Below are 115343 nucleotides of genomic sequence, written 5' to 3'. Positions count from 1 at the left end.
AGACCGCGCGTTGACCGGTCGCCATTAGGCCTGACGATCAAAGCCTTCGGATAACTTACTTCCATTCCGGTATGTGGCAACTTGAATTCATGAATAGCTGCATAAGTGGTCGGTACATCCGAGGTTGTCTCGCCGATCAGTGTACCCCAATGATAATCCTTGATGGTTGCAGCGGTAGTCACCGCGTTGGAATACGAATAGCGATCGATCAGCACATACACTTTGCCTTTATATTGCAGACTGTCCGTTACAGGCTGTTGTTTGATGATTTTCGTCTGAAAGATGGTACCATCGGGTTTATTCAATATATCTTTTTTCAGATCAGCCAGGGAGGTATCCGCTACATCGCGCCAAAAGGATTTGGTCAGGGCGCTAGTTTTGACGGAAAAACTGGAACAGAACGAAAACGGTTCCTTTGCAAAATACGCCAGCATGTGATCGCTGAAAGAATTGTCGCCTCCGGGATTGCCGCGCAGGTCGATGATCAGTTGTGTAGCACCGGCCTGCCTTACCTGCCGAAAGGCGCTATCAATAAAACGCACGAATGCGGAGTTTTCGAAGGTTTTATGATCGGACGTATTCCCATCGGACTCGCTGTTCATAAAAGCGCCGGGGTGCAGATAGGCCACCTTGCCCAGGAATTTAAATTCCCTGCCGGTATTGAAGATCGATTTCTTTTTACCTGCGTATTCCTCCAGTTTTTCTGCGGGGATGCCGGGTACAACTGTTTCGTAGGCTGATCCGTCCGGTCTTTTCAGGCGGAGCTTAAAGCTGTCTACCCTGCCGAAGACCAGCCAGTGCAGCCTCGAAAAATGGTACAGGTCTATCAGCGTATTTTTAAAGGCCTTATTTTCCCCTGACAGGTAGTTGTAAACCCCACTTAAGGTATAAACAGCAGGTCTGGAGTTGATCTGTACAATCTCGTCACCGGCTTTGACAGTGGGATTTTGGCTGTAATTATCGGTAACGTATAGATGTTCTTTGTTCACGGATATATCAAGCGGAAATACTTTGCCGCCTCTCTGCAAGTATTCTAGGTAGGCGGGCCTGAATGGAAAAGCAATGCTGCAATGCGCCAGCCCGCAAAGCGCAGTGAAAGGCTGGAACAGCCTGTTGACATCCATCAGCGACATATGATCCCTGATCTTTAATTGAACGTCGTTGTATGCCTTGTCGTATTTCGTTTTGTTGGTGTTCACAAACAAGTTGTAATGGCTTTGCTGAAGCGTGGTGTACAGGTTGTGAAGGTCTTCCCTGACTTCCTTTGCGGTATAGAATACAGGTTTTGACGGCTCTTGACATTGGGCTGTATGTAAGCCAATGCAGTATGCAATGAGGAGTGTAAAAATTAGCTTGGATTTTCCGGTTAGGTTGCTTGTTGTCATGGTGGTAAAGTATATAAGCGGTAAGACAGCTATTTTGAAGTGGTAAGCTTAGGTTACTTTTTATTAATATACGATTTTTTGAAAATGTACTTACTGAAAGTCATAAGGAGGTTGTCGTTTCCTATTCTGAACTTTAAAGACGCATTAGTTCCATTAAATGTTACAGGTCTGCATTATATGTCAATAATTAACTATTAGATCATGGTACGATAATATTTTTCCGCTGAATGGTATGTGCGCTGAAATAACCCAAAGCCCCGCCTGAAAGATTCGTGTCCGGGTCGGATGGCGCGGCGTTGTTGCCATCGCCGCCGGCTCCGCTTTTCAGGCTGTACCAGTACTGATAAACAACGGGATCTAAGCACAGCATTTCGATGGTGAGCTGATCGCCGGTCTTGATATTCCGGGCGGAGTCATCATTGTCATTGCTGAAGCTGAGCCGGTTATTCACCACGTTCCCGTTGGTGAACTCATCATTGGCAATGAATACCGTCTTTTCTTTTTTTCCACTCACATATTGGACAAAGCGGTAGTAATTTTTCGCTCCCGACGGATCATGGTAAGCCGCAACCGCGTATTTCAGCAGGCTGCCGTCTTTATTACTGCCCTGCTGGTTCTGCACATAAACACTTTCCAGTGGTACCGGCTGTGGCATGGTGCAACCGGCGGTAAAAGTCTGGCCGCCAACCTGCACGTTTAGCTGATAGGTATTGCCAGGTATACCGGTAAGAGTAGCCTGCTGGTAAACGCCTGCACCGGTTGCGGGCAGAACTTGTGTACTGCCGTTTCCGGTAATGGTTACCGTCGCATTGCTTACACCGGTAAAGGTGTTGTCCCCGGTAAAGTCTTTGGTTTGCGAAATGGCAACCCGGCAGCCGCCCGCTTCGTTGGTCAAAACAGCTTCGATTACGTATTTAGGGGTGTTATCAGGCAGCTTCAGGTCGATTGCCTTTTCGCAGGAGGTCAGCAGTCCTGCGAAAAATAACAGGGAATAAAATTGATTTTTCATGGCTCAGAATTTAAAATTGTAAGAAACAGCGGGAACAAAGGTGAACAAGGTGGTACGGACAGCTTCTGTACGGGTTGGGTCGGTTTTATCGTCACGGAAAAAGATGCGGTAAGCATTCGGGTTGCCATAAGCGTTGTATAGACTGAAGCTCAATTCGGAGGAGAATTTTTTGGTTTGTTTCAGCTGTTTAGTAGCGCCCAGATCCAGCCGGTGGTAGGCCGGCATCCGCGAAGCGTTGCGGCTGGTGTAATTGTAATAGGTACTGCCGTCGATCTCGTATTTCCCGGCGGGAAAGGTCACCGCGTCGCCGGTGTAGTACACGAAATTGGCAGATAACACCCAGCGGTCGCTTAATTTATAGATACCCACTATGGAAATATCATGGGTACGGTCCTGGCGGGCGTTGTACCATTCATCCTGGTTAATGCCGTCGATCTGCCGCTGCGTTTTGGATAACGTATAGCTCAGCCAGCCCGTCAGGCGGCCAGTTTTCTTTTTGAGCAGCAGCTCCAGCCCGTACGCGCGGCCTTTACCGTAAAGCAATTGCGTTTCAATTGGCTGGTTGGTGAAGATGTTGGCACCATTGCGGTAGTCGATCTGGTTTTGCAATTGCTTATAATAGGTTTCCACCGTCAGTTCGTACTTATGCTCGCTTAAATCCCGGTAATAACCGATAGAAAACTGGTCGGCGAGTTCGGGTCGGATGATATTAGTGCTGGCCACCCATTTATCCACCGGCGAGCCGGAGCTGGAATTGGAGATGAGGTGCAGGTTCTGCGCGTTGCGGGAATACGCAGCCTTAACAGCGCTTAGCTCATCCAGCTGGTAAGCCGCGGAAATCCTTGGTTCCGGATTAAAATAGGTTTTCACGCGTTCACTGTGCGTGTAATGGTCGGTGCCGGTAATGTTGCCCGAGGCGTCTAATGTATAGTAATCACCCGGTCCCAACAAGGTAAAAGCGGAGATGCGCAAACCATAGGTCAGGCTGAATTTGTCCGTTAGCTTCCAAGTATCGCTGCCATAGACGGCATGATCCAAACTATAGCGGTTTTGCAATTCCTGGGAACTGATCCCGGCATTACCACTGGCCGTGATCTGTCCTGGCTTGATGCTATGGTATACGCTGTTAAAACCGAAGTTGACCGTATGCGCATCACCGGGAAACCATTGCAGATCCTCTTTCAGGTTCCAATCGCGGATGCGGGAATAGATGGTATAATCGTTCACATCCTGGCGCAGGCTGATCTTATAATCGTAATTACTGTAGATCAGCGAGGTATTTGAAAATAGCTGGTTATTGAACACATGGTTCCAGCGCAGAGTACCGGTGGTATTGCCCCAGTTGATGCCGTTGACCTTATCAGCGGCCAGCACATCTTTACCGAAATAGCCGGACAAATAGATCCGGTCCTTGCTGCCCAGCACGTAATTGGCTTTGGCATTAATATCATAGAAATAGAGTTGGCTGCGGTTGACACCGGTATCTTTGGATAATTTGAGAAACAGGTCCGCATAAGTACGCCTGGCCGAGATCAGGAAAGAGGACTTATCTTTCTGAATGGGTCCTTCCACATTGAGCCGGGCGGCGATCAGGCCGACACCACCACTGACATGGGTGCTTTGGTTATTCCCGTCATTCATTTGGACATCCATCACGGACGATAAGCGGCCGCCATAACGCGCGGGCATATCGCCTTTATAAATGCTTACATTCTTGATGGCATCGGAATTGAAAGTGGAGAAGAAACCCAGCAAATGCGAGGCGTTATAGACCGTTGCTTCGTCCAGCAGCAAGAGGTTCTGATCCACCGCGCCGCCCCGCACGTAAAACCCACCGCTGCCTTCCCCGGCTGATTGGATGCCGGGCAACAGTTGCAGGGTCTTGACGACATCATGTTCACCCAGCAGCACCGGGATATCCTTGATCTCCCTGGTACTGAGCTTTTCTATCCCCATCTGTGTACCGTGCAGGTCACGTCCCCCGCGTGGTGCCGCTGAAATGGTGACAGTCTGCAATTCCTGGGTATTGTCCTCAAGCGCGATATCCAGTCTTTGATCCGCTGTTAAGTTAATCGTTATCGTTTTGCTTTTTTGCCCGACCGCACTGATGCTCAACTGCTGTTCTCCTTTCGCCATTGTAAGCGAATAGAAGCCGTAGGCATTGGTCGCAGTGCCGCTGGCGCCGCTGCGGATGGTGGCGCCAATGAGTGTTTCGCCATTGGCTTTATTCGTGATGGTACCGCTGAGCGTATATTTACTTTGTGCGAGTGCCACCTGCCCGATCAATAGCAGCAGGATGGCCGGTAGATACCGTTTTTTCATGGCGGCGAAAGTAGACGCTGTTCACATGTTCAGCGTAGAATTTAGACGAACACCGTTATTTATTATACGAAGTGTTCATGAACGATCAAGACCCGCAGGTTTCGTCGAAAATTTACGCGGTTTGGTCTAAATTTAAGGCAAATACGGCACCAGCGGAGCTACTTTCACCAACGGGATGCTGTACCAAACCCTGCAAAACAATGATGACAACCAAAATTAATTTTATAGCCGTCATGCTGGCCCTGGCAGGCGTAATGCTGTCCTTTAACGGACAGGCCCAAAAACACCCCGGAATAATACGGCAGACAACGGCGCACCTGGACAGCCTGGCAAAAAATGATCATTTTAGCGGCGTGGTGCTCATGGCGAGCCATGGCAGGACGCTGCTGGAAAAAGCTTATGGTTTTGCAAATTTAGCAGACAGGCTGCCCAACAAGCCGGATACCCGTTTTAACCTGGCCTCGATGGGTAAAATGTTAACCGCCGTAGCGATCATGCAGTTGGTGGAGGCACACAAAGTTTCCCTGGATGAAACGGTCGGGAAATACCTGCCTGATTTTCCGAACCGGGCGATAAAAGATTCGGTAACGATCCGCCAGCTGCTCACGCATACCTCCGGTATGGGCAATTTTTGGGAGGCCCTGGATAAAGCCGCCTTCCAGCATTACCGCACCCTGAAGGACTATCTTCCGCTCTTCGCCGCCAGCCCCTTGCGCTTCAAGCCCGGGAAAAGCTTTCTGTACAGCAATGACGGTTACATGGTACTCGGCCTGGTGATCGAGGCCGTTGCCGGAACAGACTATTTTGATTACGTAACCGCGAACGTGTTCCGGCCAGCCGGCATGAGCGCTACCGGGTTTCCTGCGCTCGATGAGGTTAACCCGAATATGGCCGCGGGCTTCACCCGTTCCACGGAGCAGCCGGGCAAATGGCTGAACAACAATTATACCGGGGTGATCAAAGGCCTGCCTGCCGGCGGCTGTTATTCGACCGCCGGCGACCTGCTGCGGTTTGCAGGCGCCCTCACCCGCGGAAAGCTGCTGGGCGCGGCTGGTCTGCACGAGATGACCACCGGTAAATTCAATTATGAAAGAGGTAAGTATGGCCTCGGATTCGTGGAAGAGCAAGTAAACGGACACCGTATCATCGGCCACAGCGGCGGGAATACCGGTATTGCTGATGAACTGATGATCGTCACCGATCTGGATTATACGGTCGTGATCCTAACCAATGGCGACGTGGACAATTATTGGGGAGTTGATGCTTTCATCCGCAAGCAACTCGTCGGGGCTACCCCCCAAACCAGGAATTATGATTTTACACAAAGATTGATCTCGGCCGCTATCAGCAAAGACAACACCGCCGCCGCCGCGCTTTTTCATAACAAACCCGCTGATATTGTTATCCGCGCGGGCGTGATCGAGCAGGCCGGCAATAAGCTGCTTTGGGAACGTAAAGCTGCTGCCGCTGTAAGGGTTTGCCGCTTAAATGTACTGGCCTACCCCGAGGAATCTTATGTCTACCTGAACCTGGCAGAGGCTTGCAGGCAGGCTGGAGACCGTACCGAGGCCATTGCCAATTATAAAAAATACCTGGAAAAAGAGCCCGATGATAAGGATGCCGCTTTGCATTTACAGCAATTACTTAAATTATAACAGGCGAAATGATAAAGCTTGACATTTACAATCAGGCTAATGCACGACAGACAGCAGTTTCCTGGCTACCGCCTCAACCGAAACATGCTGGTTAATGGCCAGCGCGATAAAGGTTTTGGTAGCCGTATCATAAACCAGTAAAGCCCTGTACGTTTGCGTACCACCGCTATGCCCGATCCAGAGATCGTCCGTATGGGTGATCTCATTAAAGTCGGTTAACATCATCCCGCTTCCGTACCAGGTGCCTGCATCAGGCATAGCGTATAGATCTTTTAATCGGTCATGCACCAGCAGAACCGGGCCTAATTTACCGGTCATCAGACTATAGAGCAATACGACCATATCCCGCGCATTACTGACCACGTTACCGGCACCCAGCGGTACGGAATAATCTTCTTTGACAATTGCGCCGTTCTCATGGGCCAGCGCCAGGTTATCCGGCTGCTCATGGGGTTTGAGCGCGTGCAAAGAAGTAAGATGTAAGGGCAGTGCGATCCTTTGCTGGATGATCTCGTCAAAAGACTTTCCTTCGATATTTTCCGCAATCAGTGCCAGCAGCAGGTAATTGGTATTACTGTAAGACCATGTCTTTCCCGGCGGGAAAAGGTTTTTTTGGCCCTGGGATAGCCCGATCAGTTCATCCGGGCTATAATACCGGTCTATATCAAAAATCGTCGGATCATTATTAAAGCTGTAGATGCCGCTGGTATGTTCGAGCAATTCGTCTATGGTAATCTTACCGGCGTCGTGAAGCTTCGGAAACCATACCGAAAGTTTACTGTCGTGCTGCAACTTTTGTTCGTTGATCAATTGTTCAATAACGGTAGCAGTCAGCAATTTGCAGACACTGGCCCAGTAGAACACCGAACCGGCATCTGCCTTCTTCAGGCCGGGTTTGGACAGGTAGCCGGTGTCTGTTTGCCATAAGCCTTTGCCCGGAACCAGTATCGCGGCGGTCAGGCCCGGCATGACGGTGATAGCGAATAGCCTGCGAACCGTTTGGTCAAGGCTATCTTTTAAGCTACCGTTAAGCGGGGCGCCAATGTCATAAATTGAACCATCCGGAAAAACAGCTAGCGAAGGCTGAGCATGCTTTTTGGGATCTTTGGAACTATCCTGTGCATCACTTTTTTTGCAGCTGCTGAAAAACAACAGGAAGATAAGGAGGTAACTGAGCGAACTGTTTTTCATAAAGATGATCGTTATTTTTTTTGCGGTATAAGCTTTGGCTGTACGAAGATTTCAAAAAAATGGTCGCGGAAACCATTACCGATAGGCACTTCGCTTTCGCCGATGTAAATGATATTGTTATCGAATGTTTTTACAAAAGCAGCGTTAACGATATACGATTTGCTCACGCGCAGAAAACGTTCCTGCGGCAGCTTCTGGTGGATCTGTTTCAGGTTCATCGCGGTAATGATCTTCTGGTCATTGAGGTGCAGGATCACATAGTCCTTCAATCCTTCGATATATTGCAGTTCGTCCAGCGCGATGCGGATAAATTGCCGGTCTGACCGAACCAGCAAGTGATCAGGCACAAACTCAATGGCTGTATCGCCGGATTCCCGGAACAGCCGTTCATAGGCCAGCGCTTTCAATACCGCTTTATCAAATCGTTCCGCGTGGATGGGCTTGACCAGGTAATCTATGGCATCCACCTCGTAACTGTCCAGCGCGTATTCCGCGAAAGCGGTAATGAAAATAACCAGGGTTTGCCTGCCCAGCGAACGGGCGAAGTCCAGCCCGTTAATACCCGGCATGCGGATATCCAGAAAGATAAGCCCCACCGGATTGAGTTGCAGGTAGGCGGCAGCGGCGGTTGCATTATTGAAACACCCGGCCAATTGCAGTTCCGGATATTTCTTGAGGTGCAGCTGTACGCCTTTACGGGCCAGTGGTTCATCATCTACGATCAGGCACTTCATAACGTTAAAGTTAAAGTAACATGATAAAGGGCAGGTTCATCACGGATCAACAAGGTATGCCTGCCGGGATAAAGCAACTCCAGGCGGCGCTGCAAATTAGGCAATCCGAGTCCACCCGGTTCAGCCGTAGGATGTAATGGTTTAGGATTGGTACAATTGAAGATCAGCTCACCTGCGTTAATTTCAAAACTGAGATCAACATAAGCCCCTGCTTCAGAGTTGATATTGTGCTTGATGGCATTTTCCACGAAAGGAATGAACAGGAGCGGCGGTACCATTAACGGTTTTTCCGTACCCTGTTCATCGATCCTGAATTCAAAAAAATCGCGCCTGATCTTTTCGAGCGAAAGGAAGTGATCCAGGAACCGGATATCAGCGCTGAGCAATACCTGCTCCCGGCTGCTGTCATACAACTGGTAGCGCAGCAGGTCGGAAAGTTTGATGAGCATCTGGCTCGCTTTTTCCGGCTCTGTATGGATCAGTATCTCGCTGCCATTGAGCATATTGAAAAGAAAGTGCGGGCTGACATTGCTTTTGAGCAAGTCCAGCTCGGTATGGACACGGATATTTTCCAGTTGAGTGAGCCGGTAACTATCCTTGACCCAGCGCTGGAAAAGCTTAATGCCGGCGGTAGCCGCGCAAAGGATGCAAAGCAATACGACATAAGCCAGAAAATCGCCGGTGTTATCGAAAGATTTAGGAGGATGACTGGATATCCGCAGAGATGGCAGCCAGGCCCTGATCTGAACGAAGATCAGGAATGAAAAAATGATGCCGCCGATAACCCAAAAGAAATAAGCTTTGTAGCGCCCACTAAATAAAAATCGTGGGATGAGTACATACATATTCATTGCGGTAAATCCCAAGATCACGAGCAGACCGCACAGTTTTAAATAAATAAATATATCATCCGCATATTGGTGCTGTTCGTTTCCCCCTTTCAGCAGAATCAGCAAAACAAATACGAAGACAATTTTGCGGTAAATGCTGTAAGGTTCATCTACGAGAATCCGCAAAACGGGTTCCTGACTGATGGTCGATTGATGAATTGCCTTAACGGTCTGCATAATACCAAGGTAAACATTTTGACTTTTCAGCTGGTGGAATTTAGACGAAACCTGTAATTGATTAGACCAAATTTATTTGATCTAATCAATTACAGGTTTCGATCTACTTTTTTTACGTTCCACGCTTAAAGTACAGATTGATCTGTGTAAATCCTTAAGCTTGCACAATCAAGGGTAGCACCTAAATTTTCGATTACAGGTTTGGCAAATGGTTATACTCTGACACTGGATAAGAAGATTAACAATATTAACGGTTGATTTTTTGCTACGCGGCTAATGAACTCAGGAATGGATCAAATCCGAACTTCGGACTACCGCAAGGAAATCACCCAAAATATACTTTGACAAATCAAGCTTTATAACTTACTGGGGAACGGAACGCATGCTGTAATAAGGTTAGTAATTGGAGTAGGTTAATTCTTTTTGATAAATTGGGTAAAATTTCCGTATTTGTTATGGCCTTAAACCGCACGCAAATTCATGTCCCGTAAAAGCCAAATACATATAGCAGCTGTTATTAAAGTCGTGTTGCTCTGTGTGTCCGTTATTGGAATCTGGTATGTCTATAAAAATTGGGTTATTCGAAAAAAGGATAAACTGCGGATGCTTGAACTTAGGGAGCGTTTTACACAAGCTAATGATAAGATAACCAGACTTTTTAATTTCGAAAAATATTTTTCATTTCGTGAAGAGCAGCATTTCTTTAACGAGTTTAAGGATCTCCGCAAAAAGATTCCGTCCGACATCAATAGGCTGGATTTGGCAGAAGACTTTTCAGTAATAATCCAGAATTTCGTAAACACTTATGACGATGCCACTTTAGTCCGCGAACAATACAATAATCAATTCATAAAAAAGGAAGCTGCAGCATTTGCTTACCTGTTTAACCAACTGGAAGATTACCCGCTATCTGAAGATCAAATTGAAGCGATCGTTCGAGACGAAGACAATAATTTGGTTATCGCCGGTGCCGGAACAGGTAAAACGACCACGATTTCAGGAAAGGTAGCCTATCTGCTTGAAAAAGGCCTGGCAAAACCGGAAGAGTTACTGATCATTTCATTTACCAAAAACGCGGTCAATGAAATGTATGAACGCTGTCTTAAGTTTTGCAAGCATATTCCAGACGCTAATAACCTCGATGTCCGTACGTTTAACAGTTTCGGCTATCTTGTAAGGCGGCATTGTTCGGAAACAGAATTGCACCTGGCATTTGATGGCGACGATCAGGCAGCTAAGGCCTTTCTGCAGGAAACATTTGACAAAATGTTTCTGACCGATGCTGATTTTCAGAAAAAAGCCGTGAATTTTATTGCGTTTTTTAACCGCCCCGAAAGAGACGAATTCGAGTTTGAAACGAGAAACGCTTTTCTTAAACATGAGCAGAGCTTTAAAAACATCACGCTTGACGGCAATAAGGTGAACAGTAAAGAAGAAATGGAAATTGGTAATTTCTTTTGCCTGCATGGGTTAAACTATGAATATCAAAAACATTATCCACTGCAACCTGAAGACCGTCAGGCAGATTACAGTTCTTATCATCCTGATTTTTACCTGACAGATCACGAAATATGGCATGAACATTTTGGCATTAACCGGGACGGGAGCGTACCGTCATGGTTCAAGACTAAACCGCCCTATCCGACGGGTAAGGACTATTACCAGGCAGGAATTAAATGGAAAGAGCAAATCCATGCAAAATATGGCCAAACTCATTAAAACCTACTCGTTTGAAAATAGAGAGGGCAAATTGATTACCAATTTGAAGAAAACGCTGACGGATCACGGGATCGTTTTTGAACAGCTTTCAGCTGACGGTATCCTTAACCTTGTGAAAAAATCGGCGCATTATGAAGACTTCGTTAATCTAATCCATACCTTCCTCGGTTTAATGAAGTCAAACGGAATTAAACCTGAAAATATAACTTCATCTCTTAGAGATAAACGGCTGAATGTTTTTCTTGCTGTATTTAACCCAATATACAAGCGTTACGAGCGCCGCCTGTCAGATACGTCAGAGATTGATTATAACGACATGATCAATCGTGCCACGGAACATTTTAATAGCGGAGACTTTAAAAAGCCATATAAATATATTTTGGTTGATGAGTTTCAGGATATGTCACTTGGGCGTTATGCGCTGCTTAAGGGACTTAGAGCGCAAAATCCAGACGTGAAGCTTTATGCAGTGGGTGACGACTGGCAATCAATCTTTCGTTTTACCGGCAGTGATATTTCAATTATTACTGAATTCGAACAGCATTTTGGTTTTACAAGTCAGACCGCTATTTTGAAGACTTTCCGGTTCAACGATCAGATATTGAAAGTTTCCAGTGGCTTCGTTCAGAAAAATCCAGTACAAATCCGCAAGGTCCTATCTGCAAACCGTATTGCAACAACTGACAGTTTCGCATTCGTACCCTTAGGCGCCACAGGTGACGTTAATTCATGGCAAAATGCCAAAGAACAGGTGATACGGTCCATATTGGATGATATTGTAAGATCGCAGCCCGACGCGAGTGTTTTTTTGATCGGGCGCTATCACCACAACGTACCTTTTAGTTTCCGGTCAATAAAAGAAAGTTACTCTTCATTAAAAATTGAATATTTCACAGCCCATCGTGTCAAAGGTATGACCTGCGATTACGCCATTCTCTTAGATGTTGATTCCGGTGTACTCGGGTTCCCATCAGAAATCGCTGATGACCCATTATTAAATTATCTGCTTAACGAAGGAGATAAATTTGAAAATGCGGAGGAGCGGCGGGTATTTTATGTCGCCATTACGCGCGCCAGACACAAGAATTATCTGTTATATAACCCACTCAACCCAAGTAAATTTCTGACGGAATTAATGGAGATGAATGACATCTACCAGCCGGTCAGCGAAAAATGTCCCGAATGCGGGGGTATTTTGGTAAAAAGAAGTGGACCATACAGTGAATTTTACGGGTGTTCAAACTATCCTCAATGCAATGGCAAAATGCAAATTGCAGTAAGTAAACCTGTTCCGGCATGAGTTTAGCGGTATTCGCAAATCACATCACAGCCTGACACATTCAGGTAATTTAATTTTATAATTAGGAAGCTGGTATTTCGCTTACAGCTATCACTTTTATCAACCAAGAATGAAGTATTTTGAAACCAGGCAAAACAATACCGGACAAACCGATGAACAACTGGAGCCGATCTTTAAATCTCTGGCGGATACGTTTTCCTATAAATGGCTAAAAACTCCAGGTGCTCACCCGCTTCAACAACTCTGGCTGCGCAGAGATATTTTGGCTACTAATGAATTATACCTATTTGGAGATGCGATTTTACGCCTTAAATCTATTGATCCAAAATGGCTTGCGGATCAGGTAAAGCTGGTAAAAACGGATCATGTCAATAACCGCAATGGTGCCATGTTCGAGATTAATGCCGTCGCAATACTTGCTACAGCAGACCAGGATGTCAATCCAACCAGAGGAAATAACCCTGGATATGATGCCATCCTGAAGCTGACCGATAAAAAGTCCATGCGTGTGTCGCTGAAAAACTACGGTGATTCTTCACACTTCAAAACATTCAGTTTTCAGGCAAAGCAAATAGAAGAGCACTTAATTACCGTACTGAAAAACGCTGGCGTTATGGCGGTGCAGGTAACCATCGAAAATATAGGAGGTTATCCGGAAACCTCCGACTGGCAGGAACTAAAGGAAAATTTAGAAGGAATAATTGCGGCTTACCGGAACAAAAACGTCAGGCTTTTTGGAATGGAAAAATGGGCAATCGTACTTTCAACGCTACTGGATGAACTACAGCCTTTTCATCAGGCATTTAATTCCTACACTTTAATTATCGCATCTTCCTACCACAAAAACGGACATAAAAACTTATTGGATAAACTGGATGAGGCTGCTGCTAATCTGATGAAGCATTCAAAAGGCGAAAATGATGAAATATGTAATCTTGTTTTCGTTCATTTACCGGAAGCTGCTTCGATTGTCGCCTGCAAGGAATGGGCCGAATCTTACCTGGCTGATCATTCGGAAAAACTATTAACCGGAGTCATTTTATACCAACCGGTCGTGGCGACTGATCCTGAAAACGATACCTCGTTTATCCATCATGGATTTCAGTTGGTCTTTAATACCGCTAAATATGAGACCTGGAATGCAACTGGCATTCAGCTGCATTTTACCATACCGGTTGGCATTCTCAATTCAGCGCCATCAACAAATTCTGTCATGGTCGAAAAAAACGGTGAAAAAGAACTGATTTCCTACCCAGATAAATACTTCTTCCAAAGAGGCAATCTATACCTTGATAGTGTTAAAGATGCCCAAGGCAGCATGCACGGTAACATGCAGCGGCTGGCCTCCGGGGTTTTTAGTCATTCGGTTTTTCAACCTTTCCCGGAGCAGCAGGCTATAGTGTTTTCAGGTAGATTCGCACCATTTGATAAATTATTGGTTATCTGATTGTATTGTTGCTTTTAAGTTAAAAGGAACCTTCTTTAATCGTACAGCAGTTTTAATTAGCTTAATGAATGATGATGAACATTCAAGGTCAGGGTAAAATTTGGATTTTTGGCTGATGTGTTATTTCGGGAGGTACGAAAGCTGGCGATTCGTTTGCCTTTTCTTTGGCCTGATTAACCTGCTTCAATGTTTCTGTGTTAATCCTCTGCAAATACATCCAATAGGCCGGCTCGGACTCTGTTTCCAGGCGATCGAAACAAACGAAACGAATGTCTGTACCCAATTTGATTTTTTCACAAGCGACGATCGGGTCAATACCGCGGTGTTCCAGATTGTAAAGCAATATATTAAACCCGATAAGCAGATCATAAGGATATAGACTTTGCCTTGGCCCGACGATGTAGGCTATTTTTTGACAGCAATAAAAAAGTGAATAAGCAACTTGATTCAATCCTCCCCGGCAGCAAGACAGTAAAATAATGCATTCCTCGTTCATACACATCGCACTACAAAGGTGAGTCCCGAAATCAATCCACGAAAAATCAATTGTGCGTGTCTCGTTGCAGAACCCGTTTTCGTTACCATATGTAGCCAGATAGATATAGTCAAAGGTTTCCCCTTCACTTAGGATCTGGGTAAGTTCAGCATTTGTTTTTGGACATTTATCATGCACCTCGATGTCATACAATTCTGCCTGAGCTTTAATATTAATACACTCTTCATTCTCTCCTGTAGAGCCGCATGCTCTCAATATTAACATTTTTTTTACTTCGTCGCTGTTCATAAAACTAAGCTAAGCATTAATTATCAGCTACTATCACCGGCATTCTTCGTAGAGTCGGTGCTCTTTCCCGTGTGGGTAAACGACATTTATGATTTTGGGCCGTAAAAAAGATGTCTTTCTATTTTTAATAAATCTTTATCTCTGGAATAATCGCTTATCACCGATATATTTAAAAGGTATAATTGAATATATTTAGACCTGAAAATCTGTTCACAATGCCTGAAGATTCAAACGATAACGACTTTAAAATTATAGCCATCAAGGCGGGCCCGAGTTGCCTGCCTGAATTTTACAAGGTATTGGAAAAGACCAAAGCTTATTTTTTTTACCCGGGCTATGACCTTGACGATAACGATAATTATAAAAAATTTCCTAGTGCGCCGGAAAAGCTTTTCAGCATACCCGGCGGTCCAACTTTAAATATCTCAGCTATCGCCGGACAAAACGGCTCGGGAAAAAGCACCATTATTGAGCTTTTATTTATGGCCATGAATAACCTGGCAAAAGCACTAGATATTAAAGGTGATCTCCAATTAGTAGAGGGACTGGAGGTAAGCGTTTTTTTTAAGAGAAACGGGCACTATCGATTTCATATCAAAAACAGTGTTCCTGAACTGCATGCATATGATGACAAAGGTGTGTTAACTACCAGAAATCTCTACCACAAAAAACTGGAAATGATCCAGGATTTCTTTTATACTGTCGCCGTCAATTATTCCCACTATGCTTATAATTCACTTGACATTAAACCCAAAGCGCAAAAAGACTGGCTGAAACCCCTGTTCCATAAAAACGACTCATACCAAACACCCATCGTTATTAATCCCTACCGGAATAAGGGTGTGATCAATATCAACACCGAAAATGAACTGGTTAGTCAGCGTTTAATGACCAACTTAGTTCGGCAAACGGTAGATAAAGAACTAAATTTTCGCCAGTTGACAGACAATCTCAAGGCCACTGACTTTGTCTTGAGATTGAATGAATCTAAGGATACCGTTCCGCTTTATGAAGAAAGGGAAAAACAAGCTGATGGCAGTTTCAGCGTCACCAATTGGTTGATCGGCATGATCGACCCTGATTTTGAAAAGGTTCTGGTTGGGATTGATGCGGTTACACATTTTGGGTATGTAAAAGATTCGTTTGCAAAAATGTCTGGAGGCGAGCGTTACGAAGCGCTCCATTACTTGGTTAGGAAGTTAATTACGATGTCGGTAAAATATTCGGATTATCACGGTTATTTCAAGCAAAGTGTTCGTGATTTTGACTGGGGTAATCTGCAAAAATATGTCGAAGAAATCATGGCAGATCCAAGTCACATCGCTTTTAAATTCAAACAAACCATCAACTACCTGAAGTACCCCGAAATTAATAAGCTTTATACTGACAAAAGAGAACTGCCCATTGAGGACATATCCCAAGCGATCATACAGCTTCTCGGCACACCTGGAATTACTAATCTCAAACCTGTTGAGTTGTTACCGCCGCCCATTTTTATAGTGGACATTTTATTATTGGCCAATGATGATAAAGGAAAAAAGATCACATTCGATACGCTCAGTTCAGGTGAAAAACAACTGGTTTATTCTGTTAGTTCGATTTTGTATCATTTGATCAACCTGGAATCAGTTGCCAGCAAAAAGGATAAACCCAAAAGGAAGTACAATTTTATCAATATTATTTTTGAAGAAATTGAACTCTATTTTCACCCGGAAATACAACGCCGGTACATTAAATATTTAAGGGACAGTATCAGCCGGCTGAGTTTAAAGAAAATCCACGGCATCAATCTAATTTTCGTAACGCATTCTCCGTTTATTCTTTCTGATATCCCTAATGATCACATTATGTTTTTGAAAGTCGCAGAGCGTAAAGCGGTCCAATTTACTCAGGAGAAAAAGACCTTCGGCGCCAATATTCATAATTTGCTGAACGATGCCTTTTTCATGACAAACGGATTCTGCGGAGCCTTTGCTATTGAGAAAATAACCTTAATCATTGATCATCTAAATTTAAAGCGGGACCTGAAGAAGTTAGAACTACAAATAGCTGATCGAAAAAAAAAGCCGTCGAAAATGGCCATGCCGCACAAAATATTGTCAACCGGGGTGCTAGATGCGGATAATTTGAAAATTGAAGAAGAAGAAGAGAAAAAGCAAAGTGATCTAAAGCTAGAAATTGCCGGTATTGACTCGTCAGGTTTTCCGGCTATCATAGATATGATCGGAGAGCCGATTGTCGCCAGAAAACTCAGAGAGATGATCGCGGAGGTAGATGGTCGTAGTCAGGAAGATCAAATCCGGGACGAAATCGCACGTTTACAGAAACTACTGCCAACAGATACCAAGCTTAAATAAAACACATGCTCCCAATAGATATTAATGATCCGGCCATTATTGAGGCTCATAAAGTGCATGTCGAACAGGTCTTTGCACGATTGAACGCCAAAGTATTCGGTGGCAAAGGCGGCAATAAGATGTCAGACCCGACCAAAGAGATCACGGATCTCTTCAAACATAATAAAGGTCAATTGGTCAAAGATTTAATTGGTGCGAAGCCAGATCAGCTGATGGACCATGTCGCAGCTTTTTGGCGCTGGCTGGATAAGGATTTTACGCATGAAAAATATGCTGACTACCTGCAATTAAAAAAAGCACTTGCGGCAAGTGAAAAAGATGCGCAGGCCAGTGATGGAGAGCAGAAAAAAAAGAAAAAGGAACCTGTTGTTCTCAGTGAACCGGATAAAAATCTGGTGAAGGCTTATAATGACTGGAATAAAATCATTGCTCAATTATTTGATTACGAACGCTGGTTTCAGAACGGTAATAACAGTCCTCGTTATGATAGCTACACTTTGGCTGTTAATCTGGGAAGGCCTACCTGCACCTACTGCAACCGGATTTACACAGGCACGATGAAAACGGCAGCTGGAAAAAAAGTAATGCGGCCTACCTTCGATCACTGGTTTCCTCAGTTCAAATATCCGCTGCTGGCCTTGTCGTTTTACAATCTGATTCCTTCATGTTCCGTTTGTAACAGTTCGGTGAAAGGTTTTGCCGAGCTCAAACTAAAAGAACATGAACACCCTTATATGGGTAAAGACTTGATTGGCAAATACCGCTTTAGTTATGATTATCAAGGCGGGATCAACCGATATAAAATAAAAATGCTAACTCAACCAGGTGAAGAGTTACTGAAAGCTACCTTAGCCGTTCAAAAATTAGATTTGATTTATGATGTTCATCAAACAGAACTATCTGATCTCATCTTGCTAGCCGAATCTAATAGCCCATATTACATCAACAGTATTGTAGAACTGTTTCCCAATTCAGGCCTGAGCTATAACGAAGCTTATCGGTTGGCTTTTTCAACGGAAGCTTACAGCAAAGATTTTTATAAACGTCCTCTCAGCAAATTTAAATATGATATCCTGAAAGAGCTGCTCAGGGTAAGCCACGATGCTGAAAATTCTCCTAAAATTAAGTAATCATAAAAAGCTTTGGGATATCGCTAACTTCTCTGCAAACATCTATCAGTAGCTAAGAATACTTACTTACCGGGTCTAACTAGGGCTGATCAGTTTGGTCCAAATGATTTGATAACTGATACCGAATAGCTTTGTTCGGGTGATCAATTGACGATATAACCCTGTCGAAATTTCATTTCAAGTAGACAAAGTCCTCAAATGTCTTCATTCTATTGATCTTGCCGGCAATGTACTGCCGGCTTACCCTTGTCATGACACATTTTTAACGATTAACGGAACGGGCAAAAGCGGCGTCTAAGTTCGGGGCCGCGTCTTCTTACGAACGCATAATGGCTGCGCCACCCTTCGGGACTTATAGTTCTCCCTCCGCCGCTCCAGCCCCGGCCCTTCGACTTTCTTTTTAACCATTTCATTAATCATTAAAAATTAGTATCATGAAAAAAGTAGTTGATAAACACACCGTGGCACACCTCTGGGCCAACAAAATCCAGGACGATGCCAGAACTCCAACTGGGAACTTTTATTTTCGAAACGCTGAGATTTGGTCTTACGGCACACATTTTCTGATTGCCAAACACGTCGAAAACAATCGTAACCACCATGCCGTCTTAATTACCAAGCGCAATTACAGCGTAACGACCAGTGCACAAATCAGTATCGTCAGATCAGCCTCCAGGCATATCAAGCAAATTTTTGTTCCAGATCCCGACCAAAACAGCGAAACTCAATTTGACAAATGGTTTACCGAAATAAAGCAGGTTGCTGAACATCTGGCCAATGCTAGAAAGCCTGAAAAATACATGCTGCAAATTGGGCAGCTATTCGGTGAGGCGCAAGAATATGCAAATTTCTTTGACCTGGAATTGCCTGAATATTTGGTTGGAGCCAGTCAAATTGAAAATTTCGAACAATATCGTGAGGTCATCAGTAGCGAAAATAAGCTGAGAGCCGAGCGTGAAGCTAAAGCGCTCAAGGCCAAATTAATTCAACAGCAAAAGGATTTAAAATTGTGGAGAGCCTTTAAGGTTCGTACCATCACAACCCGTGATGGCTTTGATTACCTGCGTTTCAACGTGGATGAACATTCGGTAGAAACATCACAAAGAGTTTTCATCCCTGCAAATATTGCCCAAAGATTTTATACCTATATTCTCGATACACTTGCTAAAGGAGGTTGTGTAAACTGCGATATGCGTTTGATGGACCGCTATAGCGTTAGTGAAATCAACAACGATTTCATTCAAGTAGGTTGTCACAAGATTCATATTAAAGAAATCAAATCATTTACAAAAAAGCTGGGGTGGTAACACCTTAGCTTTTCTTCAGATTATAATATTTGAACTGTTTTAAGCTACAAAACGGTCTGTTAAAATTTTGTAACTTTGGTCTTTAATCGCGAGTTTCCGTTTATTAAGCTAAGCAATAAGATGTCAGAAATAGCCGAACTCACTAAAAAACTTATCCAATTCCGTGACGAACGAGACTGGCAGCAATTTCACAATTCCAAAGACCTGGCACTGGCGGTGTCGATTGAGGCTGGTGAATTACTTGAGCTTTTTCTTTGGAAAGGTAACGAGGATGTATCCAAAGAGAAATTGAAGGATGAACTGGCCGATGTACTATCCTATTGTCTGCTTTTGGCTGAAAAACACCAGCTATCTATTACTGATATCATACAGGATAAAATCAATAAAAACGCAGATAAATATCCCGCCCACAAAGCCAAGGGCAATGCTAAAAAGTATACCGAACTATGATCGTTTATAAAAAGTCCAAAGGTGAGTTTCTCACGGATATTGAAGACTTTATAATCGAAGACATTGTTCGAGAGAACGTGCATACTAAGTTACACCGTAAGGTTGGTGACAGTGAATACCGTTCCTGGCAAAATTCGCTCCTGTACATGGCCAACATCCTGCGCTCCGATAAAATTCCGAGTGATGCAGGCATTGCAATTGAATATAATATTCCGCGTACGGGGAACCGCATTGATTTTATTGTTTCCGGGCAGGATCTGGCAGGTACCGAACATGCGGTGCTGGTTGAACTAAAACAATGGGATAATATTCAAATCACGACTAAAGATGCGATGGTACGTACCCGGTTCAAACAAGGTGTGAGTGACGAACTGCATCCCAGCTACCAGGCCTGGTCTTATTCCGCGCTTCTCTACGGGTTTAATGAAACAGTCTACACGGAAAATATCCAGCTAAAGCCCTGCGCTTATCTGCATAACTGCAAGGATATATCGGTTATTACCCATCCGTTCTACAGCGAATACATTGCTAAGGCACCGGTGTTCTGCAAAGATGATAAGATTGAATTAAGGGAGTTTATCGCGTCATTTATCAAGCATGGTGATAAGCGAGATTTGATCTTAAGAATTGAAAATGGACGTATTCGTCCATCAAAGGCTCTGGCCGATAACATCAATTCGATGTTAAAAGGCAATTCAGAGTTCGTGATGATCGATGCGCAGAAAATGGTGCAGGAAGAAGCCCTGGCCATAGCCACCGGTTCCCGCGCCTCCGCTAAGAATGTACTCATTGTTCATGGGGGGCCTGGTACAGGAAAGTCAGTGGTGGCAATTAATCTGCTCGCCAAGTTATCAAAGAAAGGTTTATTTGCCTCTTATGTTACCCGTAACTCAGCGCCCAGAGTAGTCTATGAAAGTAAGCTGACCGGTTCTATGAAGAAGAGTGAAATCTCTAATTTCTTTAAAGGATCAGGGGCTTTTACCGATACAAAAACCAATGCCTATGATGTCCTGATCGTGGATGAAGCCCACCGGTTGAATGAGAAATCCGGCATGTTTAAAAATATGGGAGAAAACCAGATCAAGGAAATTATCAACTCCTCTAAATGTGCGGTGTTCTTTTTAGACGAAGACCAAAAGGTTACCATGCATGATATTGGCACCGACGACGAAATCCGCAAATGGGCAAATTTTTATAACGCAGAAGTGACCACCATGGAGTTGACGTCCCAGTTTCGCTGCGGAGGTTCAGACGGATACCTGGCTTGGCTGGACAACACACTCCAGATCAGAGATACCGCCAACACCGTTCTGGATAACAGAGACTATGATTTTAGAATTTTTGATGACCCCAATAATCTCCGTGACGTTATTTATGAAAAGAATAAGGAACGGAATAAAGCCCGTTTATTGGCCGGCATTTGTTGGAAATGGCTCAGTAAAAAAGACCCCTCAATTATGGATATAACGATACCGGAGCATGATTTTGCCATGCGATGGAATCTGGGAACTGACGGCATGCTTTGGATTATGAATCCGGAGTCTGTTAGCGAGGTTGGCTGTATACATACTAGCCAGGGCCTGGAAGTGGATTATGTTGGTGTAATTATTGGCCCGGATTTGATCGTACGCGATGGGGTAGTTATTACCGACGCATTCAAAAGGGCCAGTGATGATACCGCAACATATGGTAAGAAGCAAATGTTCAAAGAAAATCCTGTAAAAACAAAGAAACTATTAGACCAAATCATTAAAAACACCTACCGTACGCTAATGTCCCGTGGTATGAAAGGGTGTTATATTTATTGCGTCGACAAGGAGACTCAACAATACTTTAAACAATTGTTAACGAGCATAAGTTTAGCAGGAATAAAGCCCAGCGATTTAACAGCTTCGGCTATATTAGAATAATCAATAAACACCGATCATTAGATACTGCGTGGCTCAGGCGATGATGTCATTAAAATTAATTATTAGATTGAAGAGCATATGAAATTCTGGTGGGTCAATCACAAGCAAACTGTTAAAAAGGAGCTCGGCGGCGGCTATATTTGGTCGCCTAAGGCCAATAAGCTTGGAAACTATAACCAGGGCTATTTCAATATGACCCTCACCAGGCCAGGTGATATCATCTTATCTTACGCTCATACACTAATTAAAGCGGTTGGAATCATTGAGGCGGGCTGTGTTGCTTCTGATGTTCCAAATGAGTTTGGAAAGACCGGCGAACAATGGAACCCAGAGGGCTATCTGGTTAAAGTGTTTTGGCTTGAGCTTGACCAACCCTTACCTCCTAAATCGGTCATCGAACAGTTTCAGCATCTGTTGCCAGTTAAACACTCCCCTTTACAGCAGAACGGCAATGGTAATCAAAGCATTTATTTAGCGGAAATTTCCCCGGTCTTAGGCGAGATGCTACTGGGTATAATTGCCAGGACAAACGGCGATGTAGTGGACAGCTTGGACGATGTGCAAAGCCGGCTGGTGACCAATGCTGAGGAAAAAGCGATTGCAGCGGCACCTATCCGCGAAACGGAAAAAATGCAACTTATCAAGGCCCGCATTGGTCAGGGGATCTACCGGCAACGCTTACTCAAAATCGAAAAAGGATGCCGCTTAACAGGGGTAACTGACTTCAAGTTTTTAATCGCCAGTCATATTAAACCCTGGCGCCTTTCAGATAACCCGGAAAAATTGGACGGGAATAATGGTTTACTGCTGAGTCCGCATGTAGATTGTTTATTTGATAAAGGCTGGTTGTCTTTTAAAGACAATGGCGATGTGCTATGGGCCATGCCTCCGATCACCGATCCAACCGTTGGTTTTTGGCGGCTCAGTCCAAATAACGTCGGGAACTTTAATCCTCAGCAGCGACACTATCTCGACTTTCATCGCGAGTTCATTTATAAAGACAAATAGTACACGATCAAGCCGGCAACGCTTTATTTACAAAGCTTACAAGCTTTCATTCTGGATCCTTGTAAAGTTCTTGGTAAATCAAAAAGTCCGCTATATTTTCCAGTGTTTGTTTAATAGCTTCAAACCTTGTAACAAAGTTTTCAAGATCAACCTCCACATTACCTACTATGTCGACATAGAAATGGTTTTCATACTTATTATTAAACGGATAACGGGAAAAATCCATCTTGTCTTTTTGAGGTGTAGCTTCGATCTTGTTGAATAGCTCACCTATATAAGCGCGCAAATCAGCTGTCGCATTCTTGAATTCTTTATGGCTGATCTGTCCTTTATACACTTTTATTTTAGCACTGACGGTTTCATAGATCTGTTTGATATTATGGCTGCCTTCAATTTTCATATCGGATTTCATCAATTTATGAAGTGTCCACATAATCCCTTTTAAGTACAGCTCGATTCCATGATTCGCATTGGTCAATATTGGGAAAATTAAAATGTCAGCGCTCTTATCACCGTTATTAATCAAACACATGCGAGCTACGCGTATAGCAGAGAGCATAAACCCGTCGGCCATATTTAGCAGGTTGCGGATTTCTTCGTCGTAAGAAATTCGCCAGTTCAAGAATGCTATCTTATCGATATCATCGTTTCGGGAAAAAATCGGATTCATAGGTTGGTCGTTTGTTTATGTAGTCATGGCAAATTTCATTAATTTAATTGTTTTCAACTGCCTTTAGATGTGCTGCACTTTCTTATATTTAAAAAAGATTATTTCCACAAATAATTTAACAACTTAAACTTTAACCACATGGACTTCGTCACTATTGATTTTGAAACGGCAGCTGCCGACCGCAGTTCGCCCTGCGAAATTGGATTAACTTTCGTAGAGAATAATCAAATCATCAGAACAATATCCTGGCTTATCAAGCCGCACTGTTACCCAAACTTTGATTACTTTAATATTTTAATTCACGGTATTACGCCCGATATGGTCGACCATGCCGCAGAGTTTAATGAAATATGGAAGGAAATTCATCCCTTGATAGAGGGTAAACTTCTGTTTGCTCACAACGCGAGCTTTGATTTTAGTGTGCTTCGTAAAACACTGGATGTATACGATCTGCCGTATCCTAATATCACCTATGCCTGTAGTTATATCATGGCCAAAAATATCTGGACAGGTCTTTCTTCTTACAATCTCAAATCCTTGTGCAACCAACACCACATTCAATTCGATCACCATCGCGCAGCAGCTGATTCAAAGGCTACCGCCGAACTTATTTTAATCGGATTAATGGAACTTGATATCGTCGATCACGATGGCCTGAGGGTAAAATCGAGGTTGGATCTAGGTAACCTGTCGGCAGCCAGCTACAGACCATGCCGGACCTTACGGACCTATGCAAAGCCTGATTTCTCTGCCGTTGCCGATAACACATCTCATCACGATGCAGACTCTCCTTTCTACCAGCGCCATGTAGTTTTTACTGGTAAATTATCATCGATGGAAAGGTCGTTTGCGCAAAAGATCGTGTTAACTATTGGCGGCAGAATAACAGATGGAGTAACCAGGGATACCAATTACTTAATCGTCGGGCATCAGGACTACCGCTATGTCGGTGAAGATGGCATGAGTTCCAAACAAAAGAAAGCTATCGCCATGGTAAATACAGGCGCTGACCTGGAAATCCTTTCAGAAGACGACTTTCTAAAAAGTGTAGACGGAAAGTGGGATAAAATAACGTTCGAAACCCAGCTAACTTGATGACTAATTATGGCTCCCTGATGCTTGCAGGGAGCCAGTTTAATTTATTTGGCGTGCAGGCCTTTCATCTTTTCACTCAGTTCTTTCAGCCCGGCTTTATTCAGGCATTCTTCGCCGAAGGCTTTGATTTCATCTATGGTTTCTTTGGGTATTACTTCCAGAAGTCCCTGCGACTGCTCAGCATCTTTTGCGGTTAGGCCCCGCTCAATGACGCTGTTTAATAACAGCACTGTTTTCCGGTTTACTTTAACATCAATTTTCACCGCCTCGTTCATGCCCGGAATACTGAGTACAGTATCATAGACTTTTGCTACTTCACTTGTTGTCATACTGATGATTTTATGGTTTTAAACTCCGGTAAAATTAATTCGCAGAACTTAGACGATCCTCATCAAAATATGGTGAGGATTGGCAAATGAATTTTCACCTTATAGCTTTGCTCTTAATATGATAAACACCCGGAAGGAGGCCATATGGATTTAAGAAACGGAAAACTCTCCTTGCAGCAGGCTAAGGAACTCGACATGGTGCAATATCTTGCAGGTCTGGGATACCATCCGGAAAAGATCCGAAAAGACATGGATTACTGGTATCTGTCACCGCTGAGAATTGAAGGTGAACCCAGCTTCAAAGTCAATCGGGTAAAGAACCGCTGGTTTGATTTTGGGCTGGGCAAAGGAGGGAACCTCATTGATTTTGGACTGCGGTATTTCAATTGCACGGTCAGGGAACTGATGGATAAATTAAATGCTGAACCGCGTCTCGTGCAGACTATAGAAAGGCCGGTCTTTGACCCCGGTTTTATTAAAGATCGTGAGCAAAAAATAACAGTGCTGGGTGAAAAGCCTTTGTTTTCCTACCCGCTTATTAATTACCTGCATGAGCGGCATATACCGCGAATGATCGCTGATCAGTTCTGCTGCGAGGTTACGTATGAAATGGATGGCCGGAATTACTATGGCATAGGTTTCAAAAATGATGCCGGAGGTTATGAAATCCGTAACAGTTACGTTAAACAAAGCAGCTCACCAAAAGACATTACGACCATTGGCAACAGCACCGGTGAAGTGCAGGTATTTGAAGGTTTTATGGACTTCCTCTCCTGGCAAACGATGCAGTTGCAACAGCCTGTATTAAATACTGATTTTGTTATTTTGAACGGTGCTGCTTTTTTTGAAAAAGCCAGGCCAATTATGGAGCGGCATGATACCATCAGGCTCTGGCTGGATCGTGATGCCACAGGAAAAGAGTATACGAAATTTGCATTGTCGCTTGGTAAAAATTACTGCGACGAAAGTCAATTATATAGTAAACATAAAGATTTGAATGACTGGCTGACCAGCAGCAGCACCGTACAAAAAAGCCAGCTCAGGCAGAAAATTGATCATTAAGGCCAAGGCGGCTGCGATCTTTTTCTCTTCATCAGTAATAGGCTTAGTGTTGTCAGGTTTGCCTGAACGCCTTTTTTGATCAGCGTTCAGATCATACAGAACACTGACTGAAAGCGTACCGGCGAGATTGCCTCATCCGCAATCGGCAAGATGTACGGTTGTTTAACAACAACCGGAATCTTGCCGCCCCTCTCCGGAGTCGGGGTCGGGAGGAGAAAGCTGCTTTTGCAGACAGATAGTGTAAAAAGGGGAGGAAAGTGACAGAGGAGAAAAAAACAGGCCGAACCCGGATCATCGGTCTGCGCCTGACAACGGAAGAATACGGCGCGGTTGAAAAGAACTGGAAAAACAGTACGATCCGGCGACTTAGCGAATTTGTGCGACGAATACTATTCGGCAAGGCTGTAACAACCTATTCCCGTAACCAGTCGCTGGATGATCTGGTAGCTGAACTGGTTCAGCTCAGAAAGGAACTCAATGCCATCGGCGTCAATATTAACCAGGCCGTGCACCGCCTGCATACATTGGATTACGTCCCGCAAATGACCTCCTGGATCGAGGCATTTGAACATGACAGGGACAGCCTTTTTGCACGGGTGGAAGAGATCAAAATCCGGATCAATTTAATCAGTGATCAATGGTTGCAGTGATTCATTCCAGCAGCAGTCTGCGCAATATTTTAAACTACAATGAACAAAAGGTGAAAGCGGGCGTGGCCATCTGCATTGATGCCGCTTTTTATCCGAAGGACCCCGCTGATCTTACGTTTCAGCAAAAGCTTTTGAGGCTCGAAAAACTGACGGAGCTGAATCAGCAAACTACGGTAAACAGTGTCCATATTTCGCTGAACTTTGACCCCGCTGAAAAACTCTCCGCAGACCAGCTGCGGGAAATTGCCGGAGTGTATATGGATAAGCTGGGATTCGACGGTCAGCCTTATTTATTGTATGAACACCTGGACAGCGGGCACCCCCATGTGCACCTGGTGACGACAAATATCAGGGCGGATGGAAAGCGGATAGCCCTGCATAACCTCGGCAAAGATTTTTCCGATCCGGCAAGGAAATTTACAGAGCTGCGGTTCGGACTCGTCAGGGCAGAAGACAGCAAGCTTCTGCGTGCTTATAAACTGAAGCCGGTCAATGCGCAAAAGGTGCAGTATGGCAAGGCGGAAACCAAAAGAGCCATCAGCAATGTGCTGCAATCTGTTATACCACAATATAAATATGCCTCGCTGCCGGAGCTGAATGCTGTGTTGCGCCTGTATAATATTGCGGCTGACAGGGGTGACGAAAATTCACGGGTTTTTCAGCATCAGGGATTACTGTACAGACTGCTGGATGAGCAGGGTAAGCGGGTGGGTGTGCCCATCAAAGCCAGTTTGTTTTTCAGTAAACCTACGCTGAAGGTTCTGGAAGAAAGGTTCGTTCAGAATTCAGGCCGCAAGGAACCACATAAAGCCCGGATAAAAAACACCATTGATCTTTGCCTGCTGTACGGTCAGCGCTCATTGCCTGCATTTACCGGTGCTTTAAAAAAGGAGGGCATTGATACCATCATCAGGGAAAACAGCGAAGGTATCATATACGGGATAACATACGTCGATCACCGGACGCAATGCGTTTTTAACGGCAGTGCTTTAGGTAAGCCGTATAGCGCTAAAGTTATCCAGGAACGTTGCGGTTTAACACCGGCATATACAGGCAAATCAGAAAAGACTAAACTGGAACCGGACATACGCCGGGCCGGAGACGAAACCACTGGTAATGCCTTCCAGCATATCAGGGACTTCGCCGAAGCGCTGCTGCTTCCGGACAGCCAGCCGGAACGGATGGACTGGGAGCTGAAACGTAAACGAAAAAAAAGAAAACGGCAGAAAATTCAGCCGGACTGATCAATCTAATTTACCAGGGAGGGAAACATGTCAACAGGAGAAAACGATCAGGCAATGCGCAAAATTCTGGATATGACCAGACTCATCAGTCTGGTAGTTCTGGCATTGCATTTTTATAAGGAATGTTACAGCGCCTTCTATAAATGGCACCTTGTGGCATTGTTTACAGACCGGATACTGGGTAATATTGTCCGGACCGGGCTGTTCAGCAGCTTTCATAAATCGAAATTTATAGCGCTGGCCTTCCTGACTATTGCCCTGATCGGTGTCAGGGGAAAAAAGGATGAACAGCAGAATTACAAAACAGCACTTGTTTATATGCTGACCGGTTTATTCTTTTACTTCATCAGCTACCTGATTTTGCTGATTGAGATAAAAATAACAGTACTTGCTGGTCTTTATATGGGTATCACCGGAACAGGATATCTGCTGTTGTTAAGCGGTGGCACGATGTTATCGCGGATCATCCGGGATAAGCTAGCCAATGATATTTTCAACACTGAAAATGAAACTTTTCCTCAGGAGGAACGGCTGATCGAAAATGAGTACTCGATCAACCTGCCTGCGCGGTACCGGCTTAAAACAAAAATACGGAGCAGCTGGATCAATTTTATTAACCCTTTCCGCGGGCTGCTTGTGCTCGGCAGTCCAGGTTCGGGCAAGTCTTATTTTGTAATCCGGCATGTGATTACCCAGCACATCAAAAAAGGATTTGCCATGTTCGTTTATGACTTCAAGTTTGATGATTTGTCTCGGATTGTCTATAATACCTGGCTTAATAACCAGTCCGGCTATCAGGTAGTCCCCCGGTTTTACGTGATCAATTTCGATGACTTGGGCAGAAGTCACCGCTGTAATCCGTTGGATCCGTCCGCTATGCTGGATATTACTGATGCGGCGGAATCCGCCCGCACTATTCTGATGGGTCTGAACAGGGAATGGATCAAGCGGCAGGGTGACTTCTTTGTAGAGTCGCCGATCAATTTCCTGACAGCTATTATCTGGTATCTCAAAAGGCACAAGGGCGGTGAGTTTTGTACGCTGCCACACGTCATTGAAATGATGCAGCTCGAATACGAACAGCTTTTTACGCTGCTGCGTACTGAAAAGGAAATCGAAGTACTGATCAACCCCTTTGTGAATGCCTTTCTGCATGATGCCGTAGATCAGCTGGAAGGCCAGATCGCCGCCGCTAAGGTGGCTATGGCCAGACTTTCTTCGCCCTCGCTGTATTACGTATTGTCCGGCAATGATTTTACATTGGATATCAACAATCCGGAAGAGCCCAAAATCGTTTGCGCCGGCAATAATCCTCAAAAGATACAGATCTATGGCGCCGTATTATCCTTGTATGTAAACCGGCTTGTCAAGCTGGTAAACAAGAAAGGTAAACTCAAGTGCAGTCTCATTTTTGACGAATTTCCAACTATTTATCTCAACAATATGGACAGCTTGATTGCTACCGCCCGCAGCAACAAAGTGTCTACCTGTCTGGGTATTCAGGATTTCAGCCAGCTGCGGAAAGATTACGGCAAGGAACAGGCCGATGTCATTATGAATATCACCGGTAATATTATTAGCGGCCAGGTAACCGGTGATACCTCCAAACAGTTATCAGAGCGGTTCGGCAAAATTATGCAGGACAGGGAAAGCCTCTCCATCAACAGGCAGGATACCTCGGTAAGCAAATCCAAACAACTGGAATCGGCGGTTCCGGCCAGCAAGATCGCCTCACTTTCAAGTGGTGAGTTTGTAGGCATGGTAGCTGATAACCCGGATGAAAAAATAGGGCTAAAAACATTCCATAGCGAGATCATCAATGACCATGATGCATTGAAAAAAGAAGAAGATAGTTATCAGAACATACCTCTCGTCCGCAAAATCGACAATGCCATTGTGCAACGGAATTACAGTCAGATCAGGGAAGACGTGCAGGACATATTTCAGTCAGAAATGGAACGATTGCTCAGTGATCCTGCACTCACACACCTCATAATAAAACAATAAAAACCTGCTTTGGTTACCGAAAGGCTATATAATTAATAATATTAAAGCTGGCAAATTAAACAGCCTTCGTTGCTTTCATAATCGTCAGTTCCCCCTAAAATATTCATTAAACTTTTATTACTAGAATTAGCTTTTTTTCGCGCCTTACTTATTTCATAATCGTTCTTAATCCTCTCAATTCGCTCCGGCTTTTCTAATTCTTCCAGCGACTCATCACCGCACCAGTAAAAGGTTGTTGTAGCATTTTTTCCAGGCTTCTCATAAGCTTTAGCCTCTTCGAATAAATTGGGATGCGTCTCCTTTAATCGGACCCATTCTATTTTTTGCTGATAAAAACAGAAAAAACATCCTGAGCGTGTTCTTCCCCAATCAGTGTATGGGGGCATTCCTAAGCTTGATTCTTCTAGAATATTTATAATATCAGCTTTCACTAATCCGTCTTCGCGAAATGGGTATACTGGTATGATATTAGGTTTATGGCTAATATAACCAGTACGGTCTTCATCGGCACGTAACCCAACATAGTTATAACATTTATCACTACCGATGAAGCGTTCAAATGGTTTCAATTTCATCATGCGCGTACACCATCGGCGGTGATTTGACGGCAACATACCTCCGTAAACTTTCAAAAGCTGATCGAACCCAATAAAATCTCCGTTTTCCACGGTGCTCTTATGTATCGACTTACCTAAAATCGCTTCCAGTCGCCCCAAGTATTCATAAGTTTCAGGCAATTCTTTCCCTGTATCATGGAATACATATTCCATATCAGGAATACGGTCTCGAAGATATATTGCCAATGCTGCACTATCCTTTCCTCCTGATAAACTTAATATATGACGTATTTCTCCCATTTACCTCAAATTTACATAACACTTCGTCAAAATCTCTATTTATTCGAGCTGTTTTTTTCTGAATGACTATTATCCTGCTTCGGTTCAGCATCCATCTCATTTAAATCCTGTGACTTTGAAGGTTCGGAGGAAGCTATCCCGGCAACCAAAGCTTGTGTTACTTCAACGTCCCCGTCAGTAATTTTGTCTGTCAAAACATCTAAACTAGGAGCGACTTCATGACTTTCTATCGCCCGCACGTTTATTTCAGCTGGTTGCATTGCCTTCTCAGGAATTACTTCCGCCTCAATTTCGATTGCAGCTGCGGATTGTGTTATAATGTCAAGCATAAATGGCACCTGCGCAGAATATTCAGCCTTGGAATCCAAGGTAACTGCTAACACTTTGTTTCTTAATGGCTTGATTTTATTCGCCTCTGGATAAGGTATTGCCCTATTGTCAAAAAACCATTTATCATAAGCAGGAATAAAGTTTTCTATAGCTTCCAAAATTGCCTTAATATTAGCGATGGTTTTTTCATCAGTTTCAGCTTTTAGAATCTTAGTTAATACCGCAACTTCCGCCACTAATGCCGACTTGAACTCTAACGCAAAATTCAATGTAAAGCGAATGTTTTCTTTTTTTCGGGTAATGGGTAAAAATGCAAATTTGTCCGACCGAGGAATAAAATCATCGTTGACAGTACTATCAAAATTTTTATATCTGACCCGAATGATAACATTAGTTGAAAATGGAGGCGATACCGGTAAACCCACTCTTGAAATATGCGACGAAAACTGCTGTTGGATATCTAGCACAAATGGCTCCTTCAAACGTAAATTCCGTTCAAAACCTGTTTGCTTTATCCAACTCTCAATACCTTGTAATGGCACAGTAATAAATTGTTTGAAATTCCAATTAATGCGGTAAGAATTTCCCTCGAAAACAAAAAAGTCCGTTTTAGCATCTTTTTGGGATATGGTATCTAGCACTTCCAGCTTTCCTGGTAATAACAAAATACTCAAATCATTACTTTTACAGTCAGGCCGTTCGAGATCACACTGTGGGTTTAACACCATGAAGACTGATTTTTCATTAGGCTTGGTAAAGATGTCTCCTAAGTGGAGAAAAGGTAAGGAGGCAACACCGGCCTCAATCCCGACCCAAGGGTGTTGCTTTAACTCGCCCAATTCTGTTTCATATAATGCCTTCATAAAGATATCAGACAATTCGGGTGTTGGTAGCGAATGGTGAAGCGGTTTTTTCTTTGAAATTATTTGATCGATCTTTTCCTGCTTTTCTTTCAGGGGTTGGTTGGTAACTAATAAATGTGTCCAGTATGAGCCATATAACCAAGCCAAATAATCACCTAACGGCTGTTGCTGATCTTGTAAGATGCTATCTTGTATGAATGCATAATCTTCAACCATTAGCATGCGCACTCCTGTCGCAAAATCCTCTTGCGCTTTTGCGGCTGCAGCGATCAATGACTGGATGTAATCTTGAAGCATATGGTTACAAAAAAATTCTTCAGCGTAAGCCCGGGCTAATAGTGTTATTTTGCTTTTATCTTTTAAGTCAGTTTTCGGTGTGAATCGAAAAACACCTTCGACGAGACCTGAATCCTTTTTGAATTCGTCTTTAAGCTCTTTGACGCTAGAGTCCGATGACATTAGAATGGTCATCGGCTTTTGATCCTGATCTTCGCATTTATCGTAAATGAGACGCGCCACTTCTTTTGCTTTATTAACCGCGGCGTCACCCGGCGTCACTCCAAGATTATAATCAATGAATATGTACACAAATTTATTTTCGGCAATAATTGTAAGATCGGAAAAATCGTGTGTGGAAGGCAATTTTTCTATATCGATTTCTTGACTCTCAATATTGAGACAAACGCTTTCCAAATCTTCCAACCTCTCCAGCTTTGTAGCAAATAGCTTGGGATGGCGAACGACTTCGCGCAATGGCCGATCATTGATATTTTCCCAAAGCTTATTTAAATATCCTAACAACTGCTCCTCGTCATCATCCCAAAAATTCTCTTCTGGTGAAGGTAATCCGAGACTTTCTAAAACAGGTACCAAATCAGTCTCTTTTTCCTGATAGTACTCTTTGAAATTATTTAGCGAGACCTCGTAAAGATGGACGTTATCAAAGGCATCATCAATGATCAATGCTTTCGGCCGAGGCACGGTTTCCACTTCGAGTTCTTGTGGCAAGGTTGTCATAAATAAGGTTGGTTAATTATTTAGGCTTAATATGAATGTGTGTAGGTTACTGCGTTGTTTGTCATCTAATAAAAATAGATCTGCCTTGTGATACTGTGCGATCTCCTTGGAAATATACAAACCAAGTCCTTTACCATCTCCGGGGGGCTTCGTGCTAAAAAAGGGTTTAAATACCTCCTCTTTTTGACTAGCCGGTATACCGGGCCCATTATCACAAAATGAAATTGTATTATTGATCCTGTCTAATTCTATAATAATTTTCGGACGATAATTCCGGTCGATCCTTTGCTGTTGCTTTATCCAATATACCGAATTACTGAAGAGATTTTCGATGATCTGAACGATCATGCCAGGAACTGCACGGATAGGCCATCTTTCATTTTTGCTGTCATCTACTAATGAAAAGTCTATTTGATGCCGCTGGAATTGTGCGTCATGGCTTTCAATAATATCCCGTAGTAGCTTTTTTAAATCCAGATCTTCCTTCTGCTGCCTGCCTGCCGGGCCCAATGGATCAATTACTGCAAGTCGGGTTTTCAAAGTCTTCAGTTGGGTCCGCAGGGTGGAAAGTAAGCCATCGATCTCTCCTGGTGATGATTCGTCGATATCGCCCAATGTGCTTAACGCATGTTCTGTGGACCGCTTCAATTCGTGTCCTATAACATCAACCATTAACCCTAATCCAGCTAAATCAATCGTTGTTTTCAACCTCGTCTCCAGTGCTTTAGAAGATAGTCTGGCAATATTGAACAACTCCTTACTTTCTTTTAGCACAGTCTCAATGACGTTGAGCACCTCCTTCTCTTTCTCAATCTCAGGATATTTCTTTTTAAGCAAGTTAACCGCATCTCTTACCTGGATCTGTCCCTGTTCTATTCGATTTTCAATGTCATTTAAGTTGAGTACGGATTCGTCGCGTTGATATTGCTCTTTGACATCATCCATAAATGGCCTTATCTGTTCTTGGATCATATATTGCAGCAACGATACAAGCGCTTGCTTTTCATTATTTTCCCGTAGCCCTTCTCGATTAGTCTGATCAATCAACATGCTATTTCCATAAGAGGAGATGTCGACTTTACCAACGAATTGCTTTCGGTTAAGCTTGTAACCCTGAGAGGCAAGTGCAATGGGATCTAATCCCAGCCAATCATCGTTGGGGCCACCATATGGGTTCACCCGAAAACCATCTCGATATAACATTAACCCTCCACCCCAGCTATCTACCAATGAACGGATATATTGAAACTCCAATACACCATTTTTCTTTGTGAGCAGTTGCCGATTATACCAATAAAGCTGTGACTGAAATGGTCCTAAGCTCTTCAATAATTCTATATACCTGGGATTATTAAGGACACTTGCCATGTGGGTTCCGCTCAATGTAAAATTTTTGGTCCTGTTATAAAGGCGATATGTAATTTCACCTGTAAATTCAGGTTGCCCAAGATCATCGAACGTTAATCGTGCATTTGCAAATGCGTGAGCATACTCAAAAAGTTTTTTATCAATATTCCCTAAAACGATCGCATCATTATTAAACCAAAGCTTAATGAAATCGCGGTGTTTTTTTTCGAAAGGATCTATGAACTTTGTTAATTGGGTATCTGCGATCTCCCGAAGTTTCTTGGCGGTCCAATCCCCTTTCAAATTATAGATAAAAATTCTTGTCCCGTGCTCAGACACGTCCTCTTTCTCTTTTCCAACTTTGGGTTCAATCAGAATTGACTCCAATAATTCTTCCGCTCGGTCAGCAAACTCCTCCCAGTCAATTTCTAATTCCTGAAAATATGAATCGCCGTTTTGAGTAGTTTCAATTCTTACTTCATCTCCCAATCGCATAACAGAAAGCCTGCCGATGCCTTTTTCTCCTAAGATCGGTCGCTGTGGATTGGGGTCGCGTTCACGTTGTTTTTTTCGGTTAGTGGTACCTACGGTTAGGTAAATCTCGTCCAGGTCTTCTAACGACATGCCTTGTCCCTGATCCTTGAATAAGATGTAATTCGCTTTCTTCAGCAAGTGAATGATATCATCGATATTTTCAACTCTATTGAGCCTCTTTTTAAAAAGGTCGGGATTATAATATTCCGACAAGGTGTTTTTAAGAATAAGGTTTTTATAATAGACTACATCTTCATCTTCAAAATACTCTTCTTTTTCAACTCTTTCTTCTATAGTCGCAAAACAGTCTTGGATAAAGGAATGCTCAAGGCGCTTAACAATCCTCACTTCGACTCTTTTCGAACCGGCATCAAAGGCGTTTTTTATTAACTCATAAAACGCGATTGCATCAGAACTAATTAGTTCTGAGCCCAATTGAAGTATCGTTCTCGCCGTTATTTTGAAATGCATAGTTAAGTAAGGTTTGGTTTTTGCGTATCAGATAGCATTTTCCACAACAAAGACGATGCCGCAGCAATTCCTACCTGGCCTTGCGAACTTAGCAATTTTTGCAGTTCAAATTCCAATGTATCTGCTGCCTCAGCTTCAGCGGCAGTCAAGTGAATGACCTGATCACGTTCCTGCCCATCTGGCTTAGTAAGAGAGACGCGAACAGATCGGGTATCGGCAGGACGGTTAGTTTTATCATATACCGTAGCCTCCACACGAAGAAATTGCTGAGTCAGTTGGTGTATCTCCTGTCCGAATTTATACATGTCTCGGTCGCGCCATTTATTTGCCGGCATTGAACAAATTAAATTAGACAACGACTCTGCCCATTGATCGGCATTTAAATTAAGGTCCGCCAACCGAAGACAATAACTTTTTAACCTAATTTCAGTAACAAAAGGAGCTAAAGCTCTACCGCGGTCAGCTAATGCTACTCGATTTGATTCGAAGGTTCCATTAAGATCAAATTCACGCAAGAGATCATTAAGCAACCTACGTAATAAGGCAGGAAAACTGGCACGCATTTCGTCGATAGCCATTTTAAGCCTTGCAGAAAAATCATTAATGATTTCCGCATCGAAAAAGTCGCCTTTGAGCTCTCCAATTTCTGTGGCTATAGGCAGATCAGTGAACAAAAGCTTAATAGGATCACGTGTTGCACGTAGTATTCCACGTACCTTTTGTGTACGTGGATCTAAACTGGTCGTATTCATTACATATTCGGGTAACCCACTCATAAATACAAATAGCGGTTTAACCACGTCCAAGAGGTTAATGTCGGCCCGATTAATAGTATCGAAGCCAAGATCCTGAACAAGTTTACTGAACAAGGAAGTGCGTAACGTACTAATTGGGTAATATTGAATGTCAAAGGTTTCCGGTGCTTTGATAAGCCGAAGAAAGTTAGAGCCAGTGATACGAGGAATAAAAGAACCATCTTCGTATACTGCAACGGCTTGTTCGTTAATTACAATAAAAACCGCTAATAATACTGGAATCATACCATTTCTAACTCCAAACGGTGGCGCTTGTAAAGCGTTAAATACTTCAGTTACCGGGACTCTTTCGTTATACCGATTTGACAATAAATGGTCGATACAGCGCATAGCTGGAATCACATTGCAATTGAGCGCATCATAATCTGTTTGAGGTAAACTAATCTCCCATGTGCCATTCTGGGAGATATTATGTAAGCCGGCGGCTTGTAACACCGAAAGATACATTGACATTTCAGGTGGATGTTTTTCACTGTCCATCCCCAAATAAGGCATGTTTGAATATTCAAACATGCGTTCACAAAGGCGTAAGCGAGCTGATGTGGCCGCGGGAGATGGATCACGGCGATTAACCAGTTCATTGTGAATTTTCGGTGCTAAAAAGTAGGTAGCATCACAAATGTCCGATAAAAAACCCATCACACTTCTGCCATTAACTACCTCTAACTGTTTTTCACCTTTAAAATACCACGCAAGTTCACTTTCGTCAGAAAATGCATTAAGCCCAATAGATTTTTGTAAGTGACGTTGTAGCTCCAGGCTAGCTGCGGCCAATTTACGGGATACTTCCTCCCGTGCGAAACGGTCATGTCTCAACTCTCCAACAGACCGTTCTACCCATTCCCAACGCCTGACTTCTTCCAAGAATTCAGATAGGTAATTCAGCGCTGCGGGAACAACAATGATAACATTATTCAGCTGCTGGCTTTCATCAGATACAGCGACTATTGTAGCTGATCGAACATCATTTTGTGTTTCGCAAAGCGGTACAACAATCAGTCCATCTGCTTCAAACTGTCGCTCAACAGCAGCCTTTAGGTAATTCACATCGACGTATTGAATTTCAAAATACCTTAAATTGCCGGTTGCGATATAATGTCTACGAGCAACCAGCGGTCTTGTTGATAGTTTTTGTTTAAGTTGATTTTTGATGTCCTTAGCTGGCGGTCCCAAAGCCAATATAGCCTGCTGGTAACAATCTTCAATATTAACACTTGAATGCGGCCAAACGCAATAACCACCTGCATGCCCCCTGTAATAAATTACCTGTTTAGCTTTAAGTTCGTCAAGTATATCCCCTTGTTCTGTTCCGACGGCTGCCAATATCAATTCCTTTGACGGTATCAACGCATCTGAATTGATCAGATTTATTAACCCTATAGTCTTTAGCAATTGTAATTCGATAATTTTTTCTGGTGGAAAAATATTAACGACTTCATCAATAGCTTTCCAGTAATAGCTTAAGCTCGGAAGTTTTGCACCAAATGTTGCTTTAACATAATCATAAAGATTATATAGTCTAAAGTATTGCTGTCCTTCTGTTTTAAGCACAAATTCTTGCAACCCAAAATCTTCTGAACCTAATAAAAAAGAAAATAGTGATCGCTCATTTTGACCAAATAATGTAAACACGCGAACCAATACAGGGATAATTGTTGGTTCAAGTGGGTATAACCTTGGTGCAAGCTCAGTTAAAAGATCTGCATTTACATTGTATCCATACCACCCCAGTCTGATCGCATTTTTCATCGATATTACAGCTTGGTACTTTGCGGTCGATGGAATGGCATCCATATCGACATTGGTGGAATGAGCAATTAACATGGCTACCTGGTCAAGTGGATGGTGCCATAAAACCTCCTCAAACCTTCCAGCGATTTTTTCCCATTCGCGCTGTTGTCCTTTTGACAAACGTTCTGCGTAGGCATTTAAACCTTGATGCAGTATCGTTACTATGACTATTGGATGTTTTCCGCTACGCGATGCTAGTTCCGCTAAGGATTGTAGTAGATAAATATCTTCCTGCTCGGATCTGGAAGCCGCGTATTCAAGAAACTTTCCTGCTTCATCAATAAAAATAGCAATTCCTGCTGCTTTTTTGCTCTGGACAATAACCTCATGCAGCTTTTTAACATACTGTATGACAATCGCATCTGTTAAGGTTATCTTAGTGGCAATTAATTCTTGAAGTTCAATGGTTATGGCCATTCCTTGATGGAATTCAACAAGGTAACCTAGGACACTATTGCAAATAGCTAATGCGAGTGAACCGCGATGGCCGGTAATCAGTAAAGGGATAATACGTTGCTTTACCGTGCTTAAAGACAATTTTTCACCTCCTGGCAGAAAATCTTCATTTCTTTGATCAAGAAGGTTTGCAGCGAACAGGGCGAAAGATGATTTACCGGAACCATAGTCACCGGTAATACGCCATGCCCTCATCCCGGATTGTGGTTTCAAACCTAAATTTATCTTTTCAAAGGAAGCTCGGCTTTGCGGGGTGATGACATAATTACTTAACACTTCCGGATCGTGCCAATCTCTTTCAAGATTTGTTGATCTCAAATAGCGCGGATGCGTTTTAAAAATATTCATTACTTGAGTTTCACTCACTTTTTAGTACTAATTAGGTATATATTAAACGGCGATGTTTCTATACATCGTATTCAGCAACGTTTGTTGTGTTTGATCACTGAATTCGCCTGTCTTTATTAAACGAGGTACGGAAGCAGACGAGACGAATTCAAACAAACCTGCTGAAACAGCACTAATATGCTCTAAACGATTACGCAATTCCGGTTCATTTAGCCGAAAAACCTGCCCAATACTGCAAGGTGATGATGAAATTTCACGAAAGGAAATCGTTTGTTCCGCTGCATGAAAATTGCGCCAATTATCAAAAAGGCAATAGACAAATAATTGGTCTGAAATCTGCTGCCCATTTTCATTGTTAAATTCATATAGCGGCTCTAGTCGTCCGCCGTCGTCTGACAGCCTTTCGCCGCCTGGTAAAATAAACTGTAACTCATTCAAGGGGCAATCTAGAGAATCTTCAAGTACTTCGTTAGTTTTCTTTGATCGAACCGGCACATAACTATGGAGGAATATATCGAAATGCTGATCTTTGGTAAAATCGGCCAACGGACGTTCCATTTGTTCAGATTCTTTTGTAAATTGGCTTAACACCTCTGAGCGGGAAAATTGAGGTTTTGACCAGCGATAAAGTAAAAAATACCATGCAAATAAGGGGTCATCTTTAATACTTGATAGCTTATAGTGCAGTAACCAAAGGGTCTGCGTATCTTCCAAAAAAGGATCGAAACCGTCGGGGCCAAAGATTAAATGGCCTAATTCAGTTGGTTCTAAACCGGGTTGGCCAGTAGCCGGTTTAGCAATACCAAATGCCTGTATCCAAAAACGGATGGATTTTACCATGTTTTTCCCAACGCCCAACGTAACCATGGCTGCATTATCATTTGAGAAAATCTCAGGATCAGTTGAGATAGCCTGGTAAGCTTTAGGCAACCATGTATAGCGGCAAGGAAAACTTTCGTGTCCTGAAAATCTAAATTTCATGCAATAAACGTGTAATAAGGCTCCGGAGCTGAAACAAAAGAAAGCAATTGCTCCAGCCCAAGCTATCAAAAATAATCTTTATTTTCGGCCTATTTATAAAATAATCTAACAAATATAAGGATGATTTATTTAGATAATCATGCAACGACCTCTTGCGACCCAAGAGTTGTAGAGCAGATGTTGCCGTTTTTTACCGATAATTACGGCAATCCGTCTAGTGATCATCATTTTGGCTTGGCTGCTGCAGAAGCTGTTAACAAGGCAACGGAGCAAATCAGTTTGCTTATTGGAGGCCGCAAAGAAGAAATTATCATCACTTCTGGTGCTACAGAAAGCATTAACCTTGCAATAATTGGCATCACCAACAATAGACTAAAGAAAACCGGTAAAAAAAATAAAATTGTTACGACTCGGATAGAGCACAAAGCGGTGCTAATGCCAATCGCTTATTTGGAGACCCAGGGCTGGGTAGTTGATTATCTGCCTGTTGATGATACTGGCTTAATCGATCTTACCGAGGCAGAGAAAATCATAGATGATAATACCTATCTAATATCTGTACAGTTAGCCAATTCTGAAATTGGCACGATTCAGCCATTAGCGGCACTTGCGGCATTGTCGAAAAGTAGTGGTGCATTTTTTCATTGTGATGCATCACAAGGTATTGGCAAGGTCATTGTAAATGTGGATGAACTGGGTATAGATTTCTTGTCTTTTAGTGGCCACAAGATTTATGGTCCTAAAGGCGTAGGTATATTGTGGATAAAAGATGGATTAAAACGATTACTAAACCCTATTATGTTTGGAGGTGGGGCGCTAGGAAGTATCCGACCTGGAACGTTGCCAGTTCCACTAATTGTCGGATTAGGAGCCGCGTGCCAATTGTTAAATGAGTGTTTTGATAAAGAAAACAGCAAAACTATGCAATTAAGGGATCTTTTTGAGAAAATATTAGTTGAGAAAATATCTGGCCTGATTATTAACGGCGCAAAAAATAATAGACTATCAAATAATAGTAATATAACCTTTCCCAACGTCGATGCGGAAATGCTTTTAGGCAATCTCCCTGATTTAGTTATGAGCACTGGATCAGCTTGCGAATCCGGAAGTATTGAGCCGTCAAGAGTTCTTACTGAATTAGGCATCTCCTCTGAAGCGGCTTTTAATACTATCCGTGTTGGCTTCGGACGATTTAATACCTTGGATCAAACTAATTTTGCAGCAGAAGAAATCATTAAAGCCTACACGAAAATTTCTAGAATTATTGATAATTTTTAAACAAAGGATTTGCAATCATATCGGCCATGCATCATAACAGTTCAACATTATTAAGTTCTATTCCCCCGGTTTTAGATAGCTTAAAATACGTTACATCAAACTTTTAAATTGAACTGGCCACAAGTTGTGACCAGTTCTAATATACACTTTTAATAGTTTAAATAGTTTATTGGAGCTTATCGCGTAGCCGTTGCATATCTTCGCTGATTTTCAAGTCTACAATTTTAGCGTATTGCTGAGTTTGTTTTAGGGACTTATGGCCCAACATCTTAGAGACGGTTTCAATAGGCACTCCATTACTTAAAGTTACTGTAGTGGCGAAAGTATGACGGGCAATATGGAATGTCAGCGCGTTGGAAATATCACAGCTGTCGCCAATCTCTTTCAGATAAGAATTCATTTTTTGATTAGTGAGTACGGGTAGAACCAAACCCCTTGCTGCGCAACGGACATCATCCTTGTATTTTTCCATGATCTCCAGTGCCTGCGGCAATAGCGGAATGCGGGTTGCTGATTCTGTTTTCTGGCGGGTAGTTATGATCCATTGCCCGTCATCGACACCAGTGATGATGTCTGAACGCCTTAGCTGATATACATCAATGTAGGCAAGTCCGGTATAGCAGCTAAACAAAAATATATCCCGGACGTAGTTCAGGCGTTCCACACCGAATTTTTTGTTAGCGATAGCCTTCAGTTCTTCTTTCGTAAGCGCGATCCGGTGAACTTCCTTTTTATTTGTTTTAAAATTAGCAAAGGGGTCTTTCACCAGCCATCCTTTTTTCATGCACTCCAGTACGATTTTTTTAAGATTGCCGATATATTTTACGGTAGCATTGTGAGCACACTTACGTTCAGACTTCAGCCAAAAAGCAAACTGTGAGACAAACTCATAATTCAGTTCGTTAATGTCAAAGTCCTCCTTGTCGTACTTCCATTTTACAAAGGCCTTAGTATGGGCATAAGCGGTCTTGTAACGCATTAATGTTGCTGGCGCAAACTCCGTTCCGACAAGAGCTTTCATTTGCTCGTTGTGGAGTTTAAATGCCTCAAGGATCATGTGTTTATTATCCCCTTCTCCTGTCATCAGGTTTTTAAGTGCTTCAGCTGTCACCGGCTTCTGTGATTCAATCAGCTTGAGTTTGGCCTGGTAAACCTGACTGGCAAGCAGGTCGAGGTATGCGTTAAGTGATTTTACGTCCTCCTTTGTACCAGTTGCCCTCCCGGCTGACTGACTCCAGCGTGATTGGGGCCAGTTCCTTTTGGTAGATAATTCCTTTGAATTGCCGTCAACGGTAATTCTTAAATACACGGTCCGCAGGTTCGGGACGCTCTGACTTTTTGATGCTTTTAAAAAAAACAGCAATCCGAAACTTTTTTCTAACATGTCGAATAATTTAATGGTAAAACAAAATTCGAAATGCAGCGTCGGATAATCAAGATGTACATCACATGAACAGGCTGTCAGTCAATCACTTGCTTTAAGATTCGTGCGTCACTTTTTCCGAAAATGGTGCAACGCACTTATCACGCGACTTAATACTGACAATTTTGGCAATTCCGGCAGTGTCCGGAAAACAAAAAAGCCTTTAAATTTGAAATTTAAAGGCTTTTTGCATTTTTGATAATGTACTTGGCGGACTGGGCGGGTTTAAAATCGAACCCCTAATACCTCTTTTAACATTTTTTGAAGGCCTTTCAATTTAAAATTGTGGTAACGTCTGATCATCCGAGACTGTCCCGCAACTGTAAGCTCCATCAACACCAACGCCTATTCTTATGGTCACTGTTCGTTAATTAACAATATCAGTGAATTCTCCAGATTAGAGCTTAAATGAATTAATCCAGCAAAGCGAATCGCATTAACTTATCGGCTTTAATATCATAATAAATAGGCATCGCATTTGATACACTTGAGATTCCAAATTGGAATCTCAAGTGTATCTTTTATTAGACGACTGACTGTTACGAGTGTTGCATGGTCAGTTTGCCCCGGAATACCTGGTCAGGCCTCCCAGAACGCCCTGGTCAAATATCGGCAGAACACATTTCCATGTTGCCGCGGAACGTCTGATCAATTTCAGCGGTATACCCATTATAGGGTCATTAAGTAACGAAACAATCAGTTCAGGTTGGCCAAATTTAAACATATGAAGAGTATATAATGCAAGTTACTAAAGAACTTAGTTAAAATTACAATTGTTAGCAAAAACAAAATTGCTCAATAAGCTACTTATGGTATTAACCAAATAGCTAAAACAAAGATACGCGTACTTATAATTGACTTTTTAACTCATCATTAAGACTACTAACTAGTTTTAAACGGCGAATTTTTTTATCCTGAGGCTCTAGTTCATGCATTTCATTTATTTCTCGATCATCGAAGCCTTCTTTTAATTTAAAAAAGATTGCAAATATTCTTTCTTGTAATTCTAAGGATTCTTTTAAAATCGGCACCATTTGTCGAGCCAATATTTTAACAGCAGCAATTTGGGGTTCGAAATCTTCGTCAATTAAATCTTCGTGTTCAACATCGAAAAGAGTGTCGCCTGCTATTTCCATATAGTTTACCAAGATATAGTAGAAATCCCCCATATCTTTCTCGAATCTTTCCGCTCTTTCATTTCCCGCTACCAGTTTTAAGATGCATAGTCCAGCCAATGTGCAGACCTTGAATTCAGACCCATTGGCAATGATAGTTTTTGCATGCGCTAATACTTGCATATTGCCAAAAACGGACAGATCCATAGGTGGATGTCCTTCCAGATAGACCATGTTGTTTTGTTCTACCCCTCCGAACGGAATGAGATCGACGATAGTTTGATCAGGGCTGAGCAATCGATAAGGCTCATCTGTTCTTTTGAAGCCCTCAACCTGTTCCAAATAGTCTTTTAATTCCTGGAATTGTTCTATTTTATGGATGTATATCGAAAAATCGATATCATAGGTTGTACGTCTTGTAGGCAGATGATCTAGATGATTCATCCAAATATCGCGCGCGAATGCGCCAATTAGGTAAAAATCGATCTCAAATTTTTGAAACGCCCTTTCCAGCGCATCGATGGTTTCCTTCATCCCCCCGAAGCGGAGTTCATCAAAATTGATCTTTAAGTAGTCCATCGTAGATGCGGTTAGCGGTTTCTATATTACGGGCATCGCCAGAATTGATCAGGTCGGCATAAACCAACAGCGGGGGGACTGTATCACCCAGGGTATTGAATTTCCAAAATTTTCGATAGATCGTCAGCTTGCCGTTATCATCCGGCAGTAGTTTGTACTTTTTGATAAGGTTTGTTTTATCATCGGTCGTATACATGGCTAACTTCCCTGGTTTCAGATAGCCGGTGAGTAAGTTTGCAGCAGGTTCTTCACCCCACTGGGTTTCTGAGTTTTTTATAGGAATTTTGGCCCACTCTTTATCCTGGCCATTTAAGAACCTGAAATTTCCCATGAATAGTGTAGGCTTCAGTTTCTGTTCATAAGCAGTTATCCACTCATCGAACAGCTCTTTTTTGCGGATAAGTTTGAGCTCTTTTTTATTTAACCTTACAAGGTAGTTCTGCTCTTTTAGGCTATTGATGATGTAATTAATGTTACCCAGTGCAATATCATAGGTTTCTGCCATTTCCCGATAAGTAGTATTGAGATAGGTCGGATCATTCAGGAAATGGAACAGTAGTAGAAGACCGGTTTTTGTAAACGCTCTGTCTTTGTTAACCACCGGCGGCGCTTCTGTTTTAAAACCCTCGATCAAAAAATACCAATCGTTTTTCTTTAGGTAGCAATTGCCTCCTACATCCAGGTAATTCAATCCCATTTTTCTTAGCTGTTCACGGATCGCCGGAAAAATCGTTTCAGCAATGATAATGAGATCCTCGTGCTCCACTTTTAATTGCAAAAAATTGGCCAGATGCGTATTCCTTATCTCTTTCTTTACGACAGCATGAAAAGCATTCTTTTGATCCTCGCTTTTGATCTCCAAGCGACCGTCCAGATTTTTATCACGTAGGCTTGCGTACCATCGGGCTTTAAGGCCGGTCCGTTCCTCCAGCGCATTGATCGCCTTATATAAAACATGCTCGCTCGTGTTCATTAAATATCTTTGTTCACTAATTTGTGAACACTAATTTAAAGTGAACAAATTACAATTCCAAATAATTGCCGATAATAATTCCCCCGCAGCTATTGAATTATAAAAGACAAGAACAAGTCGACACAACCCAATAGCAATAAATCGGCAAAAGCGTACTAGATCGAAAAAATACCTTGAGAATGTGATTTCGAGCATTTCACCCATCCTTTTTCGGGTTGAACGCTTCCTGCAAAACGACATACATGCGTTGCCCTGTTTGTGGTTTCAAAGCCAAACCCGAAAACCGACGCATGTATCATACCCGAAAAAACCTGTTACTATCGGTGAACATATAAGAAAAAAAGGCTCGAGCTCAATTTGTTTCAAGCAGATGTTGCAAAAATTTTTAAGGTGAGTGAAGACTGTATCACGTATTGGGAAAACCATAGAAGTGAGCCTCAAATTAACTATCCTCGTATTGCTGAGTTTTTAGGGTATTTACCCTTTGAACTCGACACCTCTTATCTCAAAGGCAAAATTAAATTTTATAGATATACGAATGGACTCAGTCTAAAGCGTTTTGCAAAGATATTGAATGTCGATCCTTCAACTGTACAACTCTGGGAGGAAGGTAGAATAAGTACACCTCGATGTCCATTTGAGCCATTCATAAATTAAATCGAGAACGTGCATATCCGTGAAACCCGGTGCTCCAATTGGCCGATGGCGTCATCAGCATTCAGGTGCTAGAGAAACGAAAGGACTGATCGATTGCCTTAAAAGGCAGGACGGTAGTGGGATTGTTTATTTGCGGTAGCGTAAGGCCAACATTTTAACAACATCCTCTGCCAGTTAAGGATCAAGTTTATCTATCTGATTCGTGCTGAACTTATAGTGGGAAAGCAAGTCACGTCATCGCAGCTCTAATAAGTTCAGCTTTTCTTAATAAGCTAATAGCTGTGCCTGATCGACATAAACTTCAGTCCAAAGCGGTTATAAATGCCTCACCGACCCGAAATTTGTTGCAGCACTTTTTTACCATTCTCATTCTTCGGATTGAGTTCAATTGATCTTTGATACATTTTTCTCGCTTCTTCTTTTTGACCGTCCGCTAATAATGCTTCCGCGTAACTATCATAAGCATTCCAGCTGTTCGGGAACAAATTAACGTTGGTTTTAAACGTTTCTATTGCTTGCTTATATAAATGTTGTTCCGGTAAATGATAAGGATTGTTATTTCCTGTAAAGTCATAACCGAGCGAGTTCATTTCGTCTTCACTCAGATAATAGTTAGCCGTGTCTTTTCTGAATGCGTCCAAGGCTTCCCTTGCCGCAGCGGCCCCTTTTGTCATTAAGACGTTTCCATATAGCTTTGCAATACTTCGTTTGGGTCTATCAACTTTCTGATCATTTAAAAGCATCATTAATTTGGTGGCATTTTCGTGTGCATTGAAATGTGTATTATCAAATATGATGACAGTTTGATGCCTGGTAACGTTCCTTAATATATTAGAACTGAGGCCCATTGCGGCACCGCTGTGGTAAACCATCTTCCCGATCGAGCTATCTTTTTCGACTTCCCATCCTAATCCGAAGTTGTCGGAGTTATTTTGACCATTATTTAGTTTTACCGGCACGAATGCGTCATCCAGGGTTTGCTGCTTTAGTAAGGTGTTTTTGTACAAAGCTTGATCAAATTTCCACAGATCGTTGATGGTGCTTACGTAGTCAGCAAATCCCCTGAAACCATATGCATGCCAATATTCCTTAACATAAGGGATAGAATTAGATCTCACAGGTGCTTTATCGTAAAGATGCAGATAGACGTGCGGGTAAGCATAGTTTTTTATTTCTGGCCTGTTAAATTGTTGCGGTAAGGGAAAAAGCGATGTTTCCTTCATTCCCGCAGGCTGGAGAATGTTTTTTTTGATGTAGTTCCCATAGGTCTTTCCCGACAGCTTTTCTACGATCAGGGCCAGGACCAGGTAGTTGATGTTATCATAATTTCCCTTTTCCCCGGGCTGGTAGATAAGGGGTTTCCTATTCAGCACAACCCCTGGAATAAAATCTTTGTTTGTGAAGACCCTGTCCGGGTTTTCCTTTTTGTCCTTGTCGAAGAAAGCATTGTAAGGCGGAAGGCCGGAGGTATGGGAAAGCAGGTGCCCGACCGTGACTTCCGGGTATGGGAACTCTGGCAGATACCTGTTGACAGGTTCTGATATGCTGAGCAGCCCTTTTTCTTTCAGCTGAAGAATTGCCGTCGCTGTAAAGATCTTTGTAATGCTCGCAATGGGAAAAGTAATGTTGGGGGTATTCGGTGTTCCTGTGGTATGGTCTGCATAGCCAAAGGACTTCTGGTAAACCACGGTGTCGTTTTCCACGACCAGTACATTTCCGCTGAACTGCTGATTGTTGACCAATGCCTGGAAGTAATCGCCAATTTTTTCCTGCCTGGTCTGTGCGGATACCGGCAGTTCCTTTAAAATCAAAAGGTAAAATATAAAAGCCATCTTGTTCATCATTGTAATCTGTTTTTTTTAAATGTTGGCAGAGGTAGAGATTCATCAGCTCATCAGACCCCGCAGGATAAAAATTTCTTATGGTAATAGACACCGATTTTGGCGGAACGTTGCACCTCCACTGTTTTTCAAGGCCCGGTCTAGATATCAGTCAGGCGTCACTTCGTACTCCAGGCCACTGTCGATTTTGCTCCTGGATGCCGGTATGCCCTTTGACAGCCAGACCGGGGCAGGCTTATGTTTCAGGAAATGGTCAAAAAACTGCAGCATTCTGATACTAAAATCCTTTTCATCGGGTGCATAGGCAAAATGGCCCGAATTGGGATACTGCAGCAGCCACACAGGTTTCTGCAGTCTTCTCAGAGTCAAAAACAACTGTACGTCCTGATCAAAGTTGACGTTGGGATCATTCCTGTTGTGCATTAAAAGCAACGGTGAACTTATCCTGTTGGCATAAAACAGTGGCGAATCTCTAATGTAGCTCTCGGGGTTCTGCCATACCGGACGGTTTTTGCGCATCTGGCCAAGGTCGTACAGGGTATAATGCGGCTTGCCATCAAGGGATAGCGTCGTTGACGCGGAGATCAGATCGCAGAGTCCTGCCGCGGAGCAGGCCGCGGCAATGTCCGAGGTTTGCGTAAGGATAAAATTGGCTTCATAAGCGCCAAATGAATGTCCCTGCAGACCAATCGCCTTTTCGTCCACAAAATCCAGGTTTTTCAGATAGTCTATACCAGGCTGTACGCATTTAACAGCAGCCCTGCCGAGCGAGTCCCCGGCGTAGTCGATATCCGGAACCAGGACCAGATAGCCATTGCTGACATAAAAGGGGATATTTATCTCTGCGCGGCTGAGTGCGGGCAGTAAAAAGCTATGCAGCTGATCACTTCTCTTTTCATAAAAATGAACGATTGCAGGGTATTTTTTGGCTGCATCAAAGTTTTCGGGCTTATAAAGGATCGCCTTTCCCCACGAGCCGTCATGTCGCTTCAGTCTGATCAGTTCGCTGGTCATCCAGTTGACCTGTTTCTGGGGGGCGAAACCGCTGAGCTGCTTAAAGTTCCGAAGGTCCCCTGACCAAAAAATATTCGGGGCTTCGTTTTCACTGGACCTACAGAGGATGTAGGAGCCGGTGCCAGGGGAATAGGTAAGGTCGGAAAATACATAAGGCCCCATATAAAGCGTAGTCAACGCAGTCCCGGAACTGAAATCTGCTTTGACAAATCCGCTTTCTTTGGTATTGACATCAAAGGCTTTCAGGATCAGGCCGTCTGCGGGATCAATGGTCTTAGCTGCCGAGCTGCCTTCTGCCGATGGAAGCCTGAGCCTGATCCGGTGCTCTGCTCCCCACCTCGCGGTAAGGCAGACCGGTTTGGCTGCTCCCGAAGGATCCAGCTGCCAGATATCAAAGCGGTCATAAATAAAAAATGTCTTCCCATCTTTTGACCAGCCGCACAGCCCATAAGGCGGTGAGGAAGAAAGTGACGGGTCCTCCCCGGTAAAATCCGGAATATTTCCGGCGGCCAGGTCGAGTTTCCTGGTTATATGGCTGGAGATGCTGAAACTGAAGTAAGCGTGTTTTTCATTGTCGTACCAGATTACAAACCGCCCATCGGGCGAAATCTGGGTATGAAAGGGAATTCCCACTTTTTGAAAAACGGCCGTGCGTTTCCCGCTTGAGGAGCAAAGCAGCCAGCAGCTGACCTTATTGCGCTCGTCCCACCCCGATTCAAATACGGTGGTCCTGGAAAAAACTAAATGATAGCCGTTGTTGTTTATTTCCCTGACCGATATGGCATCTTCTCCCGAATGGTTGATGATCTGGAGCTTTTCCTTACCCAGGTCATAAACAGCCGTCATTTTTTCAGCCTGGCCTGTTTCGTTTACCTGCATGGATTGAAGTTCTCTGTCCTTATAGTGCCAGACTTCCACGGGTGAATTGGGCTTGTTCAGGGTATCTTTCTCCGGGCCGGCAAGGCTGTCGCCCATAAAAAACAGCTGATCGCCGGCAGGAGAAAACCAGAAACTATTCTCGGAAAGCCCGTAAGCGCCCAGTTTTCGCAGCAAAGGTGTGGTTTTGATCTGCGTTTCTTTATAGGTGTCCAATAGGCTAATTTCAATCTGGCCGCTGGATCCTTCTGTGCTGGCAGCGATATGTCTCCCGTTAGCGGACAGAAGATACTCCGTGACCGGATCCCGGAAGACGGTTTCTTTTGAAACGGCTGGATTTTTTATGTTCAGCGTACCGATCGATTTCCCATCACTGGCGGAAAGGTAAGCAAGCCTTGACCTATCGCTGCTCATTTTAAAGGAAGCAACATTGCCGATCACCGTTTCACTGCTGCTCGAAAGTTCAGATACGTGCAGGGATTTATCTGCGCTTTTGATATAGATCAATTTATCCGGTGAAAAAGCCCAGTCTCCGACACCGCATATCTTTTTTTCGGTCAGCGTTTTGTTTAATGCATAGATATGAAGGGTATCTTGAGCGTCTTTGAGCAGAAGATTTTTACTGTCGGGCATAAATTCGGGTTCACCTGCGGGCAGCTCCTTTATGAACCGGGCCGAGCTGCCCAGGTTATATAGGAGCCATTTATGCTGCAGCTGATATACTGCATATTCTCCGTTTCTGCTCATCCTGGGCTTGTAATCTGTCGACCACTCGGGATAGTGCCTGTTCTCCAGCGGCTTTTTCTGAGCGCAGAGGAGCAGTGGGCACAGCCATATAAAGGCCGTCCAGATTAACGTGGCGGCATTCGGTTTTGAATTAAGGATGTATCTGCCTACGGAGCCCATGTCTTTTCGCCTTTTTTCATCAGTTCAAGATTTTTTGGGAATTCTTTGATATCGGGGGCAAGTCTGATTGCCTCTTCTTCCCACTTTATGGCCTTGTCCCTGTCGCCGAGCTTGTGGAGCAGGTTGGCATAGGTATCGATGTATTCTGGATTGTACTCTCTTTTGACGGCAATTTCAGCCCACTCCAGTGCATTTTTTAAAGCCTGTTCATCATCGATATGAAGGAATATGTCCCATGCGATACCGTTCAGGAAAGAGGGAGACATGTTCGCTGAGAACCTTTTGAAATAGGGCGCGGCCACGGTTGCCATGTCGGACCATTTGTGCTGCCCCTGTAGGGTAGCGATCTGTGTTCGGACAACAATCTCATCGGCGAAAATCCCATATTTGTCTCTAACCGAAACCCGTATGCTGTCCCAGGCCGCAATGGAGTTTATAGGCTCTTTTCTCTGGTTGATTTCTTTTTCATTGATGATCTGTTTTAGTTTCTCCAGAAGATTTCCCAGGGCAGGGTCTGCCATGATCCGATCGGCATTGGAAATCAGCAGATAAAATGCGGGGTCTGCCATCGAGGTGGTAACTTTGCCCAAAAGCCTGAGGTTTTCTTCTGAAGAAGGCTGTGTTATCGTCTTCAGATAGTCCTGTGTAACTTTTCTATAAAGAAGTGTATCATTGACCCTGAAGGCCATGCCGGCCAGCTGTCTCAAGCTTAAGGAATCCCGTTTGCCCCTGTGATATTCAGCTTTGGCCAGAAGATAGAGCCTGCCCTCTGATGCCGCCGCCGAGGAGATAATGTCCGGATAATAGCGTGTGCTGTTTCCGGTAATCCGGCTGTTGATTTCTGCGAGCGCAGCAAGGGGGATTTTTATGCTGCGCCTGTCGTAGGTAATGAGTCCGTTCTGTTCGGATTCCACATCAAACGGCTGGGTATAGACTGATCCGGCAAGCCCCTGTTGCTTAAACTCCATCAGCTGATCGGTCATATCGCGGTAAACCTTGGACAGGCTGTCCATATCGACCTTGATGTAGCCCCAGCCGCCGGTATCGTTCCACTGATGCCCCACGGCTAGGGCACTGACGCCGCCGAACTCGCCCAATACCATGGCCTTTGCATTTAATTTTGGCGGAAGTTTTGGGTCGGGGTAGGCATGTATATCCGTGAGGTCACTGTTTGCCCATTTGGCCAGTGTGTCTGACGGGGAGGATCTGTAGTAGTTCTCCCCCGTATGTCCGTTGATGATCCGGGTTTTGTCCAGCGTTTTAACCCATGCGGTGATACGTGCCTGATCATATGCGCCCCAGCCTTCATTGAAAACTACCCAGCTTACGACTGAAGGGTGGTTGTAGAGCATGGCAATGGTTCGCTGCGTATCTTCTTCAAATGCCGACTTTGCTTCGTTTGAACCGTCCGGGGGGTTGACCATATCCTGCCATACCAGCATTCCCAGCCGGTCGCAGTCGTAATACCATCTTTCCGGCTCAACTTTGATGTGCTTGCGGATGGTGTTGAAACCCATCGCCTTTATCGCCTTGATGTCAAAGGCAAGCGCCTCGTCGGTTGGGGCAGTATACAGGCCATCGGGCCAGAAGCCCTGATCAAGCACAGCAAGATTATAGTAAGGTCTGTTGTTGAGTTCGATATCAGCCCTTCCTTTTCCGTTTTCCCTCACGGCGATTTTCCGCATCCCAAAATAACTTTTGACCACGTCCCTGCCCAGGGTTATCTTCAGCTGATAAAGAAAAGGTGCTTCTGGTGTCCACAGCTTCGCATTGGCTACCGGAATACGGATAAGCTGGTTTGTTCTTGCGGTAATCGTGCGGCCTGACACCTGCAGGGTAACCGGGGAAGCAGCTTTTGAGCTAACGGTTACATTTACAGCTTCGCGGTCGATGTCGGGGGTGATGGTGATACCGGAGATGTGTTTTTCCGGAATCTCTTCGAGCCACACCGTCTGCCAGATCCCACTGGTTGAGGTATAATACATTCCCGACGGCTGGAGGGTCTGTTTGCCTTTGGGGTAATGTCCGGCATCTGTTGCATCCAGTACCTTTACTACGAGTTCATTTTTGCCCCCGGTCAGGTAAGGCGTTATATCGAAAGAAAAGCTGCTAAAACCGCCCTCATGCTCGCCGACGCGTTTCCCGTTGAGAAAAACGGTTGCAATCTGGTCTACCGCTCCGAAATTCAAAATGGTCCTGTTTCCGGTGGATTTTGAATGGCTGAAGGTTCTTTTATACCAGAGCACGTCCTGGGGCTTCAGGGCACGCTGCACCCCTGATAGTGCAGATTCAAGGGGATAGGGGACCAGTATTCTTCCGTCGGTTTTTTGGGGCATTGAGGAGACTGATGGACCGGTAATAGCATAGGTCCACAGCCCGTTCAGGTTTGTCCAGTTCTGCCTTTGCAACTGGGGCCTTGGATAGACATCAAGCGGCTTTTCCGGCCTTACTTTGTCCGTCCATGGTGTGGTAATGGGAATGGGCTTCACTTCCCAGTTCTGCTGGGCCATTAGTGAACTGTTGGGCAGCAATAGGCAGAGCCCTACTGAAATCAGTAGGGTTAATAAGGTTTTGCGTGTCATGTTTTATCGTTTAGTAGCCTGAATTTTGTTTAAGGTTAGCGTCTCGGTCTATGTCTGTTTGCGGAATTGGGTAAAGCTGCGCGGTGGTTTTCCAGCTGGTTCCCTTGGCTGTGGACGCAGTGGTCATAACAGCATCGGCTGTACCGGTCCTTTTCAGGTCCAGCCAGCGGTGTCCCCATTCGGTAAAGAGTTCGACCTGCCGTTCGTGATAAATCAGTTTAAGCAGGTTTTGTTGGTCGTTTTCAGCTGTCGGGAGCAGTCCTGCCCGGGAACGCACCGCATTGAGGTCATCCCTGGACTGGGATAATTTGCCCAGCTGCGCCCGGGCCTCGGCGCGGATCAGGTACTGTTCGGCAAGGCGCAAAACGGTAAGCTGTTCGGTTACCGGTGTCCCGAAGGAAACTTTGTATTTGTTGGGGTAGTAGTACTCGGTGCCGTTATCGTCCAGATGGCCGATCCAGTCTGTTTTTCGCCGATCTGAGGGCTCGAAACTCTGTAAGAGCGTATTGCTTAATGAAACCGGGTGATCATAATCCGGGGGGCCGTTTAGAATAAAAAGCTGCCCTTCAAGGGTGTTCAGGTTTTCATCAACTCCTGCCAGTTGCCAGATGGCTTCCCGGCTTTCGGTCAGAAAGACATTGTTCAGTGCTGTAAGTGAATAAGTGGAGGTGTTGGATATGAGTGTTCCCGACTGGATCTCCGCATTCGCCCAGTCACCAAGATAAAGATATACTCTTGCCAGTAAGGCGGAAGCGGCAGCCTGGTTCGGGCGCACGCGGTCAAGGGTGGCTGTGGTAATATTGGCCGCCCGGTAATCGGTGCTCAACAGGCCCTGTGCCGCTTTCAGGTCGGAAAGGATCTGTTCGTACACCGCCTGTGTTGGCGAACGCGAAATGCTGTTATTGATCCGGTAGTCTGAAGAGGTGACCAGTGGTACATCGCCAAAAAGATTGACCAGGTAAAAGTGAAGAAAGGCGCGCAGGAATAAAGCCTCCCCGGTGAGCTGCTGTTTTACTGCCGGGGTCAAGGTGGTAGAGGAATTTAACCCTTCCAGCGCAGTATTGGCAATGTTGATATATCTATAACTATCGCGCCAGAGTACAGCGTCGGTTGCACTTGCATTGAGTGCGTTGAGGTAAAACCCCTCCAGCTGGGTGTTGAAGGATTGCTGCTGATAGGTCAGCTCATCCGAGGACAGGCCTGCTCTCAGGGAGATGCCCGACTGCCCGGTTGCGGGGCTGCCCAGGTTTAAGCCGGTATAAATTCCGGTCAGGACCCCTGCTGCTGTTGCATCTACCGCATAGACGTTGTCCTGGACGAGCCGGGTCTGCGGAGCAGAGATATCGACAAACTTTTTGCAGGATACCAGTCCGGAAAATAAAGCCAGTCCGGAAAGGGTGAATAGGATGTGTTTTATGGTGTTGAGTTTCTTTTTCATCGCTGTAATTTTAAAATGTTACCTGTAGTCCTGCGGTCATGGTGAAAAGCGGCGGCAGGTTCGTGAAGCTCTGATTTTCCGGATCTCTTCCCTTATAGCCTGTTATGGTGAGCAGGTTCTGGCCCTGAAGGGACAAACGGGTCTGCCCGACACCGATTTTCTTCAGGAATTTTTCAGGCAGGCTATAGCCCAGAGACAGGTTTTTGAGCCTGATGAAAGAAGCATCGGTCAAAAGGCCGCTGCTGCCCTGGTAAATCATATAGCTGTTATAGGCATCACTGCCAAAGACGGTCGTAAATTTTTGAACCGTTGCCGGATCGCCGGGTTTTTGCCAGCGGTCCAGCACGCTGCTGGGTTGGTTACCGTTGAGCACTCCGGGTATGGCAAAAGGCGTAATGCTGCCCTGTTGTTTGACGAACTGGAATGTAAAATCAAGGTCAAAGCGGTGATAGGTAATGCTATTTGTCAACCCGCCGGAGAAATCCGGCGTCCTGTCAAAAAGGTAGGTTCTATCGGTTGTGGGCGAGGGCGTACTGCTTTTGCTTCCGTCCGAAGTATAAAATTCATAAAGGCCCGTGGCCGGATTGACACCGGCGTAGTCATAGGATTTGCCGATATAAACTGGTTGTCCGATGATCAGGTAACTCGCATAGGAGCTGCTCGCCAGCTCATCAAACTGAACCAGACGGTTTCGTCTGCTGGAAAGGTTAAGTGAAGTCTGCCAGGAGAAATGTTCTTTCGAAATATTCTTGGTGGTCAGGGAGAATTCAAGTCCCCTGTTTTCCACTTTGGCTCCAAAATTAACGTCGATACTTTCAAATCCGGTTACGCTGGAGAGCGGGTAGGCCAAAAGCTGGTTTGAGGAACGGTTCCTGTAATAGTTTGCGCTGAGTATGATGCGGTCCTTAAAAAAACCAAGATCCAGGCCGATTTCGGATTTTCCTGTTTTTTCCCAGGCCAGTTCGGGATTGGCAAGGTTATCCGGGGTCAGGCCCCGCACGCCCTGATAGCTGCTGAAATAATTGCTGTAAAGGGTCATGTAGCGATAGTCACTGATCTGGTCATTACCGGTAATGCCGTAAGATGCGCGCAGTTTTCCGAAAGAAAGCCATGGCAAACCGTCTCTGATGAATTTTTCCTGTGAAAAAAGGTAAGCTGAACCGACGGAGGCAAAGTTGCTGAACCTGCGTTCTGCACCAAAGCGGCTGCTTCCGTCCCGCCTCGCACTCAGGTTAAGGATAAATTTGTCGCTATAGTTGTAATTCAGGCGGGTAAATCCGGCAGCGTAGCGGTAGCTGTTGGCCTGGTTGCGTACTTCCAGGTTAGGCGCTGCCTGGGGATTGAGCAGCTGGTTATCACTGGTAAACCCGTAAGCGTTCAAGATTTCCCCCTCTGCATCGTTGGACTGAAAGCTCATGCCCGCCAGCAGCGCAATTTTATGCGCGCCATAAGTCCTGGAATAATTGATCTGTGGCTCGATTATCCAGGAAGAGGACTTATTGTCCGTAAAAGTTGCCGTTCTGGGAATAAAAGCGATCAGAGCCTGGTTGATGGCCGTTCCGGGGGTAAGCAGGGTTTCATTTAAGCTTATATTTGTATAACCCATGCTGGTTCTGATCTCCAGGCCTGGCATCACCTGATAGGCAAGGGCAACATTGCCCACCAGGTTGTTTACAGCCCTTGCGAAGCTTTTGCGCAAAAACGATACGTAATTGACCGGGATATTGGTGTAGTTCAGCGAATTATCCGGTTTCACCATATCGGGTGCATTGGGCGGCAGGAAAATGTAGCGCGTCAGATCACCTCCGGGCAATTTCGATGCGCTGATCAGATAGGAGCCCGAAAGCATCATGCTAAACTTCGAATCGGCCGAATGGCTGCCGATATTGAAATTGAGACCTTTGTTGACATCCGAGAAGTCACCTCGGAAAACCGTGCCCTGCCGGCTATAAAAGCTGCCGACAGTATATTGGGTCGTTTCGTTTCCGCCCGACAGCGAGAGCTGCGCTTTGCTGAAGCTGGCATCTTTGCCAATGATCTCCTCCTGCCAGTCCGTGTTTCTGGTCTTATCGTAAAGCAGGATATCATAAGCATTGCTATTATCCGGAGTGATGTTATCGTTCGCAAGGGCTTCTGTTCTCATCTGTATATATTCCTGGGTATTGAGCAGGTCGAGTTTGCCGGGAACTTTACTAAAACCGCCCGATATGTTCAGCCGGGCCGTCAAAGGCCCTGCTTTGCCTTTTTTCGTGGTGATCAGTATTACACCGTTGGCACCCCTGCTTCCATAGATTGAGGTCGCGTCGGCATCTTTGAGCACATCAATGCTTTCGATCTCGCCGATATTCAGGTAATTCAGGGCATTACCGGCCGTCCCCTGGGAGTTTCCGCCCAAAAGGCCCTGTCCCTGGGTTATTAACAGGTCCATCGTGTAAGGGACACCGTCCACGACATACAAGGGATCGCTGCCGTTGGCAATGCTGTTCTGCCCTCTGATCTGCACTTTGAACGCCGAGCCGGGCATGCCTGTTTCCTGGCTGATCTCAACGCCGGCAATCCGGCCCTGGATGGCCTGAAGGGGATTGATCACGGGCTGCTTTTCGATTGCCGCTGATTTCAGGGTTCCGATATCCCCCGTACCCAGACGCTGTGAGGTGATGCCATAAGCCTGTATCTGGACCTCATCGAGTTTTGAATTGCTGGTTTCCAGAACGATCACCCGGTCAAGGCTGTTTGCAGGGACGTTTTTGGTCTGGTAACCGATATAAGAAAATGATATGGATAAGTTTTCGTCGATGGATCTGAGTTCGAAGGAACCGTCTGCCCCCGAGATCGTTGACTTTGATCCATCGGAGACTTTTATGGTTACCCCCGCGAGCCCCTCTTTGCGCTCATTGAGCACCCTGCCCCGGAAATCTATCTGTTTTTTGCGGTCCGTTGACCTTTCCTTTCTGGTGAGTAGGATGGTCCTGTCTTCTATCGAGTAGGCAATAGCCCTTCCGTCAAAAAGCAGCTGCATGGTGTGTTCAATTCCGATGTTTTTGACTCGGATACTTACCGGGCCTGCAGCGGAGACTACATCTTCACCATACACAAAATCATAGCCTGTCTGCTGCCGGATTTCACGGAGTATGCGCTGCAGGCTGGCGTTTTTCTCATCAAGGGTAACCCTTTGGGCAAGAGACTTGGCACTGATGGCTATGGCCGATATCATCATCAGGAAAATTGCGATCTTCATCACTAAGAGTATTTTACGCAGCGCATTCCTATAGGATGCACCATGTATGTACAATACATTTAAATTCATAAATTTGGTTGTTCGGTTTTTGGTTCGTTGTCTAAATGAATTATTTTTTCCCTTCAGGGCCTTGCCCCGGGGAAGGTACCGGACATTTTGCGCATTCCGGGGTCGGACCCGGAATGCGTTTTTTTTGCTTTGGTACTTTTGCCAGCTCTGGCTATTGCTGTTTTTTTGACCTATAGGCTTGGTTTTTATGTTCGGATCTCAGTCGGTATACTGCAGCTTATTTTTTCCTAACCACTTTGATCTTTCCCTCAATGGCTACAAAGTCAACAGGCCCGGTTTTACGGATGTAATCCAGCACGTTGGCCAGCTTTTTCTTGCGGCTAACAGATCCGTTGAAGCGGAGTTCTTTAAGACTGTCTTCCTGCCATATAAAGCTGACGTTATAAATCCGTCCGACCCTGAACAGGATGCTGTTGAGCAGCTCATGGTTAAAAGTGATGTCGTTCTGCAGCCAGTCTGTTACGGATTCCAGATCTGCATTGAGCTTCTCTATACCGGCAGAGGTACTTCTGGCCTGTTCTCCCTGCCTTAATATCGTTTTGATATGAGCTGCCCTGACACTGGCCGCGCCTTCAACAAGTGTAGTCAGGACTTCGGGGCCATAGGCATCGATATTGAAGGCTGTACCGATATCCTCGATAACAGTTTCCCTGGTTCTGACCCGGAAAGGCCTCTTACTGTCATGTGCAACCTCAAAGTAGGTCTGTCCCGTGACATTCACTTCCCTGGACGTACCTGAAAATGCAGTCGGGTAGCTTATCGACGAGCCGATATCCAGACTGGCCCGGGTACCGTCGTTTAAAGTCACGGTAAAGCGCTCTGCGCTGTTGTTGGTGAGGGTATGGACTGTTGAGGTTTCATTTTTCAGCGTGTAGTCCAGATTTTCAGCCGACGCCCTTGCACCGGACCCATCAGGAAAGCGGATGGTCCGATATTTTGCGGTTGAAAGATTTACCGTTGGGCCGTTCCGGGTATTTAAATAAACACCGTCCCTTACGGGCATGGTATTCCGCAGCTCATCGAGTGAGGCGGTCTTAAGCTTCGGCCTGTTTGGATGACCGAAATAAAGTGCCGCTGAAACGGCGATCGCAATGCTCGCGGCGGCTGCAGTCCGGGGCCATAGCCTTTTGCTGAGCCGCTTTGAGGGCAGGGCCTTGGCGGTCAGTTTCCTGGCCGCTTCAATTTCCCCGTGTGATGGAAGGTCATCGGCGAAATCGGTCTGGAGGTACCAGCTTTCCACTATAGCCTTTTCCACATCGCTGCACCGGCCGGCGATGTACTTTTCCAAAAGTTTTTTTGCCTGTTGTCTGTCCATTATACCTGTTGCTGTATAATGTCAATACGGACTTCTAAGCGGTATAGGGTATAGAAAATTAAAATTTATTTGATAATAGTGTTTTTTTGCAGAAGATAATGCGACAGATTCGCCAGAAGTTTACGCGACAGCTAAACTTGGTTGGATAACTGTAACAAAGCCTGGGAATGTATCAATCCCAGTTCATTTCCTTTTACTTTTACCATGATGTCATTGCCCACTTTGTCCAGTTGCAGGCGGCCTTTAAACAGATGAATCTCGTCATTACTTAACTATGCTGTCAGTTCTTTTGCAGTAACTTTCCGGCAAACCCATTCATCCGTGCCATCCGATACGATCAATCTAAGCCGTTGATCATAACGCTCGACCGCAAAGGTATATTGGTCATTGAGTTTCAGGGTGTTCATGAGTCAAATATATTATTAAAATAAATTGTCGCGTCAGCTGATGCTAAATGTGTCACATCAAATAGTGAAAATCACAAATAGTTTAACAGCCATTAATAACGTGTCATCATATAGATATAAAGCAGGAATCCCAATCTTCGCCTGAGAATGCGCAAGGCCTGCTTAACCTGTGTCCTTACCGTGTGTTCGGACAGGTCAAGGCGCTCGGCAATCTCTTTGTGGCTGAGGTGGTCCCTACGGCTGAGCTCGAAAATTTCTTTCATCCTTAACGGCAACCGATGAACTTCCCTGTCGATTATTTCTATAAGCTGTTTCTCTCTGATCAGATAATCAGTAACACAGTAGCTCTGCGGGTCAAATTCCGATAACGAACTGACGTACCTGGAGTTGACGCTCTGTTTTGCGAAAAAATCGATAATCCTATTGCGAAGCGCAGTATAGAGATAGGGTGCGATACCTTTGGACGCATCTAGATCGAGCTTGTTTCTCCACAGAGAGATAAATGTATCCTGCACGGCGTCCCTGGCTTCTTCGTTATCCTTTATTTTTTTTCTTGCATGAAGGTAGAGTACACCGAAATAGCGTTCATAGAGCACCGTATAAGCCAGGTGATTCCCTTCGCTCAAAAGAACGGTAAGCTCATAATCGGTAAAAGACTGGACTTCGGCCATCATTGAAAAATAGCCCTAAACTTAGTCAATATTTATCAAACGATAAAAAACGACAGGTGATTTGAGCGATCCTCTGACACTATCTGGGAAAAAACAGCCTTATGGATGTATTGGAATTCATCTGCTGAATACGGAAGACCCAACCTTGTCAGTAATCTTTTCGTTAGGTGGCAGATATATCCGGAATGACAAACAGCTATCTAACCAATATTTACCTTTAAAATGCTTCATTTTTCTTAATCCTCTTCCTATTGTCCTTAAACCTGTTCGACTCCTCAATATGCTTAACTATAGCATCCCGCATTTCGTCCAGGTATTTCGTAAAACTCACCGTTTTGCGGCGACGGATATCCAAGAAGATCCGGTAAGCCTGGCTCAAATCGATTTGTAAACTATCCTCCAGCCATTCAATGATATCACTTACATCCGCATCCCCGCCATTCATCCTACGGGTATAGTAGATGCCATAGGCGATCTCAATCAGTTCAACCTTATCACCGTCCCAACTGCGCCTTTTCCCTTTGAGCAGACCAGCCAGGAACACGTCATTAGGATTTTGATACAGCAAGCGCAGCCTTCTGATTATAAATTGCTGCATGCGCTCGTGAGCAATAAACCTGGCAAAGCTAAGGCTCTGATTGGTCAGAAAGGCTGGATTGGCAAATGCCGGTAGCATAGCATGCGCTGCTGCTGAGTAATTACGATGCAAAAAGAAGGGCTCGTCCTTTACATCGTCATCCGCCAGGAAGTATTCATACAGATAGCGATTGAGATTAAAACCGCGATGAAGGTAGCCAAGCTCCTGAATATAATAGTCTCTGATCATGACATCTGTACCAATTGGCAAAGCTTTAAGTATAGGAGTTAATTCTGCATGGTAAAAATAACAGGCGTTAAAGCGGGGATAGATGTATTTGTGAAAGTATATCTCTTGCTCATCATCTTGGAATCCAAGGTCTGAGATTGATTGCTCGAGCAGTGCTAAATAGTGACGGACACAGTTCAGATAATTGACGAGCTTTTGATCGTAGGTATCAGTTGAATCATCGATCACGCCCAGGGCGATTTCCATATCTTCATATAATTCGGAACATATCGTATATAACATAAAACGGGATTATGATTTTGGTAAATAAACAACATCAGGCCAATAGCATTCTGGCAGCGGTGATCCGTTGCAATTATTGGCCATAAAAGTTTGTTTTAATTTCAGAGGCTGGTCCGGAGCTTGACCATTGCGATTGCCGCCAGTGGCGGCGCGGGACAATACCAAATCTGAAACGAAGGTACTGGTATACCTATAGAGCAGAAAAGGCAAGCCCGCGCAGTCGCAGGCATTGCACTTCTCCCCACTCTATTAAAAAATTACCAGTTTTTCGTTTTGGGAAGCGTAAGTGACGCAATCAAAAATATCTATATGTTAACTACAATATCGCTGCTTGTTATCTACAATGTTTATTGCAGCAAATATAGTTAATTCTAGAGTTGGAGCTTTAAGTTCCGCCGGTTTTAAATTTGTGCTGTCCGGTGGTCGCAGCAGTTTTAATAGTCTTACTTTCATATTGATCTGTTTTTCTAAGTTTTGCAAGATCAATAAACGCCCGCGAAACAGAGTCCCCAAAAAGGACAAACTAAATTAAATTGGCCGATTTTTTAACCATTACTTAAATCAGCAGATTGAAGCCGACCATCTCTAAATAGTTTCATCCGGACATTACGAAGCGTTTTCTCACTAATGAGCAGATACGAGGCCAGATCAATATCCAGCAGCAGGTTTGTTTTAAGGAATTCAGGATTTGTCCGGTAAAAATCCAGGATGACCGTTTCGGCATCACGCTTGAGCAGGTGCAGCCGTTTTTCCGCCTTCTCCTGGTTGGCGGCCATGATCAGCCGGGCGAGTTCTTCCGCATCGGGGAAGTTGGCATAGATATAATCCATATGGTCATGGCTGATCGTCGCCAGATACGCACCGGGCAATGCGACCAGCTCGAACTCTGACGGTGACTGCTCCATAAAGCTTTTTCCGGCGATGATCGAATCCTTGCCCAAAAGGCTCAGCAGCTGACGGTCGCCCTGACCATCGAAACCATAGACGGCGACGTGCCCGTCCGAAACAAAAATGGCGTTCGTTACGATATCGTTATGTTCGAACAGCTTCTCACGCTGCGGCTTCAGTCCAGCAGGCATCACGACCTTTAAAAAATCGTGCAATGCCGTCGGCTGTTCTTTGTAGCTGCATAGTATCTTAAAAAGTCTGCGGATGATCTCATCGTTATCTCTCATAGTAGTGTAGGGATGTTAATTCGTAAATATTATTTGTAAGCGTAGCAAAGGGTCATAGGCGAAACCGGAAAAAGGGTGATAAAAAAACAGCACCGCCATCCGGCAAAGTGCTGTTATCATTATTAACTATTACTAACCTTGACCGCCTCGCGCGGCCACTGAAAAAACTACTACTGTTATATATTAGGTGACTAACAGTCCTCAGTATGTCATCTTTCATAGAAGATATTTATTTCTCAATACTAAATGCATAAATGGATTTGCTATGGTAAGTATGACCTGGCCGTAAGACCGTCGAAGGGAATTTGGGCTGATTGGGGCTGTCAGGGAAATGCTGGGTCTCCAGGCAGAAGGCGGTTCTGAAATCATCTTTTCCACTACGCAGCTGGTTTTCGCCCTTCATAAAATTCCCGGAATAAAACTGCAACCCCGGCTCGGAGGTAAAGATTTTCATTTCAATTCCTGTTTTTTCGCTGTATACCACCGCGGCAGGCATGAGCTTACTTTTATTCAGCACAAAATTATGGTCATAACCCTTACCAAAGCGCAGTTGCTGATCTTTTACACCAATCCGCGAACCAATCGCCTCAGAAATCCTGAAATCAAAGGGCGTACCCTTCACCGGTGCCGGACTGCCTAAGGGGATCAGCGTACTGTCCACCGGCAGAAAGCTGTTCGCATTGATCATCAGCTGATGATCCAGGATACTTCCAGAGCCGTTCAGGTTAAAAAAAGCATGATTAGTGAGGTTCACCACCGTCGGCTGATCGGTAACCGCCCCATATTCCATCAGCAGCGAATTACTGCTGGTAAGGGTATAAGTCACCCTTACTGAAAGTTTCCCCGGAAAGCCGTTATCCCCGTCAGGAGAAACCAGTGAACAGATTAAAACCGAATCACCCTGCTGCGATAATTCCCAGGACTGATACTGAAAGCCGGTCTTTCCGCCATGCAAAGTATTCGGGCCATTGTTCAGCGAAAGCTTAAATTCCTTTCCGTCAAGGCGAAACTTACCCCCGGCGATGCGGTTCCCGTAGCGCCCGATCGTCGCCCCGAAATAGGGCTCAGTCGCCGAATCGTAATCCAGCGGGTTTTCAAAACCGGCGACCACCTCGACCAGTTTTCCGTTCCTGTCCGGCACCAAAAGGCTCATCAGCCTCGCACCATTGGAGCAGAAGGTCGCACTCATCCCCGAAGCATTCTTCAGGGTAATCATGACGGGTTCAGCGGAAGCTCTTTTCCTTGAATTGCAGCCGCAAAACGCCGCCGCAATAATCAATAAAACAATAGGATGATATTTCATAGGTAAATGATTTATGGGTTTTCTTTCAATGCTTTCTGGAACATCAGCCGCTCATTTTCCTGCAGGTTATTGCCGAATTTCTCCAAATACACTTTGGCCACATCCCGGTAAATAGCCCAGTCTCTCCCGTTCAGAGCACCCAATGACTTGATCCGCAGATAGGTTTCTTCGCCAACCTCGCCATAATGCGATTTCAGGTGATCCGCGATCTGTTCCCAGCTTTTCTGCTCATTGAACAGCTGCTGGATTTCCTGTCTGAAGAGCATCTCATACATGAATCTGGAGTAGGTTGCGCGTCCCATCGCAGACCGGAAAGCTTCCTGCTCGCTGAGCATTGCTTTAAAACCGGGATCTGCGATTTTGCTCACGCCCCTGACTACCGCCTGCAAGGTCTTCTGATCACGGCTTCCGCCTTCAAAAGCGACTAGTGCACGCTGCGATAGTATGGCCGGATCAGTCAGATCGGCATCCTGCGCCGTTACCGATTTCAAATACTTCATCCAGGCAGCCGACTGCAAATCCGGATTCAGCCTAGTATGAATTTTCCGAAGTTCAGAAAATGGAATCTTAACGATTTCCCGGTCATAGGTCATCAGTCCGTTCTGTTCCCCTTCCACATCAAAGGGCTGCGTATAAATCGAGCCGCTCATGCCTTGCGCCGCAAATTTCTCTAGGGAAGCGTTCATCCCCGCGTACTTCGCCTTCAGGTCCGCCGGTTTCTCGTTCACATAACCCCATGCGGTTTCCGTGTTCCACTGGTGATCGGGGATAAATACCCCGATCCCGCCGAACTCCCCGCAAACCTGCGCCTTTCCGGCTATCTTGACCGAATTCATCGGCTGGGGATAGCTGTGCACATCGGTGATGTCCGCATTTATGTAGGCATCGGGAGACTCGGAGCGCAGTTTGTCATTCACGTACAGATATTCCCCTGAATGACCGTTCACAATCCTTGAAGGATCGGTATTTTTTATCCAGGAGGTTAACCTGGCTTGGTCGTAAGCACCCCATTTCTCATTGAAGAGCACCCAGGTCGTGATACACGGAAAGTTGTGCAACTGCGAGAGCATTTCCGCACCCTGTTTTTCAAAAATCTCTTTTGCTCCGGGAGGTAAACCCGGATTGGGCTGCACAAAATCCTGCCAGACCAGCATGCCCAGTTTGTCCGCATGGTAATACCACCTGGCCGGTTCCACTTTAATGTGCTTGCGGATGGTATTGAAACCCATCGCCTTGATCGCTTTGATGTCAAAAGCCAGTGCCTCATCTGTCGGTGCGGTATATAAGCCGTCCGGCCAGAATCCCTGGTCCAGTGTACCCAGGTTATAATAAGGTTTGTTGTTCAACATGATCCGCTCCACACCGGCAGCATCTTTGGCTACCGATACTTTGCGCATGCCGAAATAAGATTTCACTTTATCCTTTCCCAAAGTTGCCCACAGGTCATAGAGAAAAGGTGATGCGGGAGACCAGAGTTTAGCATGCTTTACCGGGATGCTCATCCACTGGTTGGATTTACCATTGAAGATTTTGCCCTCAAGCGCGAGGGTTACCGGCAAATCAGCGGCGGATCTCACCTTCACCTTCACCAGACCCTTATCTATATCCGGAGTGATGTCCAGGCTTTCAATATAAGCTGCCGGAACAGTTTCCATCCAGACGGTCTGCCAGATGCCCGAAGTCGGGGTATAATAGATGCTCCTCGGGTTCAAGACCTGCTTCCCGCGAGGCCCGTACCCGGCATCTGATGGGTCATAAACCTTGATCAATATCTCATTCTGGCCGTCATGCAGCGCACTCGAAATATCCATCGAAAAAGCCGTGTAACCGCCTTCATGAGAGCCGACTTCCCTGCCATTCACGAATACCCAGCACTGGTAATCCACCGCGCCAAAATTCAGCATCGTGCGTTCACCCGCATTAGCTTTAAAATTAAAGCGGCGTTTATACCATAGCAGTTCATCCGGCTTTAATGCTTTTTTTACGCCCGACAAAGCCGACTCCAGCGGAAAAGGCACCAGGATTCTACCCTCAAAAACCGAAGGCTGAACGACATCTTTTCCGGTAATCGCATAATCCCATAGCCCGTTCAGGTTCGTCCAGTTTCCACGAACCATCTGCGGCCGGGGATATTCTTTCAGCGCGTTGGCCGGCGACACTTCCTTCGCCCAGCGGGTCTGCAACTGCACCTGCTGCATCTGATAATTTCCTGACTGACTTTGCGCACCGGCGGAAAGCCCGCAGGCGATCATTATAGCCAGGCATATATTTTTCTTATTCTTTTTGATCATGTTGATTCCTTTAATTGATTCCTGTTCATAAATGCATCAGCTCTGCGGCGGCTGATCACCCGATACCTGCGGGCGATGTCCTTTCCGATGATGTCTTTGTTTTTTAATAGTTTATAAGCCGCACCTGTCGTCGCCACCGAGATCCCGTTAATGTCGGCCAGGTCCTGAAGGCTTGGCATATAATCCCCTTCAAGGAGCTCTCCGCTCTGGATAGCTTCCGCAATGGCCACCGCGATTTGCAGCGGCTTTGGCTGAAGCGGGGAAAATTCCACGATCCGGATGTATGTCCCTCTCCACTTCATACCGCCTGCTGATTCAATTTTAACCTCAAACCATCAGGAGATACCGGGTTATACTCCGGGCTGTGCCAGTGCATGAGCAGTTCTGCCTTTTCCACCAGCTCCGCTGAACCGCAAAAGACCGGGCAGCGCTGATGAATCGCGGTAGGCTGGATTTCCAGAATCCTTCTGAAACCATCGCTCGCTTTTCCTCCGGCCTGCTCAATGATCATCGCCATCGGATTACATTCATAGAGCAGCCTCAGCTTTCCATCTGGATAGGCTGAAGTAGAAGGATAGAGGTAAATCCCGCCTAAAATCAAATTCCGGTGCACGTCCGCCACCATGGAGCCGATGTACCTGGAGGTAAAAGGCCTGCCGGAAGAAAAGTTTTCCTGCTGGGCGAACTTGATGAACCTTTTTACCCCGTCAGGAAAATGCACGTAATTGCCCTCGTTGATGGAATAAATGCTCCCTGAAGCAGGAATGCGCATACCCGGATGCGACAAACAAAATTCCCCGATCGAAGGATCTAGCGTAAATCCGTTTACACCCTTACCTGTGGTGTAAACCAGCATGGTCGAAGAGCCGTAAACGACATAGCCCGCCGCGACTTGACAAATACCTTGTTGCAATACATCAGCTACACCAACGGGAACGGAGAGGTCCAGCCTGCGGTAGATCGAAAAGATCGTACCCACTCCGACATTTACATCAATGTTCGCTGATCCGTCCAGCGGGTCAATACAGACCACATATTTCGCCTTTTCACCACCCGGAATGATGATCAGTTCATTAACTTCTTCGCTCGCCACCGCACAGCATTCCCCGCCGCTACTTAATGCCGAGATGAAATGCTCGTTGGCAAATACGTCCAACCCCTTTTGTCGTTCTCCCTGAACGTTCACATCGCCGGTTTCCCCGTAAATGTTCATCAAGCCTGCTTTGTTGACTTCCCGGCTCACGATCTTCGCCGCGATCCCGATATCCCGGAGCAGGCGGGACAGTTCGCCTTTTGCAAAGGCAAAATCGGCCTGCTTCTCTATAATAAATTGACCTAGGGTCTGCATATTCAGTTATTTTAGTACTTATAATTGGTAAATTGTTTGTTTTATTGAAGTTGTCTTATTAAAACCAGCTTGATCAGGGACCAAAGCGACCTTTGAAATTAAATCGCCCGGAACCGACCTTCCTGGCAATAGATTCACCCGGGACATGCACTTCAGCAGTTATACCTTTCGGAATCTCTACCTCCAGCATCACTTTCTCATCTTTACATGACCAGCTCACTCCAATCTTGCCAGAGGGAGTGAGGTAACTTCCCTTAGCCCAGCTCAGCCCGCCGCCAATCGATGGTTTGATGATGAACTTTTTGAATCCTACTTCAGCTGGCTGTATACCCAATATCCCAGAGTAAAACCATTCGCCCACCGCCCCGTAAGCGAAGTGGTTAAAGGAACACTCCTGCAGACTTCCGTCCGGCCTCACCGCATCCCATTTCTCCCAGATCGTTGTCGCGCCTTTGGTAATCGGGTATAGCCAGGAAGGCATTTGCCTGTTGAATAGCAGCTGATAAGCCAGCCGACCGTATCCGAACCTGGAGAGTTCCGGTAATAAAAATGGCGTACCCAGAAAACCCGTAGCCAGTTTATTACCGTCCTTAGCAATCCTTTGCGCCAAAAGGTCCGCGCATTGCTGCCTGCGGCTTTCCGGCAATAAATCAAAGGCTAGCGCCAACAGATAAGCCGTCTGGGTACTGGTTGCCGGGGTATTGAACTGTCCGTAGCTATCCATGAATGCTTTAATGGCCTCTTCCGAAAGTTTCCCGTAATCGAATGCGTCCTGTTTTAACCCGATCAGCTCAGCACTCTTACTCAGCAGGCGGGAAGAATAAGCATAATAACACTGGTCGATAAAAGGAATACTGGTCGAATCCCCCTGCGCATACCAGTCCCCGTAACCCTCATCCTTCCATAGCCCGCCTGTGGTACGACGCCTCACATAATCCACCCAGGCTTTCATGCTTTCATACTGTTCTTCCAGAATATTTTTATCACCATAAATCTGGTAGAGCCTCCAGGGGATCAGTACCGCCGCATCGCCCCAGCCCGCCACGCCCGCCTTATCCTGTCTGTCCGGACGCATAAAATCGGGAACAATGTTCGGAACCCCGCCGTTTGTCCCCTGATCAGCCGCCAGGTCAAGCAGGTATTTCTTGTAAAAGCTCAGCACATCATAGTTCCAGGCGGCCGTCCGGACAAAAACCTGCGCGTCCCCCGTCCAGCCGAACCGCTCGCTTCTTTGCGGACAGTCCGTTGGCACATCTACAAAATTGCTGCGCATGCTCCAAAGGATATTGCTTTGAAGCCTGTTCAGCATCGGGTCGGAGCAGGAAAAAGTACCCGCAGGCTTCATATCACTGTACAGCGCAACGGCTTCCATGTTTTTTACATCCAGAGCGGAAATGTTATGGCCGCTGATCCGCACATAACGGAAGCCATGGTAGGTAAAAACCGGTTCCAGTACCTGATCGCTGCCGTTCAGCACATACTGATCGGTTGCCTGGGCCAAGCGCAGATTGCCGGTAAACAGTCCTCCATGCTGATCCAGCATTTCGCTATGCGCGATGCGCAGGGTATCGCCAGCATTTCCACGCAACCTGATCCGAACGAATCCCGCCAGGTTCTGCCCGAAATCCAGCATCAGGTCACCATTGACAGATTTCCAGCTTTTGAGTACCTTAAAAACCTCCTGCTTTCGGACAGGAGGCGCAAGACTGCGCACCAGCATCGCTGGCGGCGTTTTTTCCATGCGCATCAGAATAAATCCCTCCCGCAAACCAACCCTTTCGGGTATCCTGGAATCCTGAAGTTCCCCGTCATAAAAATCCGAGCGTTTGATAAAGGAACTTCTGACCTGCCAGTCCGGCCCCGAAACCAGTTCCTGTCTCGTGCCGTCGCTGAATTCCAGCAGCAGCTTACAGTTCAAGGCTTTTTCACTGCCATAACTGTCCGGTTTCTTCTGTGGCCCGAAAGCCCCGCTATACCAGCCGCCGGAAAGCAATACCGAAAGCCGGTTAGTTCCCTTGCTCAATAGTCCTGTCACCCCGTAGTTCTGGTACTGCAAACGGTTCAGGTAACTCGTCCAGCCAGGGGTAAAATAACTGTCCCCGACTTTTTTCCCGTTGATCTGCGCCCGGTATAGTCCCAGTGCGGTAACCGACAGCTTTGCCGAAACCAGGCCTTTCCCTTCGGACAGCCTAAAATCCTTAAAAACCATCGGAACGGTTCCATTGCTTCCCTTCACTTCCAGCCATCCAGAATCCTCCAGGATCGGGCTGAGCTTTCCGTTCAGCAACTTATACCAATAGCCGTTTTCATAAAACGCCGCTTCTTTATCTCCGGCATGGGCATCCACATCAACCCCCAGCACTTTGCCACCGTAATAAAAACCGACATTGCCCTCGGTGATCGAATGACCGACCACGATCTTTTTTACTTCAAACTTGCTTAAAGTCTGCTCTACCGTAGCCAGGTCCGCCTTGGGTTTATAGAAATAGCCCCTGTACCAGAACGGCCCGTCTTTTCCAAAGAATAGTTGTGCTGCTTCCGGAATGTCTTTTTTGTTGCAATCGTAATAGGGTCTGCAGGCTGTATTGATCTGCTGTAGGTTAAGTTTAGATGCATTTACTGCCGGCGATATGCCGCCGTGAGTAAACAATGCCTCACCAATCTGCTCCACCACGTTCTTACTGCGCAGCCATCTGCCCAGCTCGGTATCTTTGCCATACAATTTCATATAGTCTACCCCTAGAGCCGATGCGGCGTTTTTATATTTTTTGTCGAGGTAACGCAGATCTCCGCTCAAATTCATGATGTCATGGTTACCCAGCAGCACATGCACATATCCGCCTGCTGCTTTAGCGAGCGCTTCCAGACGGTAGAGCAGCCACAGTCCCTGGGTCACCTGTTTTCCCCGGTCAAAATGATCGCCCACCACCACCAGATGTCCCTTTCCGAATGTCCAGTTGTAATTCCTATCCATCACCCCGCCATCCAGCAGCAGGCTGCGCATCACTGCAAACTCACCCTCCATATCCGAAATCACCAGCATTTTATCCGCCGGCCCAAATATGCCGGGTTCATTTAAGAGCTGCTTTTTCAGCTGAACTGAAAAACCGGGCAAAGGCGCTTCCTCAAAGCGTACCGCCAGCCGTAGCTTTTCTTTACCGCTAACAGCAAAGTTCCCGGATACCGCTTTTCCCCTGACCACCGACCTCACCATTAGGGAGTCCCCGCGGTAAAACACAAAGGGGCCGTCGGTCAGCTTGGTGCGGGCCGGGCCTTTTTGCGCGAAACAGAACTGGGCGGCAAACAGCGCCAGCAGTGCAATAATGATGAACAGCAATATTTTCATGGTTTTGCCCGGTCCGTTTGGTTTATTCGTACAATTACCCGATGCCGGAACATTTATTATAAATTCCGAGCGGTTTTCTGCCTTCCCAGCTTTAAAAAATCCGGCTTTTAAGCCGTTATACCCTATCACGTCAACCATCCCCATCAGCCTTCAGTCCTTTAAGATTCCAGGTGTTTCAACATCCGGTCCCGCCTTTTCCACCCCACCGCTGACCCCATGCCGGAAAAGCTCGACCCGGGCAAAAGCCCTGAGCCCCTGCAGTACTTCTTCCGGACTGAACTGCCCCTCCCGAAAGACCAGGGTGACGGTGCTGAATTTCCCGCCCGCAGGACCAACCGGCAGCTCCGCTCCCGCAAGCAGTCCGGAGCCAGGTTCAACTTCGCAGCCGCAGAAACTTCCCGGCACCATCAGGATCTTTCCCGAACCAGGCTGCAGCCTCTGCACGTAATGTCCGTAAGCACTCGGGTAACCCCGTGTTGTTTTTTGGGTATACATAATTTTGTTGCATAATCTGTTTTCATGCTTTACTCGACTTTACAGATTGGTTCGTGATGTACTGGAAAGCTACAAGAGTTTGCGATATAGCACATCTCACCAGCTTTTTTATGAAGCGCCATTGCTGATTCTACCATGGCCAGTTCACTTACAAGCACTTCAGGCTTTAGCGTCACTGATTCAAATTTCCCACTGCCATTTTCGGTTTCCGTCATTATGCCAGAGGCCATGTCAATGTATTTTGTAACTACTACGCCAGCTTCAGCGCACAGGTGGAGATACCAGAGCATATGACAAGAAGATAGTGATGCGACTAACATTTCCTCAGGATTATACCGGGTCTTATCTCCTCTGAACGCAGGGTCGGAAGAAGCAGGGATTATCGGTTTACCGATGGAACTTATTTCATAGCTCCGTTCATAAGCGGTATAACCAACCGTTCCGGAACCAGTATTGCCCGTCCAGTTGACCTTCACGCTATAGTGATGACTTTTATTCATTTCAATTTTCTGTTAATATAGTTTTCGTAATAGACTTGGCCATTAACTTTGGCCGCCAGTTCTGTGGCAAAAGCAACTCCAGGTACTTGTCCTCTTTTGGCAGGTAGGCCAGTCGCTGCATCACATCGGTAAGCCAAACCAGCGGGTTGATGCCGTTAAGTTTGCAGGTCGCCGTCAGGCTGTAAAGCATGGCACTGCGTTGCGCCCCCTCGTGCGAACCACTAAACAGGTAATTTTTCCGTCCGATCGCCACTGTACGTATGGCACGCTCGACCTGGTTGTTGTCAATGGTCACATTACCGTGTTCAGCAAACAAGCGAAGTTTGTCCCAACGGTTCAGCGCGTAGTTGATCGCAGCACGCATCGGCGCGTCCATACCGCTTTCCTGCTTGGCCGCTTTCAGCCAGGCTTCCAGTTGATCGAGTATCGGCACCGAGCGTTCCTGGCGCACGGCCTTGATCTCATCGAACGATAAGTTCGCGCTGCGGCATTCTTCTTCAATGGCGTAAAGCTGATTGAACAGGTTCAACGGAACACCTGCACGGCGGTCGTTGTTCTTGTAGATCTCCTCGAACTTCCGGCGTACGTGCGCCATGCAGCATACCAGTATATTGCCATTTTTAGTGGCAATTGTCTCGTAAACCTGGTAACCGTCGGCCTGAATGATACCCTTGTAATCCTGGAGCATGGTCTCGGGTACTTTACCGCTCCGCGTAGGTTTGTAATCATAAAAGACCAGCTTTCCCCAATGATGCAGATATACCCAGAAGTAACCGAGGGCTGTTTTACCGTTCTTGGCACCTTTTTCGATGACTTTCATCGTCGTTTCGTCCACATTCAGGTATTCGGCCTTTAATACTTCCTTTTTCAGCAGTTCGTACAGCGGTTCCAGCAACTCACAGATCTTGGTGATCCAGCCGCTCATAGTTCCCGAAGCGATTTCCACGCCCGCGCGTTTGAAGATCTCGATCTGGCGGTACAGGGGTAAGCTGTCGATGTACTTGGAGATGACGATGTAGGCTAGCAATGATGCCCCGGCGATACATTTATCAATGGCCTCCACCGGCAGGTCTGCCTGTTTCATCAGGGTGCTGCCGTCTGGCTGCTTTGAAGCATATACGGGACGGATCGTGGTTTTAACCCAGAACTCGCCTGGAATGTATTCCAGCGTTTCGCTTACGTCGTTCTTTACGAATACGTCGCCTTCCGCTTTATCTATTGGTTCCAGAACCAGCTCTTCCCGGCGCAAATGCGCGGGAAGAGGGTTACGGCCTGGATGCTTTTTGGGTGTGGTAACCGTGGTGATCTTGGTGTAACTGATATCGGTGATGCCGGTAATGACCTCGCTGCCGATAGCATCGGCCTCGATGTCCAGCCTTAACTGGTTCAGTTGTTCAGGGCTGAACTTCTCGCTTTTCTTGCCGAAGATCATCCTTTGCAATTGCATCAGTTGGAACTGTGCCCGTGCGAGTTTTTCTTCCAGTAAGCTGGCGCGCGACTCTGCTGTGTCGCGTTGTTTGAGCGCGTCTTGGGCTATTTTTAATGCTTTCTCCGCATTGGCTGTAGCGGATCTGATATCATCGGTATTGGCTTCAGCCAGTTCCCGCAATTCTTTATTCAGATTTGACAGGGTTTGGTTGTTCTCATTTGCCTGTGCCAGGGATTCGGTCAATTTAATATTGACCTGATCTTGATCCTGGGCAAGTGCAATAAGCTTATCAACCTGCTCTGAAGCTTTATTGGAGCGGCTCATCGCCATCTCTAATACCTTCATGACATCGGGTGCATCAGAATCGAAAAGGTCGGCAAAAGCTACCATTTTACGGTAGAGCTGCCAAGCCTGTTCCGGCTCTTGCATAAAGTCCTCGAAGATGTTTAAAACGCTGGTTTCCACTGGTTGATTTACACTTTAAAAATACGTATTATTCTTGTTACATTTATAATTCAAAAGCCCGTTTTTACGCCATTTTTGCCACTTTTTCAACGAAATCGGTAATCCTTTTGTAATCTCTTATCTGATACTTTTTCTTCCTCATTTTACTCGGCTGTTTTCCTGAAAACGGTCTCCATTCTGATGCCCCGGATCAGCTGCAAAAGCTGGAGCGGGGTGATGTAAAAGCCCAGGTCATCCACCCGTCCGGCAGGCACCTGGAACCTTTTATGTTCGATGCGTTTGCCATAGATCACATAGCCATCACCATCCCAGAACAGCATCTTCATCAGCGTCCTTGCTTTATTGAAAAAAATGAAAACATCACCACAGCGCGGGTCCTGGCCCAGCTCGTTCCTCACTAACCCGCTCAGCCCATCATAGGCTTTTGACATGGTTACTGTGAACGGGTACAAAAAGTACCGGCGGTTTTCTAAAAAGTCCATCATGGTTTAGTTGATAAAAGCTTTTAAGAATGCGGGATCGGCTTGCTGAAAGATGCGGAACAACCTGCCGTCCGGCAGCTCCAGTTCGGCTATCGGCAAACGCTCGGTCAGCTTCAGTACCTCATCGGTAATGATGATCGGCTGCATATGGCCTGTCGGTTGTTCCTGGTTCTTCATCTTTACTTTTTTCTGCCACTCGTAAAACGTGGAGTTACTGATGCCATATAGTTCGCAGAACTCCAGGATGCTAACGCCCCCTTGTTCAAACTCGGCCATGGCCTCATAGATCTCCTCGTTACTGCGCATCATTCGTGGTGCTTTTTGTTTGTTTTGGTCTCTTTCCATATTTTGATTTTTGGTTGAGCCAAAATTATTAGCCATTTACTGCTCTATAAAATGGGTGCCCGAGTGCTTACTAATGTCCCTGATGGTTGACAGAGACCACATAGCCCAGTCTCCGCAGGCGTCTGTAGGCCTTTTCGACCGTGTCGCGGGATATGCCGTTCGTTTTGGCAAAAACTGTAATGGACGGCAGACGCTGCCCTTCTTTCAGCAGCCCGCTTTCAATGTCCGTTTTAAGGGCTCTGGTAACCTGGCCCAGTTTACTGGTCCTGCTCCGGGGATCGATGGTGATGTTGTAGGTCATAAGGAATTGGCTGATCTGTCCGCATATATCCATTTGATGCACTCGTCCATCCAGTTGATCTTTGAATCCTTGTTGTAAGCGCCAAAGCCATGTTCGCCTTTATCATACCTTAAAAACTCCGCTTTTACGCCCTGCTTTTTAAGTGCACCATAGAACACCTCACTATTGGCAAACTTCACCCCGCTGTCATTCCGGCCATGTACCAGAAAAGTAGGCGGGGTATCGCCGCTCACCTGCAGTTCATTGGAAAACTCCCTGATCTCTTCCGCACTTAGATCCGGTCCGATCAGATTGTATCTGGAACTTTCATGCGTCAGCGAGTCCGAAAAGCTGATCACGGGATACACCAGCACCATAAAATCCGGACGGAGCGAGGTGCCATTGGGATTATCCAGCTCTGTCTTTTTAAAATGGGTACCTACGGTCGAGGCCAGATGGCCTCCGGCAGAAAAACCCATGATCCCGAGCCTGGCCGGATCAATGTCAAATTCTTTCGCATGTTCCCTGACGTACTGGATCGCCCGCTGCGCATCGGTCAGCGGGACCATTTCCTTGTGCTCCATACGCTGCGGATCTGGCACCCGGTAATCCAGCAGAAAAGCCGTGATGCCTGATGCCGCCAGTTTTTTACAGGCAGGGATGCCCTCTACCTCATTCGCGCGTCCCCCGTAGGACCCGCCCGAGCAGACGATCACCGCAATGCCCTTTTTGTTCTCCCTAACCGGCGGAAACACCGTCAGCGCCGGGTTTTCGGTAATAGATCTGGCAAAAGGGATCTTATTTTCTCCGTACAGCGGAACCTTCCGCAATTGTCCAAAATAGCTTCCGCTGAACCTGTGCCTGCCCGGGCCGACGGATTTTGGTGTTTCCGATCCCGGGACCCAGACTTCGGCCGTGGTGCCTTCGGGAATCTCTACTTCAAGCTCGATTGCGCTGCCGCTCAGTTTCCAGTAGGCGCCGATCTTTCCGTAAACGCATTCATAGCTTCCCTTAGCCCATGTCAGACCCCCGCCGATCAGCGGTTTGATCCTTATCGTCTTATATCCCGGCGAGGACGCCTGGATGCCCAGCACATTCTGGTACATCCAGTCGCCGATCGCTCCATAGGCATAATGGTTAAAGGAATTCATCTGAGGGGTCTGAAATGAGCCGTCGGGCCTGATTCCGTCCCATCTTTCCCATATCGTGGTCGCGCCCATTTTTACCGGGTACAGCCAGCTTGGAAAAGTATCCTGGTTCAACAGCGTAAAAGCTACGTCCGGATAACCGAACCTGCTCAGTACATGGCAGATATAGGGCGTTCCCAAAAAGCCCGTACTGAGGTGGTCTTTATACACCTTTATATTGTCCACCAGATATCTTGCTGTTCTAGCGCGCATATTTTCGGGCAGCATATCAAAATGCAGGGCGAGTACATAAGCCGTCTGGGTATTGCTCAGCAGCCTGCCGCTGGCGGTGACATATTCGTTCAGATAGGCCTTTTTGATCCTGGAAAGCATATCCGTGTATTTCACGACATCTTCCCCTTTGCCGAGCGTCCTTGCCGCATTGATCAGGTTCTGGGTGGAATGCGCCCAGAAACACTGCGCGATCTCGTATTTATCGGTGATCGCCTCCGTCCCGTCATCATTTCCCGGACGGAAGCTCAGCCAGTCCCCAAAATGAAAGCCGCTCTGCCAGAGACCATCTTTGCTCTGGCCCTGAACATAATCGACCCATTTTTTCATCATCGCATACTGCGAATCCAGTAAAGACCTGTCACCGTAAATTTCGTACAGCTGCCATGGGATGATCGTCGCCACGTCTGCCCATCCGGCCGAGCCGCCAAAGGCGCCAAGGATATCCGGGACCACCGAAGTCACGCTGCCGTTCTCCGACTGGTTGGATGCTACGTCTTTCATCCATTTGGAAAAGAAAGACTTTACATCGAAGTTATAGGCCGCGGTCTTAAAGAATGCCTGCGCATCGCCCGTCCAGCCCAGGCGCTCATCCCGCTGCGGGCAGTCTGTCGGGATATCCAGAAAGTTTCCCCTTTGTCCCCACTGGATATTGTGCTGAAGCTGGTTTATCAGGGGATTGCTGCAGGAAAAATTCCCGGTGGGCCTCATGTCGGAATAGAGTGCCACTGCGGTAAAATCATCCGGGTTTATCTCCCCTTCGGTTCCGCTCACTTTTATGTAGCGGAAACCAAAGTAGGTGAAATGGGGCTCCAGGCTTTCCTTACCGTCAGCCCCTGTTCCGTTACCGGATAAAATATAGGTTGCCGTTGCCTGCGCATTTCGCAGGTTGGCCGTATAGAAGTTCCCCGCCTTGTCCAGCACTTCGGCATGTTCGATGCTGATTTTATCGCCGGCCTTACCCTTTAACCTTACCACCACCCAGCCCACAAGGTTCTGACCGAAATCGAGCACTTTTTCGCCCTTTGGCGTGGTCAGGCTTCTGAGGGGTTTAAAGGTTTCGTGTTTGCTCACCGCATAGCTTTCTGATGGGACCAGGTTATTGTTGCTGTAAGCTACCACCTTAACAGGCTGACCGCAGTTCACCGCAATTCTGGAATCCAGGGTTTCCCCGTTATTTATCGATGAAGTCCTGATCGGCCCATTGCCGCTTTTCCAGCTTTCGTCCGTCGGTATGATCTCCGATTTCCCGTCACTATAGGTCAGCTCCAACTGGGCAAGCAGCCCGGTCTGTTTTCCGTAGATATCCTTCATTCCGTCAAAACCCACATATCCCCTGAACCACCCGTCCCCGACGGCTATGGTCAAGGTATTTGTTCCCTTATTGAGCATCGGAGTCACGTCGTAGGCCTGGTACTGCAGTCTTTTTGCATAATCTGTCCATCCCGGGGTCAGGTAGGCATCCCCGATTCTTTTCCCGTTCAGTTTCGCCTCATAAAGGCCGTGGGCGGTAACAAACAGCTTCGCTGATCTTATTTTGCCGGAGGCAGCAAAGGTTTTCTGGAAATACTGCGCCGGTCTTTCCAGTGTATCTTCCGCAAATCCGATCTGGATCCATTTGGCCTGCCAGTTACCGATTTTTTCATTTCTGAGATAAGCGCCTTCCGAGCTGCCTTTTTTTGTTTTCTGAGCCAAAACTCCAGTGCCGGCAAAAAGCAGGCAGAGGAGTAAAATGATATGGAACGCTTTGCTGTTCATCGTATTTATGAGTTTATATTTAATTTGTTCTGTGCTAAATCGCAGCGTTTTTTCTTTTCTTTTCTGTTCAATTGAGGTAATGGTAACGACCTGCCCTGACCCGGTAGGTCAGGAACCTGGTATTGTCTTTATTGGGAACCACAATTTCCGCAACAGTGCCCTTGGGTATGGTAACCTCCAGGCTCACCCGGCCTCCACTGATTTTCCAGCTGCTGCTGATCAGCCCATGAGGGCTCCGGTAATTTACCTTTGCCCAGCCCAGGCTTTCCTCTACCACCGGGGCGATGCGGACTGTGGCAAAACCGGGATCCACCGGCCGGATTCCCCCGATGCCGGAATAAAACCACTCCCCGATGCAGCCCAGGATATGATGGTTCATGGAATGTCTTTCCTTGTTAAAACTCCCGTCCGGAAGGATGGCATCCCAGCTCTCCCATAAAGTTGTCGCGCCCTTACCGAGCATATACAGCCAGCCCGGGTAGTCCTGTTTCAAAAGCACCCGGTAAGCTGTTTTTGCGTTGCCACTGGAAACCAGTACCGGCAGCAGGTACCGCGTCCCCAGGTATCCGGTATTCAGATGTCCCCCATGGTCAGCGATGTCCCTGAGCAGTTTATCCACGAGTTCCTTTTTCTGTTCCTCGGGGCAAAGGCCAAAAGCCAGTGTCAGGACATAGGCGGTCTGGGTAGAGAGCGCCCGCTTTCCCTGTCCATTCAGATAAACATCCCGAAAGGCTTTTAAGGCAGACCCGGACCACGCATCGTAGGCAGCAAGGTCTCCGGTCATATTCAGGGCTTTGGCGGCCCTGGAGACGATATCCAGCGAATGGCAGTAAAATGCCTGGCACAAAAAACCGCCGTCCGTACCGCCTTCGGGCGCAAGCCAGTCGCCCCATACGATTCCTTCCCGGACGGCCCAGAGACCATTGTTCGCAGCGGCGGATCCCGCCATGCGTTCTACCCATTTTTTCATTGCGGGATACTGAAGCCTCAATAAGGAGGTATCTCCATAAAGCTCAAACAGCTGCCATGGGATGACCGTGGCCGCATCCGCCCATCCCGGGGCATCGCCGCCGATTTTGTCCGGCTGAAAATCCGGGATTACGTTCGGGACCAGGCCATTTGCATACTGGTCTGCAGCCAGATCCGCCAGGTATTTGGCGTAAAAAGATCGGGCATCAAAGTTATAACAGGCCGCCGCGGCGGTTGCCTGCGCATCTCCCGTCCATCCCAGACGTTCGGTCCTCTGCGGACAATCAGTCGGGATATCGACAAAATTGGAAAGCAGCGACTGCCTGATGGCCTCCTGCAACCGATTGAGGGCCGGATTCCCGCAGGAAAAAGAACCGGCCTCCTTCAAATCGGTATGCATCGGCAAAGCCGCGATATGCGCTGCCCTGAAAGGCACAAAGCCGCCGTTTCTTTTCAGGCTGATGCGCGCATAACGGAAACCGTGATAGGTAAACCAGGGCTCGAGGCTGACGGGCTGATCACCGGCCAAAATATACCGGTCGGTCTGTCTGGCTTCCCGCAGGCTGTTTTTGGACAGGTCCGCGTTTTCATCGAGCAGTTCGGCATGCTCTACAATCAGGGTATCGCCCGCCTTTCCGCTCATGCCGACGCGGACCACGGCCGCCATATTCTGCCCGAAATCAGCGGTGATCCTTCCGTAGACATCAGTCACTGTCTTCACCGGTACAACCGGCGCGAATTTTCTGACCGGGGGATGGTCCTGGGGCAGCAAAAGTGCCGTATCGGCCGAAAATACCCGGACCGGCGCCCAGCCGGAAAGTTTCCTTCTCAAATCGCGGGTTTCCCCGTCATAAATATCGCTGGAAAGCAACTCCCCTTTTGCCCAGTTCCACTGCGGACCACTACAAAGCAGCGGCGATCTATCGGCATCGAGCTGCAAGAGCAGGGCCGGGGAATTGCCGTATTTGCGGTCTCCGAAGTTCCCGCAGTTGCCGCTGTAAAAGCCCGGGGACAACTGAACAGTCAGGGTATTGTTTCCCTTCTGCAGCAAAGCCCTTACCTCGTGGCGCTGGTATAGCAGCCTTTTGTGATAGCTGGTCCATCCGGGAGCCAGTTCACCGTCACCGATTCTTTTACCGTTCAGATAGACGATATAAAAGCCGTGCGCGGTGATGTTCAGCACAGCTGTTCCGGGCAGCTTTTCAACGGAGAAATTCCTTTTAAACAAAGGATATCTGACCGCGGTATCCGGTGCGCCTATCCAGCTGGCACCCGAAAAGACAGTGTTTTTCCCCTGTCCGAGAACAGGGAAAGGGCCAATTATGGCCAATAACAAAAATAACCGAATGTGCTTCATATTTCACTCCCGCTGATAAGGTCCCGCAACGGGCAGGCCCTTTCTCTTTTTACCATAAAAATCCCTGTCAAAAACAATGGGTTTTCCATCGGGCCCTTCAAAACCCTGCCGGGTGACCACCGTGCGCCCAAGCTGAGCGGAACTGGTGAGCTTTAAGTCCCCGATGGGCTTTTCCAGCCGGGAGGCAACCGCCCCCCTTTCATAGACGTTGCCCGAAAGCCTGCAGGGATATTTCGTGTTGTCAAATTCTTCAAGGTTACAGTCCTTACCGCTAAACACATTGTTGTACAACTGCACATCGCCCGAGGGGTTATCCCGTAGCCCAAATATTTCGGTCCCGTGCGGCTTTAAAACGGGTGTTTCCCGGTCATCATAAGGCCAGACCTCAAATTTGCCGGCAATCAAATTGTGCACATAAGCCACCCCCTGCGACCATACCCGCTGCGAGTTCTTGGACAGCATCACATTGTTGTCCACCAGTACCGGCCCATGGTCCACCTCAAAATAAATATCCCAGTCATCATTCCCATACAGTTTATTACCGGTAATCCGCGTACCCTGCGCCATCCAGTCCAGCCAGATTCCCCGGTTATTGTTATAAATCGTATTTCCAGAAATCACCACATCCACCGCGCCGTGAAATTTAATGGCTGCCTGCTCCGCACCCGAGAACAGGCGCTCCCGGTGGATATCGTGTATTGTATTTCCACTGACGGTACTGAAGGAACAGCCCAGACTGCCCACAATCCCGCCCTGCTCACAGAAGCTGACCGTATTGTTCCGCACGGTATGACCGCCGACGGTTTCTTTGTTCCAGCCATGATCCAGCGCCCGCTTCACCGTTTCCACATAACCTTCGGCAGAATTGGCCGAAGTGTTATCGTATCCATCGCCATATTTGCCCAGGGTAATGCCCGCACATTTGGAATAACTGACATCGCAGTTCTCGATGACCCAGCCCTTGCTCCAGTTTGTCCCGATCAGTCCAACCTGCTCCGCTGTGGGCGGCGACCAGTTGGTTGCGGCGTGCATCATGGCAAAGCCCGATACGGTAATGTAATTGACCCCTGTCCTGGAAGGATAAAAGCAGCTCCTGCGTACATTGATCTCCACCATTTCTCCGGCGGGATCCGCCGTACCAAAATTCGCCCAGATCCTGGTGCTGTCCCGGTCCACTTCGGCATACCACTGATCCGGTTTTCCCGGCAGCTCAGATCTGCTTCTGCATTCCATCAGCCATCTGCCGTTGCGGTAGACCGCACCGGTATGCTGCTTCCAGCCTTTTCCGTCATACCAGTCCCCCCTGATCTCGTCCGCATAGGGATTGAAACGGCCAAAATAGCTATTGGGCAAGGTAAGCAGGTAGCCGGAGCCATCTGCCGAGCGTTTCCATCCCTTAACGATTTCCGATCCCTTAATGACTACCTTTTCCCCGGGCGCGGCCTTATAGGTAATACGGCTTTTGGCCGATCCCGCATTTCTGGGGTCGACGTATTCCCAGTAGGTACCCTCGTGCACCATAACGGTATCGCCGGGCCCTGCCAGCGATGCAGCGGACTGAATCGTGGAAAATGCGCCTTTTTTCGAGACATGAAAGGTTCTCGGCGTTTTCCGGCGCGCATCCTTCCGTTCGGTCAGGGCTTTTATCAGGTCAGCTTCCTGCTGTCTGTACGGCGTACCGTCTTTTTTCAGCACATCATGAAACCACAGCTCTGGATCGGATCCGTCCGCTATCACCTCGCCCCACTGGTATTTCGTCTGCGTCTTTCCGTCCACAAATCCCCAGTTGATGGCTGCTATATTTTCTGCCTTTAAATGGGGCATGATCGTCTGGAAGGTAGAGCCTAGGGTTCTGGCCATATACTCGGTGCAGAACAGGGGCCGGCCGTAGTTCTTCAGGGAATCGGTCATCGCCCTATGGTTATCCAGATTTCCATAGTTATGGTAGGATATCACATCGGAAAGGGCGAAGCTGTATGCGGTCATCTCCGGGTAAAACTCAAACATGCAGACTGTCAAGGGCTGGCTCGGGCCGATCTCTCTTGCCCAGCGGAAGACGGACTTTAACAGCGGCAGGCTCTTCAAACCATAGTCGGAGTTCCCGGGTTCATTATATAAGTCCCACATCAAGATCCGCCGATCGTTCCTGAATGTCCTCAAAATGTCCTGTACATACTCCTTTAAATAAGCCCATTGACCGGGATCGTCATGCACCGCTCTGGAAGGGCTTCTCAGCCAGCCCGAATTGTGGGTTCCGGGTTTCGGTGCAGGCTGCAGTCCGATTGTGGCATCGGGATTCCAGCAGTCGTCGAAAAACACAAAGATCGGTCTGATACGATGCTTATGGCATACCCCTAAAAAAGCATCGATCCGCTGCTTGAAACCCCTTACATCCTGTTTCCAGGCCAGGTCATGCAGAAAGACGCGCATCGTATTCATTCCCAGTGCTTCTGCCCAGCCCAGTTCCCTGTCTATGGCCGCCAGGTCGAAAGTTTCCGCCTGCCAGAACTCCAGCTGGTTGATGGCATAGGCAGGTGTGTAATTGCACCCTGCCAGCCAGCCCTGCTTAGCATACCATAAATTGACTTTTTCCCTGCTCCACCGGTTATGCCCGGCGAAACCGCCGGCTGATTCCGCTGTCGAAGATGACTGGGAAAAACTGGCAAGCGAAAGCAGCATGCTGCCGGCGAGGGTTAAAATGAAGTGCTTGAACATAGGGGGTTAATCGATCAGTTTCCAGTTTGCCGGGTAAACGGCTTCCACACCAAAGCCTCCCTGTATTTTCTCTCCTTTTTTCATCAGTTCGATGCTATTGAGCAGTCCGCCACAACCGGCATCCGCTTCCCTGCCGTTCTTCAGGTTATCGGCCTTCAGCATAGCCACCGCATTTTGCTCTACTGTTACCGCTTCTCTGCGCCTGCCCAGTTTGTACAGCAACGCAGCCTTGGTGTCCATCCACCCAGAGAGATCGCCAGCCGACACTTTTGGATCAGCTTTAGCCTTTTCTACATTTAGGCTGGCCCATGTCAGCGCTTTCTCCAGAGGCATTTTATCCGCAACCGGCACGAAATAATACCACCAGCAGATGTTATTGATGCCCGTCCAGTCACTTCTTTTCAGTTTATCCTCAACATCGGTCTGGTAATAAGCATTAAACCTTTTCCAGTCTCCGGTTTTCAGATAGAATCCCTCATTAAGGAATGGATGACCATAAGCACCAAACTCGCCGATGATTTTTCCGGCGTCCAGCTGCGGGTATTTAGTATGGATGGATTTTTCAATCTTTACCCAGTCCGGGTGCGCAGTGACCATCTTCCCGTTTTTGAACAGCTTCAAATACAGCTCCTCCTTTTTCGCCATGGTTTCCAGTAACGCAAGGCTTCCTCCCAGCCACTCAATTAATTTATCCGATTCTTCAAGCGGTGTTTTCTTAAGCTCAACAAAGAACTTATCGGTAGATTTCACCATGCCCGGGTTTGCATCTGCAAGCTGGGCGTTCTCTTTGGTCAGGATCTGCTTCTGATCCGTCAGCTTGTCGACATAATTGCCGAAATAGTCCCTTACCATCTCATTTGCCAAACTGTCCTCCACCAGCAGCTCCCTCATTTTGCCGATCAGTTTCGGCAGTGCCGGATAATCCCTAACTCCTTTTTTGTAAGTCTCCAGCTGACGCTTAAAGGTCGAAGCCTCGGGGCTGACTGCAAATCTGACCGTTTCGATAAATTTTTGGGGGTCCTGATAACCAAAATTCCTGTACAACAACTCTCCATCGGGAGACAAGAATACCAGGGCCGGAAGTGTGGTCAACTGATATTTCCCCTTTAACATCTCCGCATCACCATACCAGGATTTCACATAGGCATCATCCCCATCCGCCTTATCAATCTGTACTTTTACCGCAATAAATTTATCGTTCATCAACTTTCCGACTGCTTTGGACGGATAAACCTTTTCATCCATCATCTTGCAGGGCTTGCACCAGGTTGCAGCACCATCGAGAAAAATGTACTTGTTCTCTACCCTGGCCTGCTCCAGTACTGCAGCCCAGTTTTCCGCTTTGCTAAAACTAAGCCCCTGTGCATCTGAAGTAAGCACCATCATAGACAGCGCCAAAAAAGTCATTAATCGTTTCATATCTGTGTGTTTTTAATTTTTAATATCGAGGCAAACTGCCGGTTATTTTTGCCCATAAAAGGCATTAACCGGTCATGTCTGCACCGAATCAATTGAGTGTCTATAAATTTTAGTGTATTGTGTCCGGAGCAACCCGTAACAAGCCCGGTGGAGGCGAAGTAAGACCGGGATTAACTTCAAAGCCCGACCGGACTCCCCTATCCTTCACGCCTATTTCGCCAGTCATCCAGACCGGAGCCGGCGCTCCCTTCAGGTAGTGATCAAAAAACTGGTTCATCCTGGTATACAGATCCTTCTGGTCATTCCAGTTCCAGATGCCGTGATTGGCCTCATCGCCCCGGTAACGTAATAACCATGCCGGCTTCCCTTCGCGGCGCAAAGAGATAAACCACTCGATCCCCTGCTGGACATTTACATTACCATCAGCCAGTGTATTTATTATCAGTACCGGAGAGGTAACATCCTTCGCATAAGCCACGGGCGAATTCCGCAGATAACGCTCCGGATCTGTAGACAGACTTACCCCCATGCGGCCGTGACGGTTCTCTACTAATTCGTCCCTGGTTCCTGGAACATTGCCATACGCGCTGACTAAATCTGAAACCCCAGCAATCGGAACCAGTGCCTTAAACTGATGACTGAACGCTGCCAGACAGTTGACTCCATAACCACCGAAGCTTCCCCCGCTTGCTCCATAATGTGCACTGTCTACATAGGAATAGCGGGCAAGGTGATCTCCCGCCCCCTCCAGACAGTCTACGATGCTATGTGCCGTCTCGCCTATCCTGAAATGGATATCCGCTACGCATACCAGATAGCCCCGGCTGAGCATCATCGGGATATTAAAATAATAATTGCTGCTGTAACCGGGTAAACGGTACTCGTTGAGTTTCTTGGTTTCCTTCTCATAAAATGTAAACAGTACCGGGTATTTCTTCGCCGGGTCAAAGTTTTCAGGTTTGTAGAGGATTCCCTGGCTCTTTACGCCATCCTTAGTCGTATAATCAAATAACTCTGTTGTATACCATTCGTACTTCCTTTCCGGGTACTCCGAGGTGACCGGATGAAAGGTCCGGAAATCCTCTGTCCAGTAAAAATTGGGGGCAGCAGCCGCACTCATTCTTTTTAGCACCCATATTTTTGCACCCGAAGCTTTTTGTACACCGCTATACACATAACCGCCCATGCTCAATTTTTCAGGGTCTTTCCTAGATCCGATCCGGATCCTGTAAAATCCCGCATCCTTTGTATCTTCATTATAGGCCGACAATATTATTTCCTCGCCCCTTTCAAATTTATCATCTCCACCAGCTGCGCGAAAGACAATGTGGTGCCGGCGGCCATAACCGTTCGTCAGGTTTACCGGTACAGCGCTGCCACGCGAATCCAGCATCCAGATGTCATAACGGTCGTGCATAATCAAATTACTTCCGTTGTTAATCCAGTGGCTGAACAGAAAACCCCGCCCCGTACTGGTTTGGGGGTATTCGTCAAGGCCATCCCCAATGGGTGCCGGCAGCCCTGAGGTCAGGTTACGGGTTATTCCCTTAGCCACCTCGAGACAATACAGATCCCCATAATGATCGTTTATCCCGACCACAAAATCGCCACCCGGGGACATCACACTATTCTCGATCACCGTCTCTAATGGAATCCGCTTGCCATCCTGCAGATTCAGCACGTAATCTTCGTTCAGCCCCTTTCTGTTCCAGTAGTATTCTCCACCCGCCCCCTCTCTTTTCGACATCAGTACTTTCCGGCCATCAGCAGCTATATGGGCCGGCTTCTCTCCGTCATATTCCAGCCTGATAAACTTGCCCGTCCGGGTATCGTAAAGACACTGATAAAACCCCGGCTCACGCTCTTTATACATGTCAAAGGCGCCATTGATATAGCTGAATATATCGACAGGGTTCACCGAAGGGTCCAGATCCGGCAAGGTTTCCGACATATAAAATGTCAATAGCTCACCGCTCAGGTCAAACTTCATATAGGAAGGCGAAGAAAGGCCTTCAAAGCCCTGGCTTTTCGGTACCGGCAGTTCCAGTACCTTGTTGTTATCCCCATTATAGTACCACAGGCCCGAACCTGTCGAAAATGCGATCCGGTCCGCCGTGCCGTCCGATACCAGTTCCCTGATCTCCCGGTCCCCTGACCAGAGCAGTTCCCTTTTCCCACTGCCCAGCCGCTCGCGGAACAGACGTGTCAGGCCATCCCGGGTGCCGGAAAAAACGATGGTCTTTGAACCGGGCAGAAACAATACCCTGGACATATGGCTGTAGCCGAAGGAATGCCCGGTAGACAGGTTCCTGATGATCACAGAATCCGAAGCACTTTTTTTGTTGATCAGCAGGTACTGTTCCTTCGCTTTTCCGGGAAACAGCTCATAGGAATCCACCCCTTTTATGAGCTCTTCTTTAGCCCCGTCCAGGGGAAGCAGACATAAATTCCCTCTGGACAGGCTTAGCAGGCAGTATTTGCTGTCATCGGAAAATTTCCCCAGACCCTGGGCATTGTCGATCACCCGCTCCCATTTCCCGTCAAGTGTCTTGACCGTTACCTTTCTATACTCCTCTTCGGCCCCCAGTGTCGTAGCCGCCTCGCACATGGTAAACCGCCCGTCTGGTGAAACCCTGATCCCTGAGAGCAGATGGGTCGGAAAGTTGCTTAGGGCAGCTGTATCCAGTATTCTTTTCCGCTGCTGACCATAGGAGGAACCCGTGGTCAAAAATATGTTGACGATAAGCCATAACAAGGGTGTTACGGCAATTTTAATCCGTGATTTCATTTGTTTGTGTATTTAAAATAAGCGAAGACTGAAATGGATGACTCGTTTTCCTGTCATTAGCACATAGCCAAAATTCAACCGGAGCATCCTGTCCGGTTGAATATGCCGGCCCGTTAGTAGCCGGGATTTTGACTGCCCAGATTTGGATCAGCATTAAATTCTGACTGTGGAATCGGAAGCAATTTCTTGAATGGTGCCCATGTACCTCCTTTTGTTACTGCTACGGCCGGCATGACTTCGTCTGCCCGTGTTTTCGAGGAATCGTTGAATCCCGGACTGCGGATAAGGTCAAACCACCTATGGCCCCATTCCGTAAAAAGTTCCGTCTGGCGTTCGTGCTCAACAGCCACCAGTACCTGAGCCTGGGTAAGACCTGCCGGAAGATCTGGCAGCGGATTGGGTATTGCGACCGTCGCGACAGCCCTGGCACGCGTGCGCAGGGTGTTCAGATCAGCAATTGCGCCGACCAGGTCAGGCGCAGCCAACCTAGCCCTGGCTTCTGCCCTGATCAGATACTGTTCGCCCAAACGCAATACGATTTCATATTCATCGATAGCTGTTTGTGGTACACCAGACTTGTATTTGGTGGCGTAGGGATAAGTCTGTCCGCCAAAGGTCAGCGTGCTTGTCCACTGGGCTTTCCTATCGTCTCCAGCTTCAAAAGCATCATACACATATTCACTTAAATAAAAAAAAGAAGTACCTGCACCAATACCTGCCGGAGTTAGCAGGAAGAGCTCAGCTTCTCTTGTATTGGAAAGGGATGTTTCATTTGCAGTCTGAAATGCAAAAATTGTTTCGGTACTATTTTTTAAGAAAGCTGTATTTAACGGACTCAGGGAGAAGTTTACATTGTTAATTACTTCGTCCGCCTGCGTGATTGCGTCCCGGTAATCCTTATGATAAAGGTATACCCTGGCCAGGAGTGCCGTTGCAGCCCAGAAAGTAGGCCTCACTCTTTCCGTTGTTGTCGTGTTCAGATTCCCTCCCAGATAGTTTTTACTCAATAACCGTTGCGCATCTTTTAGATCGGTTATTACCTGGGCATAAATATCGCTAACCGGCGTTCTTGGCAGCAACCTATTGACCTGGGGATCCGTGCCTAGTGCCAAAGGAACATCCCCGAAGAGATTTACCAAATAAAAATAAAAATAAGCCCTCATAAATTTAGCCTCTCCAAGCAGCTGCTGCCTGACAGCGGGCGTCAAGGTCTCACTTGAACTGATCCCTTCAATAGCAGCATTTACGAAAAACAATTTGCGATACGCCAGCTCCCAAGGTAAAAATCCAAAATTTCGCGTGAGCGCATTTTGATAAAAGAAAGTATAGCTGAAGTTACCTGCATCTATTAGGCGAACCTCATCAGCCAATAACGCACCATTGACAAAAAAATCACTAATATTTGAATCAAAGTAAATGGCGTTGACTGCAGCAATCGCTGTATTATCCGCAGCAAAAATATTGCCCGCATTAATGGATGTCGCGGGAGGCGGTACCGAAATCATTTTCTTACAGCCACTCGGCAATAAACAAACGATAATAAGCAAGGGGCAAAATACCAGAAAACGGTATTTCCCATATTTTTTTTGATATGCCTGTATATTCAAAATTGTTTTCATTTCGATCTGTTTTAAATTATTTTAAAATCCCAACTGAAGCCCAAACGTAATCACCCGCAGCGGCGGCAGAGCTGAACCTCCCGTTTCCGGGTCAAGCCCGCTGTATTTTGTCAGGTTAAAGAGATTTAAATTCTGTCCGCTGCATAGCACCCTTGCATTGCCGAGGTGAAGGCCCTTTATCCATTTTTCCGGTAACTGATAAGAAAGGGACGCATTCTTCAACCTAGCATAGGATCCGTCTTCCCAAACAAAATCGGAGGAAAGGGCTGTATATACCAGATTTTGAATATCATTGTTCGAGACCGTAACCTTTTGTACGGACGCATTATCTCCGGGATTTCTCCAGTACGCTAAATCTGCCGGCTGGTTCAATAAACGGCCTGGAAACAAACTGCCTATTTTGAGGCTATTCATTTGCCTATTACCGTAAACAAACTGGAACAGCACATCCAAAGTGAATCCCCGGTAGCTAAAGGTGTTGAACCATCCGCCGGTAAACTTTGGCGCCGTATCCATGTATTTATAATCGGAGGGATAATCCGGATTATCCGTAAGGCTTCCGTCTGCCCGGTAAAACTGATACAGCCCGGTCTGTGGATTTACGCCGGCATATTGTGCCCTTTGTGCTGCCGAGATGGGCTGACCGATGACAAAGCTACTGCTGTAAGATGAGGTTGCCAAATCCGGGAACGCAACAAGTTTATTCCTGTTGAATGCAATATTGAAGTTACTGCTCCAGGTTAAGCCGCCGCCAGAAAAAGGCTTGAGGCTCATCGTAAACTCCCAACCCTTATTCTGAACGGTGGCGGGAAAATTGGCCGGCACACTGGAAAAACCGGTAATGTAGGGCAAGGTATAAGAGAGCAGCTGATTGGAAGATCTGTTTCTGTAGTAGTCTGCTGTCAATAAGATCCTATCCCTGAAAAGCCCAATTGTCAACCCCGCATTGAACTTCCTTGTTTCTTCCCACTGAATATTTGGATTGGGCAAATTTACAGGCTCTTGAATTATCACGCCCTGATAGGGACCGGAACCAGAGGCCCCATAGAGACTTAAAAATGCATAATCGTTAATGCCATCACTTCCGACCGAACCATAACTCAGGTTCAATTTCCCAAAACTCAGCCATCCCAACTGATCGGACAAGAAATGTTCCTGCGAAAAAATCCAGGCGCCCGCCGCACTCCAAAAGTTATGGAACATATTGTTATTACCAAAACGTGAGCTGCCATCGCGGCGTCCATTCAGACTTACAATGTATTTATCCCCAACATTGTATCCCAGGTGGCCAAAAACAGCCCCATATCTATATTCCGAAAGTGCCGAAGACTGAACTCCCACTGTACCGGCAGAACTGATGTTTTCCAGTGTCTGGTCACTCACATAGTCCCTCCCGAAAAACGCCTGGTATTTTGAGTTGTTGCGCCTCAATGTCGATCCGGCCATCGCATCAAATTTTCCGGGACCGAGCACCAGGTTATAACTCAGTTTCGGTTCTATAATCCATGAATCATCATCGGCATTCGCAAAGGTTGCACTCGGCTTAACTCCGGCAGCGACTGCTTGTGGGGTGATCGTGGCAAACGGCAACCCTCTAAACTCATCCTGCCTCATCGAGGAATAGCCCAGGCTGGCCGATACCTCCAGATTGCTTGCCAGCTGGTAGCTCAATATCAGATTGCCGATCAAATTCGCTGTTTTGGTTTTAGCTTTCACCGCAAGGAGTGCCATCGGATTAGACCAGGAAGAAGCTCCGCTTGCGGTCGTCTGCCAATTGAAGGTGCCATCACTATTATAGAGCTCCGGCGCCACCGGAGATAAATTTAGGGCCAGTGCAGTCCGGTCGCCGAAAGGCAATATGTTATAATCCAATAAATAAGAGAGGGTCGTCTGTGCCTTAAACCTGCCATTTCTGCCCGTATGATTCTGGCTGAAATGAAAGGCTGCCTTCTGGTCAGAAAAATCACCGGGATTCACTGTCGTCTGGCGGTTATAATTCAAACTCAGCTGGTACTGGTCCAGTTCGGTGCCACCGGAAAGCGACCCCTGGAGGTTTGTATAACTTGCCGTCCCGCCCAAAAGTACTTTCTGCCAATCTGTTTCCCTTGTGGTGTCCCATAAACCATTCAGGTCATACTGCGCCGCAAACTGAGGCGAAGAACTGGTAAGCCCGTCTGTCCCAAAATATGCATCCCTTCGCATCTGCAGATATTGCTCGCGACCCATCAGGTTCAGGAATTTCACATTCTGCGCAAATCCCTGCTGCAGGTTCAATGCTATTTTTGCGTCGCCGGCACGTCCCCTTTTCGTGGTAATGATTATGGCACCATTTGCAGCCTGGGAACCATAAATGGCGGTTGCATCCGCGTCCTTTAAGATACTTATGGATTCAATATCCTGGGGATTTAAAAAAGCCAGGGGATTGCCGTTTCGCGTATTGAAACCAATACCCATTCCTCCGTTGCCAGTAGAGCCGAACAGTCCCGAATTGATCGAGTTCATCGGCGTAGACGGATATGGAACTCCGTCAACCACATAAAACGGGTAGTTTCCGTTGGTCAAACTGTTGGGGCCCTGAATCTGAACCGTCACCCCACTATTTGCATAACCACTGGACTGGTTAATGATCAGCCCCGGTACCTGTCCCTGCAGCGCCAGCAGCGGGTTGCTCACCGGCTGGTCCTGGATCTGCTTTGCCGTGACGGTACTGATATTTCCCGTGGACAGCCTCTGGCTGGTTTTATCGTAGGCCCTCACAATGACCTGATCCAAAACATTCTCCGAAAGCTTCAACCTGATGACCCCCAAAGATTTCCCGGCCGGGATCTCCAAAGGCTCATAGCCCAAAAACTTCACCAACAGTGCTGCGCCTTCTTCCACTCCGTCTATGGCAAAAGTTCCGTCGGCTTTTGTCATTGTTCCTTTGCTTGTTGCTTTAACAATTACAGAAGCCCCACTCAAAGCCTGTCCATTTTCATCCACGACTTTACCAGTAGCCGTAATTTCCTGAAAACGGTCAATGATCTTATCAATCATTGAAACTTCATCTTTCTTTCTCACCATTACAGTCTTGTCCGAAATCTCATAGACCAGTGGCTGGTCAGCAAAACAAGCTTTCAAGGATTCATCAATTGAAGCATTTTTTAAACTGATCGCACCCGTTTTTAGTCCTTTGAGTTCAGCAGTGATATAGACAAAGTCATAGCCACTCTGCTGACTTACAGATTTTAACACCCTCTGTAAGGATTCTCCTTTGGTATTCAAGTAGACCTGTGCTTTGGTTAAGGCACTCACCTGTAACAGGCAAACGGTCATTAAGAGTATGGTCAGCTTCATAATCCTAATTATTTGTTTGGACAAGGCCATAGGCCGGCCCGCCACAATTTTTTCATTAATTTTCATTAATTTTGTTTGTTTGGTTTTCAAGTTGTTAACTATCTCAAAATAATTTTACACGGTAAACCAGGCATAAAGCGGGAGTAGGTCGAAGCACTCTCGCTTTCCTTTTTGCTGGCACCGGTCAGCTAAGTACATCTATCGCATAACCGTCACCCTCCTTCCTTCAATTTTAAATTTAACTTTCCGGGCAAACGACAACTTGCTCAGTATCTTCCCGATATGATCGGAGCGGCTGATCGATGCCGTAAAGCTCGCATCAGGCTTTTCTCCTACATAAACCACCTCCACATCATACCACCGGGCAAGCTTGCGCATGATGCTTTCAATATCCTCATCAGCGAAAACGAACTTGCCGTTCTTCCAGGCCAGGGCCTCATCCACATCCACTTCTTCTATGCGCAAGGTACCCGCAGCCCCAACAACAGCCTGCTCGCCCGGCTTCAGTACCGTTTTGCCGTTCATCCGGACCGAACCTTCCTGCAGCGTCGTCCTGCTCAAAGGATCATTGGCATAGCTGCTCACATTGAAATGCGTACCCAGGACCTCGACCGATTCCCGGTCGGTGGAAACCACAAAAGGATGCACCTTGTCTTTGGCAATCTCAAAATATCCCTCGCCCGATAAACGGACGCTCCGCTTTCCTTCCCGGAGAAGGCTGGCTGAATAAGTCAGGCTGGAGCCAGCATTCAGCCAAACGGCCGACCCATCCGGCAAACGCACCTGATAGGTCTCTCCGTTGGCTGTTGTGATTGTATTGATCTTGTTTTCTGAAGTTGAATCCTCGATTTGATAAATTACTTGTCCATCGGCAGTTTTACTGATCGAAACACCGGCCTCTTGCGCCAGCTTACCCTTCGCTGCCTCCGCAAGCCTGATTTTTTTACCGTTAGCTAAAGTAAGTGTAGCACCCTGTTTGCCCGGAGCGACATCATTCTTTACGGCTGCAAACCCTGCATTATGTTCTTTATGCCGGTTTGCATAATAAAGCGTCCCGAAACCGATGGCAAGTACAACCGATGCAGCTGCTGCGATGCGCGGCCATAAGCGAACCAGTTTGGCCCGTGCAAACTGCGGAATCTGTTGTTTAATTTCTGAGCGCAGCCGCTCTTGGAGTGCGTTTTCATCAAAGCCTTCCTGGGCATCCATTTTTAGCTCGGAAAAATCATGCTGATTGTACCATTTGTCGAAAATGGCTTTCTCTTCCGGGCTAATGCTGCCATCAAGCCATTTTTGAGCAAGATCTTGTATATTATTGGGTTTCTCCATTCGTCTTTATCAGGGTCATTTGATATAAAGACAATGCGAGATCAATTCACAATGAAACTTTTTGAAAAAATTTAGAAAAAAAGGAACATGCCCAGTTTGCCCCTGAAATGGTGCCTGAGCAGTTTTAAGGATCTGGACAATTGCGACTCAACCGTATTCAGCGGTATGTCTAGTTCTGCGGAAATTTGTTTTGTGGTAAGTCCCTGCTCTCTGCTCATGGTATAAACGATACGGCATTTATCAGGAAGTGCTGAAACAGCGTATTTTAATTCGAGCATTAATTCTTTTTCACGAAGCCAATCCGCAGTAGTTTCTTCAGCCTCTTGCACCGGTTGAGGCTTTTTCTCCCATAAAACAGCACGTCTTTTTTGCTTGGCCAGGTGATTAAGCACATGATACTTCACCGCCGCTGCCAAGTATAGGCTGAGTGACTTCTCCACCTTAAGGGTTGTCCGTAGAGACCATAGTTTCAAAAAGACATCGTGAACAATTTCCTCCGCCTGTTCCTGATCCTTTAAAGTCTGCATGGCTACAACGAATAATTTTTTCCAGTAGCGGTTATACAGTTCGTCAAAAGCCTTCTCACTATCTCCGCTTAGGAGTAGTAAAAGTTCTTCATCAGTCTGTACATTTTGCCTCAATATCATTACCGTGTATAAATCGCCGAGTGTAAATTTAATCAATTTGAACGCTAATATTAAATATGTGTTAATAATAGTCTGTAAATCAACTATTGAGGCCATTACAGTTGATCTCTCTGACTTCTTTTCATCCGGTTATTTAAAATCGATACCAACATTGTAAAGTTGTGAAAGCGCCATTTTAATCCTCTCCACCTTTGATCCCAATGACAAGTTAGTTCTTTGACAGGTGGGGACGAGGCATTCAAGGTCTAAAAGCCAAGAATTATGTGCAGCCGGAATAATTCCGGTGAACCGTAGGCAGCCAGTTTTGGTAAGGTAAGTAGATACTTACGCAGGTAGTCCCGCATTTTAGTTCATCTTCATACTCCGGCAGGAGCAGATCAAAGGGGTTCGTCACCCGCTGCCGGGGCAAGGCGTTCGCCTTTTCTTTCAAATTCAGTTCCCTGGACTGCCCGTGATCTAGCGTGCAGGCTTTTTATTTCATCCCATTTTATTATTATGAATAAATACATTGATGCCACAGCACTCAAAGAGCAGGTGTCTTTAGTAGACCTGCTATCCCGTTTAGGCCACGAGCCGGTTAAAACTACCGGCGGTCAGCACAAGTATCACAGCATGATCCGTGATGGTGATTCCGACCCTTCCTTCTCTGTTAATCCCGAAACCGATGAATGGTACGACTTCGGTCTGCCTGGTGGCGGCGATGTAATCAGTTTTGGACAGCAATACTGGAAGAATCTCACATTTTCAGAAGTTCTAAACAAGATCGCCGATACCTGTGCAGCTGACCGCGAAGCCTTAGCTAGGCAAACGACTGACAGACCACCCAGGCCAAGGATCAGGATCAAAATACCAACCTATCACATCTTCGCTGTCAAGCCGTTGGGCAACAATCCGATCCTGGAAACTTTCTTAAAAGGCCGGGGGGTATGGGACGTTGCAGCGGACAAATTATCGGAAGTCTATTATTATATCACAGATGCCAACAAGCAGCGCCGGAATTATTTTGCCATTGGCTGGCAAAATGAGCTGGGCAGTTGGGAAGTGCGTACAGCCGCCAGTTGGAAAGGTTGCCTTGGCACCAAAGCGCTTACCCGCATCCAGGGCGATACCGACCGCCTGGTGTTATTTGAAGGCTACATAGATTACCTCAGCTGGCTTAAAACGGCAGACCAGGATAACTTGCCAACCGTACTGGTGCTTAACACCACGGCCTTAGCGCAGCAAGCGGCCAACAGGGCTGCAGCCTATAAGGAAGTAACTGTATTCTTTGACCATGACCAAAGCGGAAGGGATGCTACCGCCTTAATTTTGAAGGCGAATTCCCATGCGAAGGACGGCTCCGGTATCTATGAAGGTCACAACGACTATAATGAAAAGGTGATGGCCGCGCAAACAAAGTGCTTGCCCTGGGAGGAACCTCATGTTTATCAAAAGATGCTCGCTACCTACCGTAGATAGATCGCCTATTAGCTAAGTAATCGGCGAAGTAAGTACTTATCTTATTGGTCAGGCTATCGGCCAAGCCACAGGCTGATGAGCTACTAACCCAGCTGCATGGCTTAACGGCCTAATATTTATACAGCCTACAATTAGCAAGCCGTATGATTAGTTTGCCAATTCTTAAGTTGATAGGCTGGCTAAGCGATAGGCAAGCCCATTGTTTATTTGGCCTACTCGCTAATTACTTTGGTATTTAGCACGCCTGTCACTTAGCTTGCAAATTAGCTATACCGCTATTTGCTTAGTCAGCATACTGCCCGGCCTTCCACCGGCCCAACTTGAAAATCGGGTGTGCCAGGCCCCACATACCCGATTCATGGAATACCACATTTTTTTGTTTTACAGTCGGCAAGTTGTGTTTTGGGGTACCCCAAAACTAACTTGCCTTTTACCAGCCTAACCCCGATGGGGAAAGGCTGGCAAAGGAGGGAAAAACCGCGCAACTTGGTTTTTCTGCCCCTCAACCGTTCAACCCCTCGAAAGCCTATGGCAAAAAAAACCAGGCACACCGGCAGACCAAAGCTGCTGGAAGGCAAACGCGAGCATATCATCAAGGCCAAACTGACCGAACAGGAACTGCGGCAGCTGAAAGCGATGGAGCAGCAGCTGGGCCTGAACCGCTCGGAGATCATCAAAGGCCGGGTGCTGCACGACTCACACAGCCTGGTGATCAACGCGGCAGAACTGATGAAACTGCTCGACGGGATCGGTGCGGAACTGGGCCGCGCAGGAAACAACATCAACCAACTTGCCCGGCATGCCAATACGCTAAACAAACAAGATATGCTCAATCCCGGGACAGTCGCTGAATTCAACCAGTTGCTGGCAGCCTACGTGACCCTGCAGCAGGAGCTGGAAAAGTGTCTCCGCCAGATCATCCGCCTGATGCGGAACTAGCAATTTACCTATGATCGTCAAAATCCTTTACAACAAATCGGTTTCCTTCCCGGGCATCAGCTACAACACCAACAAGATGGAAAAGGACAAGGGCGAACTGCTAAAGGTGTCCGGATTTGGCGCACTTCAGGGGCTGGATAACCTGCGGCCCAGCGACTATGTCAATTACCTGGAAGCCTTGTCCGCACGCAGTAAGCGCACGCGCCGCCCGCAGCTACATGCCATGATTTCCTGCAAGGGCCGTTCCCACACCAAGGAGCAGCTCACCGCCATCGGCGAGCAATGGCTCAAAGGAATGGGCTATGGTGAGCAGCCCTACCTGCTGGTTTACCATAAGGATACCGACAACAATCACATCCACATGGTTACTACCAGGGTAGGAAAAGACGGCAAAAAGATCAGTGACTCCTTCGAGAAACTGAAAGCCTACCAGGTGCTGAACCAGATCATCAAAGCTGATGAGCACCTGGCCACACACCCTGACCTGGAAAATGCGCTTTCCTATAATTTTTCCACCCGTGCACAGTTCATGATGATCCTGGAAGCCCAGGGCTATACGTTAACACCGGAAGGTGCCAGTTATCGCATCATCAAATACGGCAGGGAACTGGCGCGGTTGCCGATGGAAAAAGTAGATGAGCGGATCGCTGCCCACCAAAAAAACAAAGAACGCATCATCCAGCTCAGGGCGATCATCGAGCGATACCGGCAGCTACATGACCCGTCATTACAACCTTTAACCCGGCCACTGCCGGGCGGTAGGGAGCAGGCGCTGTCGGCCTACACTTCGCCGCTGGCGGAAATGCTGCGCAAGAAAATCGGCCTTGAAGTGATCTTTCATGCCAAGGATGGCAAGCAGCCTTACGGCTACACCTTTATAGACCATGCCAAAAAGCAGGTATTTAAAGGTAACGAGGTAATGGAACTGAAAGAATTTATTACACCTGCCATTCCGGTGCAGCAACAAGCGCAAGGCGGGCAGGCAGCCATCATCCCAGCACCCGAAAATGCCGATCAAAACCCGGATCAATCGCCAGCCGAAAAAAACCAAGCTGCCCCGTCCTTGACCCAAAAAGGCTCTGGTGCGCCCGATTACCGGCAGGAACCTCACGAATTATTGCAATCGCCAGTACCGGGTGGCTTTCAGCTGGATCTGGCCGAGGACATCGACGATGAGGCCATCAACGGCAGGAACCGCCGCCGAAAACGTAAAGCAAGAACAAACACACGCTAACAATTATGATATGGTAATATTAATAGGCAACCAAAAAGGCGGCGCAGGCAAGAGTACGCTGACCCTGCTGCTGGCCAACTACCTGGCCACCGTTCGCAACCGAAAGCTCACCATACTGGACATGGACTACCAGCAGAGCATCGCTGCTAAAGCGGAGAAGGCAAAAATACTGGAGAACGCGCCGCTCTACGAGGTGATACCTTCCGATCTCAAACACTTCCCGGTACTGCTCAATGTGATGGACCAGGACAAGAACAAACCGGAACTGGTCGTGATCGACCTGCCGGGAAAGATGGACGACGATGGCCTGATCCCGGTATTCCTGGCGGGCGACATCATTCTATGTCCCTTCAACTACGATGAGCTGTCGGTAGACTCCACGCTGCTGTTTGCGATGGTGATCAAGAAGATCAATAACCGCGCTCCGCTAATATTCATCCCCAACCGCATCAAGAACACCGTAAAATACGAAACGCGGGAGGAAGTGGACAAGGTGCTGGCCAAATTCGGCGTGGTCACGCCCGGCATTACCGACCGGGTAGATTTCCAGCGGGTGAGTACACTGCATATCCCAGCCATCGTACTGCCGTCGGTGCTGCCTGTACTCGACCTGATCTACGAGCAGTACCTGCTCCGGGAGGAACACCAATGAGCGGCATCAAATCCCTGGCCGACGAGCTAAGAGAAAAGATCAGGTCAGAAACCGCAGGCAAAACGCCACCGCCAGATCAGGCAAAAGACCCTCCGGCCGCTGGTAGAAAGGCGGGCCGAAAAAGTGTTCCGGGCGGTATCGCAGAGGAACAGGCCACCAAATTTTTTAACGCTATCGAATCCTTCAGTTACAACGGCACCGAAAAAAGCCTGATCCGCGTGGACACCAAGACCATGAACCTCCTTAAACGGATCAAGCTCGCCAAAGGCATCGACATGAACAGGTTCATCGTCTATAGCCTTCACCATCTGATCAGCCAGCACCCCTGGCTGGCCGCCCATATCCAGGAAACCCTAAAAAACACAGATTTATGACATGGACAAGTTTTGCAGTGATCCTGCTGCTATGCTACCTGGCCTACTATGGCCTTAATTTATTGTTCGACCTGGTGATCCATAAACCGCCTGCGGCCGAATATGCCGCCCACGAAGAACTGGTATTTCAGGAATCGTTCCCGCCACAGCAGATTGCCTACCAGGCGGAAGAACCACTGGTATCCGATGCCGAGGCTGAAACGCCCGCAACAGCGATCTCATCCGGCCCGGTACACGGAACCGGCGCAGTCGGTATCCTCCAGCTGCTGAGCCTGGCCAAGGATGATCTGATCGAATACACCAAGGCCATTCCCTATTAGCGCATGGTAAAGTTACACCGTGTAACCAAGACAGCCCCGGCTGTCTTTTTTTGTGCCCTGCCATTTTTCGCCAGCGCCCAGCCCGGCATCAGCGAATTCTACCAGGCGAGCGGCGAAATGCACCGCTGGTACTTCAGTATGGCCGACCTGGTGCTGGTCATCGGTGCCATCACCGGTATCCTCGGTGGCCTGCGCGTCTATGCCAACTGGCAGTCCGGCAAACACCACATCGACGCGCAGGTCATGGGCTGGTTCTTTGCCTGCCTGTTCCTCACGCTCGTCGGCGTGTTCCTCCAAGCCCTTTTCGGGATCAATTAACCCATCATTTTTTTTACCCTTAATTCTTTTTTCATGACAGTAAGAACCAAAAAACTGTTCTTTTCCGCTGCCGCATTTATGGCAGTAAACCAGGCCGCCAAAGCCCAAACGGGTGGTGGCGTCACCGGCATCAATGCCGCAACCTCTTCGCTGACCGGCTACGTCGACCCGGTATCAACGCTCATCCTCGCCATTGGCGCGGTGGTGGGGCTGATCGGTGGCATCCGCGTCTACATCAAGTGGAACAGCGGCGACCAGGACATCAACAAAGAGCTGATGGGCTGGGGCGGATCGTGCCTCTTCCTGGTGCTGGTTTCGGTAGTCATCAAAGCCTTCTTCGGCGTTTGATGGCGGCCATTTATCCAATATATAAGGGGCTCGAGCGGCCCCTTATATATAAAGGCTTCAAAGGGAAGTTCATCGCCTGGGGCATCGGCTCCCTTATCGCTGGTCTCATTTCCGGCGGCCTGCTCGGGGCACTAACCAGTATGTACCTCGGCGGCATCGTCATGATCCTGGTGATCGTTGGGGGACTGTTCTACACTTTCCAAAAACAGAAAGACGGTCTCCACGACAAGACCAGGCGCACCGGCATTTTCATCCATCCCGTCCACTTAAAAATCACGACCCATGCGAAAAGACAAAAAAACGGCATTTGAGATGCCCTATGCGGGTGTCGACCATTACGGCGATCTGCCATTGCTCTACGGCCTTGGCGGCGACTTCTCCGTCATCATGCACCTGACCAACCCGGTGCTCCAGTATAGTGCCGATGCCGATGCTTACGCCAGCTACCAGAACCTGCTGCTGAATGTGATCAAGATCCTTGGCGAAGGCCATATCATCCAAAAACAGGATGTGTTTATACGCCGCAAATACCAGGGTGCCCCCGCCTCGGACTTTCTCCAGCAGAAGTACCACGAACATTTTAAGGGCCGGGAATACACCGAGCTCAAGACCTATCTGGTCATCACCCGCCAGGTCAAACGAAAGGCTTTCTACACCTATGATAAAAAGGCACTGGCTGATTTCGCACAAAACCTGAACAAGGTATTCGACCTGCTCAGCGGCGCTGGCCTCAAACCAGCCTACCTGACCGAAGTGGAGATCAACCGCTACGTCAGCAAGATCCTGAGCATGGAATTTGCCAGCCCGAACATCGTGCTGGACAACCTGCGCAGCACCGACCAGCAACTGGGCCTGGGCAACCGGGCGGTCCGATGCATCAGCCTGGTCAATACCGATATCATCGACCTGCCTGAAAAGGTAAGCCCCTGCACGATCCGCCAGGAATCTGGGGGCTTGAAAAACTTCCCGGTGGACAACTTGAGCTTTTTGTTTCAGGTTCCCGGCTACCAGGTTATCATTTATAACCAGCTGCTGGAAATCCCGGCGCAGCAGCTAACGCTGAACAAACTGGAGCTCAAGCGCAAGCGGCATTCCGGTGTTCCCGATCCGGCAAACCTGCTCTGCGTAGAGGACATCGATCAGCTGCTGGCCGATGTGGCCAGGGACAACCAACTTCTGGTCCAGGCGCATTATTCCCTGATCGTCTGCGCTGAAGAAAGCAGGATCGACAAGGCGGCCAACTTTATCGAGGCGGCACTTTTCCAGCAGGGGATCATCCCATCCCGCAACGCCTATAACCAGATGGAGCTGTTCCGCTGCGCATTGCCCGGCAACGGGGTCGAGCTGAAGAAGTACGACTGGTTTTTGACCACCGCCGATGCGGCGCTTTGTTTCTTTTTCAAAGAATCGCTGCTGAAAGACGACCCCTCGGATTTCCTTTTGCGGTTTACCGACCGGCAGGGCGTGCCTGTTGCGATAGACATATCCGATCTGGGCATGCAGACCGGGAGGATAAAAAATCGGAACCGCTTCATCTTGGGTGGGTCGGGTACGGGCAAGAGTTATGCCGTTAATGCGATAGTCCAACAGTACCTCAGCTACAACATGGACGTAGTGATCGTCGACGTGGGACATTCCTACTCGGGGCTGTGCGGCACCTATGGGGGCAAGTACATTACCTATTCAGAGGAACGGCCGATCACGATGAACCCTTTCCTGATTTCAGAGAAAGAATACAATATCGAAAAAAAGGATTTCCTGGTAACGCTCATCTCGCTGCTCTGGAAGGGAGCCGAAGGTACGGCATCCACTGTTGAGCAGGACGTTATTGCCAGTGTCATATCGGCCTACTATAACCATTATTTCAGCGACAAGGGTTTTACCGGGCTGACGCAGCGGGAATGCAGTGACATCGAACGGAACGTCCGCGAAGTCCTGCGCTTGAGCGTATTGGAAGCTGATCTGCAAGAAACTGATGTAGCGACCGCAGCCGGGCAGGATGAGGATCAGCTGGAAGAACCACTGGAAATCCTGCCGGGAATCTATGGCAGGCCGGGCAAAATGCGGATGTACAATGAAATGTTCCAGGAAAAATACCAGGCAGAACTGGAGAATGCGACCGCTGCCAAACGGGCAGCCTATGACCGGGCACATATCCCGGCGCTCAATTTCAATACCTTCTATGAATTCGCCCTAGGCAAGATCCCTCAGATCAGGAACCAGGAACGGATATCCTTCGATGTTGAAGAGTTCGGTTTCGTTCTAAAAAAGTTCTACAAAGGAGGCCAGTACGAAGCCATCCTGAACGAGGATGCCGACCGGTCGCTGTTCGACGCGCCCTTTGTGGTCTATGAAATTGACAACGTCCAGAATAACAAAACGCTGTTTCCAATCGTCACGCTGATCGTCATGGATTTGTTCATCCAGAAGATGCGGCACCGGAAAAACCGCCGTAAAACGTTGATCCTGGAAGAAGCCTGGCGGGCGGTTTCCTCGCCCATGATGGCAAATTTTCTGGTTTACCTCAACAAAACGGTAAGGAAGTTTTGGGGAGAGATCATCGAGGTGACGCAGGAAATCGGCGACATCATCGGCAACCCGATCATTAAGGACAGCATCATCAACAACTCAGACACGGTGATCCTGCTTCAGCAGAACGAGGCCGACTTCAAAAAGGTGGCCGACCTGCTATCCATCAGCGAGATCGAGCAGCGGAAGATCTTTACCATCAACAAACTGGACAATAAAGACGGCCGGTCCCGCTTCAACGAGTTCTATATCCGCCGGGGCAATGTCGGGGAAGTATATGGCGTGGAGGTGAGCATCTATCACCACCTGGCCTTCACCACCGAAAAGCCCGAGAAAAGTGCGGTGGAGATCTACTCTGGACATTACGGCAATTACCCCGATGCCCTGAATGCCTTTGTGGCAGATATGGAAAGCAGCGGGCTTGCCCTGGCCGCCTTCGTCCAGCAGGTCAACCAAAAGGGCGAGCCGCTGGGCAGCCCGATACATTTTTTTAAACCCGATTTTACATGAGAACAATTAAAATGATCATCCTGGCGGGAATGCTCCTGCCGGGCCTGCGGCTGCATGCACAGGCCATCTACATTGATCCCACTACCTCCGGCGCAATGGCGGTCCATTCGGGGATCATCAATAGCCAGCTGAACAAGACCAATGACAACCTGACCCTGATCCAGCGCGGCCAGCTGGCCGTTACCGGGCAGCTGCTCATTGTCAATGACCTGCAAAGCCAGATCTATAAGGGGCTCAGCGAAGTTTCGGCTGTGGTGCGCAACCTGCTGGCCGTGCGCGATATCGTGGAGATTGGCGGCGATATCGTCGAAGATGTCAACAAGGCGATCAATATCGCGGGCAGCAATCCGGCGCTGCTGCTATTTGCCGAAGGCGGGGCCAGGGAATTCCGCACACGGGCGACCAACCTGGCAACCGAAGTGGGCTCCTTTGTGCTTTCCTCGGGAAAAGAGAACCTGATGGATTCGGGCGAACGGGCGAAGCTGCTGAACCGGATCGTAACCGAAATGACCATCCTGCGCGGGGTGGCCTATGGTATGTACCGGAGCATGTACTGGGCGAAACAGCGGGGCATCCTGAACGCCCTGAACCCCTACGCCGGGTTTATCAATATCGATAAGCAGATCGCAGACAACATTATCCGGAACGTCAAATACCTCAAGCAATGAAAAGGGCGCTAATCATGGCTGCCTGCCTTTGCGCAGGCTTGATCTTTACCGCCCATGCGCAGGTCAACGTGGTGCTGCTGCACCAACTGGTGGCAGAAAGCGAATCCGAACACGAGCGTCAGCAGGAAGCCAGGAACAAACAGGCGGTGGTCTCGACTGGTGAGGAAGTGAACCGTTCGGAAATGTCCAAGCTCAAGTCGACCTACCGGACGCTCCAAAAGCGCTTCCAAACGGTGGGCCTGGCGATCACTGCCGCAGGTATCGGCCTGGAAGCCATCCCGCTCGTCGACGAGATCGTACAGCAACAGGGCCTGATCTTCCAGCGGGTAGGCCAGGACCCCGTGCTGGTCGCGCTGGCCTACCAGACCGAAGCCGACCTGTCCGAGCAGGCTTACCACCTGCTGAACTATATCTACGGCCTGGCGTTAAGCTACGGCGACCTCAACCAAATGAAAGCCTCCGACCGAAAGATGCTGTTTGGCCGGGTGGTCACCGAGCTGCGACGGATCGCAGGTGCTTCCAGGGGGCTGGCCGCCAGCCTGTACTACGCTGCCCAGGATAAGAACAAAGCGCTCAATCCATTCTCGCAGTTCATCAACCAGGACAAACAACTGGTGGATGACATTATGCGCCGCATCAAGATCCTCAAACCCGATTGATATGTATAAGCTATTCATTACTTCCCTTACGCTGCTGCTGTACGGCTTTTCCCCGGTACTGGCTCAGGCAGTGGTGTTCGATCCACAGCATTTTCTCATTGTCAATGAGAACGGGGCGGTCCGGCTGGCCGCCGAGAACACCCACAACAATTATTTGGGCAACATCAATAATCGGCTTGATCGGATCAATCAGGATATGGGCATGGTGGTCTATGCCCAGTCGCTGATCTACAGTGCGCTGACCCAGGTCAACGCTGCTCTCAGATCGGGAATGGCGGCGCAGCAGATCGCCGGGGTTTCCTCGGAGATCGTTGGCGAATGCAACACCATGCTGGACATCGCACGCGCCGATCCCATACTGCTGCTGTTTGCCGAAGATGTGGCCCGACAGATGAAAGACCGGGGCATCAAGCTGGTCACCGAGGTTTCCGATTTCGTGCTCAAGGAGGGGAGCAACGTGCTGATGGACTACGAAAAGCGGGATGCCCTGCTGCGCAAGATCCTGCTGGAACTCCGGGTGATGCGGGCGCTGACCTATAGCGTCAGCAGGTCCATGTACTGGGCAAAACTTCGGGGCATCCTGCGTTCGGCTGGCCCTTACCAATCCTTTATCAACCAGGACACGCGCATCGCAACCGATCTGATGCGCAACATCAAAATTTTAAAACCATAATTATGAAACGATTAATATTCAGCCTACTCTTCTGCGGCTGGGCGGGACTGCTGTCTGCGCAGATGATCATCAACGACCAGTCGATCAGGTACCAGCAGGAACGGATGGTATTCAAGCAATGGGACAAGAACAAGTTTACACCCAAGCCCGGCTTTTTGTATACCAATCCGCTGTACTGGCTGACCTGGGCCTGGCACACCGACTACAAAAACCATGACCTGCGCCCGCTGAGTGCTACCGGCCCACAGACCCAGCGCCTGGCGCTCGTGCTGGCCATGCAGAATACCGATAACGCCTATGCGCTGCATGCCGATACGCTTGGCAAAGTGGCCCTGGGCGAATCGATGAACTACAGCGGCCTGCTTTCCGATGCCGATCCCTTATGGCTGCTGTACTACCGCCACCAGTTCGATCCGCTGCTCAGCCAGCAGGACAATACCCTGTTGGATGGCCTAACCGCAAAGGAACGCAGCTACCTGACCAGTTCCGGGCTGCTGACCTGGTACCAGGAGGAAAGCCATGCGCTGGCCGAGCGGCTGAACGCCGCCCGGGCGACCACCGTCGACCGGGGATCGCGGCTTATTGCCTATCACCGGATGCTTGATGATTTCCGGAAGCTGGAGGCAACCTGGGAAACCAAAAAGCAAAGGGCAAAGCTCTTCCTTTCGCTCAGCGATTCCGCCAAAGGGCTCAAAAGCCCGGCCGGGTCCATTAGCCTGCCCCCGGGAAAGACCGACCAGCAGATCGCAGATGAAATCCTACTCAAATCTAAACTTTAACTATGAACCTACTTTTTATGCAAGCCCAGCCGGTCAGTGTGCCGGACAGCTTTAAAGATACCTTCAATTTTATGCAAGGCAACGGGGTGTACGAGCAAGGAATGATGCACTTTCTTAAGGCGATGAAAGATACGATCTGGACGCATTACGATGCCTTCATCGCCGATGCCCAGGCACTGGCCGCCATTTTTATGCTGGTGTTCTTCGCCGTTAAAAGCTACGAAATGATGTCAGGCGACAAGAAACTGGAGGTCATGCCGCTGCTCAGGCCATTCGGCCTGGTCATGGTCATTCTATGGTGGTCGCCCTTTACCAGGATGGTCGCTTACCCGACCGACATCGTTGCGGTAAAAACCGAGGCCATGTTCGACGGCAGCCAGACCGAGGTCAACGACCTACGCCTGCAACGCGCCCAATTGATGGTACAGGTGGCAGACCAGTTGCTCACCATACAGGCAGAAACCGAAACGGCCAAGATGGAAGCCGATACCTGGTACCAGAAAGCCTGGGAATCGGTCAAATCTTCGGTAAAGGAAGGATTTTCTGCGGTGTGGAACCCAATCGTGGAAATGCGCAACCGCCTTCAGGTCGGCCTCCAGCTGATGCTGACCTCGCTGCTGGAAACCCTGGCGGTCTGGTTGCTGAGGATCTGCGTGTACATTATATTTATTATCCAGATCATTTTTTCCACCATCCTCATCATCCTCGGCCCCTTCGCGGTAGCGGTCAGCATTATGCCCGCCTTCCGCGACAGCTTTTCGACCTGGGTGGCCCGCTTCATCTCGGTCAACCTGTACAGCGGGATCGCCTACCTGGTCATGTACGTGGCTTCGCTCTTTCAACAGTATGCGATGGAGGCGGAAATCACCCGATACCAGGAACTGGTCGGCACTGCCGGTCCGAGCCTGGAAAAGCTTGGGTTCTTTGCCTCCCAGGGCGTGCTTTCGTTCGGCATGGTGATCGTCACCTTTATCATCGGTGCGCTGACCATGCTGACCGTTCCCAGCATTTCCACCTGGATCGTTTCGACCTCGGGCATCAGCTCGGCCACAGCCACGATGGGCAGGGGCGCATCCAATATGTCCCGTATGGCCATGCGCATGATGGCCAAGGGCTAACCCATATTTAATCCACAACAGAAAGGCCGCTAATCAAACCAGCGGCCTTTTTTATTTCAAAAGCTATGATCATTAAAAATATCGAATCCAAAGTACGGCTGGCCACATTTCTTGCAGCCGGTAGCTTTATCGCTGCTTTGCTGATGGTTGGCTGCGTCAGCTTTTTTGCCTACCGCCAGGTGGCCGATGCCCGGAAGAGCATCTACCTATTGGATGCGGCGAACGTGCCGGTAATGGCCAGGCAGACCGATGTGCAGCTGAACCGTGCCGCAGAATACCGGGCAGACATTGCCCGTTTCCACTCGCTGTTCTTTACCCTCACGCCCGACGACAAATTCATCGAGTACCAGATGAAGCAGGCGATGTACCTGGTGGACGAAAGCGGAATGCTCCAGTACAATAATCTAAAGGAGCGGGGTTTTTTCAACTCCGTGCTGTCATCCAGCGCCGTGCTGACCATCCGGACCGACTCGATCTACCTGGATGAAGGCCGCAAGTATTTCCGCTATTACGGAACGCAGAAGATCGACCGCCGCAGTTCCACCATCACCCGTTCACTAATTACTGAGGGATATCTCAGCGATCTGGAAACCCGCTCGGACAACAATCCCCACGCGGTGCTGATCACGCGCTGGAAAACCCTTGAAAACAAAGACCTCAGCAATGTTCAGAAAAATTCATTCTAACCGCCTGCCGGGTACAACCCTGGCCGGTTCGCTAAAAAAAGAATTTTCCAGGTATTTCATAGGAGCGGCGGTGGTTTTTGGAAGGCTGCTCCGACGCTATCCTTTTACCGCCTTTTCGCTCATGGTCGCCAGTATCCTGGTTTCTGCGATCCTGGCCTTCACGGTCATGCGGCAGCAAAAGCCGGTGCCTCTGCCCAGGATGCTTTCGCAAAAACAGGCTCCTGCGACTGTTCTGCCGGGAACCCTGGATGCTTATGAGGCATTTAAAGAGGCTGGAATGCTGCAAGCCCGCATCGAGGCCAACGGTAGAAAGGACAGCCTGACCTCCCGCGACAGCATCGAGGTGGTACGGGCGCTCCAGCGCATTGATGAGATCCGCAAACAATTTAACCCCCAACATTAAGCATATGAAAATCGACTTTAAAAAGCCGCGATATGTCCTGCCGCTCATTGCGCTGCCATTCCTGGTACTGTTCTTCTATGTCTACAAGAGCAGCATCGGCAAGCAGCGGCCACAAGCAGCCGGGAAGGATTCCCTACAGGTAAACATCGCAGGCGTCTCCGACCAGGTGAAAAACAGGCCGTTAGCAGATAAGCTTGACGCTTATCGCGACAACTATAAGGAAGCCGATGGCTATACCGCCATCGGTCAGCTCCAGGAAGAACAGGCGACCAGGCTAGGTCCGCAGACCTTGTACAACGAACGCGAAAAAAGAATGCTGGATTCCATCGACAGGGCGATGAAGCTCAAATATGGCGGCCCGGCCGCTGGTTTTCCTTCCGCGACGACCGCAGTGGCACCGGCCCCTTCATCCCGCACCGCGCAGGACCGCGCCCTGGCGGAAGCGCTTTCCAAGATGGGGCAGTCGGCGCCGGTAGTTGGCAGCCGCCCTTCAGGGCAGGTACAGACCGATCCGATGACCCTATTCCGCCAGCAGATGGCGCTCATTGACAGTATGGGCAAGGCCAATGACCCTGATTACAAAGCAGCGCAAAAGCAGAAGCAACTGGCGGCAACGCAGGCAAATGAACAGGCAGTGCAAAAAAAGCTCGCGGTCAGCAAGGCTGCTTCTGCTTCGGCCTTGTTCAACACGATCACCGCCGAGCGGCACGATACCTTCATCACCGCCATCGTTGACCAGGATATTACGGGCTATGCCGGATCAAGGCTGCGCATCAGGCTGCTGGAAGATATGATGGCCGGGCGCTTCCTGATCAAAAAAGGGACTTACCTCTATGCGGAGATCACCGGCTTTTCCGGCCAGCGCGTTAACCTGGGCATCAGCAGCATCATGCAGGACGACCATTTACTGCCCGTGAAGCTGAACATCTACGATAACGACGGCCTGCCCGGACTTTACGTTCCGGCCTCCGCCTTCCGCGAATTTTCAAAGGAGCTCGGCGGGAACGCAACCCAGGGCGTAACGCTCCAGCAGATGGCCGAAAACAACAACCAGCTGGTCATGGGACTGCTGCAAAAGATGTTCACCTCCACAACAACGGCTGTCGGTAAACTGATCCGGCAGAACAAGGCCCACCTAAAGTACAATACGCTGGTCTACCTCATCGATCCCGATGAGCTTAAAAACAAACAGAACGCTTATTAAAACCCATTTTCACCATGAAAACTATGATTCTTAGTTTCTTTTTGCTGCTTTCCGGTCTGCTCAGCGCGCAGGTGCCGCAAACCATTCAGTCCAAAGACCTGCCCGTGATCCTGCTGGCCAGGGACATGACCCTGCACCTGGTCTCACCCGAACCCATCCGCTACGTGGATATTTCCAGCCATGCCATTGCTGGCGACCTGCCCCTCGGCAACGTCCTGCGGCTAAAGGTGGTTCCCGACTCTGCCGCCAGGCTGCAGGGCGGCCCGGCTGGCATCGTTACGGTTACCGGCGAAAGTTTTATCGCGCAGTACCAGTTGCAATACCTGCCTGACAATCGCGGCGGCCAAACTTCTGCCCAGGTGGACATCACACCAGGCGATACCAGGCCCCTTGATCATTCGGGGGTAAGCGTCTCGACCCCTCAGATGAAGGCTTTTGCCCTGCGCCTGGCGGGCTTGCGCCCGGAAAAAATAAGGCAGAGCGATGCCTACGGGATCGAAGCGACCCTGAACCATGTCTACACCTACGATGACCTGGTGTTCCTGGATATCAGCTACCATAACAGCACGAACCTGGGCTATCAGCCCGATGAGCTGCGCTTTAAGATCGAGGATAAAAAGATCAAAAAGGCCACCAACGTCCAGTCGGTCGAGATCAAACCGATATGGCAGCTTTACCAGCTCAGCACTTTCAAGAACCGAACGCGAAATATCTATGTGCTGAAGAAAGCGCCGTTCCCCGAAAACAAGATCCTCAACATTGAGCTGACCGAAAAGCAGATTTCAGGCAGGACGGTCAGCTTGCAGATTAAGTATAAGGATATACTAAAGGCTGATACCTTTTAAATTGCCGTTATCATTAAAAATTTGTAGGATTAGACGAATTAGCATTAAAAATTTAACACTTATCGGTTTTTTGACGTCGTTAGCCTTAAAAATTTGTACGTGTTTTACTCGTGAAATTTACTTCCCTTAAAATGAGTTCACTGGTTGGCTGACAAACCAATTGATATACTCAGGCAGGACGGTCCCTGCATAGTATGGAAGATTCATTAGCAGGTAGGGCTTATTACCAGGTGACACGGCCTTTTCTATCCGGAATTCGCCACCATACATCCGCACAGCATAGGGATGATCAACAGCCTCAATAAATTGATGAAGTGATCTTAGGCTGCCGGTACTTCCGGATTTAATCTCTATCGGAATGACCAGTTTTTGATGAACATATAGCAAGTCGACCTCCGCATTTGACTGCGCTTTTTCTCTCACCCAGAAATGAGGCAGGCTTGAAGTGATGCCTTCCAACGAAATCAGCTCCTGGGTTATCAGGTGCGGAATTATAGCGCCTCTATAGGTGCTGTTCAAATCTGCCATCGCCAGCATCTCGATCTGTATGCCCAATGTATAATTCACCAGTCCCGTATCCAAGAACTGTAGGCGCGGGGATTTCTTAAGATCGGGCTTCAAAGGCGGTTGCAGATCGGTTGTCGGATATACCAGACGTACGATCTTTGCATCATGCAGTGTTCGGAATGCTTCGCCCACTTCGCGTGAGCGATAGTTGGAGTTCCCGAAACCCTGGAATTTGACCCGCTCGTCCAGATACAGGGTCGAAGTATCCATTAGATGCCTGATCACTTTTCTTTCGGTATCGTTAGAAGTATATTTTTCTATGTCGTTTTTATAGGTTTCCCATATGCTTTCGTATGTAATGGCTAGATCGGAAAGCTGGTGCTGCTGGCTATCTTTCTTAATTACTTCCGGCATACCGCCGATAATGGCATATCGGTGAAATGCATCCAGCAGCGCTTGGTGTGCGAATGGTTTTACCGGCACTTGTTGAAGCTGATCGACCAGCATTTGTTTTTCTATTGCTTTCAGGTATTCCTGGAAATTTAAGGGATGCAAATACAGAAATTCAATTCGTCCCACGGGAAAGCTCTCTATTTTCTGCATGGCAAATTCCAGTAGCGACCCCGCGCTGATAATATGCAGGGCGGGTATTTCTTCAAAAAAATATCGCAGCAGTTGTATTGCTTTTGGGCTTTCCTGTATCTCGTCAATAAAAAGCAGCGTGTTTTTCATGGCCTGCGAGTGTATGCCGTGGCTTAGGAATAGTGCCTCGGTTATGGTCTGCACATCATCGAAATCATCGAAATAACGTCTGTCCGCCGGTCTTTCCAGGTTGAGTACGATCCGATGCTGATAGGTTTTGGCAAAGTCCGTTATCAAGGTGGTTTTTCCTACCTGCCTGGCACCTCTAATGATTAAGGGCTTGCGATTTTCCTGCTCTTTCCAGCGTTGGAGATATTTCTCTAAGGTTCTTTTAAAACTCATTTGTAACAGAATAAGCCCAAATTTAATAAAATTTTGTAACAGAATAAACCCATTTTAGACAATTTTCTGTAACAGAATAAATCCATTTTAAGAAAATAGCCTATTGGTTAGGGAATCAAACTTCCACAAATTTCAAATTCTCATTATTCATTTTCTTTATGAACTCCTTATGGAAGAAACAAAAGGGCAGCAAAGCCTGCATCGCTTTCTCCAGTTCGGCATCTACCTCACCGTCATCCTCGACATCTTCTTTTTTATCTACGCCCCGAAGCTCATCGCCTCTGCGGTCAGCCAGCACTATGGCCTGACCCGGCTGGTCAGGGGGATGTCGCGGATGTTCATCTATCAGTCACCGCTCAACAGCAAGCTGTTCACCCTGCTGCTGATCTGCCTGGTATCTGTGGGTACGTTGAGCCGGAAGAAAAAAGACCTCAATCCCATAAATTCAATTGTTTATCCACTTGCAGCGGGCGTACTGGTGCTCTTCGGTGGAATCTGGTTCTTTGGCAGGGATGATCCTGTCATCGGTTTAATGGTCAGCTGGCCGGAGCTCATCTATTGCTTCTGTGCTGTAACGGGAACAATCCTGATACACATCGCGATGGACAATGTGTCCAAACTCATCAGCAGTAAGCTGGGAAAGGACAAGTGGAACGTCGAAGAAGAATCGTTCATGCAAACGGTAAAACCCAAAACCGGGCCATACGTGGTGAATATCCCGACACTGTTCTACTACAAAGGCAAGGTCAGGCGCGGTTATATATCGCTCGAAAATTTATTCAGGGGCACCCTCTTGTGCGGGGTGCCGGGAAGCGGGAAAAGTTTTGGCGTGGTCATGCCGGTCATCAGGCAAATGATCGCTAGTGGCTTCACCATGTGCCTCTACGATCTGAAGTACCCCGATCTTGGAAAGGTTGCCTATTACCACTATCTGCTGGCCAAGCAAAAAGGCAAATGTAGGGGCTATGGCTTTCACGTGGTCAATCTTAACGACCCGGCAAGGAGCAGGAGGATCAACCCGCTTAAACGCGCCTACCTGCAAACTTTAGCCGACGCTTCGGAAACCGCAGAGGCACTGGTAGAGGCACTGAAAAAAGGTGACAAAGGGGGTGGCAGCGACCAGTTCTTTACCCAGTCAGCGGTCAATTTCCTGGCCGCCTGTATCTATTTTTTCAGCAAATACCGGGGCGGCATGTACTCCAGCCTGCCGCATGTGCTGGCCTTCCTTAACTTATCCTACCAGGAAATCTTTGGCGCGCTTTTTTCAGAGCCGGAACTGTCCTCGCTGCTGTCACCCTTTGTAACGGCCTACAAGGCGGGCGCATTTGAACAGCTGGAGGGCCAGGTCGGCACCCTGAAGATCTTTATCAGCCGGATGGCTACCAAAGAAACCTATTGGGTGTTCTCCGGTGATGATTGTGAACTGAAGATCAGCGATCCCAAAAATCCCGCCATACTGGTTCTGGCCAATGATCCCAGCACCCAGAGCATCAACTCCGCCTGCCTGTCGGTGGTGGTCAACCGCATCACCCGCCTGATCAATACCAGGGGGAACCTGCCCATTGGACTGGTTATCGACGAAGCGCCCAGCCTTTATATTCACCGCATCGACGTACTGGTGGCACAGGCGAGATCAAATCTTTCGGCTGTGCTCCTGGGGCTTCAGGAACTCCCAATGTTGCGCCAGCAATATGGGAAGGAAACCGCAGAGACGATTACTGCCATCATGGGCAACGTGCTGTCCGGCTCGGTGCGCAATAAGGAAACCCTGGAATGGCTCGAAAGGCTTTTCGGAAAGGTCAAGCAGGAAGGCGAAAGCCTGAGCATCGACCGCAATAAAACTTCCCTATCCCTGAGCGAAAAACTGGAACCGCTTATCCCAGCTGGAAAAATCGCTTCCCTAAAGGCCGGGGAAATGGTCGGCATCCTGGCCGCCGATGCGGTCGAGGAATTTACCGGCAAGTATGAAACGACCGCCGTGAACTGCCGCATTAACCTTGATATGGATGCCATCAGAAAGGAAGAAGCCGCCTACCGGGATTTGCCGGTCTACTATGATTTTGGCGGCCGCATGGAGGATGTGCTGCTCCAGAACTTTAACAGGATCACCCTTGAAGTTCAGCAGGTGGTCAAGCAGTTCACGCCCGAAGCCACGCCCCAACCCAGTGGCAATCGGGCTTCCCGAGGTACCAGGCAGGGTGCCTGAACAAACTATTAATCATTAATCTCAACAATCATGGAACAAGAACTCATCGGCAAAATGGTTCTGGTACACCCCGAACTCACGACCGACCCCGTAAACAAACAGGGCAAGGTCGGTATGATTACTGGGGTCGACCTGGACAGCGACACGATTTCAGTTGCGTTCGGCGGACTAAAACCCGGACTTTATAGCAGCGATGCGCTACTGGTGCTCAAGCCCCACAACGAGCTTTACCAGGATCTGCTTGAAAAGCATAAAAAACTGGATATGCAGGATTTCAAAACCCTGCTCCGCATTAACATGCTCCAGGAGAACGGCACGGCGAAACAGCAGTCCTCGGCTTTGGAAATGGCCATGAGTACTTCCAAGGTGCTTGACTTCAGCACTGTTTCTCTCCAGGAAAGCCTTGACCTTAATATGGTGCAGAGCCAGGCAGTAAACCTCGGTCATGGCTTTCGCCGCTAGACCGGGCTGTCCCGCTCTGCTGGCTCTGCCTGTGCTGCTGACCTTTCTGCCGTTTGCACTCTCTGCCCAGGTTTTTAATAGCCCCAGGGTCATTGCGTCCGTTAAGGAAATCGGCATTGCCATGCCGCCCGTTTTGGCAGCGGATACCCTCGCGAAAGTGGATACCTTTAAGGCTAAGATTCCTACAGCCACAACCGATCTTCAGATCTGTCTGCCGCTGAGAACCATGCGCCTGACCTCGTCTTTCGGCTGGCGTGTCCACCCGGTAACCGGTAGTGCCGATTTTCACCGGGGCATTGACCTGTCGGCAAGATCCGAACCCGTGTATTCCGTTGTTGACGGCCAGGTGTCCGCTACGGGCTATGACCCTTTGCTTGGAAATTTCATAAGGATTGACCACAGCGATGTGCAAACCATCTACGGCCACTTATCTGTGATCCTGGTTTCCAGGGGACAGGAAGTTGCTGCCGGGCAGGTAGTCGGCATCACGGGACGGTCAGGACGGACTACCGGCGAGCATTTACATTTCAGTATCAAATTCCGGGGCAGCTACATCCACCCGCTGGACTTTCTAAGCCAGGCGGCGGGAACACCGCTGCTCCAATAATCCCAAAATCGTATGAAAAAAAAACCAACCGGCCGCGATGACGATCCGGCAACAGAATCGCTTGCAAGCAAGCTGCAACTCCTTGCCGAAGGCGGGGAAATCGAACTCACCGCTACCGAGGCCGCCGTTTATGGCGCAGACTACGCCGATCAATGGGAAGCGGATCAACCCGGAAAGGAGGATCATCATGGGTAACGAAAAGAAGCCGCTGCACCAGCAGGTAGCAGAGAAGCTGATCGAGCAGCTCAAGGCGGGCACCGCGCCCTGGCAGAAGCCCTGGGGTAACGGACTCCCTTCTTTTGAACTGCCCTACAACGCCGTTACAGGTAACCGTTATAAGGGGATCAATACCATAGCACTGATGATGACCGGCTATGACGATCCCCGCTGGCTCACCTTCAACCAGGCCGCCGCCCAAAACTGCAACGTTCGCAAGGGCGAAAAAGCATCCCTAATCCAGTTCGTCAAGCTCAATGATCTGGTAACAAAAAGGGATGACCAGGGCAAACCGGTACTGGATGCTGAAGGCAAGCCGGTGAAGGCGCTGGTCAGGCTGGCCAAACCGATCATCACCACCTCCTGGGTATTCAACGCCCGGCAGGTCAACGGCATACCTGAACTGCAAAAGCCTGACATCGGCACCTTGGGCTGGGACCCTGTAGTCCGTGCGGAAAACCTGGTGACAGCGGTGGGCGTGCCGGTCAGCCATCGCAAGGGCGACCGCGCATATTACAGTCCCTCGCAGGACCGGATCACGATGCCTTTAAAGCAGCAGTTCGATGCGCCCGACAAATACTATTCGACTTTGCTGCACGAACTGGGGCATAATGCCGCGTGAATGATTATGCCGAATGAGACCAGCATAGATGTGCTAAGGTCGTTTTTTAAGTATATACATGCGGCATAATTTTGAA

89 protein-coding genes (1 of these 89 running past the window's edge) are annotated in these 115343 nt (G+C 47.5%); 40 read left to right on the top strand and 49 right to left on the bottom strand.

Annotated features, from left to right (window positions below; all coding sequences use genetic code 11):
* The 3 genes from BLS59_RS23540 to BLS59_RS23530 form a co-directional block, all read right to left on the bottom strand.
* Positions 1-1385: the 5' portion of a S41 family peptidase gene (locus BLS59_RS23540; protein ID WP_091153213.1), read on the bottom strand. 85 nt of this gene lie to the left of the window's left edge; the window shows 1385 of its 1470 coding nt (coding positions 1-1385); it begins with the start codon at positions 1383-1385; its stop codon lies off the left edge, out of view.
* 199 nt (positions 1386-1584) lie between these two features.
* Positions 1585-2394 carry a DUF4249 domain-containing protein gene (locus BLS59_RS23535; protein WP_091153211.1) on the bottom strand — a complete coding sequence of 270 codons (810 nt, stop codon included), beginning with the start codon at positions 2392-2394 and terminating at the stop codon, positions 1585-1587.
* A gap of 3 nt (positions 2395-2397) precedes the next feature.
* On the bottom strand, positions 2398-4716 hold the full coding sequence (locus BLS59_RS23530; RefSeq protein WP_091153209.1) for a TonB-dependent receptor: 2319 nt from the start codon (positions 4714-4716) through the stop codon (positions 2398-2400).
* Between the two features lie 77 nt (positions 4717-4793).
* On the opposite strand from BLS59_RS23530, the gene BLS59_RS23525 reads away from it, so the two are divergent.
* Positions 4794-6371: a serine hydrolase gene (locus BLS59_RS23525; RefSeq protein WP_091153206.1), complete on the top strand. Its 1578-nt coding sequence runs from the start codon at positions 4794-4796 to the stop codon at positions 6369-6371.
* Between the two features lie 36 nt (positions 6372-6407).
* Here BLS59_RS23525 and BLS59_RS23520 read toward each other — a convergent pair whose 3' ends face one another.
* The 3 genes from BLS59_RS23520 to BLS59_RS23510 are packed head-to-tail and all read right to left on the bottom strand — an operon-like array spanning position 6408 to position 9363.
* Positions 6408-7562 carry a serine hydrolase domain-containing protein gene (locus tag BLS59_RS23520; protein ID WP_091153204.1) on the bottom strand — a complete coding sequence of 385 codons (1155 nt, stop codon included), beginning with the start codon at positions 7560-7562 and terminating at the stop codon, positions 6408-6410.
* A gap of 11 nt (positions 7563-7573) precedes the next feature.
* Positions 7574-8296: a LytR/AlgR family response regulator transcription factor gene (locus BLS59_RS23515; protein WP_091153201.1), complete on the bottom strand. Its 723-nt coding sequence runs from the start codon at positions 8294-8296 to the stop codon at positions 7574-7576.
* Positions 8293-9363, bottom strand: coding sequence for a sensor histidine kinase (locus BLS59_RS23510; protein ID WP_091153200.1), 1071 nt, complete (start codon positions 9361-9363; stop codon positions 8293-8295). The genes BLS59_RS23515 and BLS59_RS23510 overlap by 4 nt, the downstream gene beginning before the upstream one ends.
* 603 nt (positions 9364-9966) lie before the next feature.
* Between BLS59_RS23510 and BLS59_RS23505 the strand changes: the two genes are divergently transcribed.
* From BLS59_RS23505 to BLS59_RS23495, 3 genes are all read left to right on the top strand, one after another.
* A complete protein-coding gene (locus BLS59_RS23505; protein WP_162842761.1) occupies positions 9967-11082 on the top strand; it encodes a UvrD-helicase domain-containing protein in 1116 nt (371 codons plus the stop codon).
* Positions 11066-12382 carry a UvrD-helicase domain-containing protein gene (locus BLS59_RS23500; RefSeq protein ID WP_162842760.1) on the top strand — a complete coding sequence of 439 codons (1317 nt, stop codon included), beginning with the start codon at positions 11066-11068 and terminating at the stop codon, positions 12380-12382. The genes BLS59_RS23505 and BLS59_RS23500 overlap by 17 nt, the downstream gene beginning before the upstream one ends.
* A 109-nt stretch (positions 12383-12491) precedes the next feature.
* The gene (locus tag BLS59_RS23495; RefSeq protein WP_091153194.1) at positions 12492-13829 is read left to right on the top strand and encodes a hypothetical protein; all 1338 of its coding nucleotides are present in this window, start codon (positions 12492-12494) and stop codon (positions 13827-13829) included.
* An 88-nt stretch (positions 13830-13917) separates the two neighbouring features.
* Here the strand turns inward: BLS59_RS23495 and BLS59_RS23490 are convergent, their stop codons facing one another.
* Complete coding sequence (locus BLS59_RS23490) at positions 13918-14613, bottom strand: hypothetical protein (protein WP_091153192.1); 696 nt, start codon at positions 14611-14613, stop codon at positions 13918-13920.
* Between the two features lie 215 nt (positions 14614-14828).
* Here BLS59_RS23490 and BLS59_RS23485 point away from each other — a divergent pair, with 215 nt between their 5' ends.
* From BLS59_RS23485 to BLS59_RS23460, 6 genes are all read left to right on the top strand, one after another.
* Positions 14829-16970 (top strand): AAA family ATPase, encoded by a 2142-nt coding sequence (locus BLS59_RS23485; RefSeq protein ID WP_091153189.1) that lies wholly within the window; start codon positions 14829-14831, stop codon positions 16968-16970.
* A gap of 5 nt (positions 16971-16975) precedes the next feature.
* Positions 16976-18100, top strand: coding sequence for a hypothetical protein (locus tag BLS59_RS23480; RefSeq protein WP_143014224.1), 1125 nt, complete (start codon positions 16976-16978; stop codon positions 18098-18100).
* Between the two features lie 434 nt (positions 18101-18534).
* Positions 18535-19407, top strand: a complete 873-nt coding sequence (locus tag BLS59_RS23475; protein ID WP_091153185.1) for a hypothetical protein — start codon at positions 18535-18537, stop codon at positions 19405-19407.
* A gap of 120 nt (positions 19408-19527) precedes the next feature.
* The gene (locus tag BLS59_RS23470) at positions 19528-19857 is read left to right on the top strand and encodes a nucleotide pyrophosphohydrolase (protein ID WP_091153183.1); all 330 of its coding nucleotides are present in this window, start codon (positions 19528-19530) and stop codon (positions 19855-19857) included.
* Positions 19854-21767 carry a DUF2075 domain-containing protein gene (locus tag BLS59_RS23465; protein WP_091153181.1) on the top strand — a complete coding sequence of 638 codons (1914 nt, stop codon included), beginning with the start codon at positions 19854-19856 and terminating at the stop codon, positions 21765-21767. Before BLS59_RS23470 ends, BLS59_RS23465 begins: the two co-directional genes overlap by 4 nt.
* A 78-nt stretch (positions 21768-21845) precedes the next feature.
* Positions 21846-22775, top strand: a complete 930-nt coding sequence (locus BLS59_RS23460; RefSeq protein ID WP_091153179.1) for an HNH endonuclease — start codon at positions 21846-21848, stop codon at positions 22773-22775.
* Between the two features lie 46 nt (positions 22776-22821).
* Here the strand turns inward: BLS59_RS23460 and BLS59_RS23455 are convergent, their stop codons facing one another.
* The gene (locus BLS59_RS23455; RefSeq protein WP_091153177.1) at positions 22822-23445 is read right to left on the bottom strand and encodes a hypothetical protein; all 624 of its coding nucleotides are present in this window, start codon (positions 23443-23445) and stop codon (positions 22822-22824) included.
* Positions 23446-23583: 138 nt separating this feature from the next.
* Here BLS59_RS23455 and BLS59_RS23450 point away from each other — a divergent pair, with 138 nt between their 5' ends.
* Entirely contained in the window at positions 23584-24540 is a 957-nt protein-coding gene (locus BLS59_RS23450; protein ID WP_091153175.1) for an exonuclease domain-containing protein, read from the top strand.
* A gap of 44 nt (positions 24541-24584) precedes the next feature.
* On the opposite strand, the gene BLS59_RS23445 is transcribed toward BLS59_RS23450, so the two are convergent.
* Positions 24585-24869, bottom strand: a complete 285-nt coding sequence (locus BLS59_RS23445) for a hypothetical protein (protein ID WP_091153173.1) — start codon at positions 24867-24869, stop codon at positions 24585-24587.
* 144 nt (positions 24870-25013) lie between these two features.
* On the opposite strand from BLS59_RS23445, the gene BLS59_RS23440 reads away from it, so the two are divergent.
* The 4 genes from BLS59_RS23440 to mobC all read left to right on the top strand — a co-directional run bounded on the left by BLS59_RS23440 (position 25014) and on the right by mobC (position 29832).
* Complete coding sequence (locus BLS59_RS23440) at positions 25014-25931, top strand: toprim domain-containing protein (RefSeq protein ID WP_091153171.1); 918 nt, start codon at positions 25014-25016, stop codon at positions 25929-25931.
* A 257-nt stretch (positions 25932-26188) separates the two neighbouring features.
* Positions 26189-26581 (top strand): plasmid mobilization protein, encoded by a 393-nt coding sequence (locus BLS59_RS23435; protein ID WP_091153169.1) that lies wholly within the window; start codon positions 26189-26191, stop codon positions 26579-26581.
* Positions 26569-27825, top strand: coding sequence for a relaxase/mobilization nuclease domain-containing protein (locus tag BLS59_RS23430; protein WP_091153167.1), 1257 nt, complete (start codon positions 26569-26571; stop codon positions 27823-27825). Before BLS59_RS23435 ends, BLS59_RS23430 begins: the two co-directional genes overlap by 13 nt.
* A 27-nt stretch (positions 27826-27852) precedes the next feature.
* Positions 27853-29832 (top strand): conjugal transfer protein MobC, encoded by a 1980-nt coding sequence (gene mobC / locus BLS59_RS23425; RefSeq protein ID WP_091153164.1) that lies wholly within the window; start codon positions 27853-27855, stop codon positions 29830-29832.
* A 41-nt stretch (positions 29833-29873) separates the two neighbouring features.
* On the opposite strand, the gene BLS59_RS23420 is transcribed toward mobC, so the two are convergent.
* From BLS59_RS23420 to BLS59_RS23400, 5 genes are read right to left on the bottom strand one after another with little or no spacing between them, the layout of a single operon-like run.
* Positions 29874-30689 (bottom strand): phosphoadenosine phosphosulfate reductase family protein, encoded by an 816-nt coding sequence (locus BLS59_RS23420; RefSeq protein WP_091153163.1) that lies wholly within the window; start codon positions 30687-30689, stop codon positions 29874-29876.
* A gap of 35 nt (positions 30690-30724) precedes the next feature.
* A complete protein-coding gene (locus tag BLS59_RS23415; protein ID WP_091153161.1) occupies positions 30725-32899 on the bottom strand; it encodes a hypothetical protein in 2175 nt (724 codons plus the stop codon).
* Positions 32900-32911: 12 nt separating this feature from the next.
* Entirely contained in the window at positions 32912-35251 is a 2340-nt protein-coding gene (locus tag BLS59_RS23410) for a sensor histidine kinase (protein ID WP_091153159.1), read from the bottom strand.
* A gap of 2 nt (positions 35252-35253) precedes the next feature.
* A complete protein-coding gene (locus tag BLS59_RS23405; RefSeq protein ID WP_143014223.1) occupies positions 35254-38679 on the bottom strand; it encodes a hypothetical protein in 3426 nt (1141 codons plus the stop codon).
* 24 nt (positions 38680-38703) lie between these two features.
* Positions 38704-39642 carry a DUF4007 family protein gene (locus BLS59_RS23400; RefSeq protein ID WP_091153155.1) on the bottom strand — a complete coding sequence of 313 codons (939 nt, stop codon included), beginning with the start codon at positions 39640-39642 and terminating at the stop codon, positions 38704-38706.
* 120 nt (positions 39643-39762) lie between these two features.
* On the opposite strand from BLS59_RS23400, the gene BLS59_RS23395 reads away from it, so the two are divergent.
* Entirely contained in the window at positions 39763-40920 is a 1158-nt protein-coding gene (locus tag BLS59_RS23395) for a cysteine desulfurase family protein (RefSeq protein WP_091153153.1), read from the top strand.
* A gap of 166 nt (positions 40921-41086) precedes the next feature.
* Here the strand turns inward: BLS59_RS23395 and BLS59_RS23390 are convergent, their stop codons facing one another.
* The 34 genes from BLS59_RS23390 to BLS59_RS31805 form a co-directional block, all read right to left on the bottom strand.
* Positions 41087-42304 (bottom strand): site-specific integrase, encoded by a 1218-nt coding sequence (locus BLS59_RS23390; protein WP_091153151.1) that lies wholly within the window; start codon positions 42302-42304, stop codon positions 41087-41089.
* Between the two features lie 887 nt (positions 42305-43191).
* A complete protein-coding gene (locus BLS59_RS23385) occupies positions 43192-44037 on the bottom strand; it encodes a hypothetical protein (protein ID WP_091153149.1) in 846 nt (281 codons plus the stop codon).
* Positions 44012-45010 (bottom strand): type IV toxin-antitoxin system AbiEi family antitoxin, encoded by a 999-nt coding sequence (locus BLS59_RS23380; RefSeq protein WP_091153147.1) that lies wholly within the window; start codon positions 45008-45010, stop codon positions 44012-44014. Before BLS59_RS23380 ends, BLS59_RS23385 begins: the two co-directional genes overlap by 26 nt.
* Before the next feature lie 983 nt (positions 45011-45993).
* On the bottom strand, positions 45994-47511 hold the full coding sequence (locus tag BLS59_RS23370; protein ID WP_091153142.1) for a serine hydrolase: 1518 nt from the start codon (positions 47509-47511) through the stop codon (positions 45994-45996).
* Between the two features lie 144 nt (positions 47512-47655).
* On the bottom strand, positions 47656-50304 hold the full coding sequence (locus BLS59_RS23365; RefSeq protein ID WP_091153140.1) for a prolyl oligopeptidase family serine peptidase: 2649 nt from the start codon (positions 50302-50304) through the stop codon (positions 47656-47658).
* Positions 50292-52886 (bottom strand): sugar-binding domain-containing protein, encoded by a 2595-nt coding sequence (locus BLS59_RS23360; protein WP_091153138.1) that lies wholly within the window; start codon positions 52884-52886, stop codon positions 50292-50294. Before BLS59_RS23360 ends, BLS59_RS23365 begins: the two co-directional genes overlap by 13 nt.
* Before the next feature lie 10 nt (positions 52887-52896).
* Positions 52897-54324, bottom strand: a complete 1428-nt coding sequence (locus tag BLS59_RS23355) for a RagB/SusD family nutrient uptake outer membrane protein (protein ID WP_091153136.1) — start codon at positions 54322-54324, stop codon at positions 52897-52899.
* Positions 54325-54334: 10 nt separating this feature from the next.
* Positions 54335-57631, bottom strand: coding sequence for a SusC/RagA family TonB-linked outer membrane protein (locus BLS59_RS23350; RefSeq protein ID WP_091153134.1), 3297 nt, complete (start codon positions 57629-57631; stop codon positions 54335-54337).
* Between the two features lie 217 nt (positions 57632-57848).
* On the bottom strand, positions 57849-58634 hold the full coding sequence (locus tag BLS59_RS23345) for a FecR family protein (RefSeq protein ID WP_162842759.1): 786 nt from the start codon (positions 58632-58634) through the stop codon (positions 57849-57851).
* A 584-nt stretch (positions 58635-59218) separates the two neighbouring features.
* Positions 59219-59353, bottom strand: coding sequence for a hypothetical protein (locus BLS59_RS32575; RefSeq protein WP_262492974.1), 135 nt, complete (start codon positions 59351-59353; stop codon positions 59219-59221).
* Positions 59354-59445: 92 nt separating this feature from the next.
* Complete coding sequence (locus BLS59_RS23340; protein ID WP_091153130.1) at positions 59446-60027, bottom strand: RNA polymerase sigma-70 factor; 582 nt, start codon at positions 60025-60027, stop codon at positions 59446-59448.
* Between the two features lie 214 nt (positions 60028-60241).
* On the bottom strand, positions 60242-61096 hold the full coding sequence (locus tag BLS59_RS23335; protein ID WP_162842758.1) for an RteC domain-containing protein: 855 nt from the start codon (positions 61094-61096) through the stop codon (positions 60242-60244).
* A gap of 581 nt (positions 61097-61677) precedes the next feature.
* Entirely contained in the window at positions 61678-62307 is a 630-nt protein-coding gene (locus BLS59_RS23330; protein ID WP_091153126.1) for a Crp/Fnr family transcriptional regulator, read from the bottom strand.
* Positions 62308-62536: 229 nt separating this feature from the next.
* A complete protein-coding gene (locus BLS59_RS23325; protein WP_091153124.1) occupies positions 62537-63610 on the bottom strand; it encodes an aldose epimerase family protein in 1074 nt (357 codons plus the stop codon).
* A gap of 11 nt (positions 63611-63621) precedes the next feature.
* Complete coding sequence (locus tag BLS59_RS23320) at positions 63622-65901, bottom strand: glycoside hydrolase family 2 protein (protein ID WP_240315321.1); 2280 nt, start codon at positions 65899-65901, stop codon at positions 63622-63624.
* Complete coding sequence (locus BLS59_RS23315) at positions 65898-66203, bottom strand: GntR family transcriptional regulator (RefSeq protein WP_091153122.1); 306 nt, start codon at positions 66201-66203, stop codon at positions 65898-65900. The genes BLS59_RS23320 and BLS59_RS23315 overlap by 4 nt, the downstream gene beginning before the upstream one ends.
* On the bottom strand, positions 66200-67249 hold the full coding sequence (gene fbp / locus BLS59_RS23310) for a class 1 fructose-bisphosphatase (RefSeq protein WP_091153121.1): 1050 nt from the start codon (positions 67247-67249) through the stop codon (positions 66200-66202). The genes BLS59_RS23315 and fbp overlap by 4 nt, the downstream gene beginning before the upstream one ends.
* A 73-nt stretch (positions 67250-67322) precedes the next feature.
* The gene (locus tag BLS59_RS23305; protein ID WP_091153119.1) at positions 67323-70739 is read right to left on the bottom strand and encodes a family 78 glycoside hydrolase catalytic domain; all 3417 of its coding nucleotides are present in this window, start codon (positions 70737-70739) and stop codon (positions 67323-67325) included.
* Between the two features lie 6 nt (positions 70740-70745).
* Positions 70746-71090: a hypothetical protein gene (locus BLS59_RS23300; protein ID WP_091153117.1), complete on the bottom strand. Its 345-nt coding sequence runs from the start codon at positions 71088-71090 to the stop codon at positions 70746-70748.
* Positions 71091-71119: 29 nt separating this feature from the next.
* The gene (locus BLS59_RS23295; protein ID WP_091153115.1) at positions 71120-71590 is read right to left on the bottom strand and encodes an OsmC family protein; all 471 of its coding nucleotides are present in this window, start codon (positions 71588-71590) and stop codon (positions 71120-71122) included.
* Position 71591: 1 nt separating this feature from the next.
* Complete coding sequence (gene tnpC, locus BLS59_RS23290) at positions 71592-73484, bottom strand: IS66 family transposase (protein WP_091153114.1); 1893 nt, start codon at positions 73482-73484, stop codon at positions 71592-71594.
* Between the two features lie 143 nt (positions 73485-73627).
* Positions 73628-73969 (bottom strand): IS66 family insertion sequence element accessory protein TnpB, encoded by a 342-nt coding sequence (tnpB, locus tag BLS59_RS23285; RefSeq protein WP_091153112.1) that lies wholly within the window; start codon positions 73967-73969, stop codon positions 73628-73630.
* A gap of 3 nt (positions 73970-73972) precedes the next feature.
* Positions 73973-74311: an IS66 family insertion sequence element accessory protein TnpA gene (gene tnpA, locus BLS59_RS23280; RefSeq protein WP_162842757.1), complete on the bottom strand. Its 339-nt coding sequence runs from the start codon at positions 74309-74311 to the stop codon at positions 73973-73975.
* A gap of 70 nt (positions 74312-74381) precedes the next feature.
* Positions 74382-74612 (bottom strand): GntR family transcriptional regulator, encoded by a 231-nt coding sequence (locus BLS59_RS23275; RefSeq protein WP_162842756.1) that lies wholly within the window; start codon positions 74610-74612, stop codon positions 74382-74384.
* A complete protein-coding gene (locus tag BLS59_RS23270) occupies positions 74609-77767 on the bottom strand; it encodes a family 78 glycoside hydrolase catalytic domain (protein WP_162842755.1) in 3159 nt (1052 codons plus the stop codon). The genes BLS59_RS23275 and BLS59_RS23270 overlap by 4 nt, the downstream gene beginning before the upstream one ends.
* Before the next feature lie 67 nt (positions 77768-77834).
* On the bottom strand, positions 77835-80093 hold the full coding sequence (locus tag BLS59_RS23265) for an alpha-L-rhamnosidase (RefSeq protein ID WP_091153107.1): 2259 nt from the start codon (positions 80091-80093) through the stop codon (positions 77835-77837).
* A gap of 3 nt (positions 80094-80096) precedes the next feature.
* Complete coding sequence (locus BLS59_RS23260; RefSeq protein WP_205411341.1) at positions 80097-82808, bottom strand: right-handed parallel beta-helix repeat-containing protein; 2712 nt, start codon at positions 82806-82808, stop codon at positions 80097-80099.
* 6 nt (positions 82809-82814) lie between these two features.
* A complete protein-coding gene (locus BLS59_RS23255; protein WP_091153104.1) occupies positions 82815-84227 on the bottom strand; it encodes a thioredoxin family protein in 1413 nt (470 codons plus the stop codon).
* Positions 84228-84336: 109 nt separating this feature from the next.
* On the bottom strand, positions 84337-86217 hold the full coding sequence (locus BLS59_RS23250; protein ID WP_162842754.1) for a S9 family peptidase: 1881 nt from the start codon (positions 86215-86217) through the stop codon (positions 84337-84339).
* Positions 86218-87128: 911 nt separating this feature from the next.
* Entirely contained in the window at positions 87129-88634 is a 1506-nt protein-coding gene (locus BLS59_RS23245) for a RagB/SusD family nutrient uptake outer membrane protein (RefSeq protein ID WP_091153099.1), read from the bottom strand.
* 21 nt (positions 88635-88655) lie between these two features.
* A complete protein-coding gene (locus BLS59_RS23240; protein ID WP_143014222.1) occupies positions 88656-92036 on the bottom strand; it encodes a SusC/RagA family TonB-linked outer membrane protein in 3381 nt (1126 codons plus the stop codon).
* 132 nt (positions 92037-92168) lie between these two features.
* Positions 92169-93299 (bottom strand): FecR family protein, encoded by a 1131-nt coding sequence (locus BLS59_RS23235; RefSeq protein ID WP_091153095.1) that lies wholly within the window; start codon positions 93297-93299, stop codon positions 92169-92171.
* A gap of 71 nt (positions 93300-93370) precedes the next feature.
* Complete coding sequence (locus BLS59_RS23230) at positions 93371-94042, bottom strand: RNA polymerase sigma factor (RefSeq protein ID WP_091153093.1); 672 nt, start codon at positions 94040-94042, stop codon at positions 93371-93373.
* 163 nt (positions 94043-94205) lie between these two features.
* Positions 94206-94376 (bottom strand): hypothetical protein, encoded by a 171-nt coding sequence (locus BLS59_RS31805; RefSeq protein ID WP_162842753.1) that lies wholly within the window; start codon positions 94374-94376, stop codon positions 94206-94208.
* 65 nt (positions 94377-94441) lie between these two features.
* On the opposite strand from BLS59_RS31805, the gene BLS59_RS23225 reads away from it, so the two are divergent.
* The 19 genes from BLS59_RS23225 (at position 94442) to traN (ending at position 109663) form a co-directional block, all read left to right on the top strand.
* The gene (locus tag BLS59_RS23225) at positions 94442-95404 is read left to right on the top strand and encodes a toprim domain-containing protein (RefSeq protein ID WP_091153090.1); all 963 of its coding nucleotides are present in this window, start codon (positions 94442-94444) and stop codon (positions 95402-95404) included.
* A 528-nt stretch (positions 95405-95932) separates the two neighbouring features.
* Positions 95933-96343, top strand: a complete 411-nt coding sequence (locus BLS59_RS23220) for a MobC family plasmid mobilization relaxosome protein (RefSeq protein WP_162842752.1) — start codon at positions 95933-95935, stop codon at positions 96341-96343.
* 10 nt (positions 96344-96353) lie between these two features.
* On the top strand, positions 96354-97577 hold the full coding sequence (locus tag BLS59_RS23215; protein ID WP_091153086.1) for a relaxase/mobilization nuclease domain-containing protein: 1224 nt from the start codon (positions 96354-96356) through the stop codon (positions 97575-97577).
* Between the two features lie 10 nt (positions 97578-97587).
* On the top strand, positions 97588-98229 hold the full coding sequence (locus tag BLS59_RS23210) for a ParA family protein (RefSeq protein WP_091153084.1): 642 nt from the start codon (positions 97588-97590) through the stop codon (positions 98227-98229).
* A complete protein-coding gene (locus tag BLS59_RS23205; protein ID WP_091153082.1) occupies positions 98226-98603 on the top strand; it encodes a hypothetical protein in 378 nt (125 codons plus the stop codon). The genes BLS59_RS23210 and BLS59_RS23205 overlap by 4 nt, the downstream gene beginning before the upstream one ends.
* Entirely contained in the window at positions 98600-98923 is a 324-nt protein-coding gene (locus tag BLS59_RS23200) for a hypothetical protein (protein WP_143014221.1), read from the top strand. Before BLS59_RS23205 ends, BLS59_RS23200 begins: the two co-directional genes overlap by 4 nt.
* Positions 98924-98926: 3 nt before the next feature.
* Positions 98927-99241 (top strand): DUF4134 family protein, encoded by a 315-nt coding sequence (locus BLS59_RS23195; RefSeq protein WP_091153078.1) that lies wholly within the window; start codon positions 98927-98929, stop codon positions 99239-99241.
* A gap of 33 nt (positions 99242-99274) precedes the next feature.
* Entirely contained in the window at positions 99275-99589 is a 315-nt protein-coding gene (locus BLS59_RS23190) for a DUF4134 domain-containing protein (RefSeq protein WP_091153076.1), read from the top strand.
* The gene (locus BLS59_RS23185) at positions 99589-99900 is read left to right on the top strand and encodes a DUF4133 domain-containing protein (RefSeq protein WP_091153074.1); all 312 of its coding nucleotides are present in this window, start codon (positions 99589-99591) and stop codon (positions 99898-99900) included. Before BLS59_RS23190 ends, BLS59_RS23185 begins: the two co-directional genes overlap by 1 nt.
* On the top strand, positions 99872-102628 hold the full coding sequence (locus BLS59_RS32325) for a TraG/VirB4 family ATPase (RefSeq protein ID WP_240315320.1): 2757 nt from the start codon (positions 99872-99874) through the stop codon (positions 102626-102628). Before BLS59_RS23185 ends, BLS59_RS32325 begins: the two co-directional genes overlap by 29 nt.
* Entirely contained in the window at positions 102625-103296 is a 672-nt protein-coding gene (locus tag BLS59_RS23170; protein ID WP_240315319.1) for a hypothetical protein, read from the top strand. Before BLS59_RS32325 ends, BLS59_RS23170 begins: the two co-directional genes overlap by 4 nt.
* Entirely contained in the window at positions 103293-103955 is a 663-nt protein-coding gene (locus tag BLS59_RS23165) for a hypothetical protein (protein WP_091153072.1), read from the top strand. The genes BLS59_RS23170 and BLS59_RS23165 overlap by 4 nt, the downstream gene beginning before the upstream one ends.
* Before the next feature lies 1 nt (position 103956).
* On the top strand, positions 103957-104628 hold the full coding sequence (locus BLS59_RS23160) for a hypothetical protein (protein WP_091153070.1): 672 nt from the start codon (positions 103957-103959) through the stop codon (positions 104626-104628).
* 2 nt (positions 104629-104630) lie between these two features.
* Positions 104631-105407, top strand: coding sequence for a hypothetical protein (locus BLS59_RS23155; protein ID WP_091153068.1), 777 nt, complete (start codon positions 104631-104633; stop codon positions 105405-105407).
* 2 nt (positions 105408-105409) lie between these two features.
* The gene (locus BLS59_RS23150) at positions 105410-106525 is read left to right on the top strand and encodes a TraJ family protein (RefSeq protein WP_091153066.1); all 1116 of its coding nucleotides are present in this window, start codon (positions 105410-105412) and stop codon (positions 106523-106525) included.
* Between the two features lie 65 nt (positions 106526-106590).
* Positions 106591-107211, top strand: a complete 621-nt coding sequence (gene traK, locus BLS59_RS23145; protein ID WP_091153064.1) for a conjugative transposon protein TraK — start codon at positions 106591-106593, stop codon at positions 107209-107211.
* Positions 107189-107614, top strand: coding sequence for a hypothetical protein (locus tag BLS59_RS23140; RefSeq protein WP_091153062.1), 426 nt, complete (start codon positions 107189-107191; stop codon positions 107612-107614). The genes traK and BLS59_RS23140 overlap by 23 nt, the downstream gene beginning before the upstream one ends.
* A gap of 4 nt (positions 107615-107618) precedes the next feature.
* Complete coding sequence (locus tag BLS59_RS23135) at positions 107619-108818, top strand: conjugative transposon protein TraM (RefSeq protein ID WP_162842751.1); 1200 nt, start codon at positions 107619-107621, stop codon at positions 108816-108818.
* A gap of 14 nt (positions 108819-108832) precedes the next feature.
* Positions 108833-109663 (top strand): conjugative transposon protein TraN, encoded by an 831-nt coding sequence (gene traN / locus BLS59_RS23130; protein WP_091153057.1) that lies wholly within the window; start codon positions 108833-108835, stop codon positions 109661-109663.
* 126 nt (positions 109664-109789) lie between these two features.
* Here traN and BLS59_RS23125 read toward each other — a convergent pair whose 3' ends face one another.
* A complete protein-coding gene (locus BLS59_RS23125; RefSeq protein ID WP_091153055.1) occupies positions 109790-111154 on the bottom strand; it encodes an ATP-binding protein in 1365 nt (454 codons plus the stop codon).
* 169 nt (positions 111155-111323) lie between these two features.
* Between BLS59_RS23125 and BLS59_RS23120 the strand changes: the two genes are divergently transcribed.
* The 5 genes from BLS59_RS23120 to BLS59_RS23100 all read left to right on the top strand — a co-directional run bounded on the left by BLS59_RS23120 (position 111324) and on the right by BLS59_RS23100 (position 115267).
* Complete coding sequence (locus tag BLS59_RS23120; protein WP_091153053.1) at positions 111324-113360, top strand: TraM recognition domain-containing protein; 2037 nt, start codon at positions 111324-111326, stop codon at positions 113358-113360.
* A gap of 30 nt (positions 113361-113390) precedes the next feature.
* Positions 113391-113822, top strand: coding sequence for a hypothetical protein (locus BLS59_RS23115; RefSeq protein ID WP_091153051.1), 432 nt, complete (start codon positions 113391-113393; stop codon positions 113820-113822).
* A gap of 121 nt (positions 113823-113943) precedes the next feature.
* Positions 113944-114429 carry a M23 family metallopeptidase gene (locus tag BLS59_RS23110; RefSeq protein WP_162842750.1) on the top strand — a complete coding sequence of 162 codons (486 nt, stop codon included), beginning with the start codon at positions 113944-113946 and terminating at the stop codon, positions 114427-114429.
* Between the two features lie 12 nt (positions 114430-114441).
* Positions 114442-114624: a hypothetical protein gene (locus tag BLS59_RS23105; protein WP_091153048.1), complete on the top strand. Its 183-nt coding sequence runs from the start codon at positions 114442-114444 to the stop codon at positions 114622-114624.
* A complete protein-coding gene (locus BLS59_RS23100) occupies positions 114617-115267 on the top strand; it encodes an ArdC family protein (protein ID WP_091153046.1) in 651 nt (216 codons plus the stop codon). Before BLS59_RS23105 ends, BLS59_RS23100 begins: the two co-directional genes overlap by 8 nt.
* The last annotated feature ends 76 nt before the right edge of the window (positions 115268-115343 follow it).

Origin of the sequence: Mucilaginibacter pineti (assembly GCF_900101875.1) — a bacterium.
Classification (GTDB): Bacteria; Bacteroidota; Bacteroidia; order Sphingobacteriales; family Sphingobacteriaceae; genus Mucilaginibacter; species Mucilaginibacter pineti.
Note: the sequence above shows the minus strand (reverse complement) of the source record. Positions and strands in the feature narration are given on the sequence as shown.

What these genes read in the sequence shown, in the direction of transcription:
- BLS59_RS23170 (WP_240315319.1), top strand. Translation starts at nt 102,625, where the DNA reads ATGAGAACAATTAAAATGATCATCCTGGCGGGAATGCTCCTGCCGGGC.
- BLS59_RS23265 (WP_091153107.1), bottom strand. Translation starts at nt 80,093, where the DNA reads ATGAAGCACATTCGGTTATTTTTGTTATTGGCCATAATTGGCCCTTTC.
- traK (WP_091153064.1), top strand. Translation starts at nt 106,591, where the DNA reads ATGATCATTAAAAATATCGAATCCAAAGTACGGCTGGCCACATTTCTT.
- BLS59_RS23260 (WP_205411341.1), bottom strand. Translation starts at nt 82,808, where the DNA reads ATGTTCAAGCACTTCATTTTAACCCTCGCCGGCAGCATGCTGCTTTCG.
- BLS59_RS23400 (WP_091153155.1), bottom strand. Translation starts at nt 39,642, where the DNA reads ATGAAATTTAGATTTTCAGGACACGAAAGTTTTCCTTGCCGCTATACA.
- BLS59_RS23200 (WP_143014221.1), top strand. Translation starts at nt 98,600, where the DNA reads ATGACATGGACAAGTTTTGCAGTGATCCTGCTGCTATGCTACCTGGCC.
- BLS59_RS23370 (WP_091153142.1), bottom strand. Translation starts at nt 47,511, where the DNA reads ATGATGAACAAGATGGCTTTTATATTTTACCTTTTGATTTTAAAGGAA.
- BLS59_RS23530 (WP_091153209.1), bottom strand. Translation starts at nt 4,716, where the DNA reads ATGAAAAAACGGTATCTACCGGCCATCCTGCTGCTATTGATCGGGCAG.
- BLS59_RS23305 (WP_091153119.1), bottom strand. Translation starts at nt 70,739, where the DNA reads ATGGGGATGGTTGACGTGATAGGGTATAACGGCTTAAAAGCCGGATTT.
- BLS59_RS23270 (WP_162842755.1), bottom strand. Translation starts at nt 77,767, where the DNA reads ATGAACAGCAAAGCGTTCCATATCATTTTACTCCTCTGCCTGCTTTTT.
- BLS59_RS23395 (WP_091153153.1), top strand. Translation starts at nt 39,763, where the DNA reads ATGATTTATTTAGATAATCATGCAACGACCTCTTGCGACCCAAGAGTT.
- BLS59_RS23240 (WP_143014222.1), bottom strand. Translation starts at nt 92,036, where the DNA reads ATGAAAATTAATGAAAAAATTGTGGCGGGCCGGCCTATGGCCTTGTCC.
- BLS59_RS23225 (WP_091153090.1), top strand. Translation starts at nt 94,442, where the DNA reads ATGAATAAATACATTGATGCCACAGCACTCAAAGAGCAGGTGTCTTTA.
- BLS59_RS23220 (WP_162842752.1), top strand. Translation starts at nt 95,933, where the DNA reads ATGGCAAAAAAAACCAGGCACACCGGCAGACCAAAGCTGCTGGAAGGC.
- BLS59_RS23150 (WP_091153066.1), top strand. Translation starts at nt 105,410, where the DNA reads ATGAACCTACTTTTTATGCAAGCCCAGCCGGTCAGTGTGCCGGACAGC.
- BLS59_RS23510 (WP_091153200.1), bottom strand. Translation starts at nt 9,363, where the DNA reads ATGCAGACCGTTAAGGCAATTCATCAATCGACCATCAGTCAGGAACCC.
- BLS59_RS23160 (WP_091153070.1), top strand. Translation starts at nt 103,957, where the DNA reads ATGTATAAGCTATTCATTACTTCCCTTACGCTGCTGCTGTACGGCTTT.
- BLS59_RS23185 (WP_091153074.1), top strand. Translation starts at nt 99,589, where the DNA reads ATGGCGGCCATTTATCCAATATATAAGGGGCTCGAGCGGCCCCTTATA.
- mobC (WP_091153164.1), top strand. Translation starts at nt 27,853, where the DNA reads ATGTCAACAGGAGAAAACGATCAGGCAATGCGCAAAATTCTGGATATG.
- BLS59_RS23480 (WP_143014224.1), top strand. Translation starts at nt 16,976, where the DNA reads ATGCTCCCAATAGATATTAATGATCCGGCCATTATTGAGGCTCATAAA.
- BLS59_RS23460 (WP_091153179.1), top strand. Translation starts at nt 21,846, where the DNA reads ATGAAATTCTGGTGGGTCAATCACAAGCAAACTGTTAAAAAGGAGCTC.
- BLS59_RS23455 (WP_091153177.1), bottom strand. Translation starts at nt 23,445, where the DNA reads ATGAATCCGATTTTTTCCCGAAACGATGATATCGATAAGATAGCATTC.
- BLS59_RS23275 (WP_162842756.1), bottom strand. Translation starts at nt 74,612, where the DNA reads ATGACCTACAACATCACCATCGATCCCCGGAGCAGGACCAGTAAACTG.
- BLS59_RS23450 (WP_091153175.1), top strand. Translation starts at nt 23,584, where the DNA reads ATGGACTTCGTCACTATTGATTTTGAAACGGCAGCTGCCGACCGCAGT.
- BLS59_RS23350 (WP_091153134.1), bottom strand. Translation starts at nt 57,631, where the DNA reads ATGAATTTAAATGTATTGTACATACATGGTGCATCCTATAGGAATGCG.
- BLS59_RS23195 (WP_091153078.1), top strand. Translation starts at nt 98,927, where the DNA reads ATGGTAAAGTTACACCGTGTAACCAAGACAGCCCCGGCTGTCTTTTTT.
- BLS59_RS23135 (WP_162842751.1), top strand. Translation starts at nt 107,619, where the DNA reads ATGAAAATCGACTTTAAAAAGCCGCGATATGTCCTGCCGCTCATTGCG.
- BLS59_RS23515 (WP_091153201.1), bottom strand. Translation starts at nt 8,296, where the DNA reads ATGAAGTGCCTGATCGTAGATGATGAACCACTGGCCCGTAAAGGCGTA.
- BLS59_RS23470 (WP_091153183.1), top strand. Translation starts at nt 19,528, where the DNA reads ATGTCAGAAATAGCCGAACTCACTAAAAAACTTATCCAATTCCGTGAC.
- BLS59_RS23345 (WP_162842759.1), bottom strand. Translation starts at nt 58,634, where the DNA reads ATGCCCGTAAGGGACGGTGTTTATTTAAATACCCGGAACGGCCCAACG.
- BLS59_RS23110 (WP_162842750.1), top strand. Translation starts at nt 113,944, where the DNA reads ATGCCGCCCGTTTTGGCAGCGGATACCCTCGCGAAAGTGGATACCTTT.
- BLS59_RS23420 (WP_091153163.1), bottom strand. Translation starts at nt 30,689, where the DNA reads ATGGGAGAAATACGTCATATATTAAGTTTATCAGGAGGAAAGGATAGT.
- BLS59_RS23335 (WP_162842758.1), bottom strand. Translation starts at nt 61,096, where the DNA reads ATGGAAATCGCCCTGGGCGTGATCGATGATTCAACTGATACCTACGAT.
- BLS59_RS23120 (WP_091153053.1), top strand. Translation starts at nt 111,324, where the DNA reads ATGGAAGAAACAAAAGGGCAGCAAAGCCTGCATCGCTTTCTCCAGTTC.
- BLS59_RS23235 (WP_091153095.1), bottom strand. Translation starts at nt 93,299, where the DNA reads ATGGAGAAACCCAATAATATACAAGATCTTGCTCAAAAATGGCTTGAT.
- BLS59_RS23325 (WP_091153124.1), bottom strand. Translation starts at nt 63,610, where the DNA reads ATGAAATATCATCCTATTGTTTTATTGATTATTGCGGCGGCGTTTTGC.
- traN (WP_091153057.1), top strand. Translation starts at nt 108,833, where the DNA reads ATGAAAACTATGATTCTTAGTTTCTTTTTGCTGCTTTCCGGTCTGCTC.
- BLS59_RS23385 (WP_091153149.1), bottom strand. Translation starts at nt 44,037, where the DNA reads ATGGACTACTTAAAGATCAATTTTGATGAACTCCGCTTCGGGGGGATG.
- tnpB (WP_091153112.1), bottom strand. Translation starts at nt 73,969, where the DNA reads ATGATGGACTTTTTAGAAAACCGCCGGTACTTTTTGTACCCGTTCACA.
- BLS59_RS23190 (WP_091153076.1), top strand. Translation starts at nt 99,275, where the DNA reads ATGACAGTAAGAACCAAAAAACTGTTCTTTTCCGCTGCCGCATTTATG.
- BLS59_RS23430 (WP_091153167.1), top strand. Translation starts at nt 26,569, where the DNA reads ATGGTTGCAGTGATTCATTCCAGCAGCAGTCTGCGCAATATTTTAAAC.
- BLS59_RS23495 (WP_091153194.1), top strand. Translation starts at nt 12,492, where the DNA reads ATGAAGTATTTTGAAACCAGGCAAAACAATACCGGACAAACCGATGAA.
- BLS59_RS23140 (WP_091153062.1), top strand. Translation starts at nt 107,189, where the DNA reads ATGTTCAGAAAAATTCATTCTAACCGCCTGCCGGGTACAACCCTGGCC.
- tnpA (WP_162842757.1), bottom strand. Translation starts at nt 74,311, where the DNA reads ATGGAAAGAGACCAAAACAAACAAAAAGCACCACGAATGATGCGCAGT.
- BLS59_RS32575 (WP_262492974.1), bottom strand. Translation starts at nt 59,353, where the DNA reads ATGAACACCCTGAAACTCAATGACCAATATACCTTTGCGGTCGAGCGT.
- BLS59_RS23475 (WP_091153185.1), top strand. Translation starts at nt 18,535, where the DNA reads ATGAAAAAAGTAGTTGATAAACACACCGTGGCACACCTCTGGGCCAAC.
- BLS59_RS23105 (WP_091153048.1), top strand. Translation starts at nt 114,442, where the DNA reads ATGAAAAAAAAACCAACCGGCCGCGATGACGATCCGGCAACAGAATCG.
- BLS59_RS23525 (WP_091153206.1), top strand. Translation starts at nt 4,794, where the DNA reads ATGAACGATCAAGACCCGCAGGTTTCGTCGAAAATTTACGCGGTTTGG.
- BLS59_RS23210 (WP_091153084.1), top strand. Translation starts at nt 97,588, where the DNA reads ATGGTAATATTAATAGGCAACCAAAAAGGCGGCGCAGGCAAGAGTACG.
- BLS59_RS23485 (WP_091153189.1), top strand. Translation starts at nt 14,829, where the DNA reads ATGCCTGAAGATTCAAACGATAACGACTTTAAAATTATAGCCATCAAG.
- BLS59_RS23230 (WP_091153093.1), bottom strand. Translation starts at nt 94,042, where the DNA reads ATGGCCTCAATAGTTGATTTACAGACTATTATTAACACATATTTAATA.
- BLS59_RS23355 (WP_091153136.1), bottom strand. Translation starts at nt 54,324, where the DNA reads ATGAAAAAGAAACTCAACACCATAAAACACATCCTATTCACCCTTTCC.
- BLS59_RS23300 (WP_091153117.1), bottom strand. Translation starts at nt 71,090, where the DNA reads ATGTATACCCAAAAAACAACACGGGGTTACCCGAGTGCTTACGGACAT.
- BLS59_RS23115 (WP_091153051.1), top strand. Translation starts at nt 113,391, where the DNA reads ATGGAACAAGAACTCATCGGCAAAATGGTTCTGGTACACCCCGAACTC.
- BLS59_RS23410 (WP_091153159.1), bottom strand. Translation starts at nt 35,251, where the DNA reads ATGCATTTCAAAATAACGGCGAGAACGATACTTCAATTGGGCTCAGAA.
- BLS59_RS23215 (WP_091153086.1), top strand. Translation starts at nt 96,354, where the DNA reads ATGATCGTCAAAATCCTTTACAACAAATCGGTTTCCTTCCCGGGCATC.
- BLS59_RS23165 (WP_091153072.1), top strand. Translation starts at nt 103,293, where the DNA reads ATGAAAAGGGCGCTAATCATGGCTGCCTGCCTTTGCGCAGGCTTGATC.
- fbp (WP_091153121.1), bottom strand. Translation starts at nt 67,249, where the DNA reads ATGCAGACCCTAGGTCAATTTATTATAGAGAAGCAGGCCGATTTTGCC.
- BLS59_RS23330 (WP_091153126.1), bottom strand. Translation starts at nt 62,307, where the DNA reads ATGAGAGATAACGATGAGATCATCCGCAGACTTTTTAAGATACTATGC.
- BLS59_RS23315 (WP_091153122.1), bottom strand. Translation starts at nt 66,203, where the DNA reads ATGAAGTGGAGAGGGACATACATCCGGATCGTGGAATTTTCCCCGCTT.
- BLS59_RS23125 (WP_091153055.1), bottom strand. Translation starts at nt 111,154, where the DNA reads ATGAGTTTTAAAAGAACCTTAGAGAAATATCTCCAACGCTGGAAAGAG.
- BLS59_RS32325 (WP_240315320.1), top strand. Translation starts at nt 99,872, where the DNA reads ATGCGAAAAGACAAAAAAACGGCATTTGAGATGCCCTATGCGGGTGTC.
- BLS59_RS23295 (WP_091153115.1), bottom strand. Translation starts at nt 71,590, where the DNA reads ATGAATAAAAGTCATCACTATAGCGTGAAGGTCAACTGGACGGGCAAT.
- BLS59_RS23340 (WP_091153130.1), bottom strand. Translation starts at nt 60,027, where the DNA reads ATGATGGCCGAAGTCCAGTCTTTTACCGATTATGAGCTTACCGTTCTT.
- BLS59_RS23380 (WP_091153147.1), bottom strand. Translation starts at nt 45,010, where the DNA reads ATGAACACGAGCGAGCATGTTTTATATAAGGCGATCAATGCGCTGGAG.
- BLS59_RS23320 (WP_240315321.1), bottom strand. Translation starts at nt 65,901, where the DNA reads ATGATCAAAAAGAATAAGAAAAATATATGCCTGGCTATAATGATCGCC.
- BLS59_RS23505 (WP_162842761.1), top strand. Translation starts at nt 9,967, where the DNA reads ATGCTTGAACTTAGGGAGCGTTTTACACAAGCTAATGATAAGATAACC.
- BLS59_RS23415 (WP_091153161.1), bottom strand. Translation starts at nt 32,899, where the DNA reads ATGACAACCTTGCCACAAGAACTCGAAGTGGAAACCGTGCCTCGGCCG.
- BLS59_RS23445 (WP_091153173.1), bottom strand. Translation starts at nt 24,869, where the DNA reads ATGACAACAAGTGAAGTAGCAAAAGTCTATGATACTGTACTCAGTATT.
- BLS59_RS23255 (WP_091153104.1), bottom strand. Translation starts at nt 84,227, where the DNA reads ATGAAACGATTAATGACTTTTTTGGCGCTGTCTATGATGGTGCTTACT.
- BLS59_RS23520 (WP_091153204.1), bottom strand. Translation starts at nt 7,562, where the DNA reads ATGAAAAACAGTTCGCTCAGTTACCTCCTTATCTTCCTGTTGTTTTTC.
- BLS59_RS23100 (WP_091153046.1), top strand. Translation starts at nt 114,617, where the DNA reads ATGGGTAACGAAAAGAAGCCGCTGCACCAGCAGGTAGCAGAGAAGCTG.
- BLS59_RS23365 (WP_091153140.1), bottom strand. Translation starts at nt 50,304, where the DNA reads ATGGGCTCCGTAGGCAGATACATCCTTAATTCAAAACCGAATGCCGCC.
- BLS59_RS23155 (WP_091153068.1), top strand. Translation starts at nt 104,631, where the DNA reads ATGAAACGATTAATATTCAGCCTACTCTTCTGCGGCTGGGCGGGACTG.
- BLS59_RS23245 (WP_091153099.1), bottom strand. Translation starts at nt 88,634, where the DNA reads ATGAAAACAATTTTGAATATACAGGCATATCAAAAAAAATATGGGAAA.
- BLS59_RS23535 (WP_091153211.1), bottom strand. Translation starts at nt 2,394, where the DNA reads ATGAAAAATCAATTTTATTCCCTGTTATTTTTCGCAGGACTGCTGACC.
- BLS59_RS23250 (WP_162842754.1), bottom strand. Translation starts at nt 86,217, where the DNA reads ATGAAGTTTGACCTGAGCGGTGAGCTATTGACATTTTATATGTCGGAA.
- BLS59_RS23440 (WP_091153171.1), top strand. Translation starts at nt 25,014, where the DNA reads ATGGATTTAAGAAACGGAAAACTCTCCTTGCAGCAGGCTAAGGAACTC.
- BLS59_RS23205 (WP_091153082.1), top strand. Translation starts at nt 98,226, where the DNA reads ATGAGCGGCATCAAATCCCTGGCCGACGAGCTAAGAGAAAAGATCAGG.
- BLS59_RS23500 (WP_162842760.1), top strand. Translation starts at nt 11,066, where the DNA reads ATGGCCAAACTCATTAAAACCTACTCGTTTGAAAATAGAGAGGGCAAA.
- BLS59_RS23465 (WP_091153181.1), top strand. Translation starts at nt 19,854, where the DNA reads ATGATCGTTTATAAAAAGTCCAAAGGTGAGTTTCTCACGGATATTGAA.
- BLS59_RS23490 (WP_091153192.1), bottom strand. Translation starts at nt 14,613, where the DNA reads ATGAACAGCGACGAAGTAAAAAAAATGTTAATATTGAGAGCATGCGGC.
- BLS59_RS23360 (WP_091153138.1), bottom strand. Translation starts at nt 52,886, where the DNA reads ATGACACGCAAAACCTTATTAACCCTACTGATTTCAGTAGGGCTCTGC.
- BLS59_RS23390 (WP_091153151.1), bottom strand. Translation starts at nt 42,304, where the DNA reads ATGTTAGAAAAAAGTTTCGGATTGCTGTTTTTTTTAAAAGCATCAAAA.